Below are 115,343 nucleotides of genomic sequence, written 5' to 3' on the forward strand. Positions count from 1 at the left end.
TAGTCAGTCACTTTTTAGCGACAAGAAATATCTTACCACGTTCACTTCAAAATAGTCAACATATTTTTTCATTTCATAATGTTGTTAACCACTCCGCGAAGGAACTTTCTTATAATAACACCCCATATGAAACACTGCAATATGTAAAACCTTCCAATTTCTTTTAACCCGTGTACATAAAAACCTGCTTAATTGATGGATTAAGCAGGTTACTTTTATTTAAATAATTATCCATGATAGTTGTCTTTCTTATACGACAGAATTGAAGATTCACCTTTTTCATACATCCCAAGCAATTTTTGAGTCACTCTCATATTAGGAACAATGCGAAATACTAGAACCGCTGAAACGATGCTAATAAATGCCCCTGCCACGATATCAGCTGGATAATGAACTCCTGCCCCAATACGAGATATACCAACTAGAAATGCAAGAAGCACCCAGATTAACCCTTTACCACCTCTAAATAACAAGAATGTCGTACAAAATGAAAAAAACAAAATAGTATGGTCACTTGGAAATGAGTTATCCACAGCTTTTTCTATTAACTGATTTACATTAGACAATTCAGCAAAAGGCTGACTATTGGAATGAAATGTTCCTGCTAATTTCCCAGCTATCTCAGCTATAACAAATGTGATCGAACCGCAAATAATCATAATCCGATTCTGCTTCAATCTAGTAAACCAGAAAATAATAATCGCTAATGCTAAGAAAATCACTGTATATTCCGCAACAAATACAAATACAGGATTAATAAATGTATGTTCTTTCCCTACATCATTTATTAATCTAAATAATTTCTCATTCATATACTCCCCCCTTGAACTTCTGCTAAAAGGAGTATATGACAATCATAATGATTTCTAAATTTCTTTTCCTTACACTTACCTTACATTTTTGTAAGATTTTATATAATTAAACCTGTAACCTATTCTTTTTAAAGAAGAAGAACATAGACTAATACATTACTTTTATCGTTATGAATATTTTTCTTCATTCTCACATACTGTTGAAGGAATGGAAAGGAGAATCACATCCTATGGCGAACGAAGAAGTTATTAAACAGGTTGAAAGCATTGCTCATCCAAAGGTACGTAATATTGTGAGAATTTGTGTGGAACAAGGCTGTCGGTTTAAACCACATCCCAGTAATCCTAATTTAGTTAATTTGTTTGATCCTGCCAGAAGGAAAAATATTATCGGAGATATTAACCTAACCAGTCCGAGAGGCTATTTTACACTTGAAGTGGAGAATGGACGTTTTAAGTCCTTTAGAAATGAAGTAATTGGATTAGACATAGATAAAGCTGAATTTGAGGATAACGTGCTTAAGAGACTAAAGAGGTAAAAAATAAACGGAGTTTTTCCGGTTAGTTACTGAATGAAGCTCGTTTCGGGCTAATTAAGGGGAGTTTTTCCGCTTATGAATAGCAAACTCCCCCATTATCACGTTTTTCGAACCCAATAAGCGGAATCTCTCCACCTGTTTAAGCTGATTTTAATCATAATTAATAATTAATCGGAATTTTTCCGTCTATTTACCATCCCATGGGTCCTTAGTCCCTAAGTCTTATTCTCCAAGCGTTTTTCCATAAACTTCGTTTCAAATTCACTCACAGGTAATGGTTTGCTGAAAAAATACCCTTGTGCCTCTTGGCACCCTTGTTCTAAAAGAAAGGAGATTTGTTCTTGTGTTTCAACACCCTCAGCTTTTATTTGAAGTTTTAATAGATGCGCCATTACAATTATGGTCCGGACAAGAGTATTACTGTTTATGTCACTAGGACATTCTTGAATAAAAGATTGATCTATTTTCAATTTATCGATTGGCAGCCTTTTCAGGTAATTTAAGGAACTATACCCCGTACCAAAATCATCAATACTAATCTTAACGCCAATTTTCTTTAATTCTAAAAGAGTGGATATGGATTCTTCTACATTCATGGTAATACTTTCTGTAATCTCTAGTTCTAAATATTTTGGTTCTAATTCTGCATCAGCTAAAGCTGATTGTACGATTTCAACCAATTTTGAAAGAAAGAATTGTTTAGCTGAGATATTTACAGAAACCGTAATAGGTGGATAACCAGCCTTTTGCCATTTTTTATTTTCCATGCATGCTGTACGAATCGCCCATTCTCCCATCGGAATAATCAACCCGGTCTCCTCCGCTATAGGTATAAAGGCTGCTGGTGGAATAATGCCTTTCTCAGGGTGTCTCCACCTCATAAGAGCTTCGGCTCCACAAAGCTCATTATTTCTTATATTAAATTGCGGCTGATAATATAATTCCAATTGATCTTGTTCAAGTGCTTTTCGCAGGCTTACTTCCAATTCCAATTCATACTGAGCTTTTTTATTTAACTCATCATTAAAGAATTGGAAATTATTCTTGCCTAAGCTTTTTGCATGATACATCGCTAAATCTGCATTTTTGATCAGTGTTCCAAAGCTTTCTCCATGATTAGGGAAAACTGTAATTCCTATACTTGGTGTAACCATAAATTCATGATGATAGAAGATAAAAGGAACAGACAAACTTGAGATAATTTGCTCTGCTACCTCACCCGCTCTTTGTTCGTTCGAATTAGGAAGTAGAATCGAAAATTCGTCCCCGCCGTACCTTGAAATAATATCATTTGGATTAACACAACCTTTTAATCTTTCTGCAAATTCAACTAAAACTTTATCCCCTATTTCATGACCCATCGTATCATTTATGGCCTTAAAACGATCCAAATCCATAAACAGCAACGCAAATCTCTGATTATTTTGTTTTGAAAAATTAACAGTTTCATTTAGTTTCTCACGTAACAAATATCTATTAGGCAAATCTGTTAATTGATCATGATAGGCCATGTGCTTAATCATTTTTTCGTTATTTTTCCTTTCCGTTATATCGATTAGGGTCCCAATGATAGCGTCCCGGCCATTATAGTTTATTTTTGAACCAAACAATTCCACTGTTAAAACACTTTTATCCTTACGTACTGCGCGATATTCGTATGTAACCGAACCCAATTCATTCTTAACACGTTTTTGGATATTTTCATTAACAAGGTGCAGATCTTCATGAAAAATAAATTCGTTAATCCCCATACCGTATAACTCATCAAAACGATAACCTGACATTTCACATAGCCTTGGGTTAACATAAACAATTTTTCCATCTTGAATAATATAAACTCCTACTAAAGAGTTTTCTATTAGGCTTCTATATTTGGCTTCGGCTTCAACTAAATCTATTTGAGCTTTCTTATGCTCCGTAATATCTTTTATAATTGTATAGACACCAGTAATTTTCTCGTTCACATAAATAGGTATATTTGTTACACCAATATCTCTTTGAAACCCCTCTTTATCGAAAATAGAACATTCATAGGCTGTTGCCTTACCATCTAGTGCTTGGCTAAAATGACCCATTACTCTGTCCAAATCTTGAGGCAGAAGAAATTCTGCAAAGGGTTTTTGAAGTAACTCATCTTGACTAAACCCATATGCTGACACAGCTTTGTTTGCGCTGATAAACTTTCCCTCCGTATCAAAAATAATCACAGCATCAGGATTTTGTTCATAGAGAGATTTATAATACTGCTCATTTAATTGATATTGATTATAATTTCTTGAGAATTTACGAATATAGGAAGCATAGATAACAATAGTACCAATGATTAATCCTATCCCGATTCCAAGAACCAAACCTAAGGTTATTTCCTCCATATTCCGCAAAGCCTCCAAGTTACATTTATTAATACTATTTCCCAAAATACAACTAATAAAAGACATGAGTTCAGAAATAAAAAATAGCCTGCCCCATACGGGATAGGCTAATTTAACTTTATCAATGCGAATGGGGATGACGCCGATGAAACCTGCCATGCTCGATCGTCCACACCTTTTTCGCAGAAAAACTGAACATTTCCACACTTATAAAATCGGTGAAAGTAATCTAGATACCGATTCTTTAAGTCGTACCTCCAAGGAACGTTTTTGATATCCCTCATACGTTAACAGCATCGATACCTTTATATCTTCTTTAAACGTTTCGGTTAGTTTTCTAGACACACCTTCATCATATAAAAAAGCATTTACTTCGAAATTAAGTTTAAAGCTTCGATAGTCAATATTCGCTGTCCCTACAGATGAAATTTCTTCATCGACCACCAGCATTTTTGCATGGATAAAGCCGTTCCGATAAATATATACCTTTGCGCCAACTTTTAATAATTCACTTACATGCGAAAGAGTTGCCCAATACACAAATAAATGATCAGGTTTATCTGGAATCATAATATTGACTTCAACTCCAGATAAACAGGCAATTCTAAGGACATCCAACAAACTGGAATCAGGAATAAAATATGGTGTTTGGATGTATATTGACTTTTTGGCGGACATAATCATTTTTATATAGCCATTTTTAATTTGTTGGAACTCTGAATCAGGACCACTTGTTACGATTTGAATTCCGATTTTCCCATGAGCTACATCTTCGGGATACAGATTAGGAACATAGTCCACATCTTGATCATCTGAGGCTTGATTCCAATCCAGGATGAAACGGGTCTGAAGAGCATACACCGCAGTACCTTGAATCCGTAAATGGGTATCCCGCCAATAACCAAATTTTTTATTTAGTCCTAGATATTCATCTCCAACGTTAAAGCCGCCTACATAACCAATTTTCCCATCAATAATTACCAGCTTCCGGTGATTGCGATAATTCATTCTTAGATTAATGAATCGAAATTTAGATGGGAAGAAGACTTCGACTTGACCTCCAGCTTTCCGAAATTCTCTAAATGATCTCTTCGGCAAGCTTCGCGAACCTAATTCATCATAAAGGATCCGCACCTTGACGCCCTGCCTTGCTTTTGCAGTTAAAGCTTCAATCAGTTTTTTTCCTAAATGATCATTTTTAATAATGTAATATTGGATATGAATATAATTCCTGGCTTTTTTAATATCTTTAAATAACTGATCAAATTTTTCTTTACCATCCGTAAAAATTTCAACACTATTATCTTCTGTCAAGATAGCTTGATTGTTAATCATATGCATGTATATCAAATCATGATTATTCCTTGTTACATCATTCCGGTAATAGAATTGATTTAAACGAAATTTGGTCAATTGTGTCTCTAACGCTTTTTCAAAACCTGTCTTTTTAAGATCATCCCAATGGAAAAGCCGTTTTCGACTTAAATTTTGCCCCAATAATAGATACATTAAAAATCCCAAAATCGGAATGAAAAATAGTACTAACAGCCAGGCCCATGTAGAACCAACGTCTCTTCTTTCTTGAAAAATGACAATGAGGGCCAACATGATATTCAAAACCAATAAAAAGCCTAATAAAATAGACGTAATATTCATGGCAAAAACCCTCTCATCCGACATAAAATATACTTAGTCAATTTAGATTTACCCGCAGTTTATTCTAGTATCTTCTTCTTTTTCTATGCCATCCAATGTAGACAATTAGGAGAATGGCAAAAAACAAAATAAAATAATTAGAAAAATGATCGATTCTTTCCACAATAACTTCCCAATTTTCTCCTACACTAGCACCTAGATTAATTAATAAAGTATTCCAAATAATAGTACCCAAAGTTGTGAAGCTTATGAACAACCAAAAATTCATCTTTGCCATTCCTGCAGGGATTGAAATCAAACTTCGGATGAGGGGAATGAACCGGCAGAAAAAGACTGTCCATATCCCATATTTATCAAACCAAGTATCTGCTCGATATAGATCCCCCACTGTTATTCGGAGATATCGCCCACATCGCTCAATTATTGCTTCTAATTTATTTACGTTTACTATTGCTCCGAGTTGGTAAAGGATAACCGCTCCAAACACAGAACCTAATGTAGAGACAGTAATAACTCCTGGAAGTGTAAGATTGGTATGAGCTGTCATATACCCGCCAAAGGTAAGAATTACTTCGGACGGAATGGGCGGGAATATATTTTCAAGTGCAATAAGGAGAAACACTCCCCAATACCCATACTGTCCAATGAATTCTCTAATCCATATATCCATAATACCCTCCACCTAATAGTAAATTGCTATTATTCATATACGATTTGTAATCATAAAAGTTTCAAATGGGACATCTACTTCTACTTACTATATTTTTAGAAGGAAAAATTAAAACCAAATTCAACGAAAAAAAGCATTTGAATTTCAAATGCTTACCATCGATATATTCAAAGAAACGATCATTATTTACTGTTTGTTAAAGGAGTTTTAATGCTTCACTAATGGCTACTTCCCCGGAAACGAGATCAAAAGACTGGTAGTAGGTATTTTCTTCTGTTAGAGAATGAATAATCGTTGCTGCAACATCTTCACGCGGTATCCTCCCACTTGGTATATCCTCCGCTGCCATAATCATGCCCGTACCTGGCTCACTCAAAAGCCCGCCAGGACGTATAATGGTATATGTTAATTCACTTTGTTCGAGCATTTTGTCAGCATAGTATTTTGCCGCATAATAAGGAAGCATACTTTCATGCCAATTCTCTCTTCTATGAGCTTGAATGGCACTAACCATGATAAAGCGTTTAATCCCAACTATTTCTGCTGCTTCGATTGTTTTTACAGCACCATCTAAATCGATAAGAAGCGTTTTATCATAACCGGTATGCGCACCCGACCCCGCAGTGAATACAATCGCATTGCAGCCTCTTGCGGCCTGAGCTATATCTTCGACACTTTGTTCCAAACAAGCTACTGCTACTTCTAAATTCATTTTTTTAAAAGCCTCAGCTTGTTCTTCCCTTCTAACCATCGCTTTAACTGTATGTTCTTTACTGTCTCTAAGTTGATTGACCAGCAGTTTACCAACCTGGCCATTAGCTCCAACTACCAATACGTTCATGTTGTTAGCTCCTTATTTGTTTATCAGTATTATTTCATTGCGGGAATAACTTATGCAAATCCCTATAATAAGAGAGTGAATTGCCAAGTAGTCCTTTATATTACATCTAAAAAAACTGCACCAGAAAGATGCAGTCTTTGCCTAATGTCTATTCTTTTTTCTCTGGGATAATACAGTTTCCATCTACACAGCTTGCATCTTCTGCACTTACAGTAGACAAGTCCTGCAGAACTGGGGCTGGATTTTCTTCATCCCATACCTTTTGAAGTGCTCCTGCAAAAGTTGAAGTTGGCTGGGCACCGGAGATAGCATATTTTTGATTAAGAATAAAAAACGGTACACCTGTAATTTGGTACTGCGCTGCAATTGATTGATCAATTCTAACATCATTTGCAAATGCTTTTTCATCTTGAAGAACCTTCAATGACTCTTCACGATTTAGTCCTGAATCTTTGGCAATCTCAGCTAACGTTTCTAGGTCACCTATATTCTTAGATTCAGTAAAATATGCATACAGCAGTTTTTCAGTTAATACTGCTTCTTTTCCTTCAGATTTAGCAAACTTTGCCAAGCGGTGGGCATTAAACGTATTTGTGGGCTTCATTTCATCAAAATTAAACGTCAGGCCGATTGCAGCCGCTTGCTGACCAACATTTTGGTTGGCTTGCTTTGCTTGTTCAATACTCATCCCATATTTTGATGCTAAAGTTTCATGAATACTTTTGCCACTATATTCAGGAGAGTTAGGATCTAGCTCAAAGCTTTTGAATTCTATTTCAACACTGTCTCTATGTGGAAATTGAGCAAGCGCCTCCTCTAAACGACGTTTTCCTATATAACAAAACGGACAAACATAATCAGACCATACTTCAATTTTCATCTTCACACCTCTTCTTGTTCATTTCCTTCTTATAGTATCACAGCAATGGTTAAAAACTGCTCAATCATGCCTGCAATTGTTAAAAAGCCACCGGGATTTCGGCGGCATTTTCATCTCATTATTGTTTAAATTCAGGTTCTTTACCCGTTAGCCAGCCCTCAAGGTATTCCTTCGCTTCTGGACCAAGTTCTTTTCTAAATACAGAAATGAAGTCGCTGCTAGAAGCATTTTTATACTGATATTCTTTAAAATAAGTCTGAAGTAATTTATCCATTTTCTCTTTTCCTATTTCTTTTTCAAGATTTTCCAACATCAATGCGCCTTTTTGGTAAACAAGCTGTGAATAGGAACCGATACTGGTAAATTTATCGACAGGACTCCCGATAAATATCCCCTTTTTTTCATCCCTCTCGGTTCCTGCAGTCATTTCCTTTCTCATTTCAATATTCATAGCACTGCGCTCTGGAAATTCCTCTAACATAAATCTTGTAGAAGCATAGGTTGCCAGAGCCTCATCAAGCCATGGCTCCTTCACTTCGTCATTTCCAACCATTCCATACCACCATTGATGTGCTGTTTCGTGAACCACCGAGCTAACCTCTGTTTCATTCGTCTCTAGGATGTTTTTAGGAAGATAAATTAATCCTGGGAATTCCATCGCTGTAAACATACCAGTTCGAACGATATCATATTCCGGATAAGGGTATGGCCCATAAACTTTACTAAAATAAGCTAATGATTTTATCCCTGCTTCATGGTTTTGCTTTGCTGCCTCATGGCTATCACTTGCTAGGTACCAAGTATTAACAGTTGTCTCACCGACTCGGTCTGAAAACTTTTGGTAGTTTTCATCCATAATCACCATTGCAAAGTCACGTACATTACCAATTGTAGTAGAATAGCTCAGGGTTCCATCTTGTTCCTTAGTTGCTTCTTCTTCCTTACCGGTACTTGCAATCTGATATGCTCCCGGTACGTTTACCTCGACCGTATAGTTACCAATTTGACTATAAAACGGGTCTCCCATTGAATAATAGGGATCTGTTACCCAGCCTCTCTTATCATATACCGCTTGAATAGGAAGCCAATTTCCCAGCCATATCGCATTGTCATCATAAGCAAAACGACCATTATTTTTCGGAACCTTCATAGTGAAATTCATTTCAAGATTAATAACTTCACCCTTTTTCCATTGATCCAATTGTATTTCAAGGATAGTATCTGAAATTTTAAAATTCCCCTTATTTCCATTTACCTGAACGTCGGACACTTCCATCGTTCCAGGTTCAGAATTTCCATCAATGATTTGACGCCAAAATCCACCTAATAAATCTACACCTTCTCTAAATTGGTTCGGATATACATGAAAATAAATTTTATCCTGATTTTTCCCTGTTTGGTTGACAGCTTTTACTTTAAGAGCACCTGTCAGCATCTTGTCCTCCACATTAACATTCACGGAAGATTCGTATTCTGTCGGGATAAATTTAGATTCTTGCGGCTTACTAACACTTTTATTTGTTCCAGCAGTCTCTTTAGATTGGTTCTCTTTACACCCTGCAAACAGTAATGCAAGCACTATCAAAAAAGCAGTGAGCCAATAACTTCTCCTCTTCCTTTTTTCCCCTTTGTTCATAGTGACCTCCTAATTATGTAATTTCCATTCGATTTTTAGACGATATTTTACAGCAAGAGTTTCAATTTATAAAAACTTTTACTCAAATAAATATCCCCTGCCGACACTGGCAGGGGAACAATCAATTAAATATCATATTTGCTTGTCTTTCTAAATACTAGAAAGACATAGGATAGAACTGCACCACATGAGGCGATAACAATGACGAGGCTCATTGGGATAGCTGTTTCCCCGCCTCCAATTCCAACTAAAGGGGAGGTTAAACCACCAAATACATATGAAAGAACACCAAGAAGCGCAGAGGCACTGCCTGCATTTTTACCTTGTTTTTGCATGGCAAGTGAGAATCCTGCAGTATTTACGACCCCAACACTAGATACCACAAATAATAATGGTATTAATATCACCCATAATTTTGCTTGGAGAAGTATAAGAAGGAATAAGGAGATACTTCCAAAAAAGGACATACCTAATCCAAAGATTAATAGTTTTACCTCCTGTACTTTCCCTGCTAATCTACCCGTAGTTTGGCTGGCAATCATGATACCGAGCCCATTGATAGCAAAAATAAGACTGAAAACTTGTGGAGAAGCACCGTAAATGTTTTGGACCACAAAGGGAGAGCCAGATATGTATGCAAACATTGTACCAGAAATAAGTCCTTGAGAAATTGCAAATCCCATGAAACTGCGGTCAACGAAAAGATTACGAAATGTCAGAAAGGTGTTTTTAATCCCGCCGCGTAAACGTTTTTCTACTGGAAGTGTTTCCGATAGACCTAAAAAGACGGCTATGAACATAATAAAACCTATAAACCCTAAGACAATAAAAACACCTTGCCATGGAACAAACCTAAGAAGCTGAGCACCAGCTATTGGAGCTAAAATGGGGGCAGCCCCATTTACTAAAGAAAGGAGCGCAAAGAATTTGGTCAATTCCGTTCCCGAATATAAATCGCGGACAATCGCCCTTGAGATGACAATGCCAGCAGCACCAGCCAGCCCTTGAATAAAACGCAGCAGAATAAATGTCCAAATGGAAGGACTAAATACACATAATAGCGAAACGACAAAATAAATAGTTAACCCAAGTAAAAGTGGTTTTTTCCTCCCGCGAATATCACTAATCGGACCTGCAAACAACTGCCCCAATGATAATCCTATTAAAAAAAAGGTTAAGCTTAATTGTATAGAGGATGCACTGGTTTGAAAGTAATCTGCTAAAATAGGTAAGGCTGGCAGATACATATCAATGGACAAGGGGGCAAAAGCTGCTAATGAACCCAATACAACAGCAACCCATAATCGTTTGGACCGAGATAATGTCCCTGGGTTATCCATTGAACCTCCTAATGATGTACCCAAATTTGATTCATTCCCTTCATAAAATACTTGCAATATTGTTACTATATATCAAATGGGATAACTTAGAAACAATTTCCCCACTTTTCTAACAACCTTTGGACATATAAGAGTTTGCTACAAGAAAGGATTTTCACACTAAAGATAGAATATTAAAAATGAACCTGTTATTTTTTCGAAAAATTCAAAATAATATATATAAGAGGTGTTCTCAAATGAAAGAATGGACAAAAGAAATAGAAATAGATGCTCCTATTGAAGTAATTTGGGCATTATTTGATGGTACTTTAGAAAATATGCAAAAAATTATGCCGCAGGTTGTTGAGAATACACCGGTGAAGGTGACAGAAGAAGGTATAGGCAGTATCTATCGTCAGAAGTATAAAGAAGGCAAACGGATTATGGAGTATGATGTCGAAACATTAGAATATCAGGACACACCTGAATTTAAGAAAATGAAGGTCGGATTTAACTTAGCTAATTATTTTGAAATCACAGCTGGCTATGAGTTAACAAAATTAAATGATCATCAAACACACTTCAAGTACACAACTTCAAATAAACCACTTAAGACAATTTTTAAATTATTTTTATGGTTTGCAGGTGATAAGACAGTAGTGAAATTTGTTGAAAAAGTAAAAGAGGTCGCCGAGGAAAAAGCTTTAGTCAAATAAAGAAAGGAGCCTCGAATGGTAGATTATCGTTTCTCACATCGATTAAAGGTGCGTTATTCGGAAATTGATGGTCAAAAGATTGTTTTTAACTCACATTACTTAACATATATAGATGTTGCCGTCACAGAGTATTTCCAGCAGTTTCTTCATCATGATGAGGAGTTTGATTTCGTTCTTGCAAAGTCGACAATCGATTATAAACGGCCCGCATTCTTACATGATTGGCTCACCATTTGGTGCAGAATGGAAAGAGTCGGAAACAAAAGCATGACAATGAAGTTTATGATTACGAGAGAAGATGAAATCGAGCCTGTTCTCCTAGCAGAGGTCATTTATGTAAGTGTAAATCACCAAACCATGGAACCCTGTCCTGTTCCTGATTTTGTAAGAGAACGAATCGAACAATTTGAACTCGAGTATAAGTAAGGACCATAATTCTCCAGTTAGTTTTTCTTGGAGAATTTTTTTATTGGACAACCTTATGACAAAATACCCATAGATTTACAATAATGCATGGATTAAACATATCTTGTTGGAGATAATAACCTCGATTACCTAGAAAGGATGGGATGTTAATGTCGTTAGAATGGTTTGACAGAGTTTGCGGCGAACTTCAGGATCACCTAGAATCTATATGTGAAGAGTATGATCAGGTTGGTCAAATGTCCATTGAGAGAGCTGCCAAACATCCGAGGATCGAATTTTTTGTAGAAACAGAAGATGTGAATACAGAAGAAATCGATAGAGACTATTTTTGCACATTGTTCTTTGATCCTCAGAACGAAGAATTTTACATCGATACCTTTGATGTTGACAGTGGGCATACAGCTAAAGTCATCCTTTCGGACATAGAAGATATAATCGATGAGGTTCATGCAAGCCTTCATGATTATATGAACGATGATGATCATTATACAGATGACGGCGTCTATCTTACATCAGATGAAGTGTATGTTGACGATGAAGACTGTTATGAAATGGCCGATGATGATGGTGTAGAGTATTATGAGGCTGAGCAAGTAAATGAAGATGATATTTTTGAAGAAATTGATGTGGAATGGAACACACCTGAGGTAACGGCCTTTAAACATGAGGATGAAGTCGAAGTAACATATCAATTTGGGGTTGTACCAGAGACAGGTGATGGTGTGCTGAAACGAATTAATCGGATATGGACAACCGATGATGAATTAATCAAAGACGAATCACACTTTATTTTCAGTAAAGAAGAAGCCAGCACCATCATCGCGATGATTGCCAGCCATATGGATCAGTTAAGCGAATTTGATTTTGATGATATGCCATAAGGACAAGAAGAGCGCCCTTGCTATAGGAAAAAATGCAGGACCATTTTTTCTAGGTGCTCAAAGAAAATTCAATAAACAAGGAGCATACCTATTTTGGTACGCTCCTTCATTTAATCAATGGTATAATCAATCTCAATCAAATCCCATGGAGTAATGATGCCCAAAGGGGTCTCGTCCTTTTTACCATTTTCAGTAATGATTACAGCCTCTAATTTCTTTTTTACTTTATGTGATTTTTCGAATATGGTTTCTACATCGAAAATATTCGTGCTCTTTCCAACAAAATCGATAGGATGCTCCTTTTCGTATTTCATAATATCTGAAATATGTGTATCTTCTAGGTTTATAGAACTCCTCACCATATTCTGAGCCATCCATTTAACAATCGCCCCTGCCGTCAATAAGCCCACAAACTCTTTATTCTTGTATATCGGAAACTTCGAATAGTTAAACTGACGAATTGCCTCTGTTACCTTGAGAATACTATCGTTATAATCAAAATAAATAACATTCCTGGTCGCAATCGTCAAAGCGTAATTAGGACGGTTAAATACATGGGCAATTTTTTCTATATGCTCTACAACCTTTGCATTCGGTTCCGCAATATAGTAGCCTACTTCCATTTTTTCATGGACAATAGCGTTACGCAGCTTTGCATATTGTTCAAGATCTTTTTTAAATGTTTCAATAATTTGATATTTCTTAGCTCCAACCTTTACTAATACTACAAATCTATCATCATTAATTTTGACAATATCCTTCATTGCATCATGGACTTGATTAAAGGCCACCTCAAATCGTTCGGATAGTATTGGTCCTTTTTTCACTTGTTTCATCCTAACCCCTGCCATTTTAATTATTTCCTCTTATTATATATTTTTTGTGAATAATTCACTATCCCCATTTTTTATAGAGCATCATAATTTCATCTTTATGGCTAATCCCCTCATCATCGGGAGTTTCTAGCACCAATGGTATATCCTTTATAATCGGTGAGGTAACAATTTCCTTCAGAGACTCTTCTTTAATAATTCCGTTTTCAAAAATATTAGCATGACGATCCTTTTTTGACCCTGACTCATATTTTGAATTGTTTAGGTGAATCATTTTCAGATGTTCAAAGTAGTTTAATTCCTTTCCTTTAGAGAAAAATTCTTTGGTATTTTCACCATTCCAAAGTCCACTAGCAAACATATGACAAGTATCTAGACAAAACCCTATTTTCTCAGGATGATCTGCTAGGTTTCGGATCTGAACTAGTTCTTCAAAGGTGGTTCCAAGAGCGCCTTTTGTTCCAGCATTATTTTCGATTAAAAGCAAACTATCGCCATCCCATTGGCCGAGGACCGAATTGAGCATTTCGAGCATTAAATGATAACTAGCGAGTGGATCACTTTTGCTAATTTGACTGCCGTAATGAACAACTACACCAACTGATCCGCATGAATCCGCTATTTCTAAATCATTTAGTAATGATGCAATGGTTAAATCTTTTTTCTCCCCAGAAGGAGTCAAACTTGTTGAGTATGGTGTATGCGCAACAGAAATTATATTGTGCTCTTGGCAAAACTCTTTACAGCTTGCAGCATCAATTCGGTCAAAATCCTTTATCGATAGGCTTCGCGGGTTCTTAGGGAAATACTGAAATGCCCTTGCCCCGTATAAAGCCGCACTTTTTGCCGCTCCTATGTAGCCATTTCTAATACTCACATGACAACCAAAAATCATCGTATCCCACCGCTTTTTTAGTGTTAGTGTCTGCATCAGCTGTTTAGGCTATTCTTTTTTCGGTGAATGTTGTAAGATAATTCAGGATACTCTCCGAGGGGGAATCAGATGAGAACCATAACATTATCAAATGGAAAAACGGTAGAAGTTGAATGCCTAAGCTGTGCTTTGACTAGCGGGTTGATTGAGCCGGATGGCGGCATAATCATTGAATCTGAGCATTTCCATGCCCATCAGGACGTTGCCTATCCCATTGAAGGGCTGGTCATCCTCGCTTCAAAAAGGCATATTAAATGTTTGGATGAGCTTACCGAAGAAGAAAGAAATGATTACATAAATCTGATGACAATAATTCGAAAAGCGCAGCGAAAAGTACTGGGAATTGACTATGTTTACTATTTTTACAACGAAGATACAACCCACCACTTTCACACCTGGATGGTTCCTCGGTATGAGTGGATGAAAGAATTTGGACGTTCTGTTGAATCCGTTCGGCCTGTATTGCTTCATGCGAGAAATAATCGGAACACAGTTGAAAATAATCAAAAAGTCATGAAAGCTATAGATGACTTAAAAAATGCATTAAAATAGGAAAACAGACAATAGCAAGTCTGTTTTCCTATTTTAGTGACTTGCAATAATTTCTACAATTTTATCCTCAACTTCTTTTCCCTTTTCTTCATCAACCAGGTTATTTAATAAAATTGAAAAAATGCGTGTTTCTCCTTTTTTCGTTTCAACATAACCGGATAAGGAGGTTACAGTTGAGATCGTACCTGTTTTTGCTTTAACGTTTAAGGATTCCAATCTATTTCTCAATGTGCCACCCGCCATTCTGTCGCGTTCACCAGCAACTGGTAAGGCATTCAAGAATGTTGGAAACCATTTTTCTTTTTGGACATTAAATAGAAGTTTCGAAATTTCATTGGCCGGAATTAAGTCTACATGAGAAATTCCTGAACCATCTCTAATCACTACAGTATCTGTATTAACCCCTAATCTAGGCAGTTCGTCATTTATCACTTTCAACCCTATTTCCCAGCTACCCTCACCTTTTCTTACTTTCCCCATTTCCTTAACGAGGATTTCCGCATGGCCGTTATTACTTAGCTTCATAAAAGGAATTAAAAGTTCAGATAAAGGAATAGATGGCCTGTTTATAAGGGTTTTTGCCTCTCTCGGTGTTTCCCCTAATTTAGCAGTTCCCGTAAGCTTGATTCCCTGTTTTTCTAGTTCTTTCTTAAAGAGTGATAAGACGTATTTTGTCGGCTCCCAAATTGCGACCCATTCTTTATTAGGTTTTGTTCCCAATGGTAGAAATCCTTCAACAACGATCGTATTTGAACCATGTTGTCGGTCGATTATTAGATCTGTTTCTCCATCAGGAGATATAGTAGCTGCCTCATTTATAATTTTTACATCTTTTGTTTTGTGTGAGAGTTTAATAATTGCTGGATCTCCTATTTTCGATCCAGGAGATACATTGACCAGAATAGTACCTGAATCAAAATCTTTATCAGGCGAAAGTGTGAGGGCGGAAATTTGTGACCCGTAATACGCGTACTCATCGCTCCAAATTAAGTCTGGAGATAAGCGAACATCGTCGAACCAGCTGTCGTCAGCTATCAGGTCACCCTCAATTTTTTTGATACCGCCGGAATCGGCAATATTCTTAGCCATGCGAGTTAAATCTTTTTTTAACAGTGTCGGATCACCAAATCCTTTTATATACAGATTCCCTTTTAAGATTTTCCCGTCTCTCTTTCCGTCAATCCGAATTTCAGTCTTAAATCGATGCTCCTCTCCTAAGACCGATAAGGCAGCGGCTGAGGTGAGGAGCTTCATATTGGAGGCTGGCCTTAAACGGGTCTCACCATTGTGCTCATATATTATTTCCCCTGTTTTTGCAGAACGGACACTAATGCCTGCAAGACCGCCATTCAAAAGCGGCTCTTCCTGTAATAGCTTATTAATCTCTTCTTTTAATAATTGATGAGATACATTCGCATATGAATATGTAGAAGGCGGTAACAATACCGCCAAAATTAAAAATAATAAAATTCTAATAACACTTTTGTGCATGAGGTTCAATTGATTCCACTTCCAAATTGTTTTTTTATCAGCTATCATTCCCTGAACAACTTATTCTAAAACAATCTGGCATCATATTATTGTTTACTATTTTCACTTAACAAATATTTGCAATAAGGGATAAGGCGTTTGGCAACTTCAAATTCCCTGTTTTTTGAACCAGGTCTCCAATTCACTTCAAATAACCAAATTTTATGGTCAGGATCAATACCTACGTCTATTCCAAGTTCATCAAACGAGTGTTCATACAAGGTGTCAAAATGAGCAGGAAAGGATAGAGCAAAGTCCTCTAGAATGTCCTTAACCTTTGCCGCATTTTCGTCAAATTCATCTTCTAAAAAGGAAGCTAATTCTCCCCGGTAACCGCCGCTGCTAATATTACTGATCATTTTCGCATTTCCACTTATTCGAGGATAAATTAATGTAATTTCCCATTTCCCTTCACCATTTTTTTGAACGTGTAATCTAAAATCATACGTAAGACCATTTTTTGTTTTACATTCAATGAAAGGCTGCAGCAGGAACTTTTGTGCTGTAATAATTGGCCGAAAGAAGGAAATCAATTCTTCTTCATCCAAATACAGAATCGTGAATCCTTCTGTTACTTTATAATGTTCCTCTGTTTTTTCGATAAAGAACACCTTTTTCCCATGATTTCCTGAAAAAGGCTTCACAACAGCTCTGGGCTGATTTATTAAAAATGTTATAATTTCTTCTGAATTGTGAAGAGCTGCGGAGGGGATGAGATAAGAGGCGAATACTTTTGCTTTTTTCACTTTTTTATATACTTTCATTTTGTTACCTACAGGAAAGCTCGTTACCATTGCATATTTTTTTATCTTTTTTAATATCAATCTCTGGTTTTCCGTTTTTGGGTTGCAGCTGTTTATCACTACTGCAGGAAAATCAACTTGTTTCTGAATCCACTTTCCTTCCTCATACATCCAGCCATTTATCTTCATGTTATCAAAGTCCACATTTTTAAATGAAAAGTAAAAAAAGTGCATCCCTTCCATTTTCGCAACGGCTGCAAAGGGATACGCCTTTTTTACATCTGCAGGATTTTTCCGGTAGTGAAGCATACCGATACCTTGCAAATTCATCACATCCCTATGAAGTAATCAAAATGAATGAACGATACTATGAAAATCGATATTTTTCTACAACCCTCCGGTAAGCAGGCTCCATTTTACCAAGTGACATCTTAAATAGGACAACCTTATCCTCCATACCAATTTCAGCTAGTTTGGATTCTAATTGATCGGCATTTACAACGGAGTGAACTTTTTTGGGATCCAATCCTAAGCTTATTGCTTTATCTCCAGTTAACTTTGCTTGGGGACCAACAGTTATTAATTCATCTACTCCTCCGTAAGCCATGATGGTTTCCCCTAATTTGAGGTGTTGATTCTTTAATTGTGATCCAAGACGCTGCATTTTCCCAAGAACAAGAACCTCTTTTTTCCCATTCGATATTTTCTTAAGAACTTCTAATCCTGACACAACGGAGCTCGGATTGCAGCTCCATGTATCGTCAATAACGGTAATTCCTTCTGAGTTATAGAGTTTAGCATGACGCTCCATGGTTTTAAACGTCTTCAATCTATCGATTGCAGATTGAATGGGGATATCTAGTAAGCTTGCTGCTGCGATAGCGGCAAGACTGTTATAAACATTGTGTTCGCCATAGCCTGGAATCACTGCTTCATATTGTGAATCACGAACCTGTAAGGTATATACCATCCTGTCATCTTCATATTGAATATTAGCTGCTCTAAAATCTGCGTCTTGATCCTGGCCAAATGAAAGTACACATCCATTAAAAGAATGTATTGGTAATCTTTTTATATTTGTATTATCAGCATTTATAATTAATGTTCCATTTTCAGGCAGAACTTCTAACATTTCTCCCTTGGCTCTTATATATTTCTCTAATGTTTTACATCCCTCTAGATGGGCTTCACCGATATTGGTAATAATCCCGATGGTTGGTTTAAAATATCTTCCGCTGGATTTAATATTTCCAGGGTAAGCGACCCCCATTTCAAAGACGGCAGCTTCTGTTTTTTCATTAATTCCCATTAAATAGTGCAAGTTTAAATGAAGACCATTTTGACTAAGCAATGTGGAATGAACTTGTAAGTATGGTTTTAAAATATGCCTAATCATATCCTTTGTGGTTGTTTTCCCACATGTTCCTGTTACGCCGATTACCGGAATCGAATAAAGGTTACGGTAATAATCGATAAACTGGTAGTATGCCTTCTTCCCATCATCAACCATTATTACCGATGCCGATTGATCAACTATTTTAAGAATCCCAATATCTTCCGTTACAATGATATACCTCGTTTTTCCCTGTAAAGAGTCAGTATTAATACTTTTTTTATTCAGATGAAAGTAAATAGAATTTTCACCAATGTTTTTTATCATCTTTGCAACTTTATTGATCTCACATTCAGGATTTCCTTGAACTATTTTGCCATTTATCAAGTCAACAATTTCTGCCAGTTTGAGAGTTTTCATACATTTACTCCTCATTAATCTTGGAATCAAAAAGATACCGCGCATAACTAATTGGTGTGATATAGGTTGCTTTCCAAACATCATGCATGTTAGCCTTTCCGAACGTAATTCTTAGGTCACGGCCATTACATTCAATAAACATAGGAAAGCCTTCAGGTGTTAATCCAATATCCAGCCCAACATCTGCTAGGTTAGGGTAATACTTATTTAATTCCGTTACAGCTTTAATCGAAAAGTTCTCAATAGATTGCGAGACGTCCTTAAGATCCCAATCAGAAAATTCGTTTACTAATTCCGCAAGTGACCTGCAGGTGCCGCCTTTTGCAACGTTAGTCACATAGTTTCCTATCTTAGCAACCTTTCCAACCATACCTGTTACCTGCCATTCTCCTGCTCCATTTTTTTGGACAGAAACTCGTAAATCAAAAGGGCTGCCATGAAATTCAGCAAGAGGAATTCTTTCCTGAATAATGTAATGCTTATTTAAAACCTTCTTTCGTATGATTTCTGGCCATTCTGCAGCAAACACCTCTCTCTTCTGGTTGTAACAAACTTCCCAAAGCTCACGATCCTTTTTTTCAACCATCACAACACCGCCGCCTAGACTTCCACTATTCGGCTTAATGATTAATTCTTTATGCTTCTCCATCATTTGTATGAAATTTCCCGAACTTGCCCGTTTCGTTTCAGGTAAGTGGGGCTGTAATTCTTTATTTCTCAGCAGGATTGTATGAACGTCCCATTTTCCATAACGGTTCCAATCATTAAAAATAATAACACCAGATTCCTGTAATTTCTTTAGTTTTAACCTCGATTCACTCTTAAAAAAAAGGCCGCGATTGTGAATGACTTTAGGTATGTTGATTGTTTTCACTTCATATTTTCCCTTATTCCCTCTTACTAACGCATTCATTTGATTATTCTCGAGGGATATATCTTTTAATCGAAAAAAGCAAGGATGAAGCCCAAATTGCATACAGGCCTCTTCATAAAAACTTATTTGTTCAAAGTAGGACACATTAGCTTTAATTCCACTATAAATCAACCCATCTACTAATATACCAAGTGTCGGAGCGTTCATATTCCTAGTCTCCTTTTTCACTAAAATCCGGCTAAAGCTTTCGCATAACGAAAGGGTGTGACGAATAAGCGTTTCCTTAAATGATAATTCTTCACTTTTGCCAGGCTATCATAGCCGTATCTTTTATTAATTTCTAGAATCCATACATGATAATTTCGATCAACAATACAATCAATTGCTACGTCCCCGTAATTCCCTACACATTTATCTAATTCCATACCTACTTTCATACAGTTATCATAGACTTTTGATTGAATTTGCATCGCTTCGTAATGGCCGACTCCAAACAATAACTTAATGGCTTCAATACCCATTAATAGTTTGTCTGTATATTTTAAATTGGTTACAATCTTGTCTTTCTTGGCGACTCTGCCAATCATGCCTTGACATTCCCACTGTTTCAACCCATTTTTTTGCATATATACTCTAAAGTCTACATTTTTATCCCCTATTGTGGTGGATACACCTTGTTGGATAATATACTGCCGATGGATAAACTTCTCTAAAAACTGATTTAAATCAGCAGGTTCACTCATCATTGTTTTTAGATTATTATGATTAACAAAAACATAATTCCCCTCTGCATCCATGGTTACATTAAAGATCCCTCTTCCTCCTTCGCCTTTAGGAGGTTTTAAATAAACTGTCGGATGCTTTCTTAACATCTGACTAAGCTGTTCTAAACCTGTTAACTTCTCCGTTTCAGGAAATAGTTCTTTTATGACTTCATTCCTTGAAGCATATTCCGGCAGTTCCCCCTTACAAAAATAGTAAGAGTTAATCACCCTGTCACCAATTTGTGAAATTAAGTCATTATATCTTACGGTATCAATGGGATGCCGTTTATAAACTACATCAGGATAAGGAAAAGCACCATAAATCCACCGAGTGGCTGCAGTGTCACCTTGTGGATGATAATAATACCCTTCAATGTGTTTCTTTTCGATATTTATTCCTCTTGAAGCACAAACATAAATAATCCCCTTAATACTTAGATACTCGGAAAAACGGCCTTTTAGGCTTTCTAATCTCTTAGGGGTTAATTCACTAGGGTTTAAGTAGGCAACCAAAGCAATAACTGGACCCAATGATAGTACTCGCCCGTTCATGACTAGTTCATAAGGTATATCCTCTGGTATCGTGAGTTCATTGGACATTTGTGGAACTCCTATTGTGTTATCAGGCAATTCGTCATGAACTTTCACTGCCAGCTCTTTAGAGTATCCTCCAATTTTCAAGATAATTCTCTGAGATCCGATTTTATATTGTTCTAACAGTTTCATGGGAATAAGGATTGTGTCTTGATTCTCTTGATATCTTATAAAAACCATTGGTTTTACCCCCGTGTTCTTAGGAACCTAGAAAGTCTGTGTATTATTACATGCTTGGTAAAGGAACATGGAAACGGCATATGACTAGTTTTATGATTAATGACACTTTGTAGAGCGTGAAAAATGACAAAAAAATAAAGCACGGTTCATTACGTGCTTTCAGCCATATTAAACTGAGCTTTCCATTCTAATATTTTCTCTATTGGCAGATGAATGGTAATTGGCTTTTCATCATTTATCCAATTTTCTATGGAAGGAAAATCATATCTGTTACTTACTGCAAGATTGGTATCTTTTGATATTTCTACAGCTCTATTGTCAACGGCTAAAACAAGTGATCTTTTTTTGCATTTTAAAGCTCTAATCCCGCCATGTAAACGAGTTCCAATATAGTCAACTTCATTGTTTAAAAGAAATTGGTCAAAAGCTAAAATTGATGGTGATATGATTTTTACCTTATTACACCCAATTGTTTGCAGATATTGAAAATCATAAATACCTTGTGACCAAAAATAAACTTCACTATAATTTCGTTCTAACATATTGATTAATTTCTTATCCTGTTCAACTTCCTTTTTCCATTCACTTAAAGTAAATAGTACCTTACTAGCCTTTTTCGTTGGAATTTGCTTGCAAAACTCTGGCGTCAATCCCCACATTGTTGGACATGAAGTATTGATAACATTTTGAATGCCAATAGACTTAAGTTGTTTTTCTGTATACGAATCACGAACGGAGTGTAAATGCCTTTTTGAAAGCAGTTGTTTATAAATATTTGCAGTATATTGATTTGGTTTTCCTTGGTACTTTAACCAGCCAACTCCCAATAATATTACTTCTTTTATATGCTTAACATCATTAATATCAATTTTCCAGAGTTTATAAGATTTCATATCTGAGGTTAATAAATTTGTTCCACCTACAAATTTATTATTGCATGTTTTAATCAGTTTATAGGAAGGATTAGAAATGACATCGTGGGTTGGAAATTTGATGAGGTAATCATTTGGGAATAGATCTAGTATAATCCCTTCGACAGCTTCCATTATAATCTGATCACCAAGATTATCACTGCCAATTGATGTATCAAAGAGAGCAATGTTTTTCAAAGAATCACCTTCTTATTTTCTTTACTAAACAGTATATAATTCTAAGCTTAAATCGGAACAACCAATGTCAGGTATGGATAAAATAATTACATCTCTATTTTTTATAACAGATGTACAAACCTATAAAAATATATGCCATACAATATATATAACAAAATGAATTGAGGTGACTAGCAACATGCACATTGTGACAGCATCCAATAATAATTATGCAAAGCATTTAGGGGTAATGTTAACTTCGTTACTAGAGAATGTAAACAAGGATATAGATATTCATATTTATGTTATTGATGGAAATATCTCCAATGAAAATAAGAGTGAATTACAGAAAGTTGTTACAAGGTTTAATATTAAGCTTAATTTTATTATGGTTGATAATGATCTATTTACATCCTTTAAAGTAAACGAGAATCTTGGTTATATCAGCATAGAAACTTATTATCGAGTGATTATCCCGAATATCTTAGGTAATGATGTAACGAAGGCCATATACCTTGATTGTGATCTTATTCTAAGAGATGATATATCAAAACTGTGGGAAGTAAATATTGATAACTATTACCTTGCAGCTGTTGAGGACAAGTACAAGAAAAGGAAAAAAGTATTATCAATACCTAGGACTTCAATTTATTTTAATGCAGGTGTCTTACTAATAAATTTAAAGAAATGGAGGGAAAATAATATACCAAATCAAGTCATTCAATTTATTGAAAATAATCCACAAAAGTTAAAATTAATGGATCAAGATGCGTTAAATGCTATTCTTCATCGAAATTGTCTTAAACTCGATTATACTTGGAATTATGCTACAGGATATTGGAACCAATTTAAGATCGATAACCCGTCCATCATCCATTTTACAGGGCCAAATAAGCCCTGGAATTCAAAAACTAGATATAATCATGAATACTATAAATATCTAAATCTCTCAAAATGGGGCCAAGGAAGTTCTTTATGAGTAAACTTTTTTTTGAATTTCTTTTAATAACTAAAAAAGGTAAGCATTGTAAAAGGCTTACCTTCTATTAAGTCATTGATAATCTAAAAGTTTAATTTGACTTACGTTTCCATATTTTAAAATATTGATAAAACCAATTCTCAAGTCTTTCAGGAATTGCATTATAACTATTTGCAGATATTGTTCTTTTCAGTTTTCTTTTTATGATTGTATTATTGTCTCCATGTGCAACAACCCAAGTGACGAATGGGAAATTCACCAGTAAATAGTTTTTATTTTTTAGATATTTTGTAACCTTACCGTGAGCCAAAATTACCCATTTAAATTTAGTTTTTATCACATCTGCCTTCCTAGATGTAAGAGGGAAATCATTATTTCGAAAATAAAATACTGCACTGCTTCCACAGCTAAAGTAAAAACCATCCCTTAACCATACCTGTTTGTTTTTAAAATTCGCCATACATCCAGTGTTCATTACAAAAGCGTCTTTTATGGGATGAGACCTGATAAATTCAACAAAACGATAATGAACCCAATCATCTGCATCTAGAGGCATAAAGTATCCTGAGAACCCAATTTTCCGTAAATACGCCCCAATGACTCTACGTTTTCGAAACTTGTCACTGCTAAATTTACTAATGTATTTTGGAGGGGGGTACCGCACGGGGAGCCATGTAACACGAATATTCTCCATTTCCTCAATATTTGGTTTCTCATGACCTGCAATTACTATTTTAAAATTTTGGTCCGTATTGTTTAAAATGGATCTTAGTGTTCTAGCTAAATTGTTCTGAACCCTTGTCCAATTTCGGGATGACCGCTTGCTCTTAAGCGAAATAGCAAAGGCAACTTCCACATTAACTGGATTATTATTCCTATCAATTTTAACCGTCTCAAAATAATTATCAACCTGATCTAATTGTTCCAAAAGGGTTTGTTTCACATTGTCAGAAGAATGGTCTCCTGTTATTTCGAACTGAGTGTTTATTTTATTTTTTTTTTTAAGCATCGTATAAATTTGATTGTCAGATTCACTTGAATGTTTTAATACTTCTTCATCCAAATACTGAATGGTCTTTATAATCGCTTCAAATCGTGTAATATTTCTTTGTTTTGAATTTTTTTCAAGTGATGTCATACCCGAAAACAAACGCGCTACCCATCCTGCCTGTCCATGTTGACCTGTTTCTTTGGAAAAAGGTAATCGTTTACTGTCCCAGAAATCATCTTTCCAATAATCCCACTTCCCTGAAATTCCAAGACGCCACAATAACTCAACTTTATCTCGTCGACCATACCAAAAGTTTTCATTAAATTCCTCATTAGCGTCCAGTCTAAAAATTAATTGTGGCTCTTCTACTGGTACAGGAATAAAGGTATCCGCTAATAGTTGTTTATTCTCTAAAACCCTAGTCATGGGAACTGCAAAATACTTTAAATATGGCCTAGCAATGACATCAGAACAAATTTGCTTCCAAGCCATTTGAGTGACAAAACAATTACCATCCCAGGGTAATACCCATTTGGCTCTAAATTTTCCATCACGTAATGCAGTATTTCGAGCACCGTTTACGTTCATTACGTATTTATTTTTGTTCCTAATGATGGCAGCTATTATCCTTTTTCTTCTTTGCTGCTCCATTCTAGCATATTCCTTACTCTCTAAGAAGTTAGGGGTAGGGAGGAAACTCGTATCTAACTCAATCTTTTTGTACTCTTCATTAAGAAATGGGATATGAATAAATTCCTGTTGGTGCCTTCTTAACATTTCAATAATCGCCTGCTCTAGATCTTTATCAAATATTCGATTAATAATCCATCTTTTCTCGCAATTCTCCAAATTCGGTTCATTTTCCAAAATAAATTGAAGATTGCTAAGAGTTTGTCCTTTTTGATGCCTAGGATAAAGATCATTACCAATAATGCGGTACAGAACGAAGGTATTCTCCATTTTATCTAGACCTTTTTCAACATATTCTTCTTTCAAAGCATCTACTCTGTTTAGGCTTTTTGTGAAGTTTTTCTTTGCTCTTTTAATTCTTTTCCTCTTACGTGTCTTGTTCTTATTTATCGTTATCCCTCTATTCATTTTTAATTCACCACCTATTAATAGGTTTCTGGATTACTTTTAGCCGTAAAAACATGAGTTTTATATTTTTCGATATTTCTCAAAAATTCATGATAGCTTTTCCTCATTCTTCGCAGCCTTTTCCACCACTTTAATCCACAGTGATGAACAATAATTGGTTTTTTGGCGACATCAAATCGATTAGGCCTGCTATTCCATTTAACATGTAAACTTCCTATTAGTGGAGTATATTTTGTTGGACCTTTATAAGCTAAAATTCTTATATTTTGATTCCTAAAACCGAGCAGCTTTAAGAAGGCTTGTTGATCCCACCACTCATCTCTTCGTTTCTTTTTGTGTCTCCAAACAGCCTCTAATATTTCAATTGTTTTTGGGTCACGCTTCACCACAATTACCCCTGAATTTGGAAATAGTGGTTTTCTTCTATGGTAACTTGTCATATAAACAACATGATTAGTTGTTAATTCATTTCGGATATCATCTCTTGGATCGACGATAATTGCATCCGAATCCATCCACATGACAATTTCATAATATTTTAATAGGTTATAAAGCAAAAATATTTTATGTTTTTTAGCCATTTCATTTGGAAGAAGTTTTTTATTATAAAACAAAGTATCAATCCCATGGAGCTTTCCATAATACTCCACTGTAGGCTTCATTATTTCTAGTGCGGTCACATGGTTCTTACCGGTTGCCAAACAGCATATTACCATATTGCTGTTTGGTGTTAATGAAAAATCATAATTAGGAATCATTTTGTCACCCCTTTACTCACATATTAGAACGGTTACTTTATTCATTTTCAAATAAGAAATCCGCAATTGATTTCTTTATATACTATTCATCACAATAATAAATTGGCAGGGTATATTCTTATATAATCTCTAGATTTCTGACCATTTTATTAAATGGTTAGTCTTTATATAGCACTTTCACTGCTTGACTCATATATTAATAAAGGAGTGTGAAGGGAGGGTTTATAATGGTGACATTAATCGCATGTACCATTCGTGATAGCATGATGAATAATATATTTGAAAACTTTTCGAGACAAACGTGGGAGGAAAAAGAATTAATTATTATATTAAATAATGACAAAATGGAACTTTCAAAATGGCAGGAAAAAGCCGCAGGCTATAAAAATGTGACAGTATACCAACTTCCACAGGAGAAAACACTAGGAAATTGCTTAAATTTTGGAATTGAAAAAGCAAAATTTGATATTGTAGCTAAGTTTGATGACGATGATTACTATTCTCCCTACTATCTAACAGAAGCTATGAGAATATTTAATACGACAAATGCACAGCTGGTTGGCAAGGGAAAATCCTTTATGTATTTTGAAGAAAAGAAACTATTAACTATTCGCAGGCTTGGTACTGAGAATAAGGCCGGGAAAAGTTCTTTAAAAGGAGGGACATTAATCTTCAGGAAAGAAATTTACCCAAATATAAAGTTCCCTTCTAAACGAGGCTCAGGGACAGACAGTGCGTTTGTAGGTATGTGTATTAGAAAGAATATTAGAATTTATACAACTAGCAGGTATAACTATGTTTATATCCGAAAAAGCAACAGAAATTTCCATACATTTAAACGGTCAAACAGATTATTAAGACAAAAAAGTCAAATCATAGGAAAAGTAAAAAACTATAAACAATTTACAACAAAAGAGTTTCATATAGAGAATGATTCAACATAAACATAAGAACGTATTATTAATTAACACAAAAACAGACTTTAATATTAAAGCCTGTTTTTGTGTTAATTAATAAATAAACGATGAAGTTCTTCCTCCCATAGCAAGATATTTTGCATATAATATAGGATTTGATTTAACTAAGTAATACATTTTACGGTCTTTAATAATTAACGGAAAATCATGGTCTGGTCTCTTATTCATTTCAATAACCCAAATTTTATCGTATTCATCAATTCCAACATCAATCCCTAAATCAGCATAAGCTCCTGCGATTTCATCCACTTTACATGCCATATCTGTACAAATTCTGATGATTTCCTGGTATTTTTTAAATGCGGTAAGTTCGTCATATCCAAACTGTGTCTTTAATGCAGAAGTTCCTTCCAACGCAAAGCCATTAGCTTTAAAATTTGAGGATATAGCGTTTGTATTTCCAAATCTTGCAATAATACCGGTACATTGCCAATGTCCAGTTTCATTTTTTTGGAGCATGACCCTATAGTCTACCTTTCGACCCTCATAGGTATGAAGCCTGATGGGCTGCTGCAATAAATATAAAGAATGCTTTGTCAGGAAATGGACCATCTGCTCTTCTGTTAATTTTGTAATGTCATTTTGATAATTTTTCATAATGACGTATTGACCATCCACTTTTTCTATATAATAAATCCCCTTACCTCTTGATCCATCTTTAAGTTTTAAATAAACACCATTATATTTTTCTATAAAAGTATCTACATTCACTAAAGTCACTTTATTGGTGGTTTCGGCCAGATGTTCTTTCAGCTCTTCATAGGGCGATAGCCATTTCCAAAATTGCCATTTATCAAAATACTGGGCATTAAAAAAGCTCTCACCCATTATTTCCCTAAGACCCTTTAATGTTTTTTGGGAGAGCTCTACTCTTCTGAAAATCGCACCTGGAAAAGGGAGTACACATTTTCTCCATTGCTCAGGTACGAAAGGGTCGTATACATATCCTGTAATTTCCTCATTTATAAAATCAATTCGCTCTTCACAAAAGACGAATAATACACCATGAATTTGTTCGTATAACATTGTATAAATTAAATAATTATTTAAATACTTTTCCAATCTTTGTTCCGATTTCCCCAATAATAAACCAATTACTGGTCCTAAAATTAATTCATCGTTTGAAAATGCGAGTTCATACTTTACTCTCGTGTCTATTAGAAGCTTTGAAATTATATCCTCGGAGATTAGAATATTATTCATATCGGTTGGTTGTAACAAGGATATGGTAACAGGTATCCTTCTTTTTCCAAATGATAAGGTAATGGTTTTCTTACTTTCGATTCCTAAAGACCCAGCTATTGTCAAAGGGATTGAAATGGTGTTACTAGATAAATTATTAGATGCTATTTCATAAACCATCCCGTTTTTCACCTCCAAAACCCGATAACCATTTCGCATAATGTAAGGGCGAAGATTTAATCTTATAATAGAGCTGGTAATCATCAGCATCTAAGGCAATGGTCATATCAGGACTCCGATTATTAATCTCAATCAGCCAAAGATTATGGTTTTCATCCATGCCAATATCAATTCCTATATATCCTAGATGTAAACCTTTGCTCTCTAATACTTTACAGCTTGTAAGAGCCAGCTTCTCGATTTCCATATACTTTTTAAAGGCCTTTTTAAAATCATTCTGAAAAATTTCACAAAGAGATTTCCATACTTTTTGAGCTGATCCTCCGCTTGAAATATTACTTACAATGCTATCCTTTTCACCAAACTTTGTGACCATCCCAGGGACAATCCAATCGCCATTGTGATTTTTTCCAACTATTACCCGAACATCCATCACTCTATTTTCTTTGGTCAATAATCTTATACGCTGTTGAACGATATAGTTTTGCAGGTTTATTTCAGACGTCAGGTAATATTCCACACCTTCCCAGTTTTCAAACACTGTAATTATATTTTTGTCTTTTACTCTGTAGGTTAGAATAAACTCCTGATCAACCTTTGAAAGCTGATATATTCCAGAACCCTGCATCCCTGCCCTCGGTTTAATAAACGTTTCTTGATGAGCATCTAGTAATCTTTTGATATTATCAATATTTTCACCGAGAACCGTTTCAGGAAGATATTTCCTTATTTGTTCATGACCTGAAAGCCATTCCCACATTTCCCATTTATTAAACACATGTGAGTTAAAGAAATTAGTACCAATTAAACCGTATAACTTCTTCCGGATGGATTCTTTTATGGGCTTTCTTAGAAATACAACAGAAGGAAATGGATAGATCCCCTCCTCCCACTCATGCTCTTTTGGATTAAATGCATAACCATTAATCAGCTTATTTTTCTCATCTATTCCATCTAAAGTAAAAAGGAGGATGAGACCATTTAGATGCTTATAATCAATTAAATAATTTTTATAAATCTTAATTCTTTGTTTCGTCAATTCGTCTACCTTACCGCGTATTAACATACCAATAACTGGACCAATTATTAAGATTTCATTAACAAAAGCAATCTCATACACATCGATAAATTTAGGGAGAAAACATTTATTGTAGATCGCATCGGATAAATAAATACATTGTTCTAGATTATCATGATGCATTAAGGCAACAGTTTCCTTTATTGCCCCAAAACTTATGGTGATCGACTCTCTGTCACCAAGTAGTAATTTTTCTAAAACATTTAATGGAAGAGATATGGTTGGGTTAGGAGTAGAAATTGTTTTTAAAATATGGTTCATGTGAGTTCCCCACCTCCCTCTCACTTACGTTAAATCCCTGTAAATGAACAGCATAGAAGATAGGTTGATAACGTATTTTCAAATACATTTCATAGTCCATTTCTTTGAAGCCTTTAAAGCTCGGAAAAATATTTGCCTCGATAATCCATGGATATCCCTCTTGATCAAGACCAATATCTAGACCAAATTCTGCATAGTGTTCGTCTTTTCTATCAATTAAATTACAGAACCTCTGACACAGATTAATAATACTTTCATAGATCCTATCGTATGATCGATTAATTCCCGAACCAACTACTACTTCTTCTAAGGTCATTGCTTCTCCGCCTCTTGCAATATTGGTTAACACCTCATTTTCACCGGCTACCCTGCATTCGATACCAGAGCATTTCCAGCTATTTAGATCATATTTTTGCATAACCACTCTTACATCTAATGGGCGATTATTTATTTTTAGAAGCGGAATATAGGTTTGATACAAATATTGCTTATTTATTAAATTTAACTTCAGTAACAATTCCTCTAACGCTTTGGTATCTGGTATTAGATGTCGTATAAGGAACTCACTTTGATGCTCGTAAAGGATAAACCCTTCAGCAGGTTTTTTGTTTTTTTCAAGCGTAAAAATTCCTCGCCCGCGTGAAAGACTTACAGGCTTTAATATAATCCGTTCCTGATCCTCAATAAACTCAAATAAATCGTCCATTTTTTTCAGAAGATGTGTGGCGGGGACATGGTCACGAATTTCCTTTTCATCCTTTAATAAAATTAGGTCAGATTTTTTAAAGAAATGGGAATTAAATAAATTCTTATTTGTCATTTCAATCAGCTGGTTGATTCTATCAAGATTCTGATGAAAATTTCTCCGGTATAATGCAGCCGGAATTGGTGTAGAATCATATCTCCACTTTTTCTGATTTGGGTCATACAGCATGCCATATGCGATCTTATCCTCCCAGTCGATAGAACGCGTGGAAAATGCAATAATTAAGCCTCCAAATTTCTCATATTCTCTAAGACGGTCAGAGTATTTCTCCATATATGTTGGATTATACAGTTGATTTTTTTCCCCCAGCACAAGGCCAATGGATGGGCCAATTATTGCTTTATCCTTCGTTATTTTTAATTGATAGATAAGATCGATTGGGATATGCATCTTTTTTAGAAGAGAATCTGATATTAGTACTTCAGCAGGGTTGGTAAATGAATTTGTATTTAAGCGAACATCTCCTCCCGTGATGTCCATTTTACATTTTTGGTCCTTTATACCAAACTGGAGGGTGAATGGGTTATTGGTGATTAATTCTGATCGAAGCATTGGTAATTTCAGACACATTTCCTCGTCCTGAAACTCCTTAATTTTAATCCATAGATTAATACTTTCCTCATTTGAAAGTATCGTGTTATCTTCAAACTTTGAATTTGATCTTGATGGATAAGCAAGACTAAATTCATTACTCATTTCATCCTGTGAATTCTTTTCTTGTAGTATTTTCTTAGCAACCTCGAATGGAAATTTACATATTTTTCCACACATTTTAGCATTCCACTCGAAAACATCTTTAACAATTGTATTAATGGAGCATGTTGATCTTAAGGAATAATGACCATTTTCATTTAATGAAAACACAATACCAATCTCGAAAATTCCAGGGTAATAATATTGAATGATATCTAAAACCTTCTGGCTAAGCTTCGTTAATACATCTTGAATGCTTTCATCATATTTATGGACTTTTATTAAAGTTGAGGCTTCCTCTAGGCTGTATAATGTTTGGTTAGAATCTTTTGCATACATAATCGGGGATTTCCATTTATTATTTAATTTTTTTTGACCTAGTACATAAAAAGTAAAGTGACTATTATTTGTGTCGTTTTCTTCATCATCTATTTTTATATCAGAATAAGAATCGATTAGGGCGCATAAATCCTTTTTCTTAATTATATGGTGCTCATTAAGGACTTGAAATTTGGGATGGTTAGAAAGTTCCCTTAACTTTTTGATATTCTTTTTTTTATAAAACATGGTTGGATTATAAATAATGGAGGGGATGTCGATTGTATTCTTTTTTATGATTGAATTATTTTCAAATTCGATTGCTTTAGTTTTTAAACTTTCGAGAGACAGATCATTAAGTGTAAAGAATTGAATAGTTAGGTTTAACTCTGTTCCCTTCCTGGCATAAATTTGCCATAAATCATTGTTATTGTTTTTATTGCGGAGCAGCTTACTCCATTCCCTTTTAGATAGCAGTACCCCAACGGTTTCCATCCTCATGCCACCACCTCCTAACATAAATAGGTAATTAGGACCTTTACCATAATTTATATTCAATGAACATTAAAAGGTATGGGCAGAAAGTAAACTCAGCCATTTTTCAGCCTGTTTTATACGATTTAATGGTTTCATAAGAGCCATCATTTAATAATTTAAACATCGATAATGAAGGAGTTAGATTTGCTTCAATAATCCAAATATCTCCTTTTTCATCTATGCCCATATCCAGCCCAAAAACACGCGTTGTCTTATAATAAGATCCTAAATGTTGAGCTGTTAACATGGCAGCCTGGTCAAGTTTCTCTAATATATTTATTGAGTCAAATTCATTAACAGTTGATTTATCGATAGCTTCCTTCACAGACAAAACTTTCCTTGCCGCATTTGTGATAAAGAAACCCTTTGCAGCTACTTTCGCCAGCTTTCCCGTTACACGCCATTCTAAGGATTTCCTTTTTCGCTGTACCATTACTCGAATATCAAAGGGACAATTATCGATTGTCGCCAAAGGAATTCTTTTCTGAACAATATAGCGCCCTTTTTTTGATAAGAAGTGTTTCATTAGGTACTCGTAAGTTTCACTTTTCCCATTAAAAGTCAACTTCTTAAATTCATAGTGAACTTCAATTCTATCTTCCTCTAACACTGATAGTTGAATAATTCCTTTACCACGATACCCAAAACACGGTTTAATCATAATACAACCAAATTGCTCTAACATCGTCCAAAGTGATTCTTCAGAAAAAAACTGTGTTTTTGGAAGGAATTCAGAAAGCTTTTTTTCTTTGGACATTAATTTGTACTTTGTCCATTTGCCAATTGAAACACTCATATGTTAGTCCCCTTATATAATAATTTGCAGTTTCCTATCTTTCATTTTATTTTAAAATATTAAATATTCTTGTACTCTATCCCAATTAAGGTGTTTCTATCTAGTTTACAATTTTATTAAAATAAGGTGTCAGATACCTAGTCCACATGCACTTGCCTTGAATATGAATATATGGAATTAATAAAAAAAACAAAGGAGAGATTTTTTTGGGACTTTTTGAAGGATGTACACCAGGATTTTGGCGCCAGCCGCAACATTTAGATAGCTGGATTCCAACTGGCTTTGAACCACTAGATGACTTTGACGCCACTTTTAATGTAAACTTTTTCGATCCAAATATTACGCTATTACAGGCTGTGAACCTTGGCGGCGGTGGCATTGAAGCCTTGGCAAGACATGCTGTTGCAGCACTGTTAAATTCGGCACATCCAGATGTAGACTACCCGCTGTCTACTACAGATGTAATAAACTTGGTTCAAGGAATTGATCCAACTAATGCTCAGGAAGTTGAGGATTTAAAGGATTTGTTTGAGGGCTTTAATGAACTTGGCTGTCCACTGGACTAACCACATATATTAAAACAAATACACAAAAGGTTGCCTCAATTAGAGACAACCTTTTGGTATTAGAAAAAAATGTTTGATGTATATGACCTTATTTCAGAACATCAATATTTTTACTCAAATAAGCCCAATTCTGCGGTGCTGCTAAGCTTATCTGCCAAAAAGTCGTACCCAATAAGCTATAAATATCCATCAACCCATATTTTTCTATGAAACTCCGAATATCCTCAAACCAAACAATCTGTTCTACCCCTGTCCGATAATGCCGATACCAAGGGGACATGGCGTGCTGATCGAATAGTATGGGAGATCCTGTTGAAATGGCTTGGTTTTGGGCTGCCAAAACAGACATGGCATGGGTAACGTTCGTACCGACTACCTTGTCATAGCCATAAAGCGGCAGTGCAATTTGCAGTTTACGAGGATTGATTTGGGTAATGGAATATTGAATAACCTGATCCATCCACCATAACGGTGCAATTGGATCCGGCGGACCGCCCGGATACCCATAATCAATCGTCATCACCGCAACAATATCCGCTATGCTCCCGATTACAGCATAATCATAGGCCCCAATAATCCGATTAGTAGGTATATCTGCCGTTTTCGCATGTACATTTACATGGAGAATCAATTCTCCCAATTGATTCTTTAATTCTCTTAAAAACAGATTAAACGCATTTCGCTGAAGCGGTGGAATAAATTCGAAGTCGATAGAAACCCCGCCAAAACCTCTTTGTCTTGTTAAATTGACAATACTCTGGACCAAGTTTCTGCGATAGGTTGGGTTTGATAACACATGTCCGGCTAACTCCGCACTAAAATCAACTCCCGTGAAATTACGGATCATCAGTAATGGTGTAATGTTTAACTGCTTACACCGTGCGACAATTGCTGAATCCTCAATCTCATTATAGGCATATCCTTCTTGTGTAAAGGAATAGGCCACAACGGCTAAATAAGTTAATTGTCCGGCAAGTGAATCTAAAATGGACAGAATCGCATTCCCGCCAGATGGAACGAGAAATCCCAATGTCGATATTTTTAATTTAACAGGTGAGGGTATGTTGATAATTTGACCAATAATAAGCTGGTTCGGGTCAACTCCAGGATTAGCATTTACGATTGATGGGATATCAGTGTTAAATCTTTGAGCTATCTCCCAAAATTGATCCCCTGGTTTTATTTTATAGGAGCGGATCGGCAATTGATTGTCCGGAAAGTACAAGGCGAGACCTGGTACGAGAGAACTAGTAGAAGGAAGACCATTTAGCTCAACAATGGTCTGCAAGGATACTCCATATTTATTGGAAATTGCCCACAAACTTTCTCCCGCACTCACCACATGTACACCCATACTCTCACACCCCTTTACCTACATCATATGGTGTATTTACTTGTACTATTGCACTTTAACTAAAAAAACGAACCGGAATAATCCAGTTCGACTGTCCTGACTATAACCGTGGATCGATGGGTTCTGCTTCTAAAGCCAGTATCCCTAATACACATTCATGAACACGTTCCAATGATTCTCTCTTAACAAATCGATTAATACTCTCCACGCCAAGGGAAAATTCCTTTAATGCATTTCGCTGTTTCCTACCTGCATTACGTTTCTTTAATCGAGATAAATTGTCAGGATGCAGATAATCCATTCCATAGATGATATGCAAATATTTTCGGCCCCTCACTTTTATCGCAGGCTGCAGCAGTTTCCCTTTATGGCAGGTAATATAGAATTCAGGTTTAACCACAAATCCTTCATGACCATCCTCAGTCATTTCCTCCCACCATTCAATCGCCTCTTTCATGGTTGCTTCATTGTTTACCACACGGTATTCTGTTTCCAAAAACAAACGGGATATCGCGCTGAATTCTTTATTTTTCTCCATATGCCAAGTATGCGGCTTGTCAAAATATGTTTCCGAACTGTGAGCCAGTGTATGAAAAGGAGCAATTTGAATTCCTTCCAGGCCTTCTGTTTCCCAACAGTATTTCTGGTATACTTCATTAAAGACTTTAGCATTATTGATTCCTAAATCCACTTCCTTAACCCAGTTCAGCACATCTTTGCCGCTGCCAATCGCCTGGTCTAATGAATCCTTCAACCTCGTTCGGTCAAGCAATGCCATTTCCCCAACATGTGCATATTGGTTCAAAATCAGATCTTTCGCCTTTAGGTTCCACGGCAGAATCTCAGCATCAAGGAGCACAAAGTCGGTGTTGTACCTTTCAAAATAACCATTTTTCACTAAATCCTCATTCAAGCTGATGACTACTTGTTCTTGCAATTCTTTTTGAAAAAATGCCCTTCCTGTCCGGGTATAGATCGTTCCTAATGTTTCTCTTCCAACATACTCCTTGGCCACTTCTTTATTTTTAAATAAAAATAATATACCTCTGCTGCCCATATGTTTCTTTTCGACGACCATAGTTTCAACACCGTTGGCTTGATAGTATTCGAATGCTTCCGTTGGGTGCTCAAGGTATCCTTCTAATCGAGACGGTTTGGGTGTTGGACTCATCGTTGGCGGAAGATAAATGATGTCCTCAAGGTGCAGAGTATAATGAGATAAATCATCCAGCGCTGGTTTAACGCCATCATCATAAATCATAATTTCGCCATAATGCTCTGTTAACACGGAATAACCTTCTAAAAATTTCATGATATTCGGAGGTGACAGTCTCTTTAGTTCCCATTCCTTTAATGGATTGTCAGGAACATCCGCATAATCCTGCTTTGCTTTAACAGAGATAAATTGTTTTTCTGGATATCGATAAGCGGTAAGACTGCCGCCGAACACAACACCCTGGTCAATATTCAAAGTGTTGTTTAATAGTAACGGCTGTGGCTTTGGGTCGTGCCCCCAAATAATGAGTTCGCTTGATTTATGAGAAATGGACCAATCCTTTCGAATCGGCTTCCCGTTTTCATCCAAACCCTCACTATCCCCATACCGGCAAAAATCAGAAATACGCGTTGACTGTTTTCCGATATAATGATCCTTTATACCTGCATGGGCGGCTACAACTGCATTAACCCCATTTTTCCGAACAATATAATGTGACTTTGCTTCTAAAAGCAACTCTTTTATCTGCCCCTTTAACTTTTCTGCAGCTTCACTGCCATTTTTACGTTCGTATTCCTCAAATTCAGCGGCCACATTTTCATCACCATGAGCCAGCTCTACATTTTTCCCATCGAGCCAGCGGGCAATTTTCCACCCGTGGTTGCTGTCAATCATATAGGCATGTCCAGCTTTTACATGCTTCTGAAAAAATTGCAGTGTTTCAATTGATTTTGGCCCCCGGCTCAGTACGTCACCAAGGGAGAGGATTTTCCTCCCATCAGGATGAAGGTAAAAGCCCTCTTCATTTTCCTGATATCCCAATTTCGATAAAATCTCCATGAATTCATCATAGCAGCCATGTATATCCCCGATAAAATCGATGCCGTTTCCAACATCAATAATTAGCGGGTTTTCTAAACGTTCTATGTTGAGTATTTGAAGCTCGTCTTCACCAAGCATATAGACACGTCGATAAACTTTCTTTTTTATGAAGCGAAGCATATTTTTAAAATGTTGATACTGCTGTTTGATGCGGTTTCTGCCCCGAGGGAAAGCTCGTTCACTATCCCGTCGCAGTAATTCCGTTTCAGATATATTCAAGACCATGGCAATGACAGGGATGTGATATTTCTTTCCCATTTGCAGGTATTTATCATGTTCTTCCTCACGTAAATGAGTTGCATCAATAAATGTTACTTTATTGAGCTGGCACCGTTTAGCAATTACATAATCCATAGTTTCAAACGCAGCACTAGATATTTGCTGGTATTCATGAAATAGTGCTTCACTTTCGTCTTTTGGACGGCCGTTCCAGGAAATAAATTCAGTATCGCTGACTAGAACACGGAATTGATCAGAGCTGACCACTTCAGATGACAGTATTTGATCTTCTTGGATTAATTGATTTAGTAAAGTTGTTTTTCCGGAATTAGAGGGTCCAACAAGCAGGACAATCCCTCCGTGCGGGATGTGTATCGTTGTCATTATTCCTCCTCCCTTCTAAAGATTGCCATTTGAGTGGGATGACCGTAAGCTGGATGCTCTTCCCCTATTCCTTTTTGGCTTACTTGATAAGGGTACTTTTGTGCCCATGCTTCAACATTTTGAACAAATTCCGCTCTTGTCCATTCAAAACGATGGTCATCATGGCGCATTTCATCTTCCATTTCATAAATCACATTATATTCCTGGTTTGGTGTCGTCACAATTAATGTCTTGGGACGATATTCATTCAGAATGGTATCAAATATTTTCTGGAGCCTGTTTTCCTCAATATGCTCAATGACTTCACATAAAACGATTACATCTTTATTTTGCAAACGGCTGTCAAAATAGTATAGTGAACCTGGTAAAGATTTTGGTGCTACATACCCTTCTTTGACCTTCACCTCACTAAAGCGCTCAATCGCCCGGATTCGAGATTTGTTAGAAGGCTCAATTGATAGAATTTCTTTTACACCTTCAACAAAACCTAATTGCACAGAGAGCCGGCCTTCCCCAGCGCCAAGGTCTACTATTGATTCCTTGTACGGAAGCGATTTAATTAAATTTAAGATGGCTTCATATCGAAGATCATTCAAGCGAACTCTCGGACTTTCATCTTGGCTTCGATTTTGTTGTTTCTTTTCATAAAATCTTGATTGAGAAATTAACGGATTAAACCGGAGTGCTCTTTTTACTATCATTTGTTTTAATGGATGGTTTTCCAGCCAGCCTTCTCCGTATCGATCCAGCTTTTCAACTTCCCTTTCATCTAAAAAATAATGCTTATAATTATCAATGACCGGAATAAGAATGGAAACATGCTTTAAAGCATTCTGAACAGTTTGATTCCCAGATATCGTCACAAATCTGGCTGAGCTTTTTTGTCGCATGGTACTAACTCCACGCTCTATTTCCACTTTGTATCCCATGGGTTCAAACAAATCCGTAATTTCCTGATCCTGCAATTCAGTTGCCACTGGGCCAAATGAGAGCTCCATATCAAATGGATGGTCCACCCACGGCAAATACTCCTCATCTGGCTTTCCATTTAAAGCGGTACCTAAAGCCTTGCGGATGGTGGTGATAAAAAGACTGCTGACAGCGAATTCACGGTCATTTATGTAATGGGTAATATCAAATAAATCTGAAGAGTTTCGCACTAAATCGATCGGGTCAGGCTTTACATAGAGTATAAATTGCACTTCTTCTTTTGTGAAAATTGGATATACCAGTCGGACCTTGAAACCTTTCTCATCCCGTTCATAAGGATTATCTGGGTTCTTCGCGATTAGGTACGAGACCATATCCGCACCCGGTCCGCTTACCTTTAATGATAGCTGCATGCATTACACTTCACTTTCTACCGAAGTATTTTTCCATTATTATTATCATTACATAAAAATGTATATTTTAGAAATATATTGATAAATATTCTGTTATTCGGGTTTTCTGTGTTCATCTCACTAATAACAAACTGAATAATTTGCAATAAGATGATTTTGTTACAAAAAATTAAAAAAAGCATCAAACCCTAAAACTAAAGTTCGATGCTCATTACCCATTAAGCTTCCATGCTATATTAAACTGCTTCAATGATGATTGAAACGCCTTGTCCACCGCCAACACATAAGGATGCTAATCCAATTTGTTTCTTTTGACGTCTTAATTCATGAACTAGGCTAACAACAATCCGTGCACCAGAACATCCGATTGGGTGACCTAATGCTATCGCTCCTCCATTAACATTAATAATCTCCTCTGGCAAACCCAATTCCTTATTTACTGCCAGCACTTGTGCTGCAAATGCTTCATTTAGCTCTGCCAATTCGATATCCTGGATTGTAAGATTTGCTCTCGTTAACGCTTTTTGTGTTGCGGGGACTGGTCCAATACCCATGATAGAAGGGGAAACAGCAGCACTTGCAACGGAACGAATTATGGCAAGTGGTTTTAAATCGTATTCCCTTACAGCTTGTTCAGAAGCAACAATGACTGCAGCTGCCCCATCGTTTAATGACGAAGCATTTCCAGCTGTCACCGTCCCATTCTCTTTAAAAGCTGGTTTCAGAGTTAGTAACTTCTCAAGATTAGTATTTTTTATATTCTCATCTTCTGTAAATAAAGTGGAACCATGCTTGCTTTTAATAGCAACAGGAATAATTTCCTTTTCGAATTTACCTTGTTCTTTTGCTTTAATAGCTTTTTGCTGGCTCCCTAAGGCAAAAACATCTTGTTCCTCTCGGGAAATATGATAGCGTTCCACTAAATTTTCAGCTGTAATCCCCATATGGTACCCTTCTATTGCACAGTGAAGTCCATCATGAAAGAGTGCATCCACAGTCTGTAAATCTCCTAATTTCTGTCCCCACCTTGCATTCATCACCAAATGCGGAACATTACTCATACTTTCTGTGCCCCCTGCAATTACAACATTTGATTCTCCTGCAAGAATTTGGTGATAGGCTAATGTAATCGCGCGCAATCCCGAAGCACATTGTTTATCAATGGTAATGGCCGGAACAGACACAGGTAACCCAGAATGGATTGCTGCTTGTCTTGCTGGGTTTCCTTTGAGTCCTGATTTTAGTACATTACCTAATACGACCTCATCAAAACATTCAGCCGAAAGACCAGATCGTTGCCACACGGCCTTTACTACATTCGTTGCAAGTTGTACAGCACCTATATCCTTTAATGCACCACCGAAACTCCCTATAGGAGTTCTGAGTGCCTCAACTAAGTATACATGTTGCATTCACTAGCCCCCACTTTACTAAAAAAATAGCGGTTTTGTCCGCGGTTATACTTGACACTTCACTTTTATTCACCTAATTTTTCCGAGGAAGTTTTTGACATAGAATACATGGGTTGTTTTGAAAAATAGTAAGTTTGGTAATGATAATAAACTTTTGCAATCGCAAAATTTTCACATAGGGAACACTTAATTTGATACCAAACTTTGCTAACATGGGGAGCATCTAAAGCTGGCAGTGCTTGTTTCATATGTGTGTTACATACCCACATAATCTCACCCTCTCACAATTTTTGTTATTAATTTATTCATTTGAAAGCATATATTTATTTAAAGGAAAGAATACATCCTTTATTGGATTTGTTAACAAATTACGGAATGTTTTTTGATTGTTTTGGATAATAGAAAATGTTTCTTTAATATTGTTAACATACAAATTTCGATAATTTCGACTATATTCTGTATAATTATATAGTGTATTAATAATAGTTTCAGAATAATTACTTTTTAATAGATTATTTAAAGGACTTGCAAGTAGCTCTGATGAGAGATTTTTAATTTGATCCACTTGATTATTAATTTCCTCAAATGAATTTAATAGGGTTAGATTGTGCAAGCCAGTAGTTGATGTCAATAATTGTTCCCGAGACATTTCTTCCAATTCAAAGAGTTCTTTTGTAATTTGGTTTAGGAGTTCGCTTACATTTGATTGATTTTGTTTCACATTTTCAGTTAATCGTTTTGAAGATTGAAGAAGAACGACCTCTCGAAAATTCTCTCCTTCATCCCAATCATCTATATTTTGAATCGCTTGATTCCATAATTGCTCTATAAATGAACCATTTTTTTCAATTTTTTTAACTACAGTCATTTCAATTCCTCCTATTAGGACACATTTAACTTGCCGATGGTAATGTAATCTCAATTAAAGTTCCCTCGTTCACTTTACTTGCATAGGTAATACTGCCATTGTGCTGTTTTATAATCTTATGACAGATCATTAATCCGAGTCCGGTTCCCTTTTCTTTTAATGTGTAAAATGGCTCACCTAACCGTGGAAGAAGCTCTTCAGGTATACCGCAGCCTTGATCTTGAAATGAAATAATACACTTATCATCTTTGCCTTTTCTTATATTGATGTAAATTTCACCTCCTCCTTTCATTGCTTCAATAGCGTTCTTAATTAAATTAATAAACACCTGCTTTAATTGGTTCTTCTCACAAGTTATATAAAAAGGCGTTTCTTCAACAATCAGATGAAATTGGATATCATTCATAATGAACTGAGGAGTAAGTATATCAAGCGTATTTTCAATTAGTTCTTTTACATTCATACGGATTAGTTCAACTGCCTGTGGTTTTCCCAAAGAAAGAAGTTCGCTCGTAATCGTTTCAATTCTATCCAGTTCACTTAAGAGCAATTCAGTATACTTAGTAGAGTTATTATCATTCTTGTAAAGTTGAACAAACCCCTTTATGGTTGTAAGTGGATTTCTGATTTCATGTGCAATTCCAGCTGCTAATTCACCGACAACGGATAACTTTTCAGATTGCAAAAGAATGTCTTCTGATTTTTTACGTTCAGTAATATCTCGGCTAATTTTGACGAAATGTTCAATGGAACCCTCTTCACCCGTTACAGGCATAAAACGGGATTCAATTACTAGCCAATCCCCATTTTTGTGTTTTAAACGGAGTTCAATCAATTGTGATTGTTTAATCTCAAACATCCCATCATATCTATTTTTTATCTTACAAACATCATCAGGATGAATTAACGCAGATAATTCGACCCCTGTCAGCTCCGATTCTTCGTACCCTAAAATATATTTATGGGATGGAGAGATGTAACAAAGAACAAATTCTTTATCCATAACAGATATTAGGTCTACTGTATTCTCAGCGATCAGTCGATAATTTGATTCACTTTCCTCTACTTTCTTATACATGTATGACAATTGATTATTTAATTGATGCAGTTTGACATATGACTCAATTAGTAAGGCACCAATCACTACCCCTATTACCATAAAAAGTAAATACTGAAGATGAAAGAGTAGATTATCATTAATAATGTGAAAGATAGATACATATAAAACATACATACTCACAAATGTCCCAAATAGATAGAAAACTTTTTTTATTGGAGTAAATTGAGATATAAATAGCTGTAAAGCAGAAAAACTAGCCATGACAATTGTAAATCCAATAAAGGCTTGGTACCACTGACCACCTACAAATAGTCTTGCCAACAATGCAATTCCCCCGGTAATTATTCCCGCCATTGGCCCAAGATAGGCAGATACAAGCACGACGGTTGCATATCGAAGATCATATGCAAACCCTTGTTGCTTTATAGATACCAATACTAGGATAATCGTAAACATCCCTGCATAAACACCGACCAAAATTCGCACTTTGTTTATTGACTTATGATTAATAAATGAACGGATAACGAGAGGCATAATTACAAAAAGGCAAAATATTGAGAGATTAACAATGTAGTTAAAAAAAATCAACCTAATTCCCACCTATACCTAAACCGACTCTTGTATTGTTTTTACATGGTGACAACTTAAAACTTTGGCAAGATAAGTAAAATAGAAATCCCTTACAGACCTCCTGTTTTGTTTAGCAGGCGCTAACATTTATTCCGGGGTCTGTGAGGTTTCAATATTATACTTTTAAACTAATAAATTTTAGCTTTTAAAAACTGTTCCAATTGTGAATACAGGTCTTCTCATTTGGCAGATTTTATGACTAGTTTGATCTCTCTTCTAACCAATCACCAATCGTTGGATAGGTGATTTGTGAAGCTTTACTTCCGAAAGCAATAGACGTATGCCCAACTGGTAAATTTATATATTGTTTGTCTTTACTGGATATTCGATTCATTAATGCTTCTACTTGATGCGGTGGAGCAATGTTGTCAATTTCACCCGATAAGTTGAGGACATTAGCAGTGATTTCCTCTAATTTAACCTGACGTCCACGAATTTCGAGTTCCCCTTTAATCAGCTTGTTTTTTTGATAAAAATCACGAATCCACTGACGATAGGATTCACCTGGAAATGGAATGCCGTCGTTTAACCATTTTTGCAGAAGTTTAAAGCTCTTTACAAAACTTTCATTCTCAGCACGATCAAAAAGACTAACATAAGGGCCATAAATGTTTGCCATCGGCTTAAGTAGTTTGTTTCCAATGTCAATCATTTCAGGTGGTATATTACCGTATGTTTGCACCACTTTATCAATATCAAAATGTTGCTCATCCAGCATAGCACCATAAAGGCCTGAATCTTCAAAATCAAACGGAGTTGTCATAAAGACAAGGTTACGAATGGGCAATTCAGGGTGCAAAGCAGCAAATATTGAAGTAATTGTACCACCCATGCAATATCCAAGAATGGACACTGTATCCGCACTTGATTTTCGCAAAACTTTACGAACCGCCCGTGGGATGTAGTCCATAATATAATCGTCTAATTTCATATTTTTATCTTCAATGCCAGGTGTACCCCATTCAAGAAGATAGACGTCAAAGCCTCGATTCACCAGATATTCAACTAAACTGCCACCCTTTGTCAAATCCATGATATAGGGCTTATTAATCAGTGCATAAATCAAGAGGAGCGGAGTTTTATGTTTTTTTGGTTGTTCTGAAATATAGCGGTATAGCTTAGTTTTATTCCGAGTCCAAATGACCTCTTTCGGAGTTGGTCCGACCTCTGGTTCGGCATCCTTCAATAACACTTGAGTTACGCTTTTTAGACGTCTATACATTTGTTGATACTCCTCAGGTACCATTTTGATAAAGTTTTCGTATTCTTTTGTCAAATGATTATTCACAACACCACTCCTTACCATATTTTAATTGATAAAATAAAGCCTCTTTCAATTCGCTTTTTTACTGTACCAGCTACACAGATCCTTTTGTATTCGTAACTTTCGGCGTATTTAATAAAGTTAAGATTTGATTCAGTTTTGTATCAAGACTCTTCATATCCTTTTTCAAATTTGTTATTTCACGTTGCACTTCTACTGTATCTCTTTGATTATCCTTGGATTCTTGTATAAATTCTTCTAGATCATCCACTTTCGCATCTACATTGACAATCTGAGAGGAAACATGTGCAAGGTCATTTCTTGATGGTAGATTTGCAAATTCATAGTAACGTTCCGTTGTTTCATTCAACATTTGTTTGAATAGAAGATTCATTTCCAATATCTGGCTGATCGTTTGAGTTGGAAATTCCTTCGTTACTTGAGCATCTAACAGATTACTATACTTTGAATAATAATTTTTCCACATATCATAAAAGTCGTTTTCCATTTTTTATCCTCCTATTTATTCGAACGCATCCTACAGTGGAATATTCCCATGTTTTTTTTTCGGTCTTTCTTCTTTTTTAGTTCTAAGCATCTCCAAAGACTGTTTCAGAACTTTTCTTGTATCTCTTGGGTCGATTACGTCATCCACCATTCCATGAGAAGCCGCAACATAAGGATTCGCAAACATATTTCGATATACTTCAATTTTTTCCGAACGGGTTGCTGCAGGATCACTGCTTTGATTTATTTCTTTAGCAAAGATAATATTTGCTGCTCCTTCCGCTCCCATTACGGCAATTTCCGCATTAGGCCAAGCAAATACAAGGTCCGCACCAATTGCTTTTGAATTCATAGCGACATATGCCCCACCAAATGCTTTTCTTAAAATGACGGTAATTTTTGGAACTGTTGCTTCTGAATAGGCGTAGAGAATTTTTGCACCATGACGAATAATACCTCCGTGCTCTTGATTGACTCCAGGGAAAAAACCTGTAACGTCTTCAAAAGTTATGATTGGGATGTTAAAAGAGTCACAAAATCGAATGAATCTGGAAGTCTTGTCCGAGGAATTGATATCTAGACCGCCAGCCATTACTTTAGGCTGATTGGCAACCACTCCTACACTATTCCCATTAATTCTCCCAAAACCAACCACGATATTTTTCGCATAGTCCTTTTGAACTTCCATAAAATCACCTTGATCTAATACTTGTTCTAATACCTTGCGAATATCATATACCTTCGTTGCATTGAGAGGCACTAGATCCAGCAAATCTTCCCGCCAATCATCTTCTTTCATGCATTCCAAAGACTGAGGATTTACCGTATTGTTTTGAGGCATAAAGGAAATCAATTTTCTAACTTCTTCTAAGACTGCTTGTTCGGAATCACCAGTAAAATGGGCACAGCCACTAATAGAAGAATGAACCTTTGCACCGCCAAGATTCTCCACGGAGATTTTCTCACCGGTAACCGTTTCAATGACCTTTGGACCTGTAATAAACATTTGACTGGTATCTTCCACCATGAACACAAAATCAGTAATGGCTGGAGAATAAACTGCCCCACCCGCACAAGGACCCATGATCACTGATATTTGTGGAATAACACCAGAATAGATGGCGTTTCGATAAAAAATTTGACCGTATCCGTCTAAAGAAACAACGCCTTCTTGTATCCTTGCACCGCCTGAATCATTTAAACCAATAATGGGTGCCCCATTTTTCGCAGCTAAATCCATAATTTTGCAAATTTTAGACGCATGCATTTCTCCTAGTGCTCCGCCAAAAACGGTAAAATCCTGAGCAAATACGTAAACTAGACGACCATGAATTTTCCCATAACCCGTCACAACTCCTTCCCCTGGACTTTCCAATTTATCCATGCCGAAGTTGGTTGCACGGTGTTTGATAAAAGCATTTAATTCCACAAAGGAATCTTCGTCCAGCAATAGGTCAATTCGTTCCCTTGCAGTTTGTTTTCCTCGATTATGCTGGGTATCAATTCGCTCGTCACCACCGCCAAGCATGATCTTACTTTTCCTATCCCATAGGTCGTAAATCTTCTCATAAACTGTGCTCATTGGAAATTTCCACCTCCTCTGTTCGAATTATGTTACGATGTCTGCTTCACTAAGAAAAGAGGTTGGCCGTATTCTACGAGCTGACCATTCTCGACGAGTACTTCAACGATTTCTCCATTCATTTCTGCTTCAATTTCGTTAAACAATTTCATGGCTTCCACGATACAGACAACTGTTGATTTTTCAACCTTATCCCCAATTTTCACATAGGGAGCCGCATCAACTCCTGGCGCCATGTAAAACGTCCCAACCATAGGGGAAACAATTTTTAATAGGGTTTCAGTTCCAATGTTTTTCGAAGTTATTTCTTCTTTCTCAGTAGTTTCCTTCGTCACTGCCGCTTGAATTGACGCTTCGGAGATTTCATTCGCCTTGGTTGCTGCTACAAGAACAGGTGCATCCAAAACAGCAGGAAATACCTGATTAATAGATTTATTATCTTGTATAACAGAAGGATTCAGCATTGAATTTCTTCTAACGAAAATTCGAGTATCTCCCTTTTCAAGTTCTAAGCAGTCTACTGTCGAATCATCGATTAGTCTAATAATTTCTCTTATTTCCTGAATTTTAAACATCTCTATCTCTCCTTAATCAACTTGATGAATTACACTTCTATCGGAAATGTATTTGTTTCAATAAATTTTGTATTAAACTGTCCTTTTACAAAACTCTCATGTTCGAAAAGTTTTTGATGGAATGGAATAGTAGTATGGATTCCACTAATAACAGTTTCATCAAGTGCCCTCTTCATGCGCATAATCGCCTCTTCACGGTTTTTCCCCCAAACGATTACTTTTGCTGCCATCGAATCATAATAAGGAGAAATTTCGCATCCAGGGTAGAGTGCACTATCAACTCGTACACCATATCCCCCAGGAGGAAGATACATTTCAACTCTCCCTGGAGAAGGCATAAAATTCTTTGCCGGGTTTTCTGCATTGATACGGCATTCAATTGCCCAGCCATTGATTTTAATATCTTCCTGTCTATAAGTTAGCGGGTAGCCTGCTGCCACCAAGATTTGCTCTTTGATTAAGTCAATGCCAGTAACCATTTCTGTAACAGGGTGCTCCACCTGAATTCGGGTATTCATTTCCATGAAATAGAATTGACCGTTTTTATCTAATAAAAACTCAACAGTCCCCGCTCCATGATAGTTAACCGCTTTTGCAGCGGCAATTGCTGTTGCACCCATCTGTCTACGAATTTCTTCTTCAAGTGCTGGTGACGGTGCTTCTTCTACCAGTTTTTGATGGCGTCTTTGAATGGAACAGTCTCGTTCCCCTAAATAAATAACATTACCGAGCATGTCTCCCATAATTTGAATTTCCACATGGCGTGGTTCCTCAATGTATTTCTCTAAATACACACCTGCGTTTCCAAATGCCGTTTCTGCTTCTTTTTGAGATTGACCGATGGCTTTGAGTAATTCCTCTTCATCCTCTGCTACTCTCATTCCCTTTCCCCCGCCGCCAGCTGTCGCCTTAACAATGACAGGGAATCCAATTTCCTTCGCTATCCTAACAGCTTCTACAAGATCTTCAATTAGACCATCCGTTCCAGGAACGGTAGGTACTCCAACACTTCTCATCGTATCTCTTGCGACCGCTTTATCCCCCATTTTTTTGATGGCTTCTGCTTCTGGACCAATAAATGCAATGTCATAATCCGAGCAAATTTCAGCAAAAGCACCATTTTCTGCTAGAAAACCATAACCAGGGTGGATTGCTTCCGCATTCGTTAATTGGGCAACGCTAATTATATTTGCAATTTTTAAATAGCTTTCCGAAGAAGCCGACGGTCCTATACAAAATGCTTCGTCCGCCATTTGCACATGCAAGGCTTCTCGGTCTGCTTCAGAAAAAACCGCAACAGTAGATATCCCCATTTCCTTACACGCCCTAATTACACGAACTGCAATTTCTCCTCGATTTGCAATAAGAACCTTTTTAAACATGTACAAGTTCCTTTCCAATTTAATTTTATTTAAGAGTTTACTAGTACATTTTTGAACTCTTCCGCTAGTAAAGGAACCACCTCAAACAAATCACCCACAATACCGTAGTCGGCTATTTGAAAGATTGGGGCTTCCGGATCTTTGTTAATCGCCACGATAACTTTTGAGTTAGACATCCCGGCTAAATGCTGAATGGCACCTGAAATTCCACAGGCAATGTAGAAATCTGGGGTGACAACCTTTCCCGTTTGTCCGATTTGCAGTGAATAATCGCAGTATTCAGCATCACATGCACCACGGGAAGCACCAACAGCACCACCTAGGACCTCAGCCAATTCCTGTAGCATCTTGAAGCCTTCAGGGGATTTAACCCCTCGTCCGCCGGAGATAACAACTTTAGCTTCTGATAAATCTACCCCACCTGTTGTTTTTCGCACTACTTCTTTAACAATCGTCCGTAATTCTTTGATTTCAGCATAAAAATGGACAATCTCAATTGTTCCACTGATTTCTTCCACCGGGATGTTATTTGGACGTATAGTTGCAAATGGGATGCCAGATACTACTTTCTTTTTCTCAAACGCTTTTCCGGAAAAAACAGGACGTGTAAAGATAACGTCATCTTCTTCCACCTGAACATCAATAACGTCAGATATGAGTCCAAGCCCCAACCGCGCTGCAATACGCGGTGCAAGATCTTTCCCGATTGATGTATGTGGCATTAAAATAGCTTCTGGTTCAACTTCATTAATAACCTGTCTCAAACTTTGAGAATATGCATCCGTTGTATACACATCGAGTTCTTGGTTGTCTACAATATATACTTTATTTGCCCCATGTTTCCCTATAACATTTGCATAATGAGCAGCATCACTGCCGAAAGCCACAGCTATTATTTCTCCGCCTTCTGCAATGCGCTGCGCTGCTGTCAACGACTCCAATGAAACACCTCTTAGGCTGCCAGCTTTAGCTTCCGTCACCACGAGTACTTTTCTCATATTAGTTCTCCTCCTGTGTGTTAGATAGCCTTCGCTTCACTGCGAAGAAGTTCAGCCAGTTCAGAAACTTGAGCTTTGATGTCACCATCCAAGATACGTCCTGCTCCTTTTTTCGGCGCAAAAAATGTCTCGGTAGTTATTGTCTTTACTTCTAGAACGTCTTCGATATGTAAATCATCAATGTCAATCCGCTCAATTGGCTTTTTCTTCGCTTTCATGATGCCAGGTAAGGAAGGATAACGCGGCTCATTTAATCCCTGTTGCGCTGTGACCAATACTGGAAGAGATACCAAGACAACCTCTTTATCTCCTTCAACGTCCCGCTCGATCACCGCTTCGTTTCCAACAATCGCAAGCTTCGTGATCGTCGTCACTTGTGGAATATTGAGTTCCTCTGCAAGGCGTGGACCAATTTGTCCACTGCCATAATCAACTCCCACATTACCGGCTAATATGATGTCAAATTCCCGATTTTTAATAATGGACTCAAGAATTTTGACTGTACTGTATTCATCAAGATTTAAATCCTCGCTATTAACGATAATCGCTTTATCCGCACCCATCGCAAGCGCCGTTCGCAGTCCATTTTCTTCACGTTCCGGTCCTACCGTGATAACCGTTACTTCCCCACCGTGCAATGACCGCAATTGTAGTGCTTCTTCGATTGCATATTCATCGTAAGGATTGATGATGAAGGTTACCCCTTCTTCACTAACGGTGCCGTATCGGAACGAAATTTTTTGCTCCGGATCGATCGTTTGTTTCATCAATACTAAAATGTTCATGTTTTCGTATCCCCTTCTGATGTAATATTTTTATGGCAGTATAGAACCGAAAAAGGATTTTCGGTCTTAATTTAAACACGTAGCAAGGAAAATACGATTTCTCAACTAATTCGTTGAAGGAAATTTCGCTTCAAAAATCCCTGAAACTTTTACATCGCCATCACAGTTTTTCGCCAGTACTTCACCCACCACGAGGTTGTCAGCTTTTTTCTCTATCACTCTGCCAACAATTTCGATAGTTTCTCCGGGATGTGTCATTTTTCTAAAACGTACTTGTATTCTCTTAATATTTTTTCGTGGTATCCATGATGTAACTCCTTGGGATAACATCCCCATGATTAACATTCCGTGAGCGATAATACCTGTGCCTGCTTGCTCCCCAACCTCTTCCACGGTATGCAGTGGGTTAAAATCCCCGGATGCTCCGGCAAATCTTACGAGCTGAATTCGTGTAATTGAATCATTTTTCAGAACCGGGAATGAAGCTCCCACTTGTAAATCTTCATAATACATGCATTGCGCCCCTCTCATCAGCTGCTATTTAATGACGGTGAATTAATGTAATTCTAGCAATAGCCACTAATTCACCTCTTTGATTGGTAAATCTAGTTTCTTCTGTAATGAAATCCATTCCTCCAGAAGAACCAATTTTGGTATCTGCCCGTACAATCTTACTCATAACATGAAGCTCATCCCCGGCATAAATATCACCAAGATATTCATACTCTTGTTCACCGTGCAAAATTTTAACTGGGTTTAATTTCAATATTTCCATTTTTTCCTGAAAGCCATATCCGCCATGGTATTCAATGACTTGCAAAAAGGTAAGCGGAACTGGAATGCCATCATAACCAGCATTCTTGGCTGCCTCTAAGCTGTAGTAAATCGGGTTATCATCACCGATTGCGATGGCTAATTCTTTTATTTTCCCTTTTTCCACTGTCATGCTGTAAGGTTCTAACTCAAGTCCAAGTAAATCTTTCACATTTGACAAGACTTTCCACCTCTTTAAAATAGTTGCCTCTTACGTTGCTTAAATTTTGATTTCTCTATTCTTTCAACAGATTTCCAGCTATAACAAGGCGCTGAATTTCTTGTGTTCCTTCATAGATTTGGGTGATTTTTGCATCTCTCATATACCGTTCTACCGGGTATTCTCTTGTGTAGCCATATCCCCCAAATATTTGAATAGCCTCAAGCGTAACTTCCATTGCAGTGTCTCCGGCTAACAATTTGGACATTGCGGATTGATGTCCATAAGGGATACCTTGGTCCTCTCGCCAGGCAGCTTGATATGTCAATAAACGAGAGGCTTCTATTTTTGTAGCCATATCGGCTAGTTTGAATTGTATAGCTTGAAGCGCGCTAATGGGTTTTCCAAATTGGACACGATTCTTCGCATATTCGACAGCTTTATCAAACGCTCCCTGAGCAATTCCCACCGCTTGGGCAGCTACTCCATTCCGACCACCATCAAGGGTCATCATAGCAATCTTAAACCCTTCACCTACTTGTCCCAAGAGATTGTCCTTTGGCACTCGGCAGTCCTCAAAAATCACTTCTGTCGTTGCGGAAGAGCGAATGCCCATCTTTTTCTCCTTCTTTCCTACAGAAAATCCTGGGAAGTCCTTTTCTACAATAAAAGCGGTAATCCCCTTATGCTTTAGTTCCGGTTTGGTCTGGGCAAAGACAATATAGATATCCGCAAAACCACCGTTGGTAATAAAAATCTTCGAACCGTTCAAAATCCACTCATCGCCTTTCATTACCGCAGAAGTTCTCATTCCACTTGAATCAGATCCAGATCCAGGTTCTGTCAAGCAATACGCACCCATGCTTTTTCCCTCTGCCATGGCTCGCAAATATTTTTGTTTTTGTGCCTCCGTTCCGAACTTGAAAACCGGCCATCCAGCTAACGATGAATGGGCAGCAAGAGTAGTCCCTATGGAAGCATCCACCCGGGAAAGTTCTTCCACCGTGATCACATAACTCATATAATCGGCACCGGCACCACCGTATTCCTCCGGCCAAGGCATTCCGCATAATCCAAGTTCTGCCATCTTTCGCCAAATCTTGATATCAAAGTATTCTTCTTCATCGCGCTGTGCGGCAGTAGGCTCACATTCGTTCAGTGCAAACTCGCGCACCATTTTTTGCATCATCTGGTGTTCTTCTGATAATAAAAAGTTCATTGTTAGACTCCTCTTTTAATATATTTTGTGCTTCCTATTACTTCCGCGTATGTTGAGCGAGCGATTGCTCATTCCGAAGATAGCTGTAAAAACCCCCACCTTTTCAAGGGATGGGAATTAAACCGCTATTTATACTTTTTTTTCGATCATCTTTCGGGTATAGATGGTTACCCACTTCCTTGGCAGCAGTCCCACTGATTTAGCCATAAGTTTATTTTTAAAGCCTGGAATGATCACTGTTTTATTCTTCATTAACCCTGTAAAGCCGCACTTCGCTACTGCTTCTGGGTCCATCAAGTTCTTAATGAAAATTTTTGTTCCAGTTGCGGCCAATCCTTCCGTGAGCGGCGTTTTGGTTGAAGGGGGACATAATACACTAACCTGCACTCCAGTTCCTTTTAGTTCTTCCGCAATCGCTTCTGAAAAGGTTAAGACGTACGATTTGCTTGCCCCATACATCGACATCCCTGGAGTTGGCTGAAAGGCCGCCGTTGAAGCCACATTTAAAATTTTACCTTGCTTTCGTTTAACCATTTCACCCGCTATAAGTTTGGTTAAATACGTTAGTGAAATCATGTTGAGCTGCAGGCATTCTAATTCTTTCTTTATATCCAATTCCGTCATCAACCCTAATCCGCCAGCCCCTGCATTATTAATCAAAATATCGATGTTGATTCCTTCGTTTATCAAGTACCGATGCAAGTTCTCTACTGTTGCATGGCTGCTTAAATCACCGGTAAAAGTATTTACTTGAACTCCATAATCCTTTTGTAAAATTTCACCTTGTTGTTTCAACAACGTTGCGTCCCTGGCAACTAATACCAAGTTATAGTGCTGGTCTGCAAAAACTTTTGCAAATCCCAAACCGATCCCTTTAGTAGCGCCTGTAATCAAAACTGTTTCTGTTGGCATATGTTTTCAGCCCCTTTGTGTTTTGAAAATTCAAAAATTTATAAATATAATTATATTACTGATTATACTCATTAGTATAAATTAAATAAAATTAAACATTTTAATAAATAAGTAAGTATTTCTAATATACAGATAGTGAAAACTATCAATTTTTCTAAATTCCTGAAATTAATAAGACTTTCGCATAAAAAAAGAGAAGCCTCTTCGTCACTTAGACTCTGGGCTTCTCTTTTTATTACCGATTTATTTATTAAAACGCAGTCACATCAACTGGTTCAATACCTTCAGCCTCGCAATAGTCAAGGTATCTTTTCAGGAATGATTCCCAATTATCTCGTGCAATAATTTCTCCATTCTCACCCAAATAATCTAATGTTCCTTCCACAATATTGAAGGTAATAACGTCTTCATCCCCTACAGCTGTAGGTGTATGTGTGGAGCCGGCAGGTTCAAAAACCATGTCGCCAGGTTTGGAAATCCAAGACTCCTCGAGATATCTCCAAGATCCTTGAACAGTATAAACAATGACTTGTCCAGGATGAAAATGGGCCGGAAGCTGCATTTTCGCAGGTACATATAATAAGGTAATATTCTGTCCTGTCACAGGATTGGCTTTAAGCAATTTAAATTTCGCATCTCCGAAATAAGGAACCCAAGGCAATTCATCTACATTAACATTTCCTGCATGGTATGCTACTGCTGCTTGTACATTTTTTACATTACTCACTAATATTCCCTCTTCCATTATATGTTTTTAAATTCGCATACTGTTAACGCTTACAACAGTCAGCTAATTAACTTTTTCGAATTTATAATCTCAGTATATTTTTAATTTTCAGCTAAGTAAAATTAACATTTTTAACGTGCAATTAAGTTTGATTAATTTACACAACCAGTTATCTGGATGAAAATTACTTAGCCCCTAGGCCCCCATCAAGTACCAATATTTGTCCGGTACAATAATTAGATGCTGCTGAAGCAAAGTATAGGAGAGCACCTACTAAATCATTGTCACTGCCTAACCTTCTAATTGGAACTTGGGAAGCAATGAAAGGACCTGCTTTGTGTACAAGTGTTCCCGGTATCTCTGGGTTATTCATTCCAGTAGTGAAAACTCCTGGAGCGATAGAATTTACATACACTCCATGGCGCCCCCACTTAACTGCTAGATCCTTCGTCAAAGTCATAACGGCACCCTTACTTGTTGTATACCCTACAGAATCGACAGCTTCTGGATCAACGCCTTTAAAACCGATACTAGAAGAAATGTTAATGATTTTTCCGTATGAGTTTTCAATCATATGTTTTCCTACAGCTTGACACATCAAGAATGTACCAGTCACATTTGTATCAAGCATAGCTTGCCATTGTTTTAAAGGCATTTCAGTAGCAGGCGTTTCAAAAACTGTTCCGCTGCTATTGACTAAAATTTCGATTTTTCCGAAATGAGAAACAGCTTTCTCCAAGCCATGAACGACAGATTCAGGATTTGTTACATCAACCGCTAGAGCTAGTGCTTGTTTTCCTAATGTCTCTATTTCTTTTACAACTTCTTCACAAACTTCTAACCTACGAGAACAAACTACAACATTTGCACCTGCCTCTGCTAAAGCCAGTGCCATTACACGCCCTAGTCCGCTGCCGCCTCCGGTAACGATTGCTGTCTGTCCGTTTAAATTAAACAATTGTGCTAATGACATTTTACATTTCCCCCTAATTAAGAATATTCAAAGATTTTAAAAATCTTATTGATATTGATTGTACTAATAAATTATAATGAAATAAAATTAAAGATTTTAATATGTAAATAAGTAATACTAATATTTAAAAGGGGTACAGCAATGAATATTGAGCAATTACTATATATCGTTGAAGTTGCTAAATACAATTCTCTGTCTATTGCGGCACAGAATCTACATGTAACTCAATCCACAATCAGCCAGTCCATAACCAACTTTGAAAAGGAGCTAGGGATTAAAATTCTTAAACGGTCACGGGGACATGGTGCTGTCCCAACCGACGAAGGCAGAATCATTCTAAAACTAGCCTATGAAGTACAAAAAAAACTTGAAGAAATAAAAGAGACAGCCAACTTAATAAATTCCACAGAAGTGGGGGATCTAAAAATTTCTTCTTTACCCGGTTTAATGACTTTTCTCGTAAAAGCAATAGCTGCTTTTAGACATGATTATCCTCACATAAATCTAGAGGTCACAGAAAAAAGTGGAAATGCTGTAATTGAAGATATCAGGCAGCATAAGATTGATTTCGGACTGATTACATATTCAAGTGATTTGAGCATAAACATGGAAGGAATAGCTTTTGAAGCATTCATTGAAGGGAAGCAGAAAGTATATGTTTCTAAGCATTCCCCATTAGCATTTCTTGGTACCGTTACACCAAATGATATACTTGATCAAACTCTCGTCACTTATAAAGGTGAATTAATGCAATATTTTGTCAAAGACTTTTTCAAAAAATATAAGCCATTAAAAATCCTATTTACATCAAATAATATGGCCGGCGTTCTACAAGCCATCAATGAAAACTTGGCCATTACATTTGCTCCTGATTTCGTAATGAAAAATTATCCTTCCGTTATCAATGGAGATATTATTCCAGTAGATTTGGTGAATCATAGCACTGTTAATATTTCTTTAGGTTTAGTTCGATCAGAAAATAAACATTTATCCACTTTTGCCAACAAATATATTCATTATCTGAAATCTGAAATCATTAAAAGTTAAAACAATAAAAGAGAAGCAACTTCGTCCAAATAGGACTTAGTGCTTCTCTTTTTATAGGAATCTATTAGTATTATTATTAAGTCCTTTGTTCATTTTTCTACCAACGCCAGGATCAGATTCTCGGGAATTCCTATACAATCGATTTTATTCCATCTTCCTCTTCAATATGATCATCAGCATAAGTTTCGGATATCTTATCCAGACAATTCCAGCACTTACTGCGATTTCGTTCCATAATGGCTAATTCTTCATTGCAATCTACACAACAATCCATTCCATCAACTGCCTTATTATTTCTACACATATTTCCTTCCCACCTCGATTAAATCATGATTATTAAACTATCAATGTTTCTTCTGCTTTTATGGTTGTGTCAGTTTGCTTAGCAGGTCGTACCATGACCCAAAACAATAATCCGAAAACAAACATAACCAATGAAGTTACTAGGAATCCATAACCATATCCAATTGCTTCAGTTCCTGAATTTTCGATAAAATTCCCAAATATAACTGGTGCAATAATACTTGTTGAACTAGAAAGAGCAACATACGTACCTTGTGCTTTTCCAATGTTTTTAGTAGAAAAGAAGTCCATTAACATGGCAGGTGCGAGTGATAGAATAACAATCGCAAAACCTGGAGCAAGGATGAAGAACAAGATGGAGATAGCACTTGAATTCACAACACTTCCAAGATATAAACAAATAGCTGATAGGACCATTGAAATACCTGCAAGATTTACTCGTGCTTTTCGAATATCTCCTGTTTTACGATAAAGCTGATCTGATATCAAGGCAAATCCAATTTGGCAAATGGCAGCGAAGAGAAAAGGTAAAGACACTGCCATTTTTAATAGTTTGCCATCAAAATGTTGGATTTTGGTAAAGTATGCTGGAAACCAAACCGCTTGAACAGATAATAACCAATAGGCACAGCCTGCACACAAAACGGTAAAAATAAAATTTTTAGAAAAAAGATGCGGAAGAAATTGACGCCAAGAAACCTTAGAAGAGATGAAAGAATTCTTATCCTCTTGTTCAAATGTAGGCAACCCGATTTCTTTTGGGCTTTCTTTTCCGAAAATCATCCATAAAACAGTAACAATAAGTCCAACAATCCCCATTGCGATAAAAGCAGATCTCCATCCATTTTCACTGATCAAGGAGATTAATAATGGTGAAGCAATTGCTGGCCCAATTGTTGCTCCAAAGAGAACAGCGCCAAAGCCTATACCATGTCTGTGTTTAGGGAACCATTTTCCTATTAAAGAAGTTGAAATAGCAATTGCTGGACCTTCTCCTGCTCCCAAGATCATTCTTGAAAACATTAATAAAGACAGACTGGAAACAAAAGGTGTGGTAAATTGAACAGCCAACCATATAAACATGATCCAAGTAAACATTTTTTTCGTGTTTTTGGAATCGGCCATGCCCCCAATAATTAAAGAGGATATGGTAAAGAACCAAAAAAATGAGCTTCCAACAACACCCCATTGTGAAGGACTTAACTGTAACTCTTTCATTAAGGGAACGGAAACTAAACCAATGATAATTTTATCAACTTGGTTAACCATTCCGGAAGCAACTAGAATTAATAATAAAATCCAAGAATATTTTGGTGTTTTCAATGTAAAATTCTCCCCTTCGTTTCTACTATTATAGGAAAATCTTTCGTAAAATCTAAGAGGCACTCCCATCACAAGAACCAATTCGTTTTCTTTTAAAAAGGTTTTTAAAGGTGAATCTTCTTTGTTTAGACTCCTACTATTTATTTAAACCATTACCTCATGTTTCTAATTGCGCCAGCTGTTTTTTCACGTACAGGAATACCGCCGCGACCCGCTTTACCTGTTTTCTCATCAATAAACATAGCGAAATCTGGCGCAATTTCCCGCCCATTTGGCATTGTGAGCCACAATCTTAATAAATGACGTTTGCGTTCAGGTTCTTCATAATCTTCATATACAGTACGTGAATGAAGAACAGTATAATTATTGACGAATTGCATATCACCAGGTTCCATCATCATATCAATATGCATGTTTTCATCATGAAGGAGAGAATCCATTAAGTCATATGCATCTCTTTCTTCCTTTGACAAATGGATGCCTGTTTTGGCTTGTGCTGATTCTACATAACCGCGATTATATCTGCAGCTCAATATACCGTTGTAATAGCTAAAGACTGGTGAGGAATATACTGGAGATTCTCCTGGTGCTTCTTCACCACGACGATCCAAGGAGTATGGACGATAGAGAATTTCAAGGTACTCCGGGTACTTCTCGAGAATTTCATTATAAACTGCCATCGAACTTACAATACTACTAAATCCACCTGATTTAGCCTTCCTGAGACTTAGTAATCCGACTACGTCAGATCCATCTGGGTGAAAGGGAAGATGTGCATTCGTTTGGTAACCACGGACATTGGAATCATTTATATTTAGACCTTGGTCAGCGACATGCCCTAAAAGATCACCTTTTGCGTTTTGCGCTACCGGAATGCCCATATGTACTCCGAGACCCCAGTAAATAATGCTTGCTTCTTCGTCCGTATACCTTTCCATTGGTAATCCACGAATTAACAGAAATCCTTTACCATTTTCCAACTCATCAATAAAGTAAGCGATTACGTCGGAGAGTTCAGGAATTGGGAAGTCCTCCTTGTTAAAATCTGGTGCTTTTAAACCTTTTTGTTTAACAAAATATAAAGCGCTTTCAAGAGAAGCAATCGTTTTCTCAGACAAATAATAAACCCATGATTCATCTTTAGCTAGATCATTACCTTTCCATGCTGCTGGTCCTTGAATTTTCTCCTTTAAAATGGTCGGCACCTATACTCCTCCTTCGTTTTCTAATACAATCTTATCTTTAGTAGACAATGTTCGGGCTGTTTCCTACTAAAAGAGTGACTCCCCCGCTTTTACAAATCTTCTTGATACAATTAATACTAGTGAACGATGTTCCCCCTTTATTTACATAGAATCGCTTTAATAACATTGTGACTGTGTTAATAGTCATTACACTAATTATATTCATAATTTTCAGTTAAATAAAATTAAAGATTTTAACTTGCATATAAACTTCACTAATATACAAGAGTGTTGCACCCGTATACAATGGAAAATTAAAACATTCTATTATATTAGTAAAACTTAATTACAAATTAAAATCTTTAATTTTATATAATTATTATTAAAAGGTAGAATCAAAATAGAAATGAATTAATATTCAAAAAAATTACTTTCGACTAGACTATTACTCGTGAATCAAAACAGGAGGCTGAACTATGGACTTAAAGTTATCCGGAAAAAAGGCACTTATTGTTGGAGGCAGCCGTGGTATTGGTAAAGCTATTGCCCGCCAATTGGCTCTTGAAGGTGTAGATTGTACAATTTGTTCAAGAAATGAAACCACTCTAAAGATCGCTGCAGAGGAATTGGCACATGAAACAAAGCGAAATATCTATCCGATTGTGGCAGATACTACTGATCCTAACTCTATCCTAAATCTAGTTGAACAATCAGCAGCAGCAATGGGGAGCATTGATATATTAATCAACAGCGGAGCCCGCGTTGGCGGCCAGGAGCCAGAGGATTTTAATAGTATAAAAGATGAACTCATTTTGAAAGATTTTGAAGAAAAGTACATGGGTTATTTTCGCTGTATCCGAGCTGTTGCACCTTATATGATAGAAAATAAATGGGGCCGTATAATAAATATAAGTGGTCTAGCTGCCAGAATTGGGGGCAATTATTTTAGTTCCGGTCCGCGTAATGCATCTGTTGTCCATATGACAAAATCCGCCTCATTGGAATTAGGAAAGCACGGAATTAACGTTAATGCTGTTTACCCAGGGATAGTCGATACGGAAACGTTTAGAGGCCGGGTCACGAATGAGGAAGCGATACGCCAGGTAGAATCACTGAATTCCCTCGGCCGCTTGATAACCTCAGAGGAAATTGCTTATGTCGTTACCTTCTTGGCTTCACCTTTGGCGGCATCGATTACTGGCGATGTTATTCCGGTAACTGGCGGCATTGGAAATACCGTTTATTTCTAATAAACTTGGTTGTTACTATTATCTGTTTCATAAAGTTCCAATTAATTATCTATGAAACAGATAAAATATAGAAAACGAGCCTCATTACCTCGTGAGGCTCGTTTCTTTTAGAATTTTATCTAATATTCTACTCTACGTAAAAATTCGTTTATCTTAGAAACAGTTGTTTCAATGTTCTTTGAGAAAATAGCCATGTGCCCAAAATAGCCGTGGACCATACCGGGTTCACATGCATATTCAACCTGCACACCAAATCTTCTCAAACGATCAGCATAGGCCCTTCCTTCATCCCGCAGCACATCATTTTCCGCTGTGATTACTAATGCTGGCGGGAGGCCACTTAAATTTACCGCGACCAAAGGGGAAGCGTACTCATTACTCCTGTCATCTTCATTCCTTATATAATGGTCACGGAACCAAATCAGCTGTTCTCTATCCAATCCAAATCCCTTTGCAAATGTTTTATGGGATTCCGTATTAAACTCAAGGTTTGTCGGCGGATAAAGTAAGACCTGTGCAGCGATGTCGGGACCTTTTCTGTCTCTCGCCATCATCGTAACTACTGTTGCTAGATTTCCACCTACGCTATCCCCGCCGACTGCCAATCTAGATACATCTCCATTAAAGGAAGACCCTTTTTCATACACCCATTCCAAAGCCTCATACGCGTCTTCGACTGCAGTAGGAAACTTATACTCTGGTGCAAGACGATAGTTTACGGACACAACAATACTATCCGTTTTATTAGCGATCATTCGACAGCTAGCATCCGTAGATTCAATGTCTCCGAGAACCCATCCCCCACCATGGAAGTATATAAATAGTGGAAAGGGACCTTGCCCTTCTGGTATGTATACCCGACATTTGATTTCTTCATCCTGGCTTACTGGTAGCATCAAATCCTCTACCTTTGATAGAGGTTCTAATTTTACAGTAGTGCGCGGTGCTTTCGAAAGTAAATCCCTAACAGTCTTAGGATCCATTTTATGAATAGGCGGCATCTGATTAAATGCTTGTAAATATTTTTCTGCTTGCGGATCTAAACTTACCAAGGAGCATCATCCTAACTTCAATTAATTTTAAAAATTTAATCGTCTATATCCTAACCTTTTATTCTGGCCATTTGGCATTTAAAGCCATAAAATGGTGATTTTATTCACCAAATTTCGTTGAATAAAATCACCATCTCACTTGATATAAGAAATAATGGTGTTTATTACTACCACCAGCTTTTTATCTTTCTACAGGTACCCCTCCGATATAAAACTCGAAATCTGGAGCAATTTTACGACCATTTGGCATCATGAGCCATAATCTTAATAGATGGCGTTTTTTGTCATCTTCTTCGTAATCTTCAAAATGTGTCCGTGAATGAAAAACAGTATAATTATTAACGAATTGCATATCACCCGGTTCCATCATCATATCAATATGGAAGTTTTCATCATGAGTGAGGGAATCAATAAAATCAAAAGCTTCGATTTCCTCTTCCGACAAAGGTATCCCTGTTTTCGTTTGTGCTGATTGGACATATTGGCGAATATATCTGCAGCTTAACTTACCATCGTAATAGCTAAAGATCGGTGATTGAACTACTGGAGATTGACCTGGTGTTTCTTCCCCGCGAAGATCATGGGCAAAAGGACGATAGAGAATCTCAAGGTACTCTGGGTGCTTCTCGAGAATTTCATTATAGATCGACATCGCACTTGCGATACTGCTTAAACCGCCAGATTTCGCTCTCTTAAGACATAGTAATCCGACCACATCAGCGAGATCTGTGTGATAATCAAGATGTACATTTGTTTGGTAACCACGTACTTTTGTATTATCATTAAAGTCTTTTCCTACGTTTTTGATATGCCCTAAGAGTTCCCCAGTTTTGCTTTGGATTATCGGTAATCCCAAGTGGAGTCCGAGACCCCAGTAAATAATGCTTGCTTCTTCGTCAGTAAACTGGTCCATTGGTAATCCACGAATTAAAAGAAACCCTCTTCCATTCTCCAGTTCCTCAACAAAGTATGTGATTTCGTCAGCGAGTTCAGGAATCGGGAAATCCTCCTTATTAAAATCTGGTGCTTTTAATCCCTTTTGTTGAACATGTAATACTGCCTTCTCAAGAGTATAAATGGTGTTCTCGGACAAATAATAAATCCATGATTCATCTTTAGCAAGTTCACTACCTTTCCATGCTGAACGGCCTTCGATTTTTTCATTTAAAATAATTGACATAATATAGCCTCCCTTATTAAATTCGTACACTATTATTCTGATTAACTATAGTTGTATACTTTTTAAACACTCACTGGCTTTTCTGCTTCTATCATTGAATTACTTTGCATTACGGGACGAACACCAATCCAAAACAATAATCCGATTATAAGCATCCCCAAAGAAGAGGTTTGGAACGCTAAACCATAGCCAATAGCTTCAGTCGCTGCATTTTGAATAAGATTTCCAAATACGAGTGGAGCAATAATACTTGCAATACTTGCAAGAGCAATGAACGCCCCTTGTGCCTTTCCAATGTTTTGAGGAGAGAAAAACTCCATCAATATTGCAGGCGCGAGTGAAAGAATAATATACGCAAAACCAGGTGCAAGGGTAAAGAATATTATGGACATAGATGTTGAAGTTACGGTATTTGCTAAATATATACATATAGCGGATAACACCATCATAAAACCAGCAAGATTAATTCGAGCTTTGCGAATATCTCCTGTTTTACGATAAAGCCGATCTGAAAGCATAGCAAATCCAAATTGGCAAAATGCTGCAAAAAGAAAAGGTAAAGACACGGCTAGTTTCAATGTTTGACCATCAAACTGTTGAATTTTGGTAAAGTAAGCTGGAAACCATACTGCTTGAACGGACAATAACCAATAAGCACACCCACCGCACAAAACGGTCAAAATAAAATTTCTAGATAAAAGATGTGGGAAAAACTGGCGCCATGAAACCTTAGGGAGACTAGACGACTGTTTCTCCTTATGATGAATGTCAGACAGCCCGATTTCTTTTGGACTTTCTTTACCGAAAATCTGCCATAAAACTAACACAATCAGCCCAAGAATACCCATGGCAATAAATGCAGATTTCCATCCATATTGTTCAATCAAGTAGATTAATAATGGCGAAGCTATCGCTGATCCCCCAGTCGTTCCTAAGAGAACAGCACCAAAACCAATTCCGTGTCTATGTTTCGGGAACCATTTTCCTATGATTGCCGTAGATAGAGCAGGCGCTGGACCTTCACCTGCTCCCAAAATCATTCTTGTTAGCACAAGCAGAGATAAACTGGAAACAAAAGGAGTTGCAAATTGAACAATCAACCAGATCAAGGAAATCCACGATAACATTTTTTTTGTGTTTTTGGAATCGGCCATACCTCCAAGAATGATGGAGGAGAAGGTAAAGAACCAAAAGAATGAACTTCCTACAATTCCCCATTGAGAAGGACTTAAATGTAACTCTTTCATTAAAGGAATGGAAACCAAACCAATGATAATTTTATCTACTTGGTTGATCATACCGGAAAGAACTAGAAATAATAATATAATCCAAGAATACTTTGGAGTGCTTGACATATATATATCCTCACTTTTTCCTACTGGTTTCAAACGAAAAGATGAAGCAAATTTACTTCAAAGTTTCTACAATACCACCAGCTGTTTTATTACGAGCAGGTACACCACCGCGACCCGGTTTTCCCGTATTCTCATCAATAAACATCGCGAAATCCGGGGAAATTTCCCGGCCATTTGGCATCGTGAGCCACAATCTTAATAAATGACGTTTTCGATCCAGTTCTTCATAGTCTTCATATTGAGTACGTGAATGAAGAATTGTATAATTATTAACGAATTGCATATCACCTGGCTCAAGCATCATATTGTAATGTAACTTTTCATCATGAAGGAGGGAATCCAGTAAGTCTAATGCTTCAATTTCAACTTTCGATAACTGGATACCTGTTTTCGCTTGGGCTGATTCAATAAATAAACGCACATATCGGCAGCTCAGTTTTCCATCATAATAACTAAAGATTGGTGATGTAAATACTGGAGATTCTCCTGGCGCTTCCTCTCCACGACGATCAAAGTTAAATGGACGACAGAGAATTCCTAAATATTCGGGGTTCTTCTCCAGAATTTCATTATAAACAGTCATCGAGCTGATGATACTGCTGTAGCCACCTGATTTCCCCTTTCGCAGGCTTAACAATCCGACAACGTCAGATCCATCCGCGTGAAAAGGAAGATGCAGTTTCGTTTGGTAACCGCGTACATTTGAATTTTCCAAGCTAAGACCTTGATCCCTAACGTGCCCTAAAAGATCACCATTAGCGTTTTGCGATACTGGAGTGCCCATATGAAGGCCGAGACCCCAGTAAATGATGCTGGCTTCTTCATCTGTATACCTTTCAATTGGTAATCCGCGAACTAATAGAAATCCTCTCCCATTCTCCAGCTCTTCAACAAAGTAATCGATTTCCTCTAAGATGTCTGAAATCGGGAAGTCCTCCTTGTTAAAATCAGGTGCTTTTAAACCCTTTTGTTTAACATGTGCTAAAGCGTTATCCAGTGAAGCAATCGTTTTTTTTGACAAATAATAAACCCATGATTCATCTTTAGCCAGGTCAGTGCCTTTCCAAGCTACTGGCCCTTTGACTTTTTCCTTTAAAATAGTTGACATAAGTATTCCCCCTATAATAATTTTGTTTTTTTCTTACTTTACTTCAGTCAATTCTCTTAACTCTCTGCGCAAAATCTTACCTGTCGAGTTTTTAGGCAGCTCTTTAAAAAACTCCACTTGTTTAGGAAGCTTGTACTTCACCAGTCTTTCCTTACAAAATTGGATAATTTCATTCATTGTAATCTGCTCATCCTTGACTACGACGTAGGCTTTTACGCTTTCTCCGTATTCTCCATCAGGAACTCCAACTACGGCCGCCTCGACAACGGCAGGATGCTGATACAGGACTTCCTCTACTTCACGGGGATATACATTGTAACCGCCCACAATAATCATGTCCTTCTTGCGGTCAACAATGTAGATGTAACCTTCTTCATCCATTGTTGCGAGATCACCGGTGTAAAACCACCCGTCCTTAAAAGCAACAGCTGTAGCTTCCGGCATCCCCAAATATCCCTTCATTATATTTGGCCCTTGAACAACTAACTCTCCGACTTCACCTCTTGGCAATTCTGTACCGAACTCATCTACCACTTTGCTATAGACAGCTGGTATACTCAGGCCGATAGAACCTGGTTTGCGAGTTCCTTTTAATGGATTAATCGCAACGAGAGGCGCAGTTTCCGAAAGTCCATATCCTTCTAAGATTGAAACGTTAAACTTGTTTTCAAATTTATGCAGCAGCTCGACTGGAATCGAGGCACCTCCAGAGATACAACTGCGAATAGATTGGAAATCCTCCGCAATCGCTTCAGGTAAATGATTGATAAAACTGTACATCGTAGGTACTCCTGCAAACACGGTTGCCTTTCTTTCTCGAATGGTGTAGACCACATCGACAGGGCTGAATTTAGGCTGGATCAGGACTGTTGCTCCGCAAGCAATTGGTGCATTCAAACAAACTGTCATACAGAAAACATGAAACATTGGCAGGACAGCTACTACACGGTCATTTTCATCGAGTTCAAGTAACGTTGAAATAGAGTCTGCATTCGATACTAAGTTTCGATGTGATAACATCGCACCCTTTGGTTTCCCGGTGGTTCCTGACGTGTACAGAATGACTGCTAGGTCTTCTTGATCAATGTAAGGGCTTCCACAAACATTCAGGCTTGATTCCATGAGATGCTCCCATGTCCATTCCTGATTCTCAGCTCCGGTATAAATGACAAACTTTAGATTTTCCAATTGTTTCTTTACTTCTGACAACTTCGGCTCTACTGATACGTGAGCAATGACCGCTTTGGCTTGACTATTATCTAATATGTAGCTGATCTCCCCTTGAGAAAACAAAGGATTAATCGGTACAACAAATGCACCTAGTCGTAAAATGCCGTAGTAGGCAATGAGAAATTCAGGGCTATTTCCTAATAAAAGTGCCACTCCATCTCCCTTCCCTATTCCTTGGGCAGATAAACCAGCGGCTAATTGATCTACCTGCTGATTTAGTTCCCTATAAGTAACACTTTTATCACTATAGATATAAGCGGTACTTTCTGGGAAATTACTTGCGCTTTTTTTCAGATTTTCGTATAAATTATTACTCATCAAGATTTCCACCCCTTTTCCTCACTTAGAAGCGTTATTTACGCTTACTATTGTGAATATTTTAAATATTACTACATTGAGTATACTCATAAATAATAATTAAATAAAATTAAAGATTTTAATTTGTATATAACAATTGCTAATATACAAAAGTAAGGTGGCTGCTTCCATGACTCTCTACATTCACTTCTAAATAAAATGACAAAGCCCAAGTAAAATAGGCTTTGTCTCTTTACATTTTTGCTATAATTGATTCTTTAAATAATTTTCTATTAACTCAATAAATAAGTTCATAGATTTCGTATGCAATTCAACAGATTCTGTGATAACTGAAAAATTCCTTTTTATCGGTGTTCCTTTTACATTTAATAATTGAATAGTACCAAGCAGTCTTTCTTTTTTAACAGTAAGTTCTGATAAATAACTAATACCCAGGCCCGCTTCGACTGCTTCTTTAATTAGTTGTGTGCTGCCGAACTCCATTAACCTAGTGGGACGTATTTGCAAAGATTGAAATAATTTTTCTGTTGCATCTCTTGTTCCAGAGCCTTCTTCACGGACAATCCAATTCTCTTGTTCTACCTGTCTTCGTGTAACCTCCTTATTATAATAAATTGGAAATTTACCACCTGCCATGATATACATTTGGTCTGTGGAAACTGTTTTAATATATATGTTGCTATGAGATATGTCACCTTCAACAATCCCTACATCAATCTCATGGCTTATGATTGCTTTAGCAATATCTCTTGTGTTTCCTATCTGAACCGAAGGAACGATATTCGGGAATAGATTCTTCAGTTTTGCAAGAATATGTGGTAAAACATATTCACCAAAAGTATAACTGGCACCAATTTTTAATTGTCCTGTTGGCTCGTTATTTAACTCACTGACTAACACAGACATTCGTTTATATAAACCTGTTATTTCTCTTGCATGTAAATAGACAATTTCACCTGCCTTCGTGAGCTTCACACTTTTGTTTGTTCGTAGAAGTAGTTTTGCACCGATATATTTTTCTAATAGTTGAATTTGCTGGCTTACGGCAGGCTGTGTCATATGTAGCTCTTCGGCAGCTCTGGAAAAGTTTCTTTTATCAGCTACAGAAATAAACACAGATAATAGTTGATCCATACGTTCACCTTCTTATATCGTTTTTACTTATTATCATTATAATAATCATTAATTTTACTTATTGTAAATCATTCTTTACGATAATTATACATAAAGCAATCGAGGGGATGAAAACCATTGGAACAAAAAGCAATACTATTGCCCAGTCCTAATAATGAAAAAAAAGCAAAAAAGAAGCTAAATGTATCTCTGGTATATGGAATAGGTTTTACGTTTATCATAGCCCTGTCTGGCTTTTTTTTGGCAGCAATACCTGGTCTAAATCGCATTGGACCACTCGCTTGTGCCATTTTACTTGCTATTATTTATAGACAGGTTTTTGGATATCCAGAAAGATTACGTACTGGCATTCAATTTTCAGCAAAAAAACTTTTAAGATTTGCAATCATACTTTATGGATTAAAGCTGAATATGATTGTAATATTTCACGAGGGCTTTCCACTTTTGCTTAAAGGAGCCGTAACCATTATTTTTTCGATTGTTGTTCTTATGTTGATTGCAAAATTGCTTAAAGCAGATTTAAATCTTTCTCTATTACTAAGTGTTGGCACTGGTATTTGTGGAGCTGCTGCCATCGCAGCCGTATCGCCAATTATAAAAGCAAAAGATGAAGATACGGCTATGGGCGTGGGGATCATTGCATTAGTAGGCACAGTTTTTTCAATTATCTATACGTTATTATTTCCTTTATTGCCTATAAGTTCTATAGACTACGGTACCTGGGTTGGAATTAGCCTTCATGAAATAGGTCATGTTGCATTAGCGGCCGTTCCAGCAGGGCAGGATGCTCTTGCTCACGCATTACTGGCTAAACTTTCACGAGTATTTCTATTAATTCCGCTTTGTTTTATCCTAATGTTTTGGATGAAAAAGAATGGAAAAATGGAGGGTGATGCAAAATTCGAGTTTCCTTGGTTTTTAATTGGTTTTATCGTCATGAGCTTTGTGGGGACCTATATCATGGGTTCTGAGGTTTTAGTATCAGACTCAATTATGACTGATATTGCAACTTTGACATCATTTATTTTAACGATGTCTATGACCGGATTAGGATTAAATATTAGCTTAAAAGAATTACGTACCAAAGCAATACGTCCGCTTATTGCCATTATCATTACCTCTTTGCTTTTAACTATATTAACTTATTATAGTATTTAAACTAATGAGAAAATAAAACAGCCTGAGTTCTAGCTTGGCGGCAAGAACTCAGGCTGTCTTAGGTTTTTAATGAAGTCATCAATAAATTCCTTCGCTACTTTTGTTAAACCTTTTGTTTCTAAATAAATAAGCCAAAAATCAATGGGAAAATAATTTTCTTCTCTTATAGGAATGATTTTTATTTCTCCATTTTTAACCATGGGACTATGGTTAAGAGAAAAATCATGCAAAAATAAAACCGCTTGACTTTCTTTTACCAATTCGAAAAGAAGGCTGCTGCTGTTTGATCTAATTAAAACTTGATTGGGATTCAATTTAATTAATTTTAATACCTTTTTATAATCCGATGAATGATATAGAACAAATTTTGAATTCTCTAAATCACTAAGAGTTACATATTCAAAAGAGTAATAAGGTGAATTTTTACCAACCGCTATACAAATATGCCCCTCATGAATATGTTCAAAACAAATATTTTTTTCTTTTTTTAATTCATTTATAGATGTATGTATTAAAGCGAAGTCATAGTTTTCTTTGTTGAAATTCTGAATAATATCTGTAGGGTTTTGCTCTACAAATTCAAATGTAATATCTCGATTTCTTGAATTGAACTTAACCATTGTTTCTTGTATTGCAAATGAAAAGGTTGGCGCTGTAATCATTTTTAAATGAGTTTGATTACTGTTTTTATAATCATAAATTTCTTTATTTAGTTCTTTCATGGTCTTAAGTATAGCCACTGCTTTGGAAATAACGATTTTACCTTCAAAAGTAGGAGTAACTCCTTGTTTTGCTCGGTTAAAGATTTTTATTCCAAGCTCATTTTCTAGCTGTGTTATGGATTGACTCATCCCTGAAGGTGAAATAAATAATTTTTCTGCTGCTTTTGTAATGGACATCTCATTTGCAACATTGACAATATACTCCATTTGTTCAAAATTCATTCTATCACCTCGACTTCAGCTGATCTGATGCTCATTATGATCCATGAAAACATTTTACACTTGATTTTTAATCTCCGTCATACACATTTGTTATGCAAGGAATTTCTCAGTAAATAAATATTATGGATTATTCATAGGACGCGTTCCCCAATCTGATTACGCGCCCATCGAGCTATTCAGTATCCGGGTTAAGGATCTTTACATCAAAATTCGGTTTGATCGACAATCGAGGATAGTCTTTGCGCCATTTTAAAGACTTCCAAATGTTTGGATGGTAAGCCTTTAATTGCTTTCCAATACCTAGAAGATCACAATTAGCTTTTTGTAAGGTCTCGATTGTTTCCGCTGCCTGATCTTCCAGATGTTTGCTAAGTTGTTTTTCCAACCGTTTAGTTTGTTCAGCATTAAGCCATTGAACCTGCTCGCCAGCTTCGAACACAATCAATTTCAATCGGACTTTTACATTGACTTTGGGCATTCCGTTTTTTTCAGGGTGGACAGTGATTTTTGAATCTGATTTCTTGACGTACACCGAGTAAATCCTTCCCTCTTCGTTTTCAGACATATGACCTGTCAACCTTTGCTTCCCTTGGTCTCTACCAAGCAGTAACATGACCAATCGAACTTGTTCCTTGTCGAGTTTCTCCCCAGTATTCGTCCCTTGACGAAATAAAAGAGCGCCGTTTAATTCTAAATCTGAATTTGATTGTTTCAACAACGGCAAAGCAAGATCTTCCAAAGGGTCTTTTTTTGATTGAATAAATTTCATCAAAGAAACGTTTGACATAATTCCGTTCTTTTCTAAAGACGAAACAAATTCGTACAGCTGATTGGTAAACTCTTTTTTATTTTTTACAGTCATTTTAAGATTCTTTGATATGTTCCCGTCAACTACGACTACGGGAGAGTTAATCGCCGAATAGGGGGCCGTTAGTATAAAATTTAGCTTTGAAATAGGATCATGCGATGCGAAACTTTTGCTTATCGCATAGATTCTTGTGTTCACACCTAAAAAAGGACCCCGACCGACGTTTTCACTTTCATAGACCGCTTCGACTAAACTAGGTCCTTTGAGCTCCGTAATCTCCGAGCTCGACTTCCCCCCTCCTTGACCGGCACCGTTGAGGCTTGTGACGATATACTGGAGGACGATGTTCCCACTCTCCTCGTCCAAATCAATACTTGCCATATCTACCAATTTGAGATCACGTAGCTGCATTTGATCCCAACAACCCGTTAACAGCAGTAATATAAAGATGACCATAGAGGCTTTTTTCATCCTCCCACCTCTCTTTTCCTTACCAAAGAAACAATAAGAAGAATTGTCGGTACAATGGCTACGATAATGACAGTATTTGTATTATGAAAGGTGGAAAAGCGAAAAATCCAATACCGGTCAGAGCCCCAGAATCCTATCACAAAGCAAACGATTGCCAACATCCAAACTAAAAGAGAATGCTTGCAGATTTCTTTGCCACGGACAAACGCAAGATAACGGGCAGACAAAAATAAATAAACATAAACAGTTACGGTAGTCACGGACAGCCAAAGCGTCAAAAATAGAATATCGAGACTTTGAACGACTGGCCACCTGAATTTTCTGAGAATATACATCATGGGCTCTTGAATGAAGTTTATTTGACTCTCGCTAAAGTTATAGGTCACAATGACCGATATCAACACGTAAAAAAAGGTAGTGAATCCATTGGCGAGTGATATTGCAATTAGGATATCCTTCTTCTTATGGCACGTTACGAATGGGAAAACGTATAGGAGAAGTTCATATCCCGCATACGCCCAAAAAGCAGGGAGAGTATCCTTTAAAATTGAACCGAACCCGTGAGTTCCAATAGGCAGTAAATGGCGAAAGTCCCCTTTCCCCATTCCACTAATGATTATAATCAGAGCGGACATCAGAAACATTAACAATATTGTCTCCGTAATAGTAGCTATTGACCTGAGCGAAGAGGAAGCGATATACGCGGCGATAGCGAGCGATAGCCCGATTAAGACTAACCAAGGGGTCTCAAATAACACCCATCGGCTGAGAACATCGGAATATGAGACCACGACCATTAGACTCGATTCCACGAAATACACCGCAAACAAAAGGTTCAGGACCGACCCTAACGGCTTTCCAATGATTGTGGATAGGTACTGGGGCAACGGCCGATCCTCATAACGTTTTCCAAGTTGATAAATGACTAGGATGACCGCTTGAGCGATAACCCCCCCAAGTAATATGGACATCCATGAGTCATAGCCCGAGTTGCGGGATTCATAGTAAGGAATTGATAACACACGAACGCCGACTTGTGTCAGAATAACAAGACAAATGAGCTGACGTATCGATATCATATTCAAGTGTTTCATTCTATCCTCCCTTTTGGAGCTCCTATTCTCCTCTCATCTTGTGCCAAGCTTTCCTTCGAGCGATTTTTCAAGGTTCTGATCGGTCCTCTGAAAATCGTATCCTGGATCGTTTTACCGCTTAACCCTGAATAAAAGTATGGAATTCCCATCGTGTTCATACGCGCCAAATGCGTTAGTACGATAAGAAATGCCATCTCCAATCCGATGAGTCCGAAGAACGCGGCCATGACGATGAACGGGTACGTCAGTAACCTTGCGGCGTTACTCATTTCGTAGGAAGGAATAATAAAAGAAGCAATGGCCGTTAGCGCCACTATGACAACCATCATATTGGAGATCAGATTGGCCTCAACGACTACGGTACCAATGACAATACCGCCGACAACACCGATTGTCTGGGAAATCGGACTTGCAAGACGAACTGCTGCTTCTCGCAAAATTTCGAGTATGGCCAACATAGATATTGATTCAAGGATGGCTGGCATCGCAATGAATTGCATGGAGCTTTGCAGCGTCAGCGAGATTTCAAACGGCACAATCCTTGGATCGAAGGTGACAAGGGCCACGTAAGCTCCGGGTAAACATATCGCAATAATAAAGCATAAGATTCGAAGAAAACGCAGGGTGCTTCCGTAGAACCAACCGATTTGGTAATCATCTGGGGTTTGGAAGAATGCCCAAAACGAAACAGGTACGAGCAGGGAATTTGGCGAACCATCGGTCAAAATCGCGATTTTCCCCTCCATCAAGTATGATCTTACCCGGTCAGGTCTTTCGGTTACGAGTATTTTCGGAAATATTGAGAATTTCTTTTCTTCAATCAACTCTTTTAGAAAACCTGGCGCTTCAACATAATCGATGTCAATGTCTTTTAGCCTGCGATCAAACTCCTTTAAGACAACTTCGTTGGCAAGAGAACGTAGGTAAAGTACGGCCACTTTTGTTTTCGACCTAACACCAAGTTGATAAAACTTTACCACAAGATCTGGCGTCGCAATCAGTTTGCGCATCAAATTGAGATTCGTATCTAGATTTTCAATCAATGCTTGGTTGGAACCGCGCATAACACGTTCGTTAACTGGAATATTTACTGCGCGTTCTTTGTTAAGCTCCGTTCCAAGCAAATAGAACTTCGCCTCGCCTTCAATTTGAACCACTGTCTTACCTTCGACCAGCGCTTTCGGCACGTCCGAAAGAAGATCCGTCTCTTTATAATCTAAAATGGACACTGCATCACGTACACTGATGTGTGTATTACGAAGCAAATTGCGGATAATATGATCTTGCACCACGGTAAGATCAATCATTGTATCTAAATAAAAAAGCCGAAAATGTCTGTCGCCAGCCACGAAATCGCTCGATTTGAAGTCTGAACTATGGAATAGTATTTCCTGCAGCGACTTCTCGTTTTTGTCTAGTGATTGGTCGGCTTTCATTAAAGGTACCTCGTTTCTTCAAAATCGGAAAGTTTTACATATTTTACCCTTAACTTCTTTTCCTATTCCGTTTCAAAGCTATTGAAATGAACATTTCGCTAAGTAACAAAAAGCGTCAATCTCCTTTTGGACGTTGACGCTTTTTTGACGTTATGTTAATTGTGATTCTAAAATGCCACTTGTATATATTATATTAGCAATACTTACTTACACATTAAATTTGTTAATTTTTTTAAAAAACCTTGGTAAATATGCTTTGTGTGCTTCTAGCATTTCGTCTACAATCGCTATAGCCACTTTATCGTTTGCAACAAGCGGATTGATCGTCAATGCAACGATTGCCTTTTCACGACTTCCTTCTACCGCGGCCTCAATTGCCATCTGTTCAAAAGATTTAATCGTTTGTATCAATCCTCGAACTGGAACTGGTAATTCTCCCATCGTTAATGGAACTGGACCATCCTTCGTAATGACACAGCTAACTTCAACAGCAGCGTTATATGGCAGGTCTGAAATTGCCCCTTTGTTCATTGTATTCAATGGTTGAATATCTCGGGTATCATTGTAAATAGATGAGATTAAACGACAAGCCGCATCGGAGTAGTATGCTCCACCACGTTTTTCTAACTCAGGTGGTTTTACGTCTAGTGTCTCATCTTTATATTTTTCAAATAGAGATGCTTCAATCCGTTGTACGACTTCTGCACGCGTTTCATTAGATTCAAATTCTTTCAATTCTCTTGTCAGCATTTCAGATGTTTTGTAGTAGTAATGATGGTATGAGCATGGGATGACGTTGATACCTTTAAGGAATTCAGGTGCCCATTCCTCGGCGTCAATATTTTTTACAAAACTTGCATTGGCAGGATCCATGATCATTCCAAGAACTTTATCTTTTACACTAACTCCATCTAGATAAACTTCTAAGCCAAAAACCATATGATTAAGACCTGCAAAATCAATTCGAACTCGTGAGTGATCCACGTTTAAAAGTTTTGCTATGCCCATTTCCATTCCAATCGGAATATTACAAAGGCCAATAAATTTCTTAATATTTGAATATCTTAATACTGCCTCTGTCACCATACCTGCAGGATTTGTAAAGTTAAGTACCCATGCATTTGGACAAAGCTCTTCAACTTCCTTACAAATATCTAAAATTACTGGAATCGTTCGGAGCGCTTTAAACAAACCACCTGCACCATTGGTTTCTTGCCCGATTACACCATATTTTAATGGAATTCTTTCATCAAGTGCACGTGCAGCCAATTGTCCAACACGAAGTTGTGTCGTTACGAAATCAGCATCTTTCAAAGCCTCACGACGATCATACGAAAGGTGAATCTCAATTGGAACCCCAGCTTTTTTAACCATACGCTTTGCTAGCGCACCAACTGTTTCTAATTTTTCGCGACCTGCTTCAACATCAACAAGCCAAAGTTCTGTAACTGGTATTTTTTCATAACGCTTAATAATGCCTTCAACTAGTTCCGGCGTATAACTAGAGCCCCCACCAATTGTCACAACTTTAAATTTTTTTGACATTACTTGTGGCCCCTTTCATACATGTCAACGAACTCTTTTGCCAAGTCCTTTACGGTCATCGCATTCATCAAGTGATCTTGGGCATGAATCATTAAAAGTGAAATTTCTGTTGGTGTTCCACCTATCTCAGATTGAATGAGCGATGTTTGAATATGATGTGCCTTATTTAAAGAATCACCTGCTTCCTTTAATTTTTCGCGTGCTAAATCCATATTCTGTTCTTTTGCAGCATGAATGGCTTCCATTGCTGCACTTCGACCATTTCCACCATGTAAAATCAAGGTAAAAATTTCTGTTTCATGTTTTACCATAAAACTGACCTCCTTCCTCTTTCAAGAGAAATTTTGAAACTCTGTAGCCTTATGGCCACAAATTTTCTATATTAAAAACCCCTTTGGGTATTCTTGTATTCTATAAAATTTTCAAACTTAAAATTTTTTATATTATCATGTTTTTTTCATGTCATCCAAATGCCTTTTGAACTCAAAGTCATTTGCTTTCAAAAGGCATAAGAAGAGACTCTCTTTCGATTTGTATACTACTTATTTTCTATTAGTTTTATAGCTGACTCGAGAATAGCTTCACCATCACACATGCCATAATTCATCATATCAATAACTTCAACTGGAATGTTTTTCTCCCCACAGATGTTTTTCATTTCGTTCAAAAGAAAACGTACTTGTGGTCCTAACAATAACACATCCGCCTCTTCGACTTCTGATCGAACAACAGATTCAGAAACTGCCCAAATATGTGCTGAAATCCCTTTTGACACAGCAGCTTTTTCCATCTTTGTAACGATTAGACTTGTAGACATGCCGGCAGCACAACAAAGTAAAATATTCATTATTTTTTCCCCTTCTATTCTAAGCTAGTAACGTCGTTCTTATTGACTACGACTAATCGAGCTAATCGATCGTGTGCAGCTAATGAGTTTGGATTAGCAAATTGGCTTATAACGGATATCAAAAATGGAAGGCCCTGAAAAAGAAACATCGATAAAAATTTAAAGAAACTTCTAACAATCACTAATAATCCATAAGCAAGCTTACCTTTTTTGATATTGATGTGTGTTAGTTTCAATTGAAAAATCATCTTCCCAATGGTAGAACCTCTTAATAATAAGGTTGTTAAGACATCATAACAAAACCAGATAAGAAGCGATTGGAGAAAGGCTTCATTAAAAAGAGCCATTACCTGTACAGTAGCATCTTGACTAGCTGCTTCACTCATTGTTTTTTGAATTTCAATCATCTTTGTTACGACTCCAGGAAAATTTGCAAAACCTGTTATTCGATAAACAATTGAAAGTAGGATTGATACAATCACCGCATCTATGGCAAAAGCAGCTATTCTTTTTAATCGAATCTGAGTAAATATTTTCTTTTTCATGTCCATAGTAAGTATTCGCTAAAAATTAAGATTTCCTTTGGAATCTATAATATTATTAGCTTTCTCCATTTCTAAGTTTTTCTTATCCCACATCTTAATGAATGGAAACCAAATTGCAGAGGCAACTGCAAAAGCAACCAATTGCATGACTACACCCATAATTTTACCGCCAGTCATTAGATAACCACTGATGAAATATGGTGTTGTCCACGGGATAATCGTACCAGTCGTTTGTGGAAAAATCCCCATTGACGTACCAAAATAAGTAACGGTTAATACTGCTACTGGTGCCAGCATGAAAGGAATCATTAAGAATGGGTTTAAGACAACCGGAACTCCAAACATAATTGGTTCGTTGACATTAAAAATGGAAGGTCCAATCGCCAAACGTCCAACTTTCTTAAGAAGTTTTGATTTTGCTAAAAACATCATATAGATAGCAACTGGTAACGTAGCACCTGATCCACCCATCCAAATACCATTCTCATAGAATGTATACGTAATGATATGCGGCAGTGTCTTTGCACCCTCTTTTACTGCTGCTAAGTTTGCATCTGCATTTGTAATCCAAATAGGTTCCATAACAGAAGTGATGATGGATGAACCATGGATTCCAAAGCTCCATAAGAGATGTTCCATTAAACTTGCGATAAGCGTACCAATGTAGGTTGAACCTAAGATCGTAAATGGTTGTGTGACAACGACCTGTATAAAAGTTGCGAAAGTTTCCCAACTGGTTTGCGCAAATATAAATCTAATAAATAAGAAGAATATAATAATAACCAAACCAGGAATAAGGGCTGTAAAGGAACGTGAAACGGTTGGTGGTACAGTATCTGGTAAAGTAATGACCATCTTCTTTTGTAAGAAGAAACGATAAATTTCTGCGGTAATAATGGCAACAATTAATCCAACAAACAAATACTGTGCACTAAAAATATCAGGTGACCAAGCGGAAACGCTTTCTTCATCAACCGTGAAAGTGCTCATAATGTTAACAAGTAAATATCCTGCTAATGCTAAAACACCAGCTGGAACACCGTCAATATTCTTTCCATCGACTTTATAACTGCCTGCTAGTGAAAATGCTACACCAAATACAGCAATTAATGCGATGATACCCATTGTACCGTTATAAACGATGTCTCCAAAAGCATTCCAATTGTCACCAAAGGTTTTAGCCATGAAGTTTTGATACCATTCTGCTTCTAACCAAGCTGCGATAATGAAAAACGAACCAATGATCATAAGAGGCATTGCAAACATAATACCGTCACGTAAGGCAAGCAAATGTCTTTGATTACCTATTTTCGAAGCAATCGGTAAAAATTTCTCTTCAAAAAAATTACTTTTCATTGAATTATCACTCCTATAAGGATTAGGATCTTGGTAAATCAAGAATTTCCCTTTTTACCAAGATCCTTTTAAAATATTAACGATGCGAATTCTTAGAAACAGGTGTTACAAAAGTCATCACGTGGCTATCGTTTTCAAATCTAGGCTCTCCATCAATTGTCATTGCAGAGTATACAACAGTAGCAGTGATGAAAGCTTGCTTATCTGTTTTATACGTAACTTCTCCAGTTTCACTATCAACAGCTACATCGTCTGGTGAAGATGATTCATAACTAATTTTTACAAATTTGTTTCCATCTGTATTTAATTTCGAATCAGCCATTGCATTTTTCAACCATGTTGGATAGGCAAAAGAATTCTTGTCAAGCTTAGTAGGCGCAATTGGCTTTGCTGATTTCTTAGGATCAACAACATTGATTGTGTAGGTTATTTTAGCAGGCGATCTAAAGAATCCATCAATAACATACGCCGTAACGGTAGCTGTTCCCGGTTTTAAACCAGTTGCATACGCACCATAGTACTCGCCATTTACACTTAAATCCGTTGGTCTTACGTTTCCTTCATCACCGTATGTTGCTATATTTCTTAGGTCAATAACTTGAAATACATCTGATTCAGCATTGATTTGTGTAGGTAATCCATTGATATATCCTGCTTGATCCCAAGCATTCGTTGCCCAAGACACATTCTTAATATATCCCGTTGTTTTAGCATCAAGCTTTACAGAGTCACCTACGTTAATGGTAAATGTATGTGTGTCTGCATTATATTTAGCATGCGGATTCATAGATGCTAGTTTAGTTGGGTATTCAAGGCTTTCTGTACCATTATTAACTGGTGCAGTAACTTTTGATCCTAAATCTTTTACATAAGCAGCATCTTCAGGGTTTTGAGTGATCCAGTAAGGCATTGAAATGACAGTTGAAGATTCCATTGTTAAACTATTACCAGAGTCAATCGTTCTTCTATCCATCGTTCCAAAAATGTTTGTGTTGTACTTGGACATCATTACTTCATCACGAGGAATTAATTGGTCAACCATAAGATTTGGTGCTACGTGTGTTACGTCATTTCTGTTTGCTGATAATACATCAAAGTTCATGAAATTGTTAGGTATACGTGACATATACCAATCTGAACCTGCAAGGTCAACTTGTGCGTTTCCGATATCAATACCTTTAGCTTTCAATGCACCAAGAGAAGCCGCATAGAAAGTTGTCATGAATGGGTTTTTCTCTCTCTTTTCGTTTGTCCACCATTGGTTCATGCCTTCTAAGATTTCGTCACCGTTAAACTGATCAGCATGGTGAGATAATGTGTAGTATGCTAGTGCTTCTTCTTCTTCATCCGAATAGTTCATGTATGATTCATGAGTTACACCACTTACTCCGATATCATCACCGTTATGGGCAGCAATACCAAAGTATCTTGCAAGATATTGTAATGTCATATCAAGCATCGATTTTGAATTATATGTTTTTGGATATCTTACTTCAAAATCATTGTGTTCATTAGCCTTTTCTGACGCTTTTACGCCATTCATTACTTTGTATTCGTTTGCAAAATCAAGTGGTTCAATTACGTCAATACCTTGATCTTCAAGGATTGCTTTTTCTTCAGGGGTATACGTACCCAAATCTCTAGCAACTACAAGTGCTTGTAATAGTAATTGCGCATTTAATGGACCGTCTTCATAGTCAGCGTCTCTTCCCCATGCATCCTTATTACCATCAAGGTATTCAGGGTTCATATTTGCCCATCTAGTTGGAGCATTCGGACCGTTTAATCCATTTCCAGGAACAGAACCACTAGCAAAACGAGATTCAGCTGGGTTCTCACCATTAACCGTCAATTGGAAATAGTTGTTTAGAACTAGTGCATTTGTGTGGTTAATCATATCATTTTTGATAAGCGCTGCTAGTTCTGGATCATCTTCTTTGAATGCTTTATATGCTAGGTCTAATGTAAAATAATGACCTACTAATTCATCTGTAGATGTTGTTGCTTTGTAAAAAACTTTATCTGAGTCTAAATCTTGTGAATCAGCATCAAAACCTTCGTTTTGGTTTGCAAAAATTTCTGTTAAACGTGGAGGTACGGCAACTGTGTCATAGGCTTTAAGATCGGTTTGAACTCCACTTTTGAAAGATCCAGGGACATTATAGTAAACCGTTTTCCCATTAATATCTACAGCTTGTCCTGCCTTCTTCTTAATCCATGCATTATCCCATGTTTTAGCTTCTGGAAGTGTTGCGCCATTGTTACTTGTGTCTACTTTGTACGAACGAGCAAAGAAACCAGCTGAGGCAGGATTTCCAGTGTCAGTCAATGTATATTTACCCTTCTCATCTACGAATACTGGCTTTCCTTCGTTAGCAGCAAGCCATGCTTTTGCTTCAGCGATAGTTTTTACGTTTCCACCATAAGAGTTAACAACATACACATAGTCGTTTACATTGTATTGAGAAGTAACTTTTAATTGCGTACCAGATACATAACCAAGCGTTACGATTGATTCAACTGCACGAATAGCAGATGCTTTTGCATCCTTTGTTCTTTCATCATTTGGGCCAAATGTATTTTTCATGTAGTTGTATCTCCAGATTTCACCAGAAGCATACATTGTCGTCCATAGACCATCATTGTCTGTATCATAGTTTCCTCTTCCTGCATCTTTATCTGCAGTCATAAGCGCTTTAATCATATCCTCTTGAGAATTGAATCTCATATTACCAGATTGGAATCCGAATCTGTCTGTATAGTTTCTAGAAATTTCTGTTTGAAGTAATGCTTTACTTTGTAAGGACATTTGCTTTCTCACAATGTGAGTTGCGTTTCCTTTTTCGCCAAGAATCCAAAGTCCATTATTACCATCAGGCATGATGTTGGTAATCACTTCTTTTGCGTTAAATGTTGCAGTATTACCAGCATTATTAGTACCAGAACCTGAAGATTCACCAGTTTGTGGAATATATCTTCCACCTTGCAAATACTGAATTTGATCAGCCGAAGATAAGTTAGGGTCGTAAAGTGTAATTGCATCAGATACGATACCATTAATTATTCCATGCTTTCTCTCATCACCCAGGATGATTTTATCATTTGACTTGATTAAAGTGTCTTTTGAAATTAACCATTTTACACCGTCTTCTCCTTCAACATATCCTACATAGCTCTTTGATGGGAATTTCTTTCCTGCTGGAGCCGAAGGAATATTAGTTGTTTTCCAAGTCGATGTAAAAAGGGAAGCTGGTATCCTATTGTCTCCAGCATTATAGTAGTAAACTAATTTTTCAAGATTAGTATCAGCTTGTGCTTCTGCTACAGTAACAGTAATCTCTACAGTTTTTGCAGCACCAGTTGTATCCACTCCGGTACCAGTGATTTTTGCCGTACCACCAGTCACACCTAAAATCTTTCCGCTATAATCACCTTTTTCGTTGCCAACCATATCAACATATGCAACATATGGATCAGAAGTTGTCCATTTTACTGGCTTTGTTGTATCTAAACCAGTAGGTTTTGCATGAGTAATATGTGTAGTGTTCATATAAATACTTGTGCCAGTTGAAACAGGAGCTACAGTAAAAGATTGAGTTGAAATAGTAGGAGCAGCTTTAACAACAACACCACTAAAATTACTAGCAACGATTGAAGCAGCTAAAACAGCAGTCGTAACAGGTTTACCAAAACGCAATTTACTTCTTTTCATTAATCTTCCTCCTATATCATATATTCGAATCCATTTTCTAACTCAGAGATTTAACCATACAATCTAAACCCTTCATTTCCCTTTTACTATCAACCCCTTTCATATAATTGCAGAATCTTGTAAGTCTAGCAGAATAATATTTTAGAAACCTCGTATTGAAAATCATTGAAGTTAGTTGACTTCAGAATTCTCTGTTTCGCTTCGGGATGCTCCATTAAATGTAAAACCAATCGACTTAACTCCTTGTGTAAAAACAAGTCTCCCGCACGTAGATTTATTAAAAAAAGTATTTGTACTACTTTTCCATCATAAGTTGTTGGATTTTTAAATATCACCACACTTATCGAATCTTGTATAGCAACCATTTTTAATGCATGTGGTACTGCTATCCCATTTTGGAGAATCGTCGATATTTTTTCTTCCCGTTCGACAACCAAATCAGGAAAGTCAGGTGTTGCAAAACGCAATTCAACAACGCTTTTCGCTTTTTCTTTAATGTAAGCTTTGTAGTCAAAAGACTCTCTAGTATCTTCTATATAAAACATTTCTGAATGAAACAGAGATAAGAGTGTTGGTGCATTTTCCTTAACTCTACTTGCTGGATACCTAGTAAGCGTACGAAGAATTCTCTGTATATCCGTCTCAGTTAGTATTGGTGCTACTTGAATATAAGGAATTGAAATATTGTCAAAACGAAACGGATGGGATGAAACTAATAAATCATATTCTCCTAGATGAACCGATTGAAGTTCACTGTATAGAACGACGTTAATGGTTGCACCTTGGAAAAGTGTTTCGAGTTTCATTTTAAGTAAATCAGCCGATCCTGCTCCTGATCCGTACGATAGTAGAATTTTCTTATAGGAACTTAATTGTTTTTGCTTCTCTCTTTCCATATGAGCTGCAAAATGCATGGTAATGTATCCCATTTCATCACTAGATAGTTCGAATCCCCATATTTCCTTTATCATTTCAGAAAATTTTAAAGCAATCATAAAGACGTCAGAATATCTACTGTATACGTCATCAATCAATGGATTTGTAAGCTTTAGGTTGAAATATATTCTTCTTATCAAAGGATACATATGCATCAAAAGCATATCCAAAAGTTGTTGATCACCCGTAAACTGTGTCAAGAAAGTTTGATCTAATTTTTCAAAACAATGTTTTAGTTTTTGTTCCAAATCATTCTTTTCTTGTTCCTCAATCTCATCCACACTAGATTTACCACTTATATGTGCAGCAAGATAGATCATTTCACTCTCTGGTAGTACAACATGATATAGTTCAGAAAGAACGTTACAAATTCTCTTGGCTATCTTCATATAAGATGGCTTAATAAGGGAAACATCTAACTTCTTTTCTTGATTAGGCAATATAAAATTGTGTTGAGTTACTCGAAACGAGAGTATTTGAATATGCATTAAAATGTTCTCAAGGGCAAAATAACTTAATTTCAAATGATTGATTTGTACCTCTTCGCTCAAAACAGTTCTAACTTCTTCGATTGGAAACGCTTTTTCAAAATTTAGATAAGTAGATTTTTTTAACAATCCTGTTTCTTTTTGACTCAAGAAATAGGAAAACGCCCTTCTAAAATTTGTTTCGTCACCTAGTATACGAACACCGTAACGTGATTTTGCTTCTACTTTTAAATCAAAAATCCTAACCTGCTTTTCAACTTCAACCATGTCGCTAAGAACTGTCGATCTGCTGATCATTAGGCTATCAGCGAACATATCAATAGTTTGAAACTCAGTCGTTTGGAGCAGGAGCATTATGATATTGATTACACGAACACGGGGTAAATCCGGAGCTAAAGTTCCCTTAATTTCTTCGATATACGATTGAACCATTTCTTGATTTACTACATGAAGTAAATATCCTTCCCCACGTTTTTTCTGAATAACAAATCCAGATTCTTCTCCAATAACGTTTAATTCTTTTAATTCATTTCGTAATGTCCGATTTGAAATGGCAAATTCTGATTCAATTTCATGCGATGTAAGTGTTTTGCCTTTTTGATACAAATATTGTAAAATTAAATCTCTTCGCATATATCACCCCAACACTCTAGATACTCTTCTAGTTGGTTTAAGTTTACTTCCCGCCAAATCCATTTAACAGTTTGATTTTTTCCAACATATTTAGCAATATGAAACAAACCCCGAATGAATCTTATCATGGTTCCAAACGTTTAAAAATTTCGGATTTAATACGTACATGTTAAGTAATACTTAAAGTTCCCTTAAAGCTTCCTCTATGTCCAGTACATGGTAAAACTCCTGTATCAACCACAAAAAAGCGTTCCTATGATCTGGGAACGCTTTTCTCATTAAACTTAGACTCAATTTTCTAGTTACCTATCCGTGCTAAATTAAACACCATAATACTTATTAAAAAGTTCTTTATTCCATTCATCTCCGCCATCAACGTTAGAACTCCTAAACACTGGCGGTTTCAGTCCAGCTTGGTGGTATTTTTTTGCTAACAAAATAGAAATGGTTTGAGCAACAAAAGCTCCCGCCATAGTAGACGTTGCCCCCATACCTGTGTTTGCTTCTTCTACATAAAATGCAGCATCCCCAGGTCCAGTACAACTATCAATAACAACATCACTGAAGTCAAATAGATATTTTCCACTGCTATGTCTTGATTTGGAGCCTGCAGGATGGTTCGGATTTGTAAAAGCAATGACCTTTGTACCACATTCCTGTGCCATTTTTGCAAGTTCTACAGACATTCCATTTCTTCCTGAATTAGAAGCAATGACAAGAACATCCTTTGAGTTGATTTTATATAAATCAAAGATAACTTTTGCATAGGCTTCTAAGCGTTCAATCACAGTACTTTTTAAAGGATGATCGTGTAAAAAAAACTCGCTAGGCAAAATAGGTGAGACTATTGCAAATCCACCCGCTCTTACGTAAAATTCTTCTGCAAACATATGGGAGTGACCTGAACCTGTAACAAGAAAGCGACCTCCATTTTGAAGGGCTTTAAAAATGGAGGTCGCTGCTTCATCCATTTTTTCAAACTGTGTCGTATACAGCTTTTCGAGATTTGCTGTCACATATTGATAATATTTCTCCATGATAACTATCCCCCTTTTATTGATTTGTTACCACCCGTACTTCTTTTCGCTCCATTTTTTTATAATTAGATCTTGTTTCACGAAAACAAGACTATTTTTTTCGATATCTTTATCGATGATTGCACCAGCTCCGAGAACACTATAAGCACCTATTTTACAACCAGGCATAATAATTGTATTTACACCCGTTCTGCAATAGTCGCCAAGATATGCAGCATTTGAAAAATGTAATGGTACTTCTTTTCGTCCATTCACAACGTGCTCCGTTTCTCCGTCATCAAAGCGTAATGTTCCGCAAACGGTTGCTGCTCCGATATCCGTATGGCTGCCAATTGCACCATAAAACTCGCCATAGTGGTAAAGATATACCTTATCCATCACCATTCCACCAAGGAACTCTGCACAATGGTCAAAAATACAATTCGATCCTATCGATACTCCATCGTAAATGATGCAGTAATTACTTATTTTTGTATGATCACCAATCACAGCATTGCCATTAAAAATGGCTCCATTATCAATGATTGTATTGTCACCCACAATCAGGTTACCGTGAATGACAACTCGATCACCAATTGAGGAGTTCCTGCCCAGTTTTACATGGCCATGAATGGTTGCATTTGCTGAAATCGTCGCACCTTCTGCGAGAATGTTCTCTTGTAGTGCATGACAAAAATGATCCACCATAAATTGGTTCGCTTCTAACATATGCCAAGGCTTGTCAATATCAAAGAAATATCCACTACATTCTATCGCTTTCAATTTTACTTTATCAAGCGATTTCAGAAGTCCAGCTTCAATATATCTCTCTTTTGGAACACCTACACCTACTTTTACATCTGGAAAATAATCGGGAGTTCTTTTCACGAAATCTAGAAGTGTATCGTCAAAGTGAAAGCCTGCAAATTGATGGGTAATGCTGTTCCCGCGATAGTGGGCACCAATCGACTGAACGAAGCCATTCTCAATCTTCGCACCAATCCAGTTTCTTGAGGATTCCTCTAAATATTTCAACAACACAGCAGGTTTACTAGAATTCACTAAGTTCTCTAAATCCTTTCGTTCAACGATGGTATCCCCATAGAGAACGATAAAGTCCTTCGTATCTGAGAGTTTCTCAGCTCCTTTTACCAGACTTTCTGCGCTTCCTAATTTTGTCTGATCAGTTACAAATGTAACGTTTTCAATATCTGATAATAGATTTTCTATTTCTCTTTGATGTTCTTCATTAACGACAACAACAATTTCTTTTATTCCCATTGCCACAACAGATTCAATGTTATAGCGAATTAATGGCTTCCCAGCGATTTTTATTGTTGTTTTAGAGCGAACCGCGTTGAAAGGAAACATTTTATTCCCATTGCCAGCCGCAAGAATAATGGCGCTTTTGACCATTCAATCACCTCCTGTTTCATTCACGTTTTATAACCTTGTTTTCAACAATAAAAATTTTTTACTTATATTCTACTAATCGAAATTTACTTTTGCCTGCTAAAAGATAAGGCAATAAATCCTTAGCAAAAGGATGAACAAATCCAATGACATTATGCTCAACTGATTGTCCTAAATCTTTCAATGAGATTTGTATTTCCCCTTCATATTGCGCACTTCTATTATTTAAAACAGAGATTGTATACTTTCCTCTTGGTGCACAATAACAAGGAGGCACTTCCATTCCTCTCGTATCAGTCGCCCGAATGAGATTGGCAGGCTGATCAACTCTTGAAATCAGGATGGACTCTTGAATTTTCATTTTTGTATTTTGAAGAACAAACGGATTATATACAACTGGAATCTCTAAATAATCTTGTTGGTAACATCTTGCCATTTCAGCAAGCTCTGAAAGATCCGCAAACGAGTCACCAATTAGCACATCGTCAAAACCATTTGCAAACAACTCTGACATAGCAATATGACAAGGCAAAAAGCGGTGTTTTTCAATCGTACAAACCCCATGACCTAAGTGGTGCAAATCTTTTGGCGAAAGTTGCGATGCAACAAACCCACCGACCGGCACACCGAATGAGGCAAACAAGTCGTTAATTGGACGAATGTCCTCAAGAGACAATGCTGTATCTGGCAGCGGGAAAAAATTGTGACAGGCCGTTAGTTGACCAATATTCCCATCTTTTTCTATCGTTTCTAAAAAATCACGACATTCACATAAAGCATTGCCATTCTTGTTATCAGAGGAAGACATCGAAGCATTTACTTCTATTTGAATCCCCTGCTGATTTTTTGAAAGTAGTGCAACTTCTTCGCTCGTAAAACCTCCATCAATACGGAGTTTTGTGATTCCCATCTTTTTTAACGCTGTAAGATCGTTCAATGTACAACCCAACTCGTTGAAAACTTCATCATTCATATCAGCTGATACAGTCATACCAAGTTCTTTGCAGTAACTCAGTATGTCATTCCAAGTGTTCGCACTTACCTCCTGAGCACCTTCAAAACCATGATTATTTAAAATCAGTGAAACAAATACTTTTTTAAAACCAAACGATTTGGCCTTTTCCAAATAAACTCTGATTTGATCTAAAGGATAAAAGTTGGGATACACACTAATTCCTATTTCACGCATGTTAAATCGTCATTCCTTACTGTTCTAAATTTGGATTTACTTGTATTGCGCACCAATAATGATGGCACCGAATACTGGATCATAAAGTGGTGTAGAAATCTCTACTTGTGGTAAAACCACACGTAACTTCTCTTTTAACGTAACGAAATAATCTGTTGATTTCGTCAACAAACTGCCTGCAACAGAGAGACGGAATTTTTCTGACTCCATTTGTCTACTGATTCCCACGACTAAACGAACTAATTTCTCTAGTTCTGCATCAACAATCGTACGTGCAGGTTCGTCTCCTTTTGCCCATGCTTCTAGAATGATTGGCGTACAGGAAGCTACCTTGTCAACTGGCAGTGTATCTTCCAAATATAATAAATCGATAAATTCTTCTGGAGAAGTCAACTGAAAATGAGCCAACAACTTTTCAGTAAAGGATGTAGATGCAATAACTTTGTCGTATTCTTGCATAACAGCTGCAATCGCATGACGACCAATTTGGAAACCGCTTCCTTCATCACTTATCAATCCGCCCCATCCACCAGAACGTACGATACTTCCTTGTGAGTCAATTCCCACAACAATGGAACCTGTTCCAGCAATCATTAAAGCATCTTTTCGGTCTCCATTGCCACCAACAAGGGCAATTTCTGCATCATTCACTACTACTTGTCGGCAAGTGAATCCGCTTTCCTTTAATGCAGTCAGATAGATTTCAACATCCTTCGGTCTATCGACACCTGCAGAACCTAGTACGAGAATCGCATCTTGCATTCGCTCTTGAAAACAAGAGACTAACGCTTCATAAATTTCGAGAAATACTGGTCTAAGTCCTTCTACTCCGATGTTATTATAATTTGACATCCCAAAGTTTTGGTCAAATAGTATTTCTCCATCTGGTCGTTCTTTGACCATGACTCTCGTTTTTGTCCCTCCGCCGTCCATTCCAATAATCAATCTATTATTCATTATCTGTCCATTCATCCTTTCATTAATAATTTATTTCTTCTAAAAGCAAGATCTTGCGCTTTGATTTTATGATTACTGTCAGATTTAAACAAAAATTGAAAAAGTTAGAATTTCAAAAAATACAACTATGTTATTCATCGAATAAACCTAGATACTACACAAGTTTATTTAAGTATACCTACCACCCAATACAATAAACAGTTGGATTTTTTCCAACATATTTTGAAATATTATTAGTCATATACCCGATTGATTAAGGGAAAGGCATCTACATGACCGAAGAACAGAAGAAATGAGTATGAAGATGCTATAATGCAAGGAAGGAAAAAACAGCAGCTCAATATGAATTAGCAAAAAAAAATACACTATTAAACGACTGACTGTTGATATTGTAGTATGTAAAATGTGGAAACATATTTAAAGAGAATGAAAAACAAAAATGTTTCTAAAAAAAACCAAAACCTCCAATTTTGGAGGTTTTGGTTTTTTTAGGGGTTGCTGTAGAGCAAATATCGTTTTTAGGTTCATGCCAACAAGAGATTAGTCTAAACAATTTGCTCCTATTTTTTTGTGTTGGTTAATACAAAAATAATTAATATTTTATATGGTTCTATTAATTAATCGTCCCGATGAAATTAAATGTTGAAATATCCCTGGAATCAACGACCCCGTCTAAAATTTTCTTTACGTCATTTAAGGTATCCTTGATACTTACTTCCTTACCTTTAATACCAGTAAACGCTTCAGCGACATAGAAAGGCTGTGTTAAATAGGCTTCTAACCGTTCTCCGCGATGGAACGTTTCGATTTCAGATGCTGGAATTCCGTTAATTCCTTTTACATTGACAAGCGAACGTAATTCTCGATAACGGCGTAATAGTTTTTGGGCTTTTTGTTGGATATTCAAGTGGTTTGGGTCTAGGTGTGCACCTTCCAGCACAGAGGAAGTGGAATAGATTGGGTTTACTGCTGGAAAACGATGTCTTGCTGCTAAATCCATATCAAATTGCCATAATGTTTCAAGCGGACCATACGGAAGGTCTTCATCTACTGAAGCACCCTTTAAATCTAATAAGAAAGTTGTAACGGTCTTGATATCCACTTCCTGTAATTTCTCCTGAAGCTCAAAGATTTCACCTGTTAATACATGTGAACGATCACTAACAAAAATAATCTCTTTATTTTTCCCCACTACAGACATTTCAGTAAAAGCTTTTTCAATGCTATCAGCTACAATCTCAGTATCCTCAAGAATTTCCGCTAACTCCGGATGATCGTTCTCTGGTTTTAATAGTACGGTTGCATATCCTTCTTTTTTAAAGCGATAAAATAACTCAGCCAATACAACCAACTGACCCATTCCCGGCCGGGCAACAAGACCAATAGTCCCCCCCTTAACAATCGGCGCAAACAAATCTAATGTTTTAATTTTTGTCTCAATCATCTCTATATGCTCCCCTCTTAAAATCAATTCATCTAGACTACATTGAGCTAATTCCGCTAAAGCTACAATCGTGCGAACTTCAGAACGTCCCACCGGAATCTTCCCTGTACACAAATTTGATACAGTTGCCGGCCTTAATCCTACCTCACGCGCTGCACTTGTAAGGTTAGGCACCCTCCTTCGCAATAACGGAACATTTAATCTTATATTTTCCATTATTTTCACCTCCTTACTTTATATAGTAATTTAACTTACTCTAAAACGCAACACCTTTTTCTTTTAAACGTAATTTTTTTACTCTTGAGAGTAAGTATTTAATGTGCAAAATAATAACGTTCCATCTATTAATCAAATCGGCTGCTTAACCATATCCCCAACAGCAAAGAAAATGACGTATGTTATTCATACGTCATTTCTAGTGACTTTTACAGTTGAAAACAATTGAAAAAGGAACCTGTCAAAAATCCTCCGTATATCGAGTTCTTCTATATTTAGCACTATGGCAGGCATCACAGGTGGGAAACGAATGGTCCCAAGGAAGGTTTTTTCCACAGTTTTTGCATTTTTTCACGAACTTTTTGATATCTGTTTTTAATTTATCTTGAACCTTGTCACTCATTTCCTCACGAAGCCGCTCCCAATAAATTGCCTCTGTTCGCTCTCCCAACCGATACAGAAAGAGCAGGTGCAATCCAAGCGCTTTATAAGCTAACTCGAGATCCTCCAAGCTTCGTTCCTTAAAGGGCGGTTCCGGAAGAGGGGTTCCCTGGATAATAGCATACATCGTATCTTCCCATTGCCTTGTTAAAGCAGGCTCATTTTTTGAAAATGGCAGATGTAAAAATCCATAAAGGTCCATTAAAGGCAGTCTGGCTTCAATTTCCGTTCCAGCAATCAGGTTGTATAAAGTACGCTCCTCAGTTAGTGATGCTTTCTTTGTACCTGGCGGGCTTTTAAATTTCCCCCACAACTCAAAGAATGTTCCTAAATCACGGTAATAACGCTGGAACCGCTCAAATACCGAATTAGTTGGAGCAATCGCAAAGGTATGAACAGGCTCATCCTCTTGAATAAGTAATTTCTTCATCATCCTAATGTCTTTTGTGAAAGCAACCTTCCCGACATCATAGATGCCCTTCCGGCCGGCACGTCCAGCAATTTGCTTCACTTCTTGAGATGTTAACAGCCGTCTTCTCGTACCATCAAATTTTTCATTCTCTAAGAACACAATCCGGCGAATCGGCAAATTCAAGCCCATCCCAATTGCATCTGTCGCTACAATTACCTTTGTTTTTCCGCTGTTAAATTGCTCAATTTGTTTTTTCCTAGTTTCTGGCGGCATACTGCCGTAAATCATACTTACAGAATGCCCGTCACTTTGGAGCCTGGATGCTGTTTCAAGCACTCGTCTTCTTGAAAAACAAATCAACGCATCCCCTTTTTTCACATGTTTAATGTGGAATTCCTTTGATTCCACTTCTAGAGGAGTATCACGGCTGTACTCGTGGATGACGATATCCGACTCTCCTAACAGCTGCAAGAGCATCGGTTTCGAGTTTCTGCTCCCGATAATATGTACTTCTCTTGCATTTGCTTTTGTTATCGCCTTATACCATGAAAAACCACGATCTTTGTCTGTAATCATTTGTGCTTCATCAATGACGACGACATCATAGGTTTCTTTTTCATGAAACATCTCTACTGTACATGAAAAATGCCCCGCGCCCGGAACGATTTTTTCTTCTTCTCCTGTTTTTAACGAGCAGGGTGTTCCCTCTGCATTCAACTTATCATAAACCTCCAGCGCTAATAGCCGAAGGGGAGCAAGATATAAGCCGCTGTTCGCTTCCTTCATTTGCTCAAGTGCATGGTGTGTTTTGCCGGTGTTGGTTTCACCGATATGCAGGACATACCGAACACGCCTTCCAAACGATGGATTGTATTCCTGTCCGAAAATATCCTCCATCATTCTTTCTTCTTCTTCTCTTTTACGCTGTAATTCTGCCTCTTCCTCTGCTTTTTTCTTTTCTCTATCAGCATAGTCCTTTTCAAAAATTTGCTGATGGAGTGTAAGTTCGAATGGCAGCTCAGCAATTTTTAACAAATCTGAAAGGTATTCCTCTTGAATATCTTCAATAATATAATCTTCCACCTCATATATGAGCTGTGTCAGACTGCCTTTTATGAAAGATGCTGAAAGTCTTTCACCAAAGATTTTGTAAAACTGTTCTTTAATTTCTTCAGGAATATTCTCTAATACCTTTTCCGGAATTAGTTCTGATAGATAATCGGAGATTAAGCTTTCGTAAACAAAAAAATAGGTTTGGTACTCATACAAACTTCTCCCCCAGTTGACGGTTTTATGAATATCTCCTGTCAGTTCCTCAAAAAATTTTGCAACGGTTGTGTATGATTCAGGGTTAAAATGACCTTCATCCTCTAATTTCTCTTCTAATGCAAACGTATCAACATTTTTAAATTTTACGTTGTTCTTAATGTCTGCAGCTAATTGCTTTGCTGTAAAGTGCCTTACATAAAGATAAACCTGAGCGTAATTCTCTTCAAGCAAATCACCCGCAGTCTCTTCTATCATTGTGCGAATATGCTGTCGGACTTCCTCTAGCCGAGCGGTTTCTTGTCTTTTTATAAAATCAGCCTTTGCTTGGTGAAATCTTTCTTCCCATTCCTCTTCATTTTCAAGAAAGGTTTCCCTTGCCCATTCCAATACATGAAAAGGCTGGTATTCTCTCATCTCATCTCGGAAGAGTTTATTAATCAGCTTGCGGTCTACTCCTTGCACCTCGAACCCTTTTTCCCGCAAAAAATCTTTTTTCTCATTCTTCGAGACATCATTAGTGACTTTATTTAGCCAGACATTGATCCAGATTTGCTCTAGGTAATGCCCGCGATCACTCAGATATTGCTCAAAAGAAGGCAGACTTTCTTTTATCTCTAAATAGTGATTCATATCTTCCAAAACTTTATTCTTCGTATGTTCAATCGCTTGAGGGTATATGGCTGCTAATTTACTCAACTTGACCCCTCCTCATGAAATATTTGGTAATATAAGTATAACAAAAAACAAGAAACCGAACGATTATTCGGTTTCTAAATTTGACGGCGGACGCAGTATTGATCCACTAAATCCTCTATTTGGTCTAATTCAGGAAAGTCACCCGAAAATTCAAATTTGATTTCTTCTATTAAACGATCTTTGTTATATACATGAATAGCCCCATTTTGGTGACTGACACTGTATTCTGGTACAAAGCGGAATCCGTTTCGTTCAATGGCCCCCATTATTAATCCCCTTTACTAGAGTTTTTTTTAGTATTTACAAATATCCAGTCGTTAATCTCTAAAAAAGAGTCTCCTCAATCCATATTTGGTACTAATAGAAAAGTTTTTGTCATAATCTTATAGGAAAAATGCAAGGGGTGAAATGTTAAATGGTTGAAGTTCGTTTGCTGCCCGTTGTAAGTAAAATAAATTTACCCACTATTATCAAAACAGCAATACTGCCTGGTGACACCACGGAAAGATTGTTCATTGCAACTCAGTTAGGTGAGATCTTCTACATAGGAAACACAAGCGTAAGGACTTTTTTAGATATTCGCCCGCAAATCATAAAACTAGGTGCATCTGGTGGTTATGATGAAAGGGGATTGTTAGGTCTGGCATTTCATCCCCAATTTAATTATAACGGTTTGTTTTATCTTCATTACTCGGTTGCTGGATCACAAGGTCCAGGTGCCCTTGCCGAAGACTTTATGCCAAACCCATGTAACCCTCAAACATTAAATCTAAAATGGACGAATAGAGAAACTCACTATGACCATATCGATACAGTCGAGGAATGGATTGTACATTCAAATGGCCAGCCTCAAAAACGACGAACATTGCTTAACATGAGAAGACCATTTATGAATCATAATGGTGTCAATAGCTTAAACTTTTCCCCTGAAACCGGGAAACTTGTATTAACAACCGGAGATGGCGGATCAGGATATGATCCATTTAATTTAAGTCAGGATGACATGGAGATAGCTGGTAAAATCGTTGAAATTGATGTAACTGTAAATACATTTATCACTAATCCACCTGTAGTCACACGTTTTCACGAACTTCCTGTACATATTCAGGAAACACTAACGGTCATCGTTAAAGGGGTCCGAAATATCCCAGGCATTACGTACCAAAGGTTTTATCATCAGTTTACCAAATATGTGGGAAATGTCGGACAGGATTTAGAAGAGGCCATTTTTACATTCGATAATTATAAACCCATTCCCGTTACGCAGCTTATTCAATCTTATATGTTGAATTCTGTGACTGAACAGAAAGGTTTAATTAACCTTGGCTGGCGGGGGTGGGAAGGTACTATTCCAACCTCAATGATGAAAGGCTGCAGCTCAAATCCAAATATAGATGAGAAAACCATCGTTTTTTACAATGAGGCAATAAAAACTTCAGGAAAACGCCTTCACCCTTTAACCAGTTATTTCCATAACGACCCGCGCCCCGATAAGTTTAGTGGAACGGCGATTACAGGGGTGCAAGCTTATATGGGGAATAGTATTCCAGCATTAACCGGAAGCGTTGTGTTTACCGATGTTGCTCGGAAAGATTCTCAATCTATGGTTAGAGGAGCATTAGCCTATACTAGAGTTAGACAAAATGGAAAACAAAATGATTATAGTATAATTAACACTAATTATGATTTTGGTTCACAATCAGCTTATTATGTTAGTTTGGGAAGTAATCTCGACCAGACCAAACTTTTTTTAGGGGTTTATGGTTCTATGAAGGTGACGGATTTTTACCAAGGCTCAGTCTTTGAAATTATTCCGTAAATCGTAAAAAAAAACAGAAAAAGCATATCCATTCTCATGTGGATATGCTTTTTCTTCTAGTATTAAGCTGTTGTATAAACTTCCTTTTTATTAGAGTCATGACGAATTGTTGCTTGTGCAGCGGCTAATCTAGCTAACGGCACACGGTAAGGAGAGCAGCTTACATAATCAAGTCCAGTTTTGTAGCAGAAATCAATAGATGATTTCTCGCCGCCGTGTTCACCACAAATCCCCGTTTTTAACGTTGGTTTTGTTTCACGGCCAAGTCTTACACCCATTTCGACTAACTTACCGACACCGTCTTGATCAAGGACAGCAAATGGATTTTCAGCCAGCACCTTGTTTTCAATATAGTTCTGAAGGAATTTTCCTTCCGCATCATCACGGCTATAGCCGAATGTAGTTTGTGTTAAATCATTTGTACCAAAAGAAAAGAAATCTGCTTCTTCGGCAATTTGGTCAGCTGTAATCGCCGCACGTGGAATTTCAATCATCGTTCCAATCGTATATTCAAATTGCTTTCCTGTTTCTTCCTGCACCTTTACAGCAGCATCGATCACAAGCTGGCGCATTTGTTTCAATTCATTAACATGACCAACAAGCGGAATCATAATTTCAGGCTGAACGTCCATCCCTTTGTCAGCAAGCTTAGCTGCAGCATAAAAAATTGCCTTGGCCTGCATTTCATAAATTTCTGGATAAACCATTCCGAGACGGCACCCGCGGTGTCCAAGCATTGGGTTGTATTCATCTAATTGGCGAACCTTTTTCAATAATACCTCTTTCTTCTTCAGTTCAGGAGAAGAAGGGTTAAGAATTTGCAGCTTCGTCACTTCAACTAACAGTTCTTCCTTATCAGGTAAGAATTCATGCAGCGGCGGATCTAATAAGCGAATGGTAACCGGGTATCCCTGCATCGCCTCAAAGATTCCTTCAAAGTCGCCTTGCTGCATTGGCAGCAATTCAGCCAGTGCGTCCTTACGTTCACTGTAGGTTTCAGCTAGAATCATTTTTTGAACAATTGGAATACGTTTCAAGTCCATAAACATATGCTCTGTTCGGCACAAGCCAATCCCGCCGGCACCAAATTCAAATGCTTTTTGTGCATCTTCAGGATTGTCAGCATTTGCACGAACAGCTATTTTTCGTTCTTGGTCTGCCCAAGCAAGCAATAGCTGAAATTCATCTGACAGCTCAGGTTCAATCATTGGAATTTCTCCCAGCATGATTTCTCCTGTTGAACCATCAATTGTGATGACATCGCCATAGTTGATAACCTTCTCGTCAACTTTAAATTGTTTTGCCTTTATATCAATTTTTAGAGCATCACATCCGCAGATACATGCCTTTCCCATTCCCCGTGCGACAACAGCAGCGTGACTTGTCATTCCGCCGCGGCTTGTTACAATTGCTTGCGCAGCCACAATACCGTGAATATCATCAGGTGTTGTTTCTGGACGGACAAGTATCACTTTTTTACCGGCATTTCCTAATTCCTCTGCTTCATCTGCATCGAAAACAACCTGACCCGTTGCAGCACCTGGTGATGCCGGCAGACCTTTTGCCAATAAAGTGCGTTCATATTTATCGTCAATTCTGCGGTGAAGCAGCTGATTTAATTGATCTGGATCGACACGCAGCAAGGCAGTCTTTTTATCTATTATTCCCTCTTCAACCATTTCAACCGCAATTCGTATAGCTGCTTGAGCTGTCCGCTTACCATGACGGGTTTGAAGGATAAACAATTGACCCCGTTCTACCGTGAATTCAATATCCTGCATTTCTTTATAATGCTGCTCCAAACGCTTACATGTTTCTGAAAATTGCTTATAAACAGCAGGCATCTCATCTTTTAGAGTTTGAATAGGCTGTGGAGTACGAATTCCTGCAACCACATCCTCCCCCTGAGCATTGATTAAATACTCACCGTAAAGGATATGCTCACCCGTTGATGGATTTCTGGTAAAGGCAACACCAGTTCCCGAATCATTCCCCATATTACCGAACACCATACTCTGAATATTGACAGCTGTTCCAAGGTGGTCCGGAATTTTGTTTAAACGGCGGTAGACTATAGCACGCTGATTATTCCAAGAATCAAATACTGCATTAATAGCAAGAAATAACTGCTCTTTCGGGTCCTGAGGGAAATCCTTTCTTGTATGTTTTTTTACAATCCCTTTATAACCTTCGATAACTTCTTTCCAGTCCTCTGCTGTCATTTCTGGGTCTGAGCTATATCCCTTTTCCTCACGTGTTTCTTCTAATAATTGTTCAAAATAATACGTGTTAATATCAAGAACAACATTACTAAACATTTGAATAAAACGACGGTAAGAATCATAGGCAAAACGAGGATTGTTGGTTAATTTCCCCATCCCAACGACCGTCTCATCATTCATGCCCAGATTTAAGACCGTATCCATCATTCCAGGCATTGAGAAAACAGAGCCTGAACGAACAGAAACAAGTAGTGGATTATTTGCATTACCAAGTTTTTTCCCCATTTTTTCTTCTAATGCTGCAAGAGCACCTAATACCTGACTTTCAACGAGTGATGGAATTGTTTTTCCTGCATCATAATAAGCATTACAGGCTTGTGTCGAAATGGTAAAGCCATAAGGAACCGGCAGGCCGATTCTCGTCATTTCTGCTAGATTTGCTCCTTTTCCTCCGAGTGTTTCCTTCATATTTCCATTTCCTTCATGAAACAAGTACACGAATTTATCCATTATCAAAAGCTCCTCTCTTTTTTCAACACTTCTAAAATTAATCCTGCTGTTTCTTCTATTGCTTTATTTGAAACATTGATAATAGGACAGCCTACTCTTTTCATTATTTTTTCAGCATAATCCAGTTCATCAAGAATTCTTTCGAAGCTTGCATAACTTGCTTTTGAACCCAGCCCCAATGCTTTTAGTCTCTCAACCCGAATTTCGTTTAGTTTATTAGGAGATATAATTAATCCGATACAGTTCTTTCTAGGAATCTCGAATAATTCGTCTGGTGCTGGAACTTCCGGAACTAATGGAACATTTGCAACCTTAAATCGTTTATGTGCTAAGTACATGGATAAGGGTGTCTTTGAGGTCCTAGAAACACCTATTAAGACAATATCTGCCTTGAGTATTCCTCGGGGATCCCGCCCATCATCATATTTAACAGCAAATTCTATTGCTTCTATTTTTCTAAAATACTCTTCATCTAGTTTTCTCATTAATCCTGGTTGATGATGTGGTTTCTTATTAAAACTATTAGTGAATGCATTCATTAATGGACTCAGCAAATCTACCGCTATAATATTTTCTTCAGCCGCTCGTCGATCTAAATATTCCTTTAATACCGGAATAACAATCGTATAGGCAATGATAGATTTCCCTCTACTCGCCAGCATAATAACATCCTCAATGTCCTCGAGGTCCTCCACATAGGAATTACGTCGAATCTCGACATTGCCACCATTGAATTGCGTTGCTACCGCTTTGACAACAAACTCTGCTGTCTCTCCAACAGAATCCGAAACCACATAAACTACTTCCTTCTCTGCCAAAATTACTGCCACTCCCCTTTATACGGAATTTTGCTCCATTATCTCTAGGTATGCTTTTGTGATGGTTGTTTTTGTAATCCGACCGACAAGTAAATATGTATGGTTTCCCGGATTAATTTCTTTCACTACAGGCAAGGAGTCAATGTGATTGGTAATCATTTTTTTTGCCGCTTCTAACATTGTTTCCTCCGGTGTAATGGTGATAATGTTAGGCATTCTTGTCATAATGACGCTGCAGGGCAATTCCTGCAAATCTTTATTGCCGATGGCTGTTCTCAATAAATCTTTCCTAGAAATGACGCCGGCTAGATAACCGCTGCTATCAACTGCATAAAGCGTCCCAACATCTTCTAAAAAAAGCTGCACAATTGCATCATATACAGATGTAGATTTTTCCACTACGATTGGATGAGCTTTATAATCTGCCACCTTTTTGTTAAGGAATTTTTCAGCCTGATGCTTTACCTCATGATTATTATTATAAAAATAACCAACTCGAGGTCTGGCATCCAAATTACCAGCCATTGTTAAGATAGCTAAGTCTGGCCTTAACGCTGCTCTTGTTAAGGAAAGCTTCTCGGCAATTTGCTGACCCGTGATTGGTCCGCTTTCCTTCACAATCCTTAATATTTCATCTTGGCGTTTCGTCAGTTTAATCACATTGACCCCCTTTTCAGCTTAATTATGTTATATTTATTGAAAATAATTTAAATGTGCTATACTTATTTATATATAGTATATTACATTTATACAATTTAAGGAACAATTTGTTCAATATATTTTTGACAAATTATCAAAAAAAAGAATCCTACCAGGAAAAGATAGGATTCTTGCTATTTTTGACAATTGGGACAGAAGAAGGTTTTACGAGACGAAATCATTTCTTTCACTATCGTGCCCCCGCACCTTTTACATTTCTCTCCCTCTCGGTCATAAACAAGGCATAGATTATTATAACCCCCTGTTAATTGGTCCCCTATAGAGAAGGGATTTTCCATGTATCCTCCATGTTTTAATGCATCGAGAAGTACATGCTGCATCGATTGGTATAATTGGTTTCGCTCAGACTCAGCAATATCTTCTATACCCCGTTTTGTCTTAATGCCAGCATGGTAACAAATTTCATCAGAGTAACAATTTCCAATTCCTGCAATAAACTCCTGATCAAGGAGCTTTGTTTTTATTTTCCCACGTCTGTCATTCAGAAGGTTAAAAAAAACCTGTGAGGTAAACTGAGGATCTAACGGCTCAGGACCTAATGAGGATAATTCCTTCTGCACATCTTGTTCACTGTATAAATGCAAATAGCCAAGTCGCAATCCTATAAAATATAGATGATTACTTCCAAACGACAGTCGAACCTGTATGGTTCTTTTTGGTTTGTCATCCTCTGTCCCAAAATACATCCAGCCCCCAAGCATTAAATGCAGCAGGAGGACATGACCATTTTCTAAATGAAATAATAAGTGCTTTCCTCTTCGATTGACTGTCATGACTCTTTGATTGACAACACTGTTAATGAAAAGAGCTGGGTTCACATTAATCGATTTCTCTCGGTTGATTTGAACCTGTGTGATCGTTTGACCTGCTATTTTTTGATTTAATAGTCTTCGGTAATTTTCCATCTCTGGAAGCTCAGGCATATATCGATCCCCCTTTAGGGCTTTTTCATATCTTTTCCCCATAAACGCAAAAAAACCGAACTATTTAAAGTTCGGTTTATGTATCAGTATTAAAATAATATAGTGGGCCTAAATGGACTCGAACCATCGACCTCACGCTTATCAGGCGTGCGCTCTAACCAGCTGAGCTATAGGCCCATTTAGATGAATTGGAGCGGGTGATGAGAATCGAACTCACAACATCAGCTTGGAAGGCTGAGGTTTTACCACTAAACTACACCCGCATTTATGCTGCCCAACAAATATTACATGAAATAGTATAACACCCTGCTAACTAGTTGTAAACTACTTTTTATTAAGTTCAAGGTGTTTTAGTTTATCTAATAATTGTGCTGAGTCTTCAGCCGCAATAAATTCACCATTTACAATCGAGTAAGGTGATATTTTGCATTCCTCACAACGACTTTGACATTGGTATTCTTTATATTCAATATTTTTTTTACCTAAGAACGCACTGTATTCAGTCTGAAGCTGTTCAGGTAAAAACCGATTTAGGTTTTTTTCACAGAAGCCAACTTTTAATTTTTTTTCTTTAGTGAAAAGTTTGGTAATAAAATTCATATTGATGAACATCTCCACTGCTGGTCATTTATATTAAGTATATCAATTCCACCAAAATAATGCTTCAAATAAACATGATAAAAGAGCAGCTATTTCTATTAGGGCTGCTCTTTCTACCTGCTATATATGAAATTATTATCTTTTTGAATATTTTTTATCAATTTTCGCCTCGATTCTTTCCATTGCTTTTACATCACTTTTTAATTCCTGCTTATTATCGTCCACTAATTTCTTAAAGCTTATATTACGTTTTCTCATTTGTTTCTCCACCTTTCTTATATTTTTATTATACAAAAAGTAGAAAGGTTACTATCATCTGAAATATTACAATTTTTTGAACTTTTATGAATTATTTCATTATTTCTAAGTAATAGACCTCATTTCTATGCTTTAATGGTAAATATTGTTTATCTCTACTAACTCATTTATAATTGAAGCTGTATTGAATTACCAACCACAAATGATAGGGAGGGGAAATTATGAAACTAGGTGCATTTTCTGTAAGTTTAAATGTAAAAGATATTCATTTATCGAAGTCTTTTTACGAAAACCTTGGATTTCAGGTTTTCGGAGGGGATATCAATCAAAATTGGCTGATCATGAAGAATGAAAATTGTATCATTGGACTATTCCAAGGTATGTTTGAAAAAAACATCCTGACTTTTAATCCAGGATGGAACGAAAATGCCGAAAATCTTGAGTCTTTCACGGACATTCGCGATTTACAAAAGCAGTTAAAAGAAAAAGGCATAACAATGCTTTCAGAAGCAGATGAATCAACAGAAGGACCTGCACATTTTATCATTGAAGATCCTGATGGTAATCAGATCCTAGTGGATCAACACCGATAATCAAAAATATTTCTCAAATTGAATACATACAACTTAGTTAAACCCTTCCATAGCAACAGTATGAATCTAAACAGAATAAACATAAAAAGGCTGTTTAAAAGTCGTAACTATTTACGATCTTTTGAAACAGCCTTTTTTATTCGAGTACGTGCTTTAATCATTTTGAGATTCTGAACTCGATTTCTCTCATTGCTTCCTGGATTGATGTTACATTGACGTCAACAGGATATTCACCCTTGAAATTAACTCCTACAGTGTAACCTGCATTCTCAAACATTGGAATATCATTTTCTCCATCCCCAATGGCAATAACATCCTGAGCAGTCCAACCCTCTTTTTTAAGCAATGTTTTCATAGCACTACCTTTACTTACATTTTTTGGAGCGATATCAATAGAGTCACTATGCTGATAGAACACCAAATACTCTCTCACCTGTTCTTGATCAAAAAGAGAATGGACTATTTCTTGAAGCTTTGGCATTATATCAAATGCTTTTGGAAACGCTGTTACACTAACTGCATTTGGTTGAAACCAAACTTGTTCACCCATTGCCTCAGCAATTTTTTCTTTAAGACTAAATAATATCTCCCGTGTGATTTGTTCCACTTCCCCATCAATAATTTCTTTCGGTGGAACATGACAGCTGTAGTAAATGTTCAGTCCATTCTCTCCAATAACAATGGGTTCCTCCAAACCTATTTGCCTTACCATTCCTGAAATATAGATAGCTGGTTTGCCAGAAACAAACGCAATTTTCACTCCTCTATTTTCAAAGCTCTGTAAATAGTCTACGGTTTCACTTAGTATTGGCTGATTAATGCCAGCCAACGTATTATCAATATCAAAAGCTAAAAGCTTTACCATCAAGCAGTCCTCATTTCTCATGGTGTCATTTTATAAACCCATCTCATCTAATAATGGATCTATATTTTCGTTATATTGCGGGTAAATAGCAGGATGAAGGATGCTTGCAATCTTAAATAAACCTTGTAATAATCTAGGGGATGGCCTGCAAAATAGCGGCTCATCCAATGTATACAATTGATTATTTTGGATTGCCTCTATCTTTTCAACTCTAGGGCGCCTTAGTATGACCTTAGGGTTTACCTTTTCTTTCCTTACCCCTACCCAAATAACACAAATGACATCAGGATTTAGGTGAACGATTTCTTCCCAATCCGTTTGAACACTGGCTTCGATTTTGTTATCAAATACATTTCGTCCACCTGCAAGTTTACTAATTTCGGTTAACCAATTGCCAGCTCCAGGAGAAAATATAGGTTTTGCCCACCATTCCCAATAGATTGTTGCTGGCTTTTTTACTTGCTTTGATAGTGATTGGTAGTTTTCCAGTATATCATTGTATTTTTTAAATAATTGGTTTGCTCTGTCAGACGTATTGGTCACTTCTCCAACGAATAATAAACATTCTCCTACCTCTGTTAATGTCCTAGGATTAGGGACAATGACATACGGTATGTTTCTTTTCTTTAACTCTTCTATATTTCGTTCCATACCAGGAACAGAGAGAGAAGCTAATACTAAATCAGGTTGTAATTCTTCAACTTTGTCCATATCAATATGTAAATCGGGGCCAAGTTTTGGCAATATTTGAATATCTTCCGGCCAATCCGAATAATCATCCACCCCTACGAGCGAAGACGTTAACCCTAAGTAAGCTGCTAATTCTGTGTTACTTGGACAAATCGAGATCAATCTCATATAAACACTCCCTTCATGACTCTATTTTGTATAATAAAAGACCACTAATAAATGTTTACTTTACGACAAGTATTAATGGCTTTTACAATCTTCTGGATAAAAATATAAACCAATAAATTAACTAGGGTTTATACTAGTCTTACACTACTTTGTCCAAGGGTTTCCTCGCCCCATATTAATGAAAGAGTGTCACCATCTAGAATAGGACCAACGCCTTCTGGAGTTCCTGTAAATATGATGTCCCCTTTACCCAATCCAAAATGTTTTGCTGAGAAGTCAATGATTGTTTGTAAGTCAAAAAGTAAATTTGTGATATTACCGATTTGAACCTGCTTCCCATTTTTCAGCAAGGAGAAATTTGTATTTTTACATGCAGCTTCACCGGGAAATTCAATAAATTTTGAAAGTAGCGCTGAATTAGGAAAACCTTTTGCTAATAACCATGGATACCGCTGTTCTTTTAAATAGCTTTGAACATCTCTTAAAGTAAAATCAATCCCTAGTGCCATTTTATCAACAATTTCGTCGACAGAAATCCCTTTTTTATACTCTTGACCAATATGAATGACAAGCTCCGTCTCATAGTGCACAGGCCCTCTATCTCCCGGCAAAATCACCTCTTGACCATTTGCTTCAACGACTGCATGTGTTGGCTTTGAAAATAAGAATGGAGAGGTGGGAACCGCATTATTCAATTCCTTTGCATGTGATGCATAATTTCTTCCAATACAGTAGATATTTTTTATTGTCATCATGTTTTTTCCTCCTTTATAAACTTTTATAAAGCTCTGGATTGAGCAACCACTTCAATAAATGGTCTACTTGGCATCTATGAGTGACCGCCATCTCTTCTTTTCGCCGTACTCATGCTCTCATCCACTCTATGAGTGACCGCAACTCTTCAATTTAATGGATCTTCACCATGTAACCATACAGATGTTCATTAATTTTGATAACTTTATCTTCCTTATAGCCAAGCTGCACGTAAAGCTTCTTTGCATATGGATTGTCCTCGGCAACATTTAGAGAGATTCTTGAATAGCCCTTTTGAATTGCTAGTTTTTCTGCTTCTTTTAGAAGCATCGTTCCGATTCCATAGCCTCTATACCGATTATCAACACACACAGTGTCAATATAAAAATCCCCTTCGTCTGCCTCCTTGTCGAAGACTATCACTTCATTCTTTCTTTTCTCTCTTAAACGTTTTATTAAAGGTTCGTCTAATCGAGAGGCATCCGCTCCAGGATAGGTAATCACAACTCCTACTACTTCTCCTAAAACATCTGCAACAATTGCATTTTGGTAGCTTAGACGATTATTTTCTTCTCGAAATAAATGTTCCAGCGTTTCACGGATATTTTCTTCCTTTTTTTGTCCAGTCAACTTCTCGGCAATATCAGCAATTGCGATATGAATGAGTTCCGCAGCTTTATGGGCATCCTTATTTAACGCAGCCCTAAATCTTAAATTTTGAGAAATGATTTCTTCCCGGGTCAATCCATAGGGTGCACCACCATCCGTATATCCTGCTACGTAATAAAAGTTATCGTCAGAATCTTCCTCAAAATATTTTATTTGTTTATTGCTTGTTTTAGTTTTTTTCTTCAACTATTTGCCCTCCGTAACATAATATTATAAATTTCCTAGCGATTTTTTATTAGATTCGATTACCATTATAAATGTTAAATAATGAACTATCATGTCGGAACATATGTGGAGACCTCTAAATATATTGATGATATACTAGGAAATATCTAAAACATTCTGGTGATAAATTTGGCCTATTTATTGATTTTGATTTTCTTCATTGTTTGTATTTTTGTATTTTTCACTATTAAAAAAGTATATATAAGAACGTCAGCCATGGCGATTGTTATGGCCATTGGGATTGTTGTACAAGGTGTTCTATTAAACTATTTTGGCATCCAGTTCTTCCAACACATTTTCGGAAAAATTCTATGTATTATTAACTTATCCCTATGGTTTTCATTTATTTCGTCATTTTTCATAGCCAGTTTGGATGGAAAATTTAAAGATATCCATTATTCCAATGTGATCAACCGCTTCGGGATTGGGACATGGGTTGCTGGCACTTCAATTAGCGGCATTCTATTTTATAAACAATTTTCCAACTGGGGGTTTATTCCAGTCATTATTGCTTTCATTAATATTATTCTTTGGATTATTTATATTGCGATAAGCGTAAGAGCGTTTATAGAAATTTCACGGACAAAATCCTATCAAAATGTCCACGGCATTCTTCTGCTGACTACTGTAAGCACACAATCAATTGTGCTTTTACTAAATACTGTTTTCAAAGAAATTTCGGATATCTTTAATTTATCTTTGCTCATCATCGGATTTTGTTTTTATTTGGTTTGTGTTTTCTTTATTTTCTCTAGATACTTCAAACATTCTTGGTCGCTCGAAAAGGATTGGAACAATACAAATTGTATTTTACATGGGGCGTTATCCATTTCTGGGATTGCTTGTCTAGTCACGGGTATCATTAGCATTGATATCATAAGATGGATATGGCGGGCAGCCTTTATTATTTTCATTGCGGTTGAAATTATGGAACTCAGCAGGCTTTTTAACCGGATTAAACACTATGGATTCACGCAGGCAATCTTCATTTATGATGTGACTCAATGGAGCAGAGTGTTTACTTTTGCCATGTTTTATACCTTTACATCACTTTTCCAAACTCATTTATTTATAGGTTCGATTGTTATTGAAACAATCCTAAAGGTGGGTGTCTGGGTAGTTATCATTTTATTACTAATCGAACTCTCTCTTAGTTTACATAATGCAATTATTACCTATAAACAATCAACTAGAAAAATCGGCAGGGAAACCGAAGTTAATTCTCCCTACTCCTTATAAAAATCCAATCATTGACCATATAGAATATTCTTACAAAAAAAGAGTTTTTCTTTTAAGAGAAACTCTTTTTTCTCATACCGAACAATCATGAGCGTGAATAGTTATTTATGAGCATTTTTGTCAAACCTAAACAAAAAGAACGAAATGAGTCCTGAGAAAATGCCTGCCCCTGCAGAAATCATGATTCTCGTCATAATGTCTAGTTCCGAGTAGTCCTTTTCTAGCATCCACATCGCTATAACCACTACGATAATCATAATCGGAATTGTAATAGGGAATTTCTTCATAATAATCTACCTTTCATCAAAAAGTTACTATTCAAGTATATACTAATATATTTTCTATAACATAATAAACGTGTATAGACTTAAGCCTATACACGTCTTTGGACTTTCCTCTAAATTATTAAACATTCTTAAAGTAATCCAACTATCTACTAATAGGAAGGATTAATTTCTTTCCAGACTTTAGATTGATTCCTGTGCTAACCCTGGGATTCATTCGGAAATGATGATAACTTGAAACTTCTGCTAATTGCACTTTCTTCAAGCCAAACCACCACAAGAACATCATATAAGGAGACATCGCAAGCCATGTTCCTTGATTCAACAATAAGAAATTAAATATCCCATGTAATAAGGCTGGAAACAATAAAGATAAAAAGAATAAAGGCCATTTCGATTCTTTTGTAAACTTCGCTTTTCCCAAATAATACCCCATAATAACGCCAAACAAGGCATGGCTTGATACTGGCAGTAAAGCGCGTGTTAAAGCATATTCCATTCCATTATTCAATAAATACAATATATTTTCGGCTGTTGCAAACCCCAAAGATATAGAGGTACCATAGACAATTCCATCAAACGGCTCATCAAATTCCGCACTCTTATATACTCAGAAAAATAAAATCGACCATTTAAAAAATTCCTCTATTAACCCCGAAGAAAAAATAGCATAAATGGAATCATAATGAACAATATTTTCAACTTTAAGAACATATTCAATAAACGCAATTGGAATGATGATCAATGCACCAGAAAAAAACGTGTTTAATACCATCGATACTGGTTCTGGTTCATACTTATCTTTTAAATAAAAAAAACTCAATAAAGCTAAACCAGGGGCAATACCAGCAAGCAGAATTCCTAACATTTATAACCCCCTAGGTACATGTAATATAAATATTATAAAGTTAATAATACCCTAAATAGGACCTAAATGAAACAGCTTAAAGGCTAAGGTACACAATACTGTATAAGATCCAATTGGGGTAATGAGTACATTTTTTAATCTGATTAATTAGCTGCACTAGCCTTTACTTTGATCGTAGAACGATATGAGTGCTTCTTCCAGAACAAAGTTATAACAATTCCCAGAAATAATATGATAGTCGCAAAGTAGTATGGGTAGTCGATATCGATATCAAATAAGATCCCCCCTAGAATGGGTCCGCTGATATTCGCTAAACTGGTAAACATTGAGTTCATGCCTCCAACAAAACCTTGTTCATTCCCAGCGATGTTTGAAAGATATGAGGTAACTGCTGGACGGAATAAATCGAAACCTACAAAAACAATAAATGTAACGAGTAAAATAGCGAAATAAGAATGAACAACCGTCATTAAAAAGACTAAAACAGCTGAAATTATTAAGCTGTAGCGAATCAGTTTTATTTCACCCCAAATTCGTGTAAGCCGATCAAATAATAGTACTTGTGACACCGCACCAAAAATGGCACCACCTGTGATAACAATCGCAATATCCGATGGTTTAAATTGAAATTTATGGTCCACAAATAGACTAAAGAATGATTCAAATGCCGCTAAACCAAATGAGGCAATAAAAATTAAAATAAAGGGAAGGAAATATTTTGGTGCAAACACACGTTTAAAGCCATTCTTGGTTTCTGTGATATGTTCATTAATTTCCTCTGGACGATTGGGCTCAGATAATAGAAAGATCGAAAGAATAGCTGCTGTTGTACCAAGTGCTCCTGCGAACAGAAATGGTATACGTGTTCCAAATTCAGCTAAGAATCCACCTATACCTGGACCTATGATAAATCCTGTACTAATAGCAGCTGACATATATCCGAGTGCTTTTGGACGAGTATCTAAATCTGTAATATCGGCAATATAAGCTGTAACCGCTGGCATGATGAATGCTGCACTAATACCACCTAAAATACGAGAGAAAAATAACATTTCAATTTCTTTGCCGATTCCAAATAAAAATTCTGAAATTCCGAAAATAAATAAGCCAATGACAATCATAATTTTCCTGCCGAATTTATCAGCAGCTTTCCCTGCAAATGGTGAAACAATCAATTGAGCAATGGCGAAAGCTGCTGTTAAATAACCAATTGTTGTTCCAGTTATGCCTAATTCATTCATCAGCGTTGGTAAAACCGGAATTACAAGACCAATCCCCAAAAAGGCTATGAATAAATTCATTAATAATAAACCTAACGTGACTTTTTGAGACTTCATGTTCTTCATTCTCCTTAACAATATGATCCTGTTGTTTTCATTTATTTTACAATTTCTATCCTAGTGTATATAGTTACTATATAGTCAAGGGAGTTGCTGTAAAAAATGAATAAAAAGAATGGAAAATATTTAACTACAGGAGAATTTGCGAAGCTTTGCAAAGTAAACAAACAGACTCTTATTTTTTACGATCAAATTGGTCTGTTGTCTCCGGTATTGAAAAGTGAAAAAGGGTACCGCTATTATTCAATTCACCAAATAGAGCTGTTTTTTGTTATCGATTTATTAAAAGATCTTGATATGTCGCTTAACGATATTCAACTCTACATGCAAAATAAATCTCCTGAAAGTTATTTGTCCTTAATGTATCAAAAAAAAGAAGAAATCGTGAAAAAGCGTCAGGAAATTGAGATGAAGGAAAAATTTATCGAGGCTCAAATAGCATTAATAGAAAAAGCGTCAGACATTGATTTTCATCAAGTTACACTTGAACAATTTCCAGAAGCAACACTTTATTTAAGTAGAAACATTGAAAATATAACGGAAGAGGAATTTGTAGAGGTCGTTTCAGATTTTCTAAATGAATTGAGTGAATCACAGCTTGATACTGGATATCCCATAGGTGTTATCACGAAACGCGAGCAAGTATTAAAAGGTGAATACACCAATTACAGCTTTTTATACATTGAACAACCTCATCCTAAAGAAGGACATCCATATCTTAAAACGGTTAAGGGTGATTTTATCATTGGATACCACATTGGCGATGAGAAAACAATCCATCACACATATAACCGGCTTTTTTTAGAGATGGAGAGGTTAAATGTAACGATAGGAGACTATGTGTTTGAAGAGTATATCTATGATTCAGTTGTTATGAATCATAAGGAGCATTATGTCACAAAAATTATGATTCAAGTGATTGATAAATAATCTCAAATTCTGTTCAACCAAAGTACTTAATACATGAGCAGCAAATTTTTTTTTAACTAGAACTTTCTTTGAGTAAAATAGGAATCTGCTCCATATTAGTGTCCATATGAAAGGGCAGGAGCAGAAGCCTATCCGCTATATTCATATCCACTATTGACCCGCTTGTTTGAAAGTATTGTTTAAGTGAGCATTCTTTAAGCCTGCTTTATCTTTAAATTTATATGATTTTGGGGATAACCCATAAAACTTTTTAAATGTTTTTAGGAAGTAACTTTTACTATCAAAGCCCAATTCATAAGCTATCTGTTCTACTGACTTTATCGAATGATCCAGCAATTCAATTGCTTTTTCCATTTTGAGTCTTGTCACGTATTCAACAAAACCTTCGCCAGTTTCTTTTTTGTACATTCTGCTGAAATAACTGGAATTTAAATGTAAGTGTTCAGCAACATCTGTTAAGGAAATCTTTTCACTAAGATGGGTTTGAACGTATCTTTGTGCCTTGACCACGTCTTCATTTCTAGTCGTCATTTCTAAAAACTTGGTGACTTTTGCGTGTTGATTACTAGAATATCGTTCTTGGTCTATCTTTTCCTTCAATCTCTCTAGCAAATCAATGATAATACTTTCTTCCATCGATTCTTTTAAAATATAATCATAAGCGTCTAATTTGATTGCTTGTTGTGCAAACGTAAACTCATCATGGCAAGAAAGAATAACATTATAGGAATGGATGGAAGCTTCTTTCAGTTTACCGATTAATTCAATTCCATTTAGTTTTGGCATTCCAATATCCGTAATTAATACATCAAAAGGGTTATCGAGCAGGTAGCGATAAGCATCACTGCTATCTTGAAAGTGAGCAGCAACTTGAAATCCATAGTCATTCCATGGAATAACTTTCTTCAAAAACTCAATAACGATCACATCATCATCTACTAACACTACATCATACATCCTGTTCACCCTTATCTAATGGAATATGAAATATTAAAGTGGTCCCTTTCCCTTCTGTACTGTCTATTCTCATTTGAAATGCTTCTCCATAAATCAATTTCATCCTTTGAAAGACATTTTGCACTCCAATTCCATTAAAGGATTGTTTACTTTTAGCATAATCATTACTAATTGGTTGAAAAACTTTCTTCTTCAAACGTTCCAATGTGATTAGATCCATGCCTTTTCCATTGTCCAAGATGATTAATTCCATGTAAGTCTCCATATGTTCTTTTGCCATAATCTTAATGGTTACTCTTCTATTTTTATAACTGCCATGAATGATTGCGTTTTCAATAATAGGCTGCAGGAAAAACCTTGGTACTTGAAAACTTGAAGCAGATTCACTCACACTAATTTCCAATTCGACATCATGTTGGTGCCGAAAATTCATCAAATCTACATAATGCTTCACAATTGTTAACTCCTCATCTAAAGGAATAAAAGCATTATTGCGATTGATCGTCATTCGGAGGAGAGCTGATAAAGAATAAATTAGCGATGCACTTTCCGTGCTTCCCTCCATTTTAATTTTCAAGCGAATAGCATTTAATACATTAAATAAAAAATGTGGGTTAATCTGTGCTTGAAGCATCTCTAATTCCGCATTGCGTTTTGCTTCTTCCTTAACTTTTATCTGTTCAATCATTTCCTCGATGGTATCCAGCATATGATTGAAGGTATGACCTAATTGTGCAACGTCATTAGTGCCCGTTAAAGGTATTCTAGCGGTTATGTCTCCGTGTTTTATTGCCTTTGTTACTTGGTGTAATCTTGTAATCGGTTTCGTAAATTCCCGAACTAGCATGATCAAACCGATTAAAAATAGAACTAAAAAACCACCTTGAATTAAAATAGTTGTCCTCGTTACCATATTGATAGAACCAATGGTGTCCTTATAGGGTACAAGGCTGACCAATCTCCAATTCGAATAGGACACTGGATAGGATACCATTAAATGCTTTTCTTTTTGATAGTCCACAATTTGATAATCTGTATTTATCACGTTATAAGCTAATTTTGTTCCTATCTCTTCTGAATCCAGGCTTGAATAGATTTCACCAGTGTTATTAGTCAAATAAAACTTTGCTCTCTTGTCACTTTGAAATTGACTAAAAAGCTTCTTAATCTCATTTTCTTTTAAACTAATAATTAAATAGGAACTTGAGGAATTCGCACTTTGAATTCTTCTTCCAATGGTAATCAGATAGGGGTATGTCTCTCTCTCAGAATGAATATAGGTACGGTGGGCACCCAGCCAATAGGTTTGGTAAAAGTTTAAGTTGTCCAATTTTTCAAACCATGGTTTTTCTTTGAATTGCAGGGGATTAAAATCAATCTGAGAATAATTGGTATAGAACAAGTCATTTTTAAACAAGATGGTAATATATAGAGGCATTAATAAATCAGTAATTCCAGACAATTCATTCGATATTTTACTATAATTAAGCGCTACTTCTTGTTCCACTTTGAGCGAATCTGCTTTAATTAATTTATGCGATTTTAGTAACTGATTCATGTTTGTATCAAATTGTATATAATTAGAGGTGTACATAATATCATCGAAAATACTTTTTATTCCTAATTCAATCATCCTTAAATCATCTTCTGATTGTGTTGCTGCTCGTTGTTCTAATACATCCTTTGTAAAATAGTTTGAGACGATATAGGTACTAACCCAGGGTAACAAAATACAAAGAATGACTGATATGATTAATCTCATTCTGAGTGACATTTGAGTCATTTTTTTCCATAAAAATATCATGATGATCACCACTTCGAAAATTAAGGAAATAGAAAAAGGGAGAAACATTGTTTTCTCCCTATTATAACATGAATATTCTAATTATTATTATTACTTATTTGCATCTACTACCGCTTGTATTTTTTCTTCGATGTTTTTCATCGTTTTACCAAGGTCCTGTTCACCAAGGAGATATAATTCCACCTCTGCACCAAATTCTGTGTATGCTTCATTAATATATGAAGGTGGTGCAATTACTTCAGTAGGCTTAACTGAGGTAAGTGCATTTTTCAATGATTCCATATGAACTGCTTCTGGTTTTGCAGTTCCATTTATCACTGTTTCTAGTACTTTGTTCATATCTGCTTCCTTCCATGACGGCGTCCAAATTCCTTGTTCTACAATTCCTTCTGTTGACAACCAACGCATGAAATCATATGCCTCTTGCTTATGTTTTGAGCTTTTGGCAATGGAAATTAAATCCCCACCCATCTGTGTAAGTGCTTCATCACTTGCATTATTTTTTGGCCATGGTGCCCAAGCGATTTCGAATTCTGGTGTAAATTGACCCCATTCTGTAATCATAAAACTGCCAGTAGGAACCATTGATGCGGATTGACTAAAGAATTGCTGACGATAGTCCATTTTTTGCGATAATATTTCAGTGAAAGGAACAGATGATTTATCCACATTTTCTAATTGATTTCGTAATTCTAGTGAAGCGCGTAACATAGGATCATCTGCATTAGATGTACCATCCTCGTTTAATATCATATTGTCTTTATCTTTACTCATTACTTTTAAAACAGAATGGAAGTTATGCCAAGTGTGTAAATAAGAACCATAGTGTTTATCTGTTTTTAGCTTTTTAGCGTATTCCGTATAGTCATCCCATGTCCACTCAGTTGGAATTTCTAAGCCAGCTTCATCAAGATGTGCTTTATTTAGCATTACAAGCATCGTGACATTTTTCATCGGTAAGCCATAGTATTCATCATTAAAAGCTGGATAACTATTATTGTATACTTCATTGATATCAATGCCTTCTGCTTCAACAAATGAAGTGACTGGTTCAACTAGTCCTGCATCAATTCTTTTTGCTAAATCTTGAGGGTTGCTGAACATTATCAAATCCATTTCATCACCCGCAGAGGCCATTAAATCCAACTGTTTGAAGTAATCCTGTGAGTTCATGTTTTCTACAAGCGGGATGGATTCCACTTTTATTCCTGGATTCTCTGCTTCATATTTTGCAATGACACTTTCCCATTTTCCAACATCCTCATTAATCCAATGGACAAATTTTAATGTAATTTCTTCATCAGATGAATCTGATTTACCTTTACCTGATGAAGCCTCATCGTTTCCGGAACAGGCAACTAATAGAAACATTGCAAAAAGTCCAACTAGTAACAATGAACCCCATTTTTTTATCATCAATACTCTCCCCCTTATTTATAGTTTATATATTAACTCTCTCAAAGATTTTGAGAGTAAATACCCTTTTAACCTTTCACTCCTCCAAGTTGGATACCTTCAATAACGTTTTTCTGTCCGATTATGAAGATAATCAGTAAAGGTAAAATGGCGGAGACAGATGCTGCCATCATTAACGAGTAAACGCTCCCATGTTGATCCGAAAAACTCTGGACTCCGAGTTGAATCGTATATAATTCTTTTGATCTTAAAAAGATTAAAGGGTTTTGGAAATCATTCCAGGTCCAGATAAAACGTAATATTGCATAGGTTGCGATTGCAGGTCTTACCAAGGGTAAAGCAATTGATGTAAAAATTCTAAAATGACCTGCACCATCCATTCTCGCTGATTCTATAATTTCATTACTAATTCCAAGATAGAATTGCCGCAGCATAAACGTTCCAAATACACTGAAACTATTTAATAGAATGAGACCTGTATGCGTATCATAAAGACCGATCCATCGATATAATAGAAATTGTGTCACTAACAACGTTTGTGGTGGAATCATGAAAGTGGCCAATACGATAAGAAAGATGAAATCTCTTCCTTTAAAATTAATTTTGGCAAATCCATACGCTGCTAAACATGATATCGTACATGAAATCAAAGTTGTAAGAACCGTTACCTTGATAGAGTTCCAATATAATAGAAGGAATGGCATAGAACCTGTCCAAACCTCTTTATAATTTTCAACTGCATTCCAGTGTTCTGGTATCCATTGAATTGGAAACGCTAACACATCCTCTTCCACTTTAAAGGAAGCAGAGATCATCCACAAAAATGGCATGAGAAAGGCAATGCCAATAAGAACCATAATAACGGTCATGATTACTTTTCTTAAATCTAGTCTTGCTGCCATCTATCCTGCTCCTTTCTATTAATAATTCACCCATTTTTTCTGACCAATAAATTGAATATAAGTAATGAACAAAATAATCACAAACATAACCAGTGAAATAGCAGAAGCATAGCCTGTTTTTAATTCAATAAATGCCTGCTGATACAAATAAACAACCGGTGTGATCGTCGAATTTGCCGGCCCGCCGTTCGTTAGTACGATGATTAAATCAAACACTTTAAAACTTGAAATAACACCTGTAACAAACAATAAGAAAGTTGTTGGTGACACTAAGGGAATCGTAATTTTCGTAAATTGCGACCAAGCAGAAGCACCATCAATTTGTGCTGCTTCATACAATTCCTTCGGTATATTCTGCAAGCCCGCCAAGTAAATGATTAAATTAAAGCCGATTCCAGTCCAAACCATAATTAACATAACCGATGGTAATGCATAGGTGACGTCTGCTATCCAACCAGGAGGATTTTCAACCCCAAGCCTCAACAGTAATTGGTTAATAGGTCCCTTCGTTGGATGAAATAGCACTTGGAAAACGACTGCAACTGCAACGACACTTGAAATAAACGGCATAAAATAGATGACTTTAAACAAATCTTTCAAATAAACATATTTGTTAATGATTACCGCTAAACCAAGCGAAAAAATTAACGTAATCGGTATGGCTAAAATTAAGATAATATTATTTAGTAATCCTTTAAGGAATAAAGCATTAGTAAGTAATTTCGAGAAATTTTCAAACCCTACAAATTTAGCATTTTCATAACCTGCAACAAAGTTCCAGTCGGTAAAACTTAATATAAATGAAGATAGAATAGGAAATAATACCAATATTGAAGTTCCAATAAACATTGGTCCAATAAATGCATACCCTGCTAGATTTTCCCTCCAGCCAATAAAAGGAGATCCTTTTTTTGCCCTTTTGCGTGCTTTACTATTTGGAGTTTGGACAACCTTTGTTTCAACCTTCACTTCGCCATTCATCATTTTCACCCCTTAATCTTTATTGTAGCTTTAGTATAGGGAATGGAAACGCTTCCAACAATATTGAATTTTTACATTATTGAGAAAATTTTTACTATTTTTAAACTAAAGATGAACTTTTTTTACCTTTTAAACAAAATTTTTACTTCCTTTGAAAAAATAGAAAATTACATCTATGATGCGTGATATATTTATGGATAAGGAGGGAATTTCATGCAATTAGGCTCATTTTCGAATGCAG

Annotated in this window: 103 protein-coding genes, 2 tRNA genes and 1 pseudogene (1 of these 106 running past the window's edge); 17 read left to right on the forward strand and 89 right to left on the reverse strand. The window is 36.8% G+C overall.

What is annotated here, in order from left to right; genetic code table 11:
* Positions 1 to 227: 227 nt before the first annotated feature.
* Entirely contained in the window at positions 228 to 812 is a 585-nt protein-coding gene (locus tag SFC47_RS18785; protein ID WP_411255877.1) for an undecaprenyl-diphosphatase, read from the reverse strand.
* Positions 813 to 1,042: 230 nt separating this feature from the next.
* Here SFC47_RS18785 and SFC47_RS18790 point away from each other — a divergent pair, with 230 nt between their 5' ends.
* Positions 1,043 to 1,351 carry a hypothetical protein gene (locus SFC47_RS18790; RefSeq protein WP_411255878.1) on the forward strand — a complete coding sequence of 103 codons (309 nt, stop codon included), beginning with the start codon at positions 1,043 to 1,045 and terminating at the stop codon, positions 1,349 to 1,351.
* A gap of 215 nt (positions 1,352 to 1,566) precedes the next feature.
* On the opposite strand, the gene SFC47_RS18795 is transcribed toward SFC47_RS18790, so the two are convergent.
* The 7 genes from SFC47_RS18795 to SFC47_RS18825 all read right to left on the reverse strand — a co-directional run bounded on the left by SFC47_RS18795 (position 1,567) and on the right by SFC47_RS18825 (position 10,746).
* Entirely contained in the window at positions 1,567 to 3,723 is a 2,157-nt protein-coding gene (locus SFC47_RS18795; protein ID WP_411255879.1) for a sensor domain-containing protein, read from the reverse strand.
* 207 nt (positions 3,724 to 3,930) lie between these two features.
* Positions 3,931 to 5,379: a cardiolipin synthase gene (gene cls / locus SFC47_RS18800; RefSeq protein WP_411255880.1), complete on the reverse strand. Its 1,449-nt coding sequence runs from the start codon at positions 5,377 to 5,379 to the stop codon at positions 3,931 to 3,933.
* Positions 5,380 to 5,443: 64 nt separating this feature from the next.
* Complete coding sequence (locus SFC47_RS18805) at positions 5,444 to 6,049, reverse strand: DedA family protein (protein WP_411255881.1); 606 nt, start codon at positions 6,047 to 6,049, stop codon at positions 5,444 to 5,446.
* A 196-nt stretch (positions 6,050 to 6,245) separates the two neighbouring features.
* On the reverse strand, positions 6,246 to 6,890 hold the full coding sequence (locus tag SFC47_RS18810; protein WP_411255883.1) for an SDR family oxidoreductase: 645 nt from the start codon (positions 6,888 to 6,890) through the stop codon (positions 6,246 to 6,248).
* Positions 6,891 to 7,038: 148 nt separating this feature from the next.
* The gene (locus tag SFC47_RS18815; protein WP_411255884.1) at positions 7,039 to 7,770 is read right to left on the reverse strand and encodes a DsbA family oxidoreductase; all 732 of its coding nucleotides are present in this window, start codon (positions 7,768 to 7,770) and stop codon (positions 7,039 to 7,041) included.
* Positions 7,771 to 7,888: 118 nt separating this feature from the next.
* Positions 7,889 to 9,406 carry a M1 family metallopeptidase gene (locus SFC47_RS18820; protein ID WP_411255886.1) on the reverse strand — a complete coding sequence of 506 codons (1,518 nt, stop codon included), beginning with the start codon at positions 9,404 to 9,406 and terminating at the stop codon, positions 7,889 to 7,891.
* A 125-nt stretch (positions 9,407 to 9,531) separates the two neighbouring features.
* Positions 9,532 to 10,746, reverse strand: a complete 1,215-nt coding sequence (locus SFC47_RS18825; protein WP_411255888.1) for a multidrug effflux MFS transporter — start codon at positions 10,744 to 10,746, stop codon at positions 9,532 to 9,534.
* Positions 10,747 to 10,982: 236 nt separating this feature from the next.
* On the opposite strand from SFC47_RS18825, the gene SFC47_RS18830 reads away from it, so the two are divergent.
* From SFC47_RS18830 to SFC47_RS18840, 3 genes are all read left to right on the forward strand, one after another.
* On the forward strand, positions 10,983 to 11,441 hold the full coding sequence (locus SFC47_RS18830; protein ID WP_411255890.1) for an SRPBCC family protein: 459 nt from the start codon (positions 10,983 to 10,985) through the stop codon (positions 11,439 to 11,441).
* A 15-nt stretch (positions 11,442 to 11,456) separates the two neighbouring features.
* Entirely contained in the window at positions 11,457 to 11,867 is a 411-nt protein-coding gene (locus SFC47_RS18835) for an acyl-CoA thioesterase (RefSeq protein WP_411255891.1), read from the forward strand.
* A gap of 149 nt (positions 11,868 to 12,016) precedes the next feature.
* The gene (locus SFC47_RS18840) at positions 12,017 to 12,748 is read left to right on the forward strand and encodes a hypothetical protein (protein ID WP_411255893.1); all 732 of its coding nucleotides are present in this window, start codon (positions 12,017 to 12,019) and stop codon (positions 12,746 to 12,748) included.
* A gap of 110 nt (positions 12,749 to 12,858) precedes the next feature.
* Here SFC47_RS18840 and SFC47_RS18845 read toward each other — a convergent pair whose 3' ends face one another.
* Together SFC47_RS18845 and SFC47_RS18850 are read right to left on the reverse strand one after the other, a co-directional pair.
* On the reverse strand, positions 12,859 to 13,584 hold the full coding sequence (locus tag SFC47_RS18845; protein ID WP_411255895.1) for a CBS domain-containing protein: 726 nt from the start codon (positions 13,582 to 13,584) through the stop codon (positions 12,859 to 12,861).
* Positions 13,585 to 13,642: 58 nt separating this feature from the next.
* Positions 13,643 to 14,512: a deoxyribonuclease IV gene (locus SFC47_RS18850; protein WP_411255896.1), complete on the reverse strand. Its 870-nt coding sequence runs from the start codon at positions 14,510 to 14,512 to the stop codon at positions 13,643 to 13,645.
* Positions 14,513 to 14,584: 72 nt separating this feature from the next.
* On the opposite strand from SFC47_RS18850, the gene SFC47_RS18855 reads away from it, so the two are divergent.
* Entirely contained in the window at positions 14,585 to 15,067 is a 483-nt protein-coding gene (locus tag SFC47_RS18855) for an HIT family protein (protein ID WP_411255897.1), read from the forward strand.
* A gap of 33 nt (positions 15,068 to 15,100) precedes the next feature.
* Here the strand turns inward: SFC47_RS18855 and dacB are convergent, their stop codons facing one another.
* The 6 genes from dacB to SFC47_RS18885 all read right to left on the reverse strand — a co-directional run bounded on the left by dacB (position 15,101) and on the right by SFC47_RS18885 (position 22,614).
* A complete protein-coding gene (dacB, locus tag SFC47_RS18860; RefSeq protein WP_411255899.1) occupies positions 15,101 to 16,558 on the reverse strand; it encodes a D-alanyl-D-alanine carboxypeptidase/D-alanyl-D-alanine endopeptidase in 1,458 nt (485 codons plus the stop codon).
* A gap of 86 nt (positions 16,559 to 16,644) precedes the next feature.
* Positions 16,645 to 17,670: a YheC/YheD family protein gene (locus SFC47_RS18865; RefSeq protein WP_411256075.1), complete on the reverse strand. Its 1,026-nt coding sequence runs from the start codon at positions 17,668 to 17,670 to the stop codon at positions 16,645 to 16,647.
* Positions 17,671 to 17,707: 37 nt separating this feature from the next.
* Positions 17,708 to 19,093 (reverse strand): Mur ligase family protein, encoded by a 1,386-nt coding sequence (locus SFC47_RS18870; protein ID WP_411255900.1) that lies wholly within the window; start codon positions 19,091 to 19,093, stop codon positions 17,708 to 17,710.
* A 4-nt stretch (positions 19,094 to 19,097) separates the two neighbouring features.
* Complete coding sequence (locus SFC47_RS18875; protein ID WP_411255901.1) at positions 19,098 to 20,174, reverse strand: YheC/YheD family endospore coat-associated protein; 1,077 nt, start codon at positions 20,172 to 20,174, stop codon at positions 19,098 to 19,100.
* Between the two features lie 20 nt (positions 20,175 to 20,194).
* A complete protein-coding gene (locus tag SFC47_RS18880; protein ID WP_411255902.1) occupies positions 20,195 to 21,505 on the reverse strand; it encodes a YheC/YheD family endospore coat-associated protein in 1,311 nt (436 codons plus the stop codon).
* A 149-nt stretch (positions 21,506 to 21,654) separates the two neighbouring features.
* Entirely contained in the window at positions 21,655 to 22,614 is a 960-nt protein-coding gene (locus tag SFC47_RS18885) for a polysaccharide pyruvyl transferase family protein (protein ID WP_411255903.1), read from the reverse strand.
* Positions 22,615 to 22,792: 178 nt separating this feature from the next.
* Here SFC47_RS18885 and SFC47_RS18890 point away from each other — a divergent pair, with 178 nt between their 5' ends.
* On the forward strand, positions 22,793 to 23,572 hold the full coding sequence (locus tag SFC47_RS18890; protein ID WP_411255904.1) for a glycosyltransferase family 8 protein: 780 nt from the start codon (positions 22,793 to 22,795) through the stop codon (positions 23,570 to 23,572).
* A 91-nt stretch (positions 23,573 to 23,663) separates the two neighbouring features.
* On the opposite strand, the gene SFC47_RS18895 is transcribed toward SFC47_RS18890, so the two are convergent.
* Together SFC47_RS18895 and SFC47_RS18900 are read right to left on the reverse strand one after the other, a co-directional pair.
* Entirely contained in the window at positions 23,664 to 25,661 is a 1,998-nt protein-coding gene (locus tag SFC47_RS18895; RefSeq protein WP_411255905.1) for a glycosyltransferase family A protein, read from the reverse strand.
* Between the two features lie 17 nt (positions 25,662 to 25,678).
* On the reverse strand, positions 25,679 to 26,419 hold the full coding sequence (locus tag SFC47_RS18900) for a putative nucleotide-diphospho-sugar transferase (RefSeq protein WP_411255906.1): 741 nt from the start codon (positions 26,417 to 26,419) through the stop codon (positions 25,679 to 25,681).
* A 227-nt stretch (positions 26,420 to 26,646) separates the two neighbouring features.
* Between SFC47_RS18900 and SFC47_RS18905 the strand changes: the two genes are divergently transcribed.
* Positions 26,647 to 27,363 (forward strand): glycosyltransferase, encoded by a 717-nt coding sequence (locus SFC47_RS18905; protein ID WP_411255907.1) that lies wholly within the window; start codon positions 26,647 to 26,649, stop codon positions 27,361 to 27,363.
* A gap of 66 nt (positions 27,364 to 27,429) precedes the next feature.
* Here SFC47_RS18905 and SFC47_RS18910 read toward each other — a convergent pair whose 3' ends face one another.
* The gene (locus tag SFC47_RS18910) at positions 27,430 to 28,458 is read right to left on the reverse strand and encodes a YheC/YheD family endospore coat-associated protein (RefSeq protein WP_411255908.1); all 1,029 of its coding nucleotides are present in this window, start codon (positions 28,456 to 28,458) and stop codon (positions 27,430 to 27,432) included.
* Between the two features lie 163 nt (positions 28,459 to 28,621).
* On the opposite strand from SFC47_RS18910, the gene SFC47_RS18915 reads away from it, so the two are divergent.
* Positions 28,622 to 28,753: a hypothetical protein gene (locus tag SFC47_RS18915; protein ID WP_411255909.1), complete on the forward strand. Its 132-nt coding sequence runs from the start codon at positions 28,622 to 28,624 to the stop codon at positions 28,751 to 28,753.
* On the opposite strand, the gene SFC47_RS18920 is transcribed toward SFC47_RS18915, so the two are convergent.
* From SFC47_RS18920 to SFC47_RS18930, 3 genes are all read right to left on the reverse strand, one after another.
* Positions 28,748 to 30,097 carry a YheC/YheD family endospore coat-associated protein gene (locus tag SFC47_RS18920; RefSeq protein WP_411255910.1) on the reverse strand — a complete coding sequence of 450 codons (1,350 nt, stop codon included), beginning with the start codon at positions 30,095 to 30,097 and terminating at the stop codon, positions 28,748 to 28,750. The two genes, SFC47_RS18915 and SFC47_RS18920, sit on opposite strands and share 6 nt — an antisense overlap.
* The gene (locus SFC47_RS18925; RefSeq protein WP_411255912.1) at positions 30,063 to 32,375 is read right to left on the reverse strand and encodes a YheC/YheD family endospore coat-associated protein; all 2,313 of its coding nucleotides are present in this window, start codon (positions 32,373 to 32,375) and stop codon (positions 30,063 to 30,065) included. The genes SFC47_RS18920 and SFC47_RS18925 overlap by 35 nt, the downstream gene beginning before the upstream one ends.
* A gap of 100 nt (positions 32,376 to 32,475) precedes the next feature.
* The gene (locus SFC47_RS18930; RefSeq protein WP_411255913.1) at positions 32,476 to 33,207 is read right to left on the reverse strand and encodes a YheC/YheD family protein; all 732 of its coding nucleotides are present in this window, start codon (positions 33,205 to 33,207) and stop codon (positions 32,476 to 32,478) included.
* Positions 33,208 to 33,413: 206 nt separating this feature from the next.
* Here SFC47_RS18930 and SFC47_RS18935 point away from each other — a divergent pair, with 206 nt between their 5' ends.
* A complete protein-coding gene (locus SFC47_RS18935) occupies positions 33,414 to 33,773 on the forward strand; it encodes a hypothetical protein (protein ID WP_411255914.1) in 360 nt (119 codons plus the stop codon).
* Positions 33,774 to 33,861: 88 nt separating this feature from the next.
* On the opposite strand, the gene SFC47_RS18940 is transcribed toward SFC47_RS18935, so the two are convergent.
* The 20 genes from SFC47_RS18940 to SFC47_RS19035 form a co-directional block, all read right to left on the reverse strand.
* Positions 33,862 to 35,127, reverse strand: a complete 1,266-nt coding sequence (locus tag SFC47_RS18940; protein WP_411255915.1) for a LysM peptidoglycan-binding domain-containing protein — start codon at positions 35,125 to 35,127, stop codon at positions 33,862 to 33,864.
* Between the two features lie 100 nt (positions 35,128 to 35,227).
* Positions 35,228 to 37,828, reverse strand: coding sequence for a polynucleotide kinase-phosphatase (locus SFC47_RS18945; RefSeq protein ID WP_411255916.1), 2,601 nt, complete (start codon positions 37,826 to 37,828; stop codon positions 35,228 to 35,230).
* On the reverse strand, positions 37,828 to 39,171 hold the full coding sequence (locus tag SFC47_RS18950; RefSeq protein ID WP_411255917.1) for a 3' terminal RNA ribose 2'-O-methyltransferase Hen1: 1,344 nt from the start codon (positions 39,169 to 39,171) through the stop codon (positions 37,828 to 37,830). Before SFC47_RS18950 ends, SFC47_RS18945 begins: the two co-directional genes overlap by 1 nt.
* A 236-nt stretch (positions 39,172 to 39,407) precedes the next feature.
* Positions 39,408 to 40,583, reverse strand: coding sequence for a thiolase family protein (locus tag SFC47_RS18955; RefSeq protein WP_411255919.1), 1,176 nt, complete (start codon positions 40,581 to 40,583; stop codon positions 39,408 to 39,410).
* Positions 40,584 to 40,648: 65 nt separating this feature from the next.
* Positions 40,649 to 40,831: a hypothetical protein gene (locus SFC47_RS18960; protein WP_411255921.1), complete on the reverse strand. Its 183-nt coding sequence runs from the start codon at positions 40,829 to 40,831 to the stop codon at positions 40,649 to 40,651.
* 53 nt (positions 40,832 to 40,884) lie between these two features.
* On the reverse strand, positions 40,885 to 41,451 hold the full coding sequence (locus tag SFC47_RS18965) for a hypothetical protein (protein WP_411255923.1): 567 nt from the start codon (positions 41,449 to 41,451) through the stop codon (positions 40,885 to 40,887).
* Between the two features lie 25 nt (positions 41,452 to 41,476).
* On the reverse strand, positions 41,477 to 43,045 hold the full coding sequence (locus SFC47_RS18970; protein ID WP_411256076.1) for an ATP-binding protein: 1,569 nt from the start codon (positions 43,043 to 43,045) through the stop codon (positions 41,477 to 41,479).
* A 295-nt stretch (positions 43,046 to 43,340) separates the two neighbouring features.
* Positions 43,341 to 44,387, reverse strand: a complete 1,047-nt coding sequence (gene phaC / locus SFC47_RS18975; protein WP_411256078.1) for a class III poly(R)-hydroxyalkanoic acid synthase subunit PhaC — start codon at positions 44,385 to 44,387, stop codon at positions 43,341 to 43,343.
* Between the two features lie 112 nt (positions 44,388 to 44,499).
* Entirely contained in the window at positions 44,500 to 44,913 is a 414-nt protein-coding gene (locus tag SFC47_RS18980; RefSeq protein WP_411255925.1) for a hypothetical protein, read from the reverse strand.
* A 30-nt stretch (positions 44,914 to 44,943) separates the two neighbouring features.
* Positions 44,944 to 46,494, reverse strand: a complete 1,551-nt coding sequence (locus tag SFC47_RS18985) for an acyl-CoA carboxylase subunit beta (protein ID WP_411255927.1) — start codon at positions 46,492 to 46,494, stop codon at positions 44,944 to 44,946.
* A gap of 32 nt (positions 46,495 to 46,526) precedes the next feature.
* Positions 46,527 to 47,069: an acetyl-CoA carboxylase biotin carboxyl carrier protein gene (accB, locus tag SFC47_RS18990; protein ID WP_411255928.1), complete on the reverse strand. Its 543-nt coding sequence runs from the start codon at positions 47,067 to 47,069 to the stop codon at positions 46,527 to 46,529.
* 29 nt (positions 47,070 to 47,098) lie between these two features.
* Positions 47,099 to 48,451, reverse strand: coding sequence for an acetyl-CoA carboxylase biotin carboxylase subunit (gene accC / locus SFC47_RS18995; RefSeq protein WP_411255930.1), 1,353 nt, complete (start codon positions 48,449 to 48,451; stop codon positions 47,099 to 47,101).
* 29 nt (positions 48,452 to 48,480) lie between these two features.
* Positions 48,481 to 49,449: an electron transfer flavoprotein subunit alpha/FixB family protein gene (locus SFC47_RS19000; RefSeq protein ID WP_411255932.1), complete on the reverse strand. Its 969-nt coding sequence runs from the start codon at positions 49,447 to 49,449 to the stop codon at positions 48,481 to 48,483.
* Between the two features lie 20 nt (positions 49,450 to 49,469).
* Entirely contained in the window at positions 49,470 to 50,234 is a 765-nt protein-coding gene (locus SFC47_RS19005) for an electron transfer flavoprotein subunit beta/FixA family protein (protein WP_411255934.1), read from the reverse strand.
* 105 nt (positions 50,235 to 50,339) lie between these two features.
* Positions 50,340 to 50,747 (reverse strand): MaoC family dehydratase, encoded by a 408-nt coding sequence (locus SFC47_RS19010; protein WP_411255935.1) that lies wholly within the window; start codon positions 50,745 to 50,747, stop codon positions 50,340 to 50,342.
* A 28-nt stretch (positions 50,748 to 50,775) separates the two neighbouring features.
* Entirely contained in the window at positions 50,776 to 51,219 is a 444-nt protein-coding gene (locus SFC47_RS19015; protein WP_411256080.1) for a MaoC family dehydratase N-terminal domain-containing protein, read from the reverse strand.
* Between the two features lie 64 nt (positions 51,220 to 51,283).
* Positions 51,284 to 52,426, reverse strand: coding sequence for an acyl-CoA dehydrogenase (locus tag SFC47_RS19020; protein WP_411255937.1), 1,143 nt, complete (start codon positions 52,424 to 52,426; stop codon positions 51,284 to 51,286).
* Positions 52,427 to 52,555: 129 nt separating this feature from the next.
* Positions 52,556 to 53,338 (reverse strand): SDR family NAD(P)-dependent oxidoreductase, encoded by a 783-nt coding sequence (locus tag SFC47_RS19025; protein WP_411255939.1) that lies wholly within the window; start codon positions 53,336 to 53,338, stop codon positions 52,556 to 52,558.
* 250 nt (positions 53,339 to 53,588) lie between these two features.
* Entirely contained in the window at positions 53,589 to 54,065 is a 477-nt protein-coding gene (locus SFC47_RS19030; protein ID WP_133368678.1) for a 2,4'-dihydroxyacetophenone dioxygenase family protein, read from the reverse strand.
* A 184-nt stretch (positions 54,066 to 54,249) separates the two neighbouring features.
* Positions 54,250 to 55,038 (reverse strand): SDR family NAD(P)-dependent oxidoreductase, encoded by a 789-nt coding sequence (locus tag SFC47_RS19035; protein ID WP_411255941.1) that lies wholly within the window; start codon positions 55,036 to 55,038, stop codon positions 54,250 to 54,252.
* Positions 55,039 to 55,179: 141 nt separating this feature from the next.
* Here SFC47_RS19035 and SFC47_RS19040 point away from each other — a divergent pair, with 141 nt between their 5' ends.
* Positions 55,180 to 56,085, forward strand: a complete 906-nt coding sequence (locus SFC47_RS19040; RefSeq protein WP_411255942.1) for a LysR family transcriptional regulator — start codon at positions 55,180 to 55,182, stop codon at positions 56,083 to 56,085.
* A 130-nt stretch (positions 56,086 to 56,215) separates the two neighbouring features.
* On the opposite strand, the gene SFC47_RS19045 is transcribed toward SFC47_RS19040, so the two are convergent.
* The 3 genes from SFC47_RS19045 to SFC47_RS19055 form a co-directional block, all read right to left on the reverse strand.
* Positions 56,216 to 56,389 (reverse strand): hypothetical protein, encoded by a 174-nt coding sequence (locus SFC47_RS19045; protein ID WP_411255944.1) that lies wholly within the window; start codon positions 56,387 to 56,389, stop codon positions 56,216 to 56,218.
* Between the two features lie 32 nt (positions 56,390 to 56,421).
* Entirely contained in the window at positions 56,422 to 57,711 is a 1,290-nt protein-coding gene (locus SFC47_RS19050) for an MFS transporter (protein ID WP_411255945.1), read from the reverse strand.
* Between the two features lie 152 nt (positions 57,712 to 57,863).
* The gene (locus SFC47_RS19055) at positions 57,864 to 58,916 is read right to left on the reverse strand and encodes a TauD/TfdA family dioxygenase (protein ID WP_411255947.1); all 1,053 of its coding nucleotides are present in this window, start codon (positions 58,914 to 58,916) and stop codon (positions 57,864 to 57,866) included.
* A gap of 455 nt (positions 58,917 to 59,371) precedes the next feature.
* Between SFC47_RS19055 and SFC47_RS19060 the strand changes: the two genes are divergently transcribed.
* Positions 59,372 to 60,145 (forward strand): SDR family NAD(P)-dependent oxidoreductase, encoded by a 774-nt coding sequence (locus SFC47_RS19060; protein ID WP_411255948.1) that lies wholly within the window; start codon positions 59,372 to 59,374, stop codon positions 60,143 to 60,145.
* Between the two features lie 119 nt (positions 60,146 to 60,264).
* On the opposite strand, the gene SFC47_RS19065 is transcribed toward SFC47_RS19060, so the two are convergent.
* The 6 genes from SFC47_RS19065 to SFC47_RS19090 all read right to left on the reverse strand — a co-directional run bounded on the left by SFC47_RS19065 (position 60,265) and on the right by SFC47_RS19090 (position 67,522).
* Positions 60,265 to 61,197 (reverse strand): alpha/beta hydrolase, encoded by a 933-nt coding sequence (locus tag SFC47_RS19065; RefSeq protein WP_411255949.1) that lies wholly within the window; start codon positions 61,195 to 61,197, stop codon positions 60,265 to 60,267.
* 181 nt (positions 61,198 to 61,378) lie between these two features.
* Complete coding sequence (locus SFC47_RS19070) at positions 61,379 to 62,377, reverse strand: TauD/TfdA family dioxygenase (protein WP_411255951.1); 999 nt, start codon at positions 62,375 to 62,377, stop codon at positions 61,379 to 61,381.
* Positions 62,378 to 62,439: 62 nt separating this feature from the next.
* Positions 62,440 to 63,732 carry an MFS transporter gene (locus tag SFC47_RS19075; RefSeq protein ID WP_411255952.1) on the reverse strand — a complete coding sequence of 431 codons (1,293 nt, stop codon included), beginning with the start codon at positions 63,730 to 63,732 and terminating at the stop codon, positions 62,440 to 62,442.
* A gap of 52 nt (positions 63,733 to 63,784) precedes the next feature.
* On the reverse strand, positions 63,785 to 64,840 hold the full coding sequence (locus tag SFC47_RS19080; RefSeq protein WP_411255953.1) for a TauD/TfdA family dioxygenase: 1,056 nt from the start codon (positions 64,838 to 64,840) through the stop codon (positions 63,785 to 63,787).
* 33 nt (positions 64,841 to 64,873) lie between these two features.
* Positions 64,874 to 66,388, reverse strand: coding sequence for a long-chain-fatty-acid--CoA ligase (locus SFC47_RS19085; protein WP_411255954.1), 1,515 nt, complete (start codon positions 66,386 to 66,388; stop codon positions 64,874 to 64,876).
* Positions 66,389 to 66,631: 243 nt separating this feature from the next.
* Positions 66,632 to 67,522 (reverse strand): LysR family transcriptional regulator, encoded by an 891-nt coding sequence (locus tag SFC47_RS19090; RefSeq protein WP_411255956.1) that lies wholly within the window; start codon positions 67,520 to 67,522, stop codon positions 66,632 to 66,634.
* 117 nt (positions 67,523 to 67,639) lie between these two features.
* Between SFC47_RS19090 and SFC47_RS19095 the strand changes: the two genes are divergently transcribed.
* The gene (locus SFC47_RS19095; RefSeq protein ID WP_411255957.1) at positions 67,640 to 68,680 is read left to right on the forward strand and encodes a YeiH family protein; all 1,041 of its coding nucleotides are present in this window, start codon (positions 67,640 to 67,642) and stop codon (positions 68,678 to 68,680) included.
* A gap of 29 nt (positions 68,681 to 68,709) precedes the next feature.
* Here SFC47_RS19095 and SFC47_RS19100 read toward each other — a convergent pair whose 3' ends face one another.
* The 18 genes from SFC47_RS19100 to SFC47_RS19185 form a co-directional block, all read right to left on the reverse strand.
* Positions 68,710 to 69,624, reverse strand: a complete 915-nt coding sequence (locus SFC47_RS19100; protein ID WP_411255958.1) for a LysR family transcriptional regulator — start codon at positions 69,622 to 69,624, stop codon at positions 68,710 to 68,712.
* Between the two features lie 172 nt (positions 69,625 to 69,796).
* Positions 69,797 to 70,903: a Ger(x)C family spore germination protein gene (locus SFC47_RS19105; RefSeq protein ID WP_411255959.1), complete on the reverse strand. Its 1,107-nt coding sequence runs from the start codon at positions 70,901 to 70,903 to the stop codon at positions 69,797 to 69,799.
* The gene (locus SFC47_RS19110) at positions 70,900 to 71,997 is read right to left on the reverse strand and encodes a GerAB/ArcD/ProY family transporter (RefSeq protein ID WP_411255961.1); all 1,098 of its coding nucleotides are present in this window, start codon (positions 71,995 to 71,997) and stop codon (positions 70,900 to 70,902) included. The genes SFC47_RS19105 and SFC47_RS19110 overlap by 4 nt, the downstream gene beginning before the upstream one ends.
* Positions 71,994 to 73,433: a spore germination protein gene (locus tag SFC47_RS19115; protein WP_411255962.1), complete on the reverse strand. Its 1,440-nt coding sequence runs from the start codon at positions 73,431 to 73,433 to the stop codon at positions 71,994 to 71,996. Before SFC47_RS19115 ends, SFC47_RS19110 begins: the two co-directional genes overlap by 4 nt.
* Before the next feature lie 207 nt (positions 73,434 to 73,640).
* The gene (locus SFC47_RS19120; RefSeq protein WP_411255963.1) at positions 73,641 to 74,978 is read right to left on the reverse strand and encodes a 6-phospho-beta-glucosidase; all 1,338 of its coding nucleotides are present in this window, start codon (positions 74,976 to 74,978) and stop codon (positions 73,641 to 73,643) included.
* Positions 74,978 to 75,289 carry a PTS lactose/cellobiose transporter subunit IIA gene (locus tag SFC47_RS19125; protein WP_411255964.1) on the reverse strand — a complete coding sequence of 104 codons (312 nt, stop codon included), beginning with the start codon at positions 75,287 to 75,289 and terminating at the stop codon, positions 74,978 to 74,980. Before SFC47_RS19125 ends, SFC47_RS19120 begins: the two co-directional genes overlap by 1 nt.
* Positions 75,290 to 75,516: 227 nt before the next feature.
* On the reverse strand, positions 75,517 to 75,825 hold the full coding sequence (locus SFC47_RS19130; RefSeq protein ID WP_411255965.1) for a PTS sugar transporter subunit IIB: 309 nt from the start codon (positions 75,823 to 75,825) through the stop codon (positions 75,517 to 75,519).
* Between the two features lie 14 nt (positions 75,826 to 75,839).
* Complete coding sequence (locus tag SFC47_RS19135) at positions 75,840 to 76,370, reverse strand: RDD family protein (protein WP_411255966.1); 531 nt, start codon at positions 76,368 to 76,370, stop codon at positions 75,840 to 75,842.
* Positions 76,371 to 76,388: 18 nt separating this feature from the next.
* The gene (gene celB / locus SFC47_RS19140) at positions 76,389 to 77,726 is read right to left on the reverse strand and encodes a PTS cellobiose transporter subunit IIC (protein WP_411255967.1); all 1,338 of its coding nucleotides are present in this window, start codon (positions 77,724 to 77,726) and stop codon (positions 76,389 to 76,391) included.
* A gap of 76 nt (positions 77,727 to 77,802) precedes the next feature.
* Complete coding sequence (locus SFC47_RS19145) at positions 77,803 to 81,438, reverse strand: hypothetical protein (RefSeq protein ID WP_411255969.1); 3,636 nt, start codon at positions 81,436 to 81,438, stop codon at positions 77,803 to 77,805.
* 125 nt (positions 81,439 to 81,563) lie between these two features.
* The gene (locus SFC47_RS19150) at positions 81,564 to 83,495 is read right to left on the reverse strand and encodes a BglG family transcription antiterminator (RefSeq protein ID WP_411255970.1); all 1,932 of its coding nucleotides are present in this window, start codon (positions 83,493 to 83,495) and stop codon (positions 81,564 to 81,566) included.
* Between the two features lie 320 nt (positions 83,496 to 83,815).
* Positions 83,816 to 84,532: an SIS domain-containing protein gene (locus SFC47_RS19155; RefSeq protein WP_411255971.1), complete on the reverse strand. Its 717-nt coding sequence runs from the start codon at positions 84,530 to 84,532 to the stop codon at positions 83,816 to 83,818.
* A gap of 27 nt (positions 84,533 to 84,559) precedes the next feature.
* On the reverse strand, positions 84,560 to 85,927 hold the full coding sequence (locus SFC47_RS19160; protein WP_411255972.1) for a nucleotidyltransferase family protein: 1,368 nt from the start codon (positions 85,925 to 85,927) through the stop codon (positions 84,560 to 84,562).
* A gap of 58 nt (positions 85,928 to 85,985) precedes the next feature.
* Positions 85,986 to 87,113 (reverse strand): MupG family TIM beta-alpha barrel fold protein, encoded by a 1,128-nt coding sequence (locus SFC47_RS19165; RefSeq protein WP_411255973.1) that lies wholly within the window; start codon positions 87,111 to 87,113, stop codon positions 85,986 to 85,988.
* 36 nt (positions 87,114 to 87,149) lie between these two features.
* The gene (locus SFC47_RS19170; RefSeq protein WP_411255974.1) at positions 87,150 to 88,070 is read right to left on the reverse strand and encodes an N-acetylglucosamine kinase; all 921 of its coding nucleotides are present in this window, start codon (positions 88,068 to 88,070) and stop codon (positions 87,150 to 87,152) included.
* Between the two features lie 613 nt (positions 88,071 to 88,683).
* Positions 88,684 to 89,730, reverse strand: a complete 1,047-nt coding sequence (locus tag SFC47_RS19175) for a P-loop NTPase family protein (RefSeq protein ID WP_411255975.1) — start codon at positions 89,728 to 89,730, stop codon at positions 88,684 to 88,686.
* A 241-nt stretch (positions 89,731 to 89,971) separates the two neighbouring features.
* The gene (locus tag SFC47_RS19180; protein WP_411255976.1) at positions 89,972 to 92,548 is read right to left on the reverse strand and encodes a helicase-related protein; all 2,577 of its coding nucleotides are present in this window, start codon (positions 92,546 to 92,548) and stop codon (positions 89,972 to 89,974) included.
* Positions 92,549 to 92,622: 74 nt separating this feature from the next.
* Entirely contained in the window at positions 92,623 to 92,814 is a 192-nt protein-coding gene (locus tag SFC47_RS19185; protein ID WP_411255977.1) for a YbxH family protein, read from the reverse strand.
* Positions 92,815 to 92,963: 149 nt separating this feature from the next.
* Between SFC47_RS19185 and SFC47_RS19190 the strand changes: the two genes are divergently transcribed.
* Positions 92,964 to 94,367 carry a PQQ-dependent sugar dehydrogenase gene (locus SFC47_RS19190; RefSeq protein ID WP_411255978.1) on the forward strand — a complete coding sequence of 468 codons (1,404 nt, stop codon included), beginning with the start codon at positions 92,964 to 92,966 and terminating at the stop codon, positions 94,365 to 94,367.
* Positions 94,368 to 94,429: 62 nt separating this feature from the next.
* Here the strand turns inward: SFC47_RS19190 and ppdK are convergent, their stop codons facing one another.
* The 8 genes from ppdK to SFC47_RS19230 form a co-directional block, all read right to left on the reverse strand.
* Positions 94,430 to 97,099 carry a pyruvate, phosphate dikinase gene (ppdK, locus tag SFC47_RS19195; RefSeq protein ID WP_411255980.1) on the reverse strand — a complete coding sequence of 890 codons (2,670 nt, stop codon included), beginning with the start codon at positions 97,097 to 97,099 and terminating at the stop codon, positions 94,430 to 94,432.
* Positions 97,100 to 97,101: 2 nt separating this feature from the next.
* The gene (locus tag SFC47_RS19200) at positions 97,102 to 97,917 is read right to left on the reverse strand and encodes a pyruvate, water dikinase regulatory protein (protein ID WP_411256082.1); all 816 of its coding nucleotides are present in this window, start codon (positions 97,915 to 97,917) and stop codon (positions 97,102 to 97,104) included.
* A gap of 18 nt (positions 97,918 to 97,935) precedes the next feature.
* Positions 97,936 to 98,577, reverse strand: a complete 642-nt coding sequence (gene ccpN, locus SFC47_RS19205; RefSeq protein ID WP_411255981.1) for a transcriptional regulator CcpN — start codon at positions 98,575 to 98,577, stop codon at positions 97,936 to 97,938.
* 173 nt (positions 98,578 to 98,750) lie between these two features.
* Positions 98,751 to 99,560 carry a bifunctional DNA-formamidopyrimidine glycosylase/DNA-(apurinic or apyrimidinic site) lyase gene (gene mutM, locus SFC47_RS19210; RefSeq protein ID WP_411255982.1) on the reverse strand — a complete coding sequence of 270 codons (810 nt, stop codon included), beginning with the start codon at positions 99,558 to 99,560 and terminating at the stop codon, positions 98,751 to 98,753.
* Between the two features lie 103 nt (positions 99,561 to 99,663).
* Positions 99,664 to 99,737: transfer RNA gene (locus SFC47_RS19215), tRNA-Ile, on the reverse strand.
* A 12-nt stretch (positions 99,738 to 99,749) separates the two neighbouring features.
* A tRNA-Gly gene (locus SFC47_RS19220) sits at positions 99,750 to 99,823 on the reverse strand.
* A 61-nt stretch (positions 99,824 to 99,884) separates the two neighbouring features.
* Positions 99,885 to 100,160: a DUF1450 domain-containing protein gene (locus SFC47_RS19225; RefSeq protein ID WP_411255983.1), complete on the reverse strand. Its 276-nt coding sequence runs from the start codon at positions 100,158 to 100,160 to the stop codon at positions 99,885 to 99,887.
* 135 nt (positions 100,161 to 100,295) lie between these two features.
* On the reverse strand, positions 100,296 to 100,418 hold the full coding sequence (locus tag SFC47_RS19230) for an FbpB family small basic protein (protein ID WP_411255984.1): 123 nt from the start codon (positions 100,416 to 100,418) through the stop codon (positions 100,296 to 100,298).
* Between the two features lie 221 nt (positions 100,419 to 100,639).
* Here SFC47_RS19230 and SFC47_RS19235 point away from each other — a divergent pair, with 221 nt between their 5' ends.
* Positions 100,640 to 101,011, forward strand: coding sequence for a VOC family protein (locus SFC47_RS19235; RefSeq protein ID WP_411255985.1), 372 nt, complete (start codon positions 100,640 to 100,642; stop codon positions 101,009 to 101,011).
* Between the two features lie 157 nt (positions 101,012 to 101,168).
* Here the strand turns inward: SFC47_RS19235 and SFC47_RS19240 are convergent, their stop codons facing one another.
* The 4 genes from SFC47_RS19240 to SFC47_RS19255 all read right to left on the reverse strand — a co-directional run bounded on the left by SFC47_RS19240 (position 101,169) and on the right by SFC47_RS19255 (position 104,342).
* Positions 101,169 to 101,876: an HAD family hydrolase gene (locus SFC47_RS19240; RefSeq protein WP_411255986.1), complete on the reverse strand. Its 708-nt coding sequence runs from the start codon at positions 101,874 to 101,876 to the stop codon at positions 101,169 to 101,171.
* A gap of 30 nt (positions 101,877 to 101,906) precedes the next feature.
* Positions 101,907 to 102,734, reverse strand: a complete 828-nt coding sequence (locus SFC47_RS19245) for a cobalamin-binding protein (RefSeq protein WP_411255987.1) — start codon at positions 102,732 to 102,734, stop codon at positions 101,907 to 101,909.
* 128 nt (positions 102,735 to 102,862) lie between these two features.
* Entirely contained in the window at positions 102,863 to 103,489 is a 627-nt protein-coding gene (locus tag SFC47_RS19250) for a fumarylacetoacetate hydrolase family protein (protein ID WP_411255988.1), read from the reverse strand.
* Positions 103,490 to 103,640: 151 nt separating this feature from the next.
* Positions 103,641 to 104,342 (reverse strand): GNAT family N-acetyltransferase, encoded by a 702-nt coding sequence (locus SFC47_RS19255; protein ID WP_411255990.1) that lies wholly within the window; start codon positions 104,340 to 104,342, stop codon positions 103,641 to 103,643.
* 255 nt (positions 104,343 to 104,597) lie between these two features.
* On the opposite strand from SFC47_RS19255, the gene SFC47_RS19260 reads away from it, so the two are divergent.
* The gene (locus SFC47_RS19260; RefSeq protein WP_411255991.1) at positions 104,598 to 105,620 is read left to right on the forward strand and encodes a TDT family transporter; all 1,023 of its coding nucleotides are present in this window, start codon (positions 104,598 to 104,600) and stop codon (positions 105,618 to 105,620) included.
* A 101-nt stretch (positions 105,621 to 105,721) separates the two neighbouring features.
* On the opposite strand, the gene SFC47_RS19265 is transcribed toward SFC47_RS19260, so the two are convergent.
* The 3 genes and pseudogenes from SFC47_RS19265 to norA all read right to left on the reverse strand — a co-directional run bounded on the left by SFC47_RS19265 (position 105,722) and on the right by norA (position 108,109).
* Positions 105,722 to 105,907, reverse strand: coding sequence for a histidine kinase (locus SFC47_RS19265; RefSeq protein WP_411255993.1), 186 nt, complete (start codon positions 105,905 to 105,907; stop codon positions 105,722 to 105,724).
* Positions 105,908 to 106,049: 142 nt separating this feature from the next.
* Positions 106,050 to 106,772 (reverse strand): annotated as a pseudogene (prsW, locus tag SFC47_RS19270) (glutamic-type intramembrane protease PrsW).
* A 143-nt stretch (positions 106,773 to 106,915) separates the two neighbouring features.
* Positions 106,916 to 108,109 carry a multidrug efflux MFS transporter NorA gene (norA, locus tag SFC47_RS19275; protein WP_411255994.1) on the reverse strand — a complete coding sequence of 398 codons (1,194 nt, stop codon included), beginning with the start codon at positions 108,107 to 108,109 and terminating at the stop codon, positions 106,916 to 106,918.
* Between the two features lie 105 nt (positions 108,110 to 108,214).
* On the opposite strand from norA, the gene SFC47_RS19280 reads away from it, so the two are divergent.
* A complete protein-coding gene (locus SFC47_RS19280) occupies positions 108,215 to 109,042 on the forward strand; it encodes a MerR family transcriptional regulator (RefSeq protein ID WP_411255995.1) in 828 nt (275 codons plus the stop codon).
* Positions 109,043 to 109,192: 150 nt separating this feature from the next.
* Here SFC47_RS19280 and SFC47_RS19285 read toward each other — a convergent pair whose 3' ends face one another.
* The 5 genes from SFC47_RS19285 to SFC47_RS19305 all read right to left on the reverse strand — a co-directional run bounded on the left by SFC47_RS19285 (position 109,193) and on the right by SFC47_RS19305 (position 115,102).
* Positions 109,193 to 109,999, reverse strand: a complete 807-nt coding sequence (locus SFC47_RS19285; RefSeq protein WP_411255996.1) for a response regulator transcription factor — start codon at positions 109,997 to 109,999, stop codon at positions 109,193 to 109,195.
* The gene (locus SFC47_RS19290) at positions 109,992 to 111,803 is read right to left on the reverse strand and encodes a sensor histidine kinase (protein ID WP_411255997.1); all 1,812 of its coding nucleotides are present in this window, start codon (positions 111,801 to 111,803) and stop codon (positions 109,992 to 109,994) included. Before SFC47_RS19290 ends, SFC47_RS19285 begins: the two co-directional genes overlap by 8 nt.
* Positions 111,804 to 111,893: 90 nt before the next feature.
* Positions 111,894 to 113,219: an ABC transporter substrate-binding protein gene (locus SFC47_RS19295; protein ID WP_411255998.1), complete on the reverse strand. Its 1,326-nt coding sequence runs from the start codon at positions 113,217 to 113,219 to the stop codon at positions 111,894 to 111,896.
* A gap of 68 nt (positions 113,220 to 113,287) precedes the next feature.
* Complete coding sequence (locus SFC47_RS19300; protein WP_411255999.1) at positions 113,288 to 114,121, reverse strand: carbohydrate ABC transporter permease; 834 nt, start codon at positions 114,119 to 114,121, stop codon at positions 113,288 to 113,290.
* Positions 114,122 to 114,139: 18 nt separating this feature from the next.
* On the reverse strand, positions 114,140 to 115,102 hold the full coding sequence (locus SFC47_RS19305; RefSeq protein ID WP_411256084.1) for a carbohydrate ABC transporter permease: 963 nt from the start codon (positions 115,100 to 115,102) through the stop codon (positions 114,140 to 114,142).
* A gap of 213 nt (positions 115,103 to 115,315) precedes the next feature.
* On the opposite strand from SFC47_RS19305, the gene SFC47_RS19310 reads away from it, so the two are divergent.
* A protein-coding gene (locus SFC47_RS19310) for a YesL family protein (RefSeq protein WP_411256000.1) crosses the window boundary here: on the forward strand, positions 115,316 to 115,343 show its start. Its footprint extends 602 nt past the window's final position; the window shows 28 of its 630 coding nt (coding positions 1-28); it begins with the start codon at positions 115,316 to 115,318; the stop codon falls past the right edge of the window.

Source organism: Neobacillus niacini, assembly GCF_046591715.1.
GTDB classification, from domain to species: domain Bacteria; phylum Bacillota; class Bacilli; order Bacillales; family Cytobacillaceae; genus Neobacillus; species Neobacillus niacini_L.

Excerpts from the sequence above, each read along its gene's own strand:
- SFC47_RS18785 (WP_411255877.1), bottom strand. The coding sequence starts at position 812 with ATGAATGAGAAATTATTTAGATTAATAAATGATGTAGGGAAAGAACAT.
- SFC47_RS18790 (WP_411255878.1), top strand. The coding sequence starts at position 1,043 with ATGGCGAACGAAGAAGTTATTAAACAGGTTGAAAGCATTGCTCATCCA.
- SFC47_RS18795 (WP_411255879.1), bottom strand. The coding sequence starts at position 3,723 with ATGGAGGAAATAACCTTAGGTTTGGTTCTTGGAATCGGGATAGGATTA.
- cls (WP_411255880.1), bottom strand. The coding sequence starts at position 5,379 with ATGAATATTACGTCTATTTTATTAGGCTTTTTATTGGTTTTGAATATC.
- SFC47_RS18805 (WP_411255881.1), bottom strand. The coding sequence starts at position 6,049 with ATGGATATATGGATTAGAGAATTCATTGGACAGTATGGGTATTGGGGA.
- SFC47_RS18810 (WP_411255883.1), bottom strand. The coding sequence starts at position 6,890 with ATGAACGTATTGGTAGTTGGAGCTAATGGCCAGGTTGGTAAACTGCTG.
- SFC47_RS18815 (WP_411255884.1), bottom strand. The coding sequence starts at position 7,770 with ATGAAAATTGAAGTATGGTCTGATTATGTTTGTCCGTTTTGTTATATA.
- SFC47_RS18820 (WP_411255886.1), bottom strand. The coding sequence starts at position 9,406 with ATGAACAAAGGGGAAAAAAGGAAGAGGAGAAGTTATTGGCTCACTGCT.
- SFC47_RS18825 (WP_411255888.1), bottom strand. The coding sequence starts at position 10,746 with ATGGATAACCCAGGGACATTATCTCGGTCCAAACGATTATGGGTTGCT.
- SFC47_RS18830 (WP_411255890.1), top strand. The coding sequence starts at position 10,983 with ATGAAAGAATGGACAAAAGAAATAGAAATAGATGCTCCTATTGAAGTA.
- SFC47_RS18835 (WP_411255891.1), top strand. The coding sequence starts at position 11,457 with ATGGTAGATTATCGTTTCTCACATCGATTAAAGGTGCGTTATTCGGAA.
- SFC47_RS18840 (WP_411255893.1), top strand. The coding sequence starts at position 12,017 with ATGTCGTTAGAATGGTTTGACAGAGTTTGCGGCGAACTTCAGGATCAC.
- SFC47_RS18845 (WP_411255895.1), bottom strand. The coding sequence starts at position 13,584 with ATGAAACAAGTGAAAAAAGGACCAATACTATCCGAACGATTTGAGGTG.
- SFC47_RS18850 (WP_411255896.1), bottom strand. The coding sequence starts at position 14,512 with ATGCAGACACTAACACTAAAAAAGCGGTGGGATACGATGATTTTTGGT.
- SFC47_RS18855 (WP_411255897.1), top strand. The coding sequence starts at position 14,585 with ATGAGAACCATAACATTATCAAATGGAAAAACGGTAGAAGTTGAATGC.
- dacB (WP_411255899.1), bottom strand. The coding sequence starts at position 16,558 with ATGCACAAAAGTGTTATTAGAATTTTATTATTTTTAATTTTGGCGGTA.
- SFC47_RS18865 (WP_411256075.1), bottom strand. The coding sequence starts at position 17,670 with ATGAATTTGCAAGGTATCGGTATGCTTCACTACCGGAAAAATCCTGCA.
- SFC47_RS18870 (WP_411255900.1), bottom strand. The coding sequence starts at position 19,093 with ATGAAAACTCTCAAACTGGCAGAAATTGTTGACTTGATAAATGGCAAA.
- SFC47_RS18875 (WP_411255901.1), bottom strand. The coding sequence starts at position 20,174 with ATGAACGCTCCGACACTTGGTATATTAGTAGATGGGTTGATTTATAGT.
- SFC47_RS18880 (WP_411255902.1), bottom strand. The coding sequence starts at position 21,505 with ATGGTTTTTATAAGATATCAAGAGAATCAAGACACAATCCTTATTCCC.
- SFC47_RS18890 (WP_411255904.1), top strand. The coding sequence starts at position 22,793 with ATGCACATTGTGACAGCATCCAATAATAATTATGCAAAGCATTTAGGG.
- SFC47_RS18895 (WP_411255905.1), bottom strand. The coding sequence starts at position 25,661 with ATGAATAGAGGGATAACGATAAATAAGAACAAGACACGTAAGAGGAAA.
- SFC47_RS18900 (WP_411255906.1), bottom strand. The coding sequence starts at position 26,419 with ATGATTCCTAATTATGATTTTTCATTAACACCAAACAGCAATATGGTA.
- SFC47_RS18905 (WP_411255907.1), top strand. The coding sequence starts at position 26,647 with ATGGTGACATTAATCGCATGTACCATTCGTGATAGCATGATGAATAAT.
- SFC47_RS18915 (WP_411255909.1), top strand. The coding sequence starts at position 28,622 with ATGGTAACAGGTATCCTTCTTTTTCCAAATGATAAGGTAATGGTTTTC.
- SFC47_RS18920 (WP_411255910.1), bottom strand. The coding sequence starts at position 30,097 with ATGAACCATATTTTAAAAACAATTTCTACTCCTAACCCAACCATATCT.
- SFC47_RS18925 (WP_411255912.1), bottom strand. The coding sequence starts at position 32,375 with ATGAGGATGGAAACCGTTGGGGTACTGCTATCTAAAAGGGAATGGAGT.
- SFC47_RS18930 (WP_411255913.1), bottom strand. The coding sequence starts at position 33,207 with ATGAGTGTTTCAATTGGCAAATGGACAAAGTACAAATTAATGTCCAAA.
- SFC47_RS18940 (WP_411255915.1), bottom strand. The coding sequence starts at position 35,127 with ATGGGTGTACATGTGGTGAGTGCGGGAGAAAGTTTGTGGGCAATTTCC.
- SFC47_RS18945 (WP_411255916.1), bottom strand. The coding sequence starts at position 37,828 with ATGACAACGATACACATCCCGCACGGAGGGATTGTCCTGCTTGTTGGA.
- SFC47_RS18950 (WP_411255917.1), bottom strand. The coding sequence starts at position 39,171 with ATGCAGCTATCATTAAAGGTAAGCGGACCGGGTGCGGATATGGTCTCG.
- SFC47_RS18955 (WP_411255919.1), bottom strand. The coding sequence starts at position 40,583 with ATGCAACATGTATACTTAGTTGAGGCACTCAGAACTCCTATAGGGAGT.
- SFC47_RS18960 (WP_411255921.1), bottom strand. The coding sequence starts at position 40,831 with ATGAAACAAGCACTGCCAGCTTTAGATGCTCCCCATGTTAGCAAAGTT.
- SFC47_RS18965 (WP_411255923.1), bottom strand. The coding sequence starts at position 41,451 with ATGACTGTAGTTAAAAAAATTGAAAAAAATGGTTCATTTATAGAGCAA.
- SFC47_RS18970 (WP_411256076.1), bottom strand. The coding sequence starts at position 43,045 with ATGCCTCTCGTTATCCGTTCATTTATTAATCATAAGTCAATAAACAAA.
- phaC (WP_411256078.1), bottom strand. The coding sequence starts at position 44,387 with ATGGTACCTGAGGAGTATCAACAAATGTATAGACGTCTAAAAAGCGTA.
- SFC47_RS18980 (WP_411255925.1), bottom strand. The coding sequence starts at position 44,913 with ATGGAAAACGACTTTTATGATATGTGGAAAAATTATTATTCAAAGTAT.
- SFC47_RS18985 (WP_411255927.1), bottom strand. The coding sequence starts at position 46,494 with ATGAGCACAGTTTATGAGAAGATTTACGACCTATGGGATAGGAAAAGT.
- accB (WP_411255928.1), bottom strand. The coding sequence starts at position 47,069 with ATGTTTAAAATTCAGGAAATAAGAGAAATTATTAGACTAATCGATGAT.
- accC (WP_411255930.1), bottom strand. The coding sequence starts at position 48,451 with ATGTTTAAAAAGGTTCTTATTGCAAATCGAGGAGAAATTGCAGTTCGT.
- SFC47_RS19000 (WP_411255932.1), bottom strand. The coding sequence starts at position 49,449 with ATGAGAAAAGTACTCGTGGTGACGGAAGCTAAAGCTGGCAGCCTAAGA.
- SFC47_RS19005 (WP_411255934.1), bottom strand. The coding sequence starts at position 50,234 with ATGAACATTTTAGTATTGATGAAACAAACGATCGATCCGGAGCAAAAA.
- SFC47_RS19010 (WP_411255935.1), bottom strand. The coding sequence starts at position 50,747 with ATGTATTATGAAGATTTACAAGTGGGAGCTTCATTCCCGGTTCTGAAA.
- SFC47_RS19020 (WP_411255937.1), bottom strand. The coding sequence starts at position 52,426 with ATGAACTTTTTATTATCAGAAGAACACCAGATGATGCAAAAAATGGTG.
- SFC47_RS19025 (WP_411255939.1), bottom strand. The coding sequence starts at position 53,338 with ATGCCAACAGAAACAGTTTTGATTACAGGCGCTACTAAAGGGATCGGT.
- SFC47_RS19035 (WP_411255941.1), bottom strand. The coding sequence starts at position 55,038 with ATGTCATTAGCACAATTGTTTAATTTAAACGGACAGACAGCAATCGTT.
- SFC47_RS19040 (WP_411255942.1), top strand. The coding sequence starts at position 55,180 with ATGAATATTGAGCAATTACTATATATCGTTGAAGTTGCTAAATACAAT.
- SFC47_RS19045 (WP_411255944.1), bottom strand. The coding sequence starts at position 56,389 with ATGTGTAGAAATAATAAGGCAGTTGATGGAATGGATTGTTGTGTAGAT.
- SFC47_RS19060 (WP_411255948.1), top strand. The coding sequence starts at position 59,372 with ATGGACTTAAAGTTATCCGGAAAAAAGGCACTTATTGTTGGAGGCAGC.
- SFC47_RS19070 (WP_411255951.1), bottom strand. The coding sequence starts at position 62,377 with ATGTCAATTATTTTAAATGAAAAAATCGAAGGCCGTTCAGCATGGAAA.
- SFC47_RS19075 (WP_411255952.1), bottom strand. The coding sequence starts at position 63,732 with ATGTCAAGCACTCCAAAGTATTCTTGGATTATATTATTATTTCTAGTT.
- SFC47_RS19080 (WP_411255953.1), bottom strand. The coding sequence starts at position 64,840 with ATGTCAACTATTTTAAAGGAAAAAGTCAAAGGGCCAGTAGCTTGGAAA.
- SFC47_RS19085 (WP_411255954.1), bottom strand. The coding sequence starts at position 66,388 with ATGAGTAATAATTTATACGAAAATCTGAAAAAAAGCGCAAGTAATTTC.
- SFC47_RS19090 (WP_411255956.1), bottom strand. The coding sequence starts at position 67,522 with ATGGATCAACTATTATCTGTGTTTATTTCTGTAGCTGATAAAAGAAAC.
- SFC47_RS19100 (WP_411255958.1), bottom strand. The coding sequence starts at position 69,624 with ATGAATTTTGAACAAATGGAGTATATTGTCAATGTTGCAAATGAGATG.
- SFC47_RS19105 (WP_411255959.1), bottom strand. The coding sequence starts at position 70,903 with ATGAAAAAAGCCTCTATGGTCATCTTTATATTACTGCTGTTAACGGGT.
- SFC47_RS19110 (WP_411255961.1), bottom strand. The coding sequence starts at position 71,997 with ATGAAACACTTGAATATGATATCGATACGTCAGCTCATTTGTCTTGTT.
- SFC47_RS19115 (WP_411255962.1), bottom strand. The coding sequence starts at position 73,433 with ATGAAAGCCGACCAATCACTAGACAAAAACGAGAAGTCGCTGCAGGAA.
- SFC47_RS19120 (WP_411255963.1), bottom strand. The coding sequence starts at position 74,978 with ATGTCAAAAAAATTTAAAGTTGTGACAATTGGTGGGGGCTCTAGTTAT.
- SFC47_RS19125 (WP_411255964.1), bottom strand. The coding sequence starts at position 75,289 with ATGGTAAAACATGAAACAGAAATTTTTACCTTGATTTTACATGGTGGA.
- SFC47_RS19130 (WP_411255965.1), bottom strand. The coding sequence starts at position 75,825 with ATGAATATTTTACTTTGTTGTGCTGCCGGCATGTCTACAAGTCTAATC.
- SFC47_RS19135 (WP_411255966.1), bottom strand. The coding sequence starts at position 76,370 with ATGAAAAAGAAAATATTTACTCAGATTCGATTAAAAAGAATAGCTGCT.
- celB (WP_411255967.1), bottom strand. The coding sequence starts at position 77,726 with ATGAAAAGTAATTTTTTTGAAGAGAAATTTTTACCGATTGCTTCGAAA.
- SFC47_RS19145 (WP_411255969.1), bottom strand. The coding sequence starts at position 81,438 with ATGAAAAGAAGTAAATTGCGTTTTGGTAAACCTGTTACGACTGCTGTT.
- SFC47_RS19150 (WP_411255970.1), bottom strand. The coding sequence starts at position 83,495 with ATGCGAAGAGATTTAATTTTACAATATTTGTATCAAAAAGGCAAAACA.
- SFC47_RS19155 (WP_411255971.1), bottom strand. The coding sequence starts at position 84,532 with ATGGAGAAATATTATCAATATGTGACAGCAAATCTCGAAAAGCTGTAT.
- SFC47_RS19160 (WP_411255972.1), bottom strand. The coding sequence starts at position 85,927 with ATGGTCAAAAGCGCCATTATTCTTGCGGCTGGCAATGGGAATAAAATG.
- SFC47_RS19165 (WP_411255973.1), bottom strand. The coding sequence starts at position 87,113 with ATGCGTGAAATAGGAATTAGTGTGTATCCCAACTTTTATCCTTTAGAT.
- SFC47_RS19170 (WP_411255974.1), bottom strand. The coding sequence starts at position 88,070 with ATGAATAATAGATTGATTATTGGAATGGACGGCGGAGGGACAAAAACG.
- SFC47_RS19175 (WP_411255975.1), bottom strand. The coding sequence starts at position 89,730 with ATGGAAAATATAAGATTAAATGTTCCGTTATTGCGAAGGAGGGTGCCT.
- SFC47_RS19185 (WP_411255977.1), bottom strand. The coding sequence starts at position 92,814 with ATGGGGGCCATTGAACGAAACGGATTCCGCTTTGTACCAGAATACAGT.
- SFC47_RS19190 (WP_411255978.1), top strand. The coding sequence starts at position 92,964 with ATGGTTGAAGTTCGTTTGCTGCCCGTTGTAAGTAAAATAAATTTACCC.
- ppdK (WP_411255980.1), bottom strand. The coding sequence starts at position 97,099 with ATGGATAAATTCGTGTACTTGTTTCATGAAGGAAATGGAAATATGAAG.
- mutM (WP_411255982.1), bottom strand. The coding sequence starts at position 99,560 with ATGCCTGAGCTTCCAGAGATGGAAAATTACCGAAGACTATTAAATCAA.
- SFC47_RS19225 (WP_411255983.1), bottom strand. The coding sequence starts at position 100,160 with ATGAATTTTATTACCAAACTTTTCACTAAAGAAAAAAAATTAAAAGTT.
- SFC47_RS19230 (WP_411255984.1), bottom strand. The coding sequence starts at position 100,418 with ATGAGAAAACGTAATATAAGCTTTAAGAAATTAGTGGACGATAATAAG.
- SFC47_RS19235 (WP_411255985.1), top strand. The coding sequence starts at position 100,640 with ATGAAACTAGGTGCATTTTCTGTAAGTTTAAATGTAAAAGATATTCAT.
- SFC47_RS19240 (WP_411255986.1), bottom strand. The coding sequence starts at position 101,876 with ATGGTAAAGCTTTTAGCTTTTGATATTGATAATACGTTGGCTGGCATT.
- SFC47_RS19245 (WP_411255987.1), bottom strand. The coding sequence starts at position 102,734 with ATGAGATTGATCTCGATTTGTCCAAGTAACACAGAATTAGCAGCTTAC.
- SFC47_RS19250 (WP_411255988.1), bottom strand. The coding sequence starts at position 103,489 with ATGATGACAATAAAAAATATCTACTGTATTGGAAGAAATTATGCATCA.
- SFC47_RS19260 (WP_411255991.1), top strand. The coding sequence starts at position 104,598 with ATGGCGATTGTTATGGCCATTGGGATTGTTGTACAAGGTGTTCTATTA.
- SFC47_RS19265 (WP_411255993.1), bottom strand. The coding sequence starts at position 105,907 with ATGAAGAAATTCCCTATTACAATTCCGATTATGATTATCGTAGTGGTT.
- norA (WP_411255994.1), bottom strand. The coding sequence starts at position 108,109 with ATGAAGTCTCAAAAAGTCACGTTAGGTTTATTATTAATGAATTTATTC.
- SFC47_RS19280 (WP_411255995.1), top strand. The coding sequence starts at position 108,215 with ATGAATAAAAAGAATGGAAAATATTTAACTACAGGAGAATTTGCGAAG.
- SFC47_RS19285 (WP_411255996.1), bottom strand. The coding sequence starts at position 109,999 with ATGTATGATGTAGTGTTAGTAGATGATGATGTGATCGTTATTGAGTTT.
- SFC47_RS19290 (WP_411255997.1), bottom strand. The coding sequence starts at position 111,803 with ATGATATTTTTATGGAAAAAAATGACTCAAATGTCACTCAGAATGAGA.
- SFC47_RS19295 (WP_411255998.1), bottom strand. The coding sequence starts at position 113,219 with ATGATAAAAAAATGGGGTTCATTGTTACTAGTTGGACTTTTTGCAATG.
- SFC47_RS19300 (WP_411255999.1), bottom strand. The coding sequence starts at position 114,121 with ATGGCAGCAAGACTAGATTTAAGAAAAGTAATCATGACCGTTATTATG.
- SFC47_RS19305 (WP_411256084.1), bottom strand. The coding sequence starts at position 115,102 with ATGAATGGCGAAGTGAAGGTTGAAACAAAGGTTGTCCAAACTCCAAAT.